Origin of the sequence: Sinomonas sp. R1AF57, assembly GCF_002224485.1 — a bacterium.
GTDB classification, from domain to species: Bacteria; Actinomycetota; Actinomycetes; order Actinomycetales; family Micrococcaceae; genus Sinomonas; species Sinomonas flava.
The window spans coordinates 1,393,590-1,508,932 of sequence record NZ_CP022463.1 but is presented as its reverse complement, the minus strand read 5'-3'; the positions used below and the strand labels follow the sequence as shown (position 1 = coordinate 1,508,932).

The 115,343-nt window shown below is 71.0% G+C and carries 97 protein-coding genes (2 of these 97 cut by a window edge); 30 read left to right on the top strand and 67 right to left on the bottom strand.

All coding sequences use genetic code 11. From position 1 onward, the window contains the following. The 3 genes from CGQ25_RS06865 to CGQ25_RS06855 all read right to left on the bottom strand — a co-directional run. Positions 1–2,821, bottom strand: partial view of an aconitate hydratase gene (locus CGQ25_RS06865; RefSeq protein ID WP_255405636.1) — the 5' portion only. Its footprint begins 17 nt before the window's first position; 2,821 of the gene's 2,838 nt are visible here — the first part of the coding sequence; its start codon is at positions 2,819–2,821; its stop codon lies beyond the left edge, outside the window. 136 nt (positions 2,822–2,957) lie between these two features. Next, a complete protein-coding gene (locus CGQ25_RS06860) occupies positions 2,958–4,337 on the bottom strand; it encodes a class I SAM-dependent RNA methyltransferase (protein ID WP_369802304.1) in 1,380 nt (459 codons plus the stop codon). Then, positions 4,334–6,307: an APC family permease gene (locus CGQ25_RS06855; RefSeq protein ID WP_208712401.1), complete on the bottom strand. Its 1,974-nt coding sequence runs from the start codon at positions 6,305–6,307 to the stop codon at positions 4,334–4,336. The genes CGQ25_RS06860 and CGQ25_RS06855 overlap by 4 nt, the downstream gene beginning before the upstream one ends. A 56-nt stretch (positions 6,308–6,363) precedes the next feature. Between CGQ25_RS06855 and CGQ25_RS06850 the strand changes: the two genes are divergently transcribed. Together CGQ25_RS06850 and CGQ25_RS06845 are read left to right on the top strand one after the other, a co-directional pair. After that, the gene (locus CGQ25_RS06850; protein ID WP_208712400.1) at positions 6,364–7,035 is read left to right on the top strand and encodes a TrkA family potassium uptake protein; all 672 of its coding nucleotides are present in this window, start codon (positions 6,364–6,366) and stop codon (positions 7,033–7,035) included. Further along, entirely contained in the window at positions 7,036–7,761 is a 726-nt protein-coding gene (locus CGQ25_RS06845) for a TrkA family potassium uptake protein (protein WP_208712399.1), read from the top strand. A gap of 6 nt (positions 7,762–7,767) precedes the next feature. On the opposite strand, the gene CGQ25_RS06840 is transcribed toward CGQ25_RS06845, so the two are convergent. From CGQ25_RS06840 to dut, 4 genes are all read right to left on the bottom strand, one after another. Beyond that, positions 7,768–8,484, bottom strand: coding sequence for a DUF3159 domain-containing protein (locus CGQ25_RS06840; RefSeq protein ID WP_369802322.1), 717 nt, complete (start codon positions 8,482–8,484; stop codon positions 7,768–7,770). After that, entirely contained in the window at positions 8,481–8,798 is a 318-nt protein-coding gene (locus CGQ25_RS06835; protein ID WP_255405631.1) for an OB-fold nucleic acid binding domain-containing protein, read from the bottom strand. The genes CGQ25_RS06840 and CGQ25_RS06835 overlap by 4 nt, the downstream gene beginning before the upstream one ends. Further along, a complete protein-coding gene (locus tag CGQ25_RS06830) occupies positions 8,791–9,513 on the bottom strand; it encodes a DUF3710 domain-containing protein (protein ID WP_255405630.1) in 723 nt (240 codons plus the stop codon). Before CGQ25_RS06830 ends, CGQ25_RS06835 begins: the two co-directional genes overlap by 8 nt. A gap of 74 nt (positions 9,514–9,587) precedes the next feature. Continuing rightward, positions 9,588–10,079: a dUTP diphosphatase gene (gene dut / locus CGQ25_RS06825; protein WP_208712950.1), complete on the bottom strand. Its 492-nt coding sequence runs from the start codon at positions 10,077–10,079 to the stop codon at positions 9,588–9,590. A gap of 70 nt (positions 10,080–10,149) precedes the next feature. Here dut and CGQ25_RS06820 point away from each other — a divergent pair, with 70 nt between their 5' ends. Then, complete coding sequence (locus CGQ25_RS06820) at positions 10,150–10,632, top strand: DUF3093 domain-containing protein (RefSeq protein WP_208712397.1); 483 nt, start codon at positions 10,150–10,152, stop codon at positions 10,630–10,632. Positions 10,633–10,763: 131 nt separating this feature from the next. On the opposite strand, the gene CGQ25_RS06815 is transcribed toward CGQ25_RS06820, so the two are convergent. After that, complete coding sequence (locus tag CGQ25_RS06815) at positions 10,764–11,063, bottom strand: DUF4193 domain-containing protein (RefSeq protein ID WP_208712396.1); 300 nt, start codon at positions 11,061–11,063, stop codon at positions 10,764–10,766. A 308-nt stretch (positions 11,064–11,371) separates the two neighbouring features. Between CGQ25_RS06815 and sepH the strand changes: the two genes are divergently transcribed. Beyond that, the gene (gene sepH / locus CGQ25_RS06810; RefSeq protein ID WP_255405629.1) at positions 11,372–12,823 is read left to right on the top strand and encodes a septation protein SepH; all 1,452 of its coding nucleotides are present in this window, start codon (positions 11,372–11,374) and stop codon (positions 12,821–12,823) included. A 50-nt stretch (positions 12,824–12,873) separates the two neighbouring features. Here the strand turns inward: sepH and CGQ25_RS06805 are convergent, their stop codons facing one another. The 4 genes from CGQ25_RS06805 to CGQ25_RS06790 form a co-directional block, all read right to left on the bottom strand. Beyond that, positions 12,874–13,548, bottom strand: a complete 675-nt coding sequence (locus tag CGQ25_RS06805; RefSeq protein ID WP_208712395.1) for a thymidine kinase — start codon at positions 13,546–13,548, stop codon at positions 12,874–12,876. Further along, on the bottom strand, positions 13,541–14,737 hold the full coding sequence (locus CGQ25_RS06800) for an alkaline phosphatase family protein (RefSeq protein ID WP_208712394.1): 1,197 nt from the start codon (positions 14,735–14,737) through the stop codon (positions 13,541–13,543). The genes CGQ25_RS06805 and CGQ25_RS06800 overlap by 8 nt, the downstream gene beginning before the upstream one ends. Next, positions 14,738–15,427: a DUF5998 family protein gene (locus CGQ25_RS06795; protein WP_208712393.1), complete on the bottom strand. Its 690-nt coding sequence runs from the start codon at positions 15,425–15,427 to the stop codon at positions 14,738–14,740. A 78-nt stretch (positions 15,428–15,505) separates the two neighbouring features. Beyond that, the gene (locus CGQ25_RS06790; RefSeq protein ID WP_208712392.1) at positions 15,506–18,250 is read right to left on the bottom strand and encodes a bifunctional GNAT family N-acetyltransferase/acetate--CoA ligase family protein; all 2,745 of its coding nucleotides are present in this window, start codon (positions 18,248–18,250) and stop codon (positions 15,506–15,508) included. Positions 18,251–18,303: 53 nt separating this feature from the next. Between CGQ25_RS06790 and CGQ25_RS06785 the strand changes: the two genes are divergently transcribed. Then, positions 18,304–20,832 carry a DNA topoisomerase (ATP-hydrolyzing) subunit A gene (locus CGQ25_RS06785; protein ID WP_255405628.1) on the top strand — a complete coding sequence of 843 codons (2,529 nt, stop codon included), beginning with the start codon at positions 18,304–18,306 and terminating at the stop codon, positions 20,830–20,832. Positions 20,833–21,023: 191 nt separating this feature from the next. Further along, complete coding sequence (locus tag CGQ25_RS06780; RefSeq protein WP_208712391.1) at positions 21,024–21,542, top strand: DinB family protein; 519 nt, start codon at positions 21,024–21,026, stop codon at positions 21,540–21,542. 97 nt (positions 21,543–21,639) lie between these two features. On the opposite strand, the gene cydD is transcribed toward CGQ25_RS06780, so the two are convergent. The 3 genes from cydD to CGQ25_RS06765 are packed head-to-tail and all read right to left on the bottom strand — an operon-like array spanning position 21,640 to position 27,713. After that, the gene (gene cydD, locus CGQ25_RS06775; RefSeq protein ID WP_208712390.1) at positions 21,640–25,008 is read right to left on the bottom strand and encodes a thiol reductant ABC exporter subunit CydD; all 3,369 of its coding nucleotides are present in this window, start codon (positions 25,006–25,008) and stop codon (positions 21,640–21,642) included. Positions 25,009–25,011: 3 nt separating this feature from the next. Further along, positions 25,012–26,070, bottom strand: a complete 1,059-nt coding sequence (gene cydB, locus CGQ25_RS06770; RefSeq protein WP_208712389.1) for a cytochrome d ubiquinol oxidase subunit II — start codon at positions 26,068–26,070, stop codon at positions 25,012–25,014. A gap of 11 nt (positions 26,071–26,081) precedes the next feature. Next, positions 26,082–27,713: a cytochrome ubiquinol oxidase subunit I gene (locus tag CGQ25_RS06765; protein ID WP_208712388.1), complete on the bottom strand. Its 1,632-nt coding sequence runs from the start codon at positions 27,711–27,713 to the stop codon at positions 26,082–26,084. 232 nt (positions 27,714–27,945) lie between these two features. On the opposite strand from CGQ25_RS06765, the gene CGQ25_RS06760 reads away from it, so the two are divergent. Both CGQ25_RS06760 and CGQ25_RS06755 read left to right on the top strand, forming a co-directional pair. Beyond that, a complete protein-coding gene (locus CGQ25_RS06760; protein ID WP_208712387.1) occupies positions 27,946–28,308 on the top strand; it encodes a BlaI/MecI/CopY family transcriptional regulator in 363 nt (120 codons plus the stop codon). A gap of 19 nt (positions 28,309–28,327) precedes the next feature. Beyond that, the gene (locus tag CGQ25_RS06755; RefSeq protein ID WP_208712386.1) at positions 28,328–29,311 is read left to right on the top strand and encodes a M56 family metallopeptidase; all 984 of its coding nucleotides are present in this window, start codon (positions 28,328–28,330) and stop codon (positions 29,309–29,311) included. An 81-nt stretch (positions 29,312–29,392) separates the two neighbouring features. Here the strand turns inward: CGQ25_RS06755 and CGQ25_RS06750 are convergent, their stop codons facing one another. Continuing rightward, entirely contained in the window at positions 29,393–31,498 is a 2,106-nt protein-coding gene (locus tag CGQ25_RS06750) for a type IIA DNA topoisomerase subunit B (RefSeq protein ID WP_208712385.1), read from the bottom strand. A 262-nt stretch (positions 31,499–31,760) separates the two neighbouring features. Here CGQ25_RS06750 and CGQ25_RS06745 point away from each other — a divergent pair, with 262 nt between their 5' ends. After that, positions 31,761–31,979, top strand: a complete 219-nt coding sequence (locus tag CGQ25_RS06745; RefSeq protein ID WP_208712384.1) for a hypothetical protein — start codon at positions 31,761–31,763, stop codon at positions 31,977–31,979. Positions 31,980–32,058: 79 nt separating this feature from the next. On the opposite strand, the gene CGQ25_RS06740 is transcribed toward CGQ25_RS06745, so the two are convergent. From CGQ25_RS06740 to CGQ25_RS06725, 4 genes are all read right to left on the bottom strand, one after another. After that, the gene (locus CGQ25_RS06740; protein WP_208712383.1) at positions 32,059–33,375 is read right to left on the bottom strand and encodes an RNA polymerase sigma factor; all 1,317 of its coding nucleotides are present in this window, start codon (positions 33,373–33,375) and stop codon (positions 32,059–32,061) included. Between the two features lie 337 nt (positions 33,376–33,712). Beyond that, the gene (locus tag CGQ25_RS06735; protein ID WP_208712382.1) at positions 33,713–35,101 is read right to left on the bottom strand and encodes a DUF4192 family protein; all 1,389 of its coding nucleotides are present in this window, start codon (positions 35,099–35,101) and stop codon (positions 33,713–33,715) included. A 91-nt stretch (positions 35,102–35,192) separates the two neighbouring features. Beyond that, on the bottom strand, positions 35,193–36,506 hold the full coding sequence (locus CGQ25_RS06730) for a nitrate/nitrite transporter (protein WP_208712381.1): 1,314 nt from the start codon (positions 36,504–36,506) through the stop codon (positions 35,193–35,195). Positions 36,507–36,540: 34 nt separating this feature from the next. Next, positions 36,541–37,500 carry a proteasome assembly chaperone family protein gene (locus CGQ25_RS06725; RefSeq protein WP_208712380.1) on the bottom strand — a complete coding sequence of 320 codons (960 nt, stop codon included), beginning with the start codon at positions 37,498–37,500 and terminating at the stop codon, positions 36,541–36,543. A 190-nt stretch (positions 37,501–37,690) separates the two neighbouring features. Between CGQ25_RS06725 and CGQ25_RS06720 the strand changes: the two genes are divergently transcribed. The 5 genes from CGQ25_RS06720 (at position 37,691) to CGQ25_RS06700 (ending at position 43,705) form a co-directional block, all read left to right on the top strand. Then, positions 37,691–39,226 (top strand): leucyl aminopeptidase, encoded by a 1,536-nt coding sequence (locus CGQ25_RS06720; protein WP_255405626.1) that lies wholly within the window; start codon positions 37,691–37,693, stop codon positions 39,224–39,226. Between the two features lie 217 nt (positions 39,227–39,443). Continuing rightward, a complete protein-coding gene (gene lpdA, locus CGQ25_RS06715; protein ID WP_208712378.1) occupies positions 39,444–40,826 on the top strand; it encodes a dihydrolipoyl dehydrogenase in 1,383 nt (460 codons plus the stop codon). A 51-nt stretch (positions 40,827–40,877) separates the two neighbouring features. Continuing rightward, the gene (sucB, locus tag CGQ25_RS06710; protein ID WP_208712377.1) at positions 40,878–42,644 is read left to right on the top strand and encodes a 2-oxoglutarate dehydrogenase, E2 component, dihydrolipoamide succinyltransferase; all 1,767 of its coding nucleotides are present in this window, start codon (positions 40,878–40,880) and stop codon (positions 42,642–42,644) included. 132 nt (positions 42,645–42,776) lie between these two features. Next, a complete protein-coding gene (locus tag CGQ25_RS06705; protein WP_208712376.1) occupies positions 42,777–43,145 on the top strand; it encodes a hypothetical protein in 369 nt (122 codons plus the stop codon). Positions 43,146–43,279: 134 nt separating this feature from the next. After that, positions 43,280–43,705, top strand: a complete 426-nt coding sequence (locus CGQ25_RS06700; protein ID WP_208712375.1) for an OsmC family peroxiredoxin — start codon at positions 43,280–43,282, stop codon at positions 43,703–43,705. A 69-nt stretch (positions 43,706–43,774) separates the two neighbouring features. Here CGQ25_RS06700 and CGQ25_RS06695 read toward each other — a convergent pair whose 3' ends face one another. Both CGQ25_RS06695 and CGQ25_RS06690 read right to left on the bottom strand, forming a co-directional pair. Next, positions 43,775–47,398, bottom strand: coding sequence for a S41 family peptidase (locus tag CGQ25_RS06695; RefSeq protein WP_208712374.1), 3,624 nt, complete (start codon positions 47,396–47,398; stop codon positions 43,775–43,777). Positions 47,399–47,483: 85 nt separating this feature from the next. Further along, complete coding sequence (locus CGQ25_RS06690; protein WP_208712373.1) at positions 47,484–49,148, bottom strand: protein kinase; 1,665 nt, start codon at positions 49,146–49,148, stop codon at positions 47,484–47,486. Between the two features lie 146 nt (positions 49,149–49,294). Between CGQ25_RS06690 and lipB the strand changes: the two genes are divergently transcribed. The 3 genes from lipB (at position 49,295) to CGQ25_RS06675 (ending at position 51,800) form a co-directional block, all read left to right on the top strand. Then, positions 49,295–49,978 carry a lipoyl(octanoyl) transferase LipB gene (gene lipB / locus CGQ25_RS06685; RefSeq protein ID WP_208712372.1) on the top strand — a complete coding sequence of 228 codons (684 nt, stop codon included), beginning with the start codon at positions 49,295–49,297 and terminating at the stop codon, positions 49,976–49,978. After that, positions 49,975–50,985, top strand: a complete 1,011-nt coding sequence (gene lipA, locus CGQ25_RS06680) for a lipoyl synthase (protein ID WP_208712371.1) — start codon at positions 49,975–49,977, stop codon at positions 50,983–50,985. The genes lipB and lipA overlap by 4 nt, the downstream gene beginning before the upstream one ends. An 89-nt stretch (positions 50,986–51,074) precedes the next feature. After that, a complete protein-coding gene (locus tag CGQ25_RS06675) occupies positions 51,075–51,800 on the top strand; it encodes a DUF4191 domain-containing protein (RefSeq protein WP_208712370.1) in 726 nt (241 codons plus the stop codon). Between the two features lie 120 nt (positions 51,801–51,920). Here the strand turns inward: CGQ25_RS06675 and CGQ25_RS06670 are convergent, their stop codons facing one another. Beyond that, on the bottom strand, positions 51,921–52,355 hold the full coding sequence (locus tag CGQ25_RS06670) for an RDD family protein (RefSeq protein WP_208712369.1): 435 nt from the start codon (positions 52,353–52,355) through the stop codon (positions 51,921–51,923). 235 nt (positions 52,356–52,590) lie between these two features. Here CGQ25_RS06670 and glnA (CGQ25_RS06665) point away from each other — a divergent pair, with 235 nt between their 5' ends. Next, on the top strand, positions 52,591–54,015 hold the full coding sequence (gene glnA, locus CGQ25_RS06665) for a type I glutamate--ammonia ligase (protein WP_208712368.1): 1,425 nt from the start codon (positions 52,591–52,593) through the stop codon (positions 54,013–54,015). Positions 54,016–54,130: 115 nt separating this feature from the next. On the opposite strand, the gene CGQ25_RS06660 is transcribed toward glnA (CGQ25_RS06665), so the two are convergent. From CGQ25_RS06660 to glnA (CGQ25_RS06650), 3 genes are read right to left on the bottom strand one after another with little or no spacing between them, the layout of a single operon-like run. Next, the gene (locus tag CGQ25_RS06660) at positions 54,131–54,460 is read right to left on the bottom strand and encodes a cupin (protein WP_255405625.1); all 330 of its coding nucleotides are present in this window, start codon (positions 54,458–54,460) and stop codon (positions 54,131–54,133) included. A gap of 22 nt (positions 54,461–54,482) precedes the next feature. Beyond that, a complete protein-coding gene (locus CGQ25_RS06655; protein ID WP_208712367.1) occupies positions 54,483–57,518 on the bottom strand; it encodes a bifunctional [glutamine synthetase] adenylyltransferase/[glutamine synthetase]-adenylyl-L-tyrosine phosphorylase in 3,036 nt (1,011 codons plus the stop codon). Between the two features lie 9 nt (positions 57,519–57,527). Beyond that, positions 57,528–58,868 (bottom strand): type I glutamate--ammonia ligase, encoded by a 1,341-nt coding sequence (gene glnA, locus CGQ25_RS06650; protein WP_208712366.1) that lies wholly within the window; start codon positions 58,866–58,868, stop codon positions 57,528–57,530. Between the two features lie 73 nt (positions 58,869–58,941). Here glnA (CGQ25_RS06650) and panB point away from each other — a divergent pair, with 73 nt between their 5' ends. Beyond that, on the top strand, positions 58,942–59,826 hold the full coding sequence (gene panB / locus CGQ25_RS06645; protein ID WP_208712365.1) for a 3-methyl-2-oxobutanoate hydroxymethyltransferase: 885 nt from the start codon (positions 58,942–58,944) through the stop codon (positions 59,824–59,826). A gap of 16 nt (positions 59,827–59,842) precedes the next feature. On the opposite strand, the gene CGQ25_RS06640 is transcribed toward panB, so the two are convergent. Then, complete coding sequence (locus tag CGQ25_RS06640; protein ID WP_208712364.1) at positions 59,843–60,031, bottom strand: SPOR domain-containing protein; 189 nt, start codon at positions 60,029–60,031, stop codon at positions 59,843–59,845. Between the two features lie 52 nt (positions 60,032–60,083). Here CGQ25_RS06640 and map point away from each other — a divergent pair, with 52 nt between their 5' ends. Further along, positions 60,084–60,962 (top strand): type I methionyl aminopeptidase, encoded by an 879-nt coding sequence (gene map / locus CGQ25_RS06635; protein ID WP_208712363.1) that lies wholly within the window; start codon positions 60,084–60,086, stop codon positions 60,960–60,962. 48 nt (positions 60,963–61,010) lie between these two features. Next, positions 61,011–61,820 carry a polyphosphate--glucose phosphotransferase gene (gene ppgK / locus CGQ25_RS06630; protein WP_208712362.1) on the top strand — a complete coding sequence of 270 codons (810 nt, stop codon included), beginning with the start codon at positions 61,011–61,013 and terminating at the stop codon, positions 61,818–61,820. Between the two features lie 110 nt (positions 61,821–61,930). Here ppgK and nrdR read toward each other — a convergent pair whose 3' ends face one another. From nrdR to CGQ25_RS06490, 28 genes are all read right to left on the bottom strand, one after another. Further along, entirely contained in the window at positions 61,931–62,395 is a 465-nt protein-coding gene (gene nrdR / locus CGQ25_RS06625) for a transcriptional regulator NrdR (protein ID WP_208712361.1), read from the bottom strand. Positions 62,396–62,505: 110 nt separating this feature from the next. Next, a complete protein-coding gene (gene hisD, locus CGQ25_RS06620) occupies positions 62,506–63,867 on the bottom strand; it encodes a histidinol dehydrogenase (RefSeq protein WP_208712360.1) in 1,362 nt (453 codons plus the stop codon). A gap of 9 nt (positions 63,868–63,876) precedes the next feature. After that, entirely contained in the window at positions 63,877–64,455 is a 579-nt protein-coding gene (locus CGQ25_RS06615; protein ID WP_208712359.1) for a hypothetical protein, read from the bottom strand. Further along, a complete protein-coding gene (dnaE, locus tag CGQ25_RS06610; RefSeq protein WP_255405623.1) occupies positions 64,448–67,999 on the bottom strand; it encodes a DNA polymerase III subunit alpha in 3,552 nt (1,183 codons plus the stop codon). Before dnaE ends, CGQ25_RS06615 begins: the two co-directional genes overlap by 8 nt. Before the next feature lie 69 nt (positions 68,000–68,068). Next, positions 68,069–68,653 (bottom strand): hypothetical protein, encoded by a 585-nt coding sequence (locus tag CGQ25_RS06605; RefSeq protein WP_208712358.1) that lies wholly within the window; start codon positions 68,651–68,653, stop codon positions 68,069–68,071. Positions 68,654–68,731: 78 nt separating this feature from the next. Next, complete coding sequence (locus CGQ25_RS06600) at positions 68,732–69,658, bottom strand: RluA family pseudouridine synthase (RefSeq protein ID WP_208712357.1); 927 nt, start codon at positions 69,656–69,658, stop codon at positions 68,732–68,734. Next, on the bottom strand, positions 69,651–70,214 hold the full coding sequence (gene lspA, locus CGQ25_RS06595; protein WP_208712356.1) for a signal peptidase II: 564 nt from the start codon (positions 70,212–70,214) through the stop codon (positions 69,651–69,653). Before lspA ends, CGQ25_RS06600 begins: the two co-directional genes overlap by 8 nt. Before the next feature lie 71 nt (positions 70,215–70,285). Next, positions 70,286–70,930: a DivIVA domain-containing protein gene (locus CGQ25_RS06590; protein ID WP_208712355.1), complete on the bottom strand. Its 645-nt coding sequence runs from the start codon at positions 70,928–70,930 to the stop codon at positions 70,286–70,288. Positions 70,931–71,068: 138 nt separating this feature from the next. After that, positions 71,069–71,356 (bottom strand): YggT family protein, encoded by a 288-nt coding sequence (locus tag CGQ25_RS06585; protein ID WP_208712354.1) that lies wholly within the window; start codon positions 71,354–71,356, stop codon positions 71,069–71,071. Between the two features lie 8 nt (positions 71,357–71,364). Next, a complete protein-coding gene (locus CGQ25_RS06580) occupies positions 71,365–71,880 on the bottom strand; it encodes a cell division protein SepF (RefSeq protein WP_208712353.1) in 516 nt (171 codons plus the stop codon). An 80-nt stretch (positions 71,881–71,960) separates the two neighbouring features. After that, positions 71,961–72,683, bottom strand: a complete 723-nt coding sequence (locus tag CGQ25_RS06575) for a YggS family pyridoxal phosphate-dependent enzyme (protein ID WP_208712352.1) — start codon at positions 72,681–72,683, stop codon at positions 71,961–71,963. Then, positions 72,676–73,401 carry a polyphenol oxidase family protein gene (locus CGQ25_RS06570; RefSeq protein ID WP_255405622.1) on the bottom strand — a complete coding sequence of 242 codons (726 nt, stop codon included), beginning with the start codon at positions 73,399–73,401 and terminating at the stop codon, positions 72,676–72,678. Before CGQ25_RS06570 ends, CGQ25_RS06575 begins: the two co-directional genes overlap by 8 nt. Next, on the bottom strand, positions 73,398–74,633 hold the full coding sequence (ftsZ, locus tag CGQ25_RS06565; protein ID WP_208712351.1) for a cell division protein FtsZ: 1,236 nt from the start codon (positions 74,631–74,633) through the stop codon (positions 73,398–73,400). The genes CGQ25_RS06570 and ftsZ overlap by 4 nt, the downstream gene beginning before the upstream one ends. A 183-nt stretch (positions 74,634–74,816) precedes the next feature. Next, a complete protein-coding gene (locus CGQ25_RS06560; protein WP_208712350.1) occupies positions 74,817–75,944 on the bottom strand; it encodes a cell division protein FtsQ/DivIB in 1,128 nt (375 codons plus the stop codon). Continuing rightward, positions 75,934–77,346: a UDP-N-acetylmuramate--L-alanine ligase gene (gene murC, locus CGQ25_RS06555; RefSeq protein ID WP_208712349.1), complete on the bottom strand. Its 1,413-nt coding sequence runs from the start codon at positions 77,344–77,346 to the stop codon at positions 75,934–75,936. Before murC ends, CGQ25_RS06560 begins: the two co-directional genes overlap by 11 nt. Continuing rightward, entirely contained in the window at positions 77,343–78,446 is a 1,104-nt protein-coding gene (gene murG / locus CGQ25_RS06550) for an undecaprenyldiphospho-muramoylpentapeptide beta-N-acetylglucosaminyltransferase (RefSeq protein ID WP_208712348.1), read from the bottom strand. The genes murC and murG overlap by 4 nt, the downstream gene beginning before the upstream one ends. Positions 78,447–78,484: 38 nt before the next feature. After that, complete coding sequence (gene ftsW, locus CGQ25_RS06545; protein ID WP_208712347.1) at positions 78,485–79,942, bottom strand: putative lipid II flippase FtsW; 1,458 nt, start codon at positions 79,940–79,942, stop codon at positions 78,485–78,487. 35 nt (positions 79,943–79,977) lie between these two features. After that, on the bottom strand, positions 79,978–81,507 hold the full coding sequence (murD, locus tag CGQ25_RS06540; protein WP_208712346.1) for a UDP-N-acetylmuramoyl-L-alanine--D-glutamate ligase: 1,530 nt from the start codon (positions 81,505–81,507) through the stop codon (positions 79,978–79,980). Next, positions 81,504–82,613 (bottom strand): phospho-N-acetylmuramoyl-pentapeptide-transferase, encoded by a 1,110-nt coding sequence (mraY, locus tag CGQ25_RS06535; RefSeq protein WP_208712345.1) that lies wholly within the window; start codon positions 82,611–82,613, stop codon positions 81,504–81,506. The genes murD and mraY overlap by 4 nt, the downstream gene beginning before the upstream one ends. Position 82,614: 1 nt before the next feature. Next, the gene (gene murF, locus CGQ25_RS06530; RefSeq protein ID WP_208712344.1) at positions 82,615–84,114 is read right to left on the bottom strand and encodes a UDP-N-acetylmuramoyl-tripeptide--D-alanyl-D-alanine ligase; all 1,500 of its coding nucleotides are present in this window, start codon (positions 84,112–84,114) and stop codon (positions 82,615–82,617) included. Further along, positions 84,111–85,793 carry a UDP-N-acetylmuramoyl-L-alanyl-D-glutamate--2,6-diaminopimelate ligase gene (locus tag CGQ25_RS06525; RefSeq protein WP_208712944.1) on the bottom strand — a complete coding sequence of 561 codons (1,683 nt, stop codon included), beginning with the start codon at positions 85,791–85,793 and terminating at the stop codon, positions 84,111–84,113. Before CGQ25_RS06525 ends, murF begins: the two co-directional genes overlap by 4 nt. Positions 85,794–85,891: 98 nt before the next feature. Beyond that, entirely contained in the window at positions 85,892–87,679 is a 1,788-nt protein-coding gene (locus CGQ25_RS06520) for a penicillin-binding protein 2 (RefSeq protein WP_255405748.1), read from the bottom strand. Between the two features lie 146 nt (positions 87,680–87,825). Further along, a complete protein-coding gene (locus CGQ25_RS06515) occupies positions 87,826–88,494 on the bottom strand; it encodes a hypothetical protein (protein ID WP_208712343.1) in 669 nt (222 codons plus the stop codon). A 2-nt stretch (positions 88,495–88,496) separates the two neighbouring features. Then, complete coding sequence (rsmH, locus tag CGQ25_RS06510) at positions 88,497–89,486, bottom strand: 16S rRNA (cytosine(1402)-N(4))-methyltransferase RsmH (RefSeq protein WP_208712342.1); 990 nt, start codon at positions 89,484–89,486, stop codon at positions 88,497–88,499. 160 nt (positions 89,487–89,646) lie between these two features. Beyond that, entirely contained in the window at positions 89,647–90,078 is a 432-nt protein-coding gene (gene mraZ, locus CGQ25_RS06505) for a division/cell wall cluster transcriptional repressor MraZ (protein WP_208712341.1), read from the bottom strand. 474 nt (positions 90,079–90,552) lie between these two features. Further along, on the bottom strand, positions 90,553–90,918 hold the full coding sequence (locus CGQ25_RS06500; RefSeq protein ID WP_208712340.1) for a DUF3040 domain-containing protein: 366 nt from the start codon (positions 90,916–90,918) through the stop codon (positions 90,553–90,555). A 212-nt stretch (positions 90,919–91,130) separates the two neighbouring features. Further along, complete coding sequence (dinB, locus tag CGQ25_RS06495; RefSeq protein WP_208712942.1) at positions 91,131–92,300, bottom strand: DNA polymerase IV; 1,170 nt, start codon at positions 92,298–92,300, stop codon at positions 91,131–91,133. Between the two features lie 111 nt (positions 92,301–92,411). Next, positions 92,412–92,699 (bottom strand): hypothetical protein, encoded by a 288-nt coding sequence (locus tag CGQ25_RS06490; RefSeq protein WP_208712339.1) that lies wholly within the window; start codon positions 92,697–92,699, stop codon positions 92,412–92,414. Between CGQ25_RS06490 and CGQ25_RS06485 the strand changes: the two genes are divergently transcribed. Continuing rightward, positions 92,698–93,021 carry a hypothetical protein gene (locus CGQ25_RS06485; RefSeq protein ID WP_208712338.1) on the top strand — a complete coding sequence of 108 codons (324 nt, stop codon included), beginning with the start codon at positions 92,698–92,700 and terminating at the stop codon, positions 93,019–93,021. The two genes, CGQ25_RS06490 and CGQ25_RS06485, sit on opposite strands and share 2 nt — an antisense overlap. A gap of 6 nt (positions 93,022–93,027) precedes the next feature. Then, positions 93,028–94,134 (top strand): polyprenyl synthetase family protein, encoded by a 1,107-nt coding sequence (locus tag CGQ25_RS06480; RefSeq protein ID WP_208712337.1) that lies wholly within the window; start codon positions 93,028–93,030, stop codon positions 94,132–94,134. Between the two features lie 3 nt (positions 94,135–94,137). Here CGQ25_RS06480 and CGQ25_RS06475 read toward each other — a convergent pair whose 3' ends face one another. Then, the gene (locus CGQ25_RS06475; RefSeq protein ID WP_208712336.1) at positions 94,138–94,491 is read right to left on the bottom strand and encodes an Rv2175c family DNA-binding protein; all 354 of its coding nucleotides are present in this window, start codon (positions 94,489–94,491) and stop codon (positions 94,138–94,140) included. A 229-nt stretch (positions 94,492–94,720) separates the two neighbouring features. Here CGQ25_RS06475 and CGQ25_RS06470 point away from each other — a divergent pair, with 229 nt between their 5' ends. Continuing rightward, a complete protein-coding gene (locus CGQ25_RS06470; protein WP_208712335.1) occupies positions 94,721–95,878 on the top strand; it encodes a lytic transglycosylase domain-containing protein in 1,158 nt (385 codons plus the stop codon). A 55-nt stretch (positions 95,879–95,933) separates the two neighbouring features. Further along, on the top strand, positions 95,934–97,913 hold the full coding sequence (gene pknB, locus CGQ25_RS06465; RefSeq protein WP_208712334.1) for a Stk1 family PASTA domain-containing Ser/Thr kinase: 1,980 nt from the start codon (positions 95,934–95,936) through the stop codon (positions 97,911–97,913). Between the two features lie 24 nt (positions 97,914–97,937). On the opposite strand, the gene CGQ25_RS06460 is transcribed toward pknB, so the two are convergent. Further along, positions 97,938–99,335 carry a class II 3-deoxy-7-phosphoheptulonate synthase gene (locus tag CGQ25_RS06460; protein ID WP_208712941.1) on the bottom strand — a complete coding sequence of 466 codons (1,398 nt, stop codon included), beginning with the start codon at positions 99,333–99,335 and terminating at the stop codon, positions 97,938–97,940. A gap of 62 nt (positions 99,336–99,397) precedes the next feature. Further along, a complete protein-coding gene (locus CGQ25_RS06455; RefSeq protein WP_208712333.1) occupies positions 99,398–100,123 on the bottom strand; it encodes a 1-acyl-sn-glycerol-3-phosphate acyltransferase in 726 nt (241 codons plus the stop codon). 162 nt (positions 100,124–100,285) lie between these two features. Between CGQ25_RS06455 and CGQ25_RS06450 the strand changes: the two genes are divergently transcribed. Both CGQ25_RS06450 and CGQ25_RS06445 read left to right on the top strand, forming a co-directional pair. Continuing rightward, the gene (locus tag CGQ25_RS06450) at positions 100,286–101,047 is read left to right on the top strand and encodes a carboxylesterase (protein ID WP_255405620.1); all 762 of its coding nucleotides are present in this window, start codon (positions 100,286–100,288) and stop codon (positions 101,045–101,047) included. After that, positions 101,044–101,589 (top strand): hypothetical protein, encoded by a 546-nt coding sequence (locus tag CGQ25_RS06445; RefSeq protein WP_208712331.1) that lies wholly within the window; start codon positions 101,044–101,046, stop codon positions 101,587–101,589. The genes CGQ25_RS06450 and CGQ25_RS06445 overlap by 4 nt, the downstream gene beginning before the upstream one ends. A gap of 9 nt (positions 101,590–101,598) precedes the next feature. On the opposite strand, the gene CGQ25_RS06440 is transcribed toward CGQ25_RS06445, so the two are convergent. Next, positions 101,599–102,624 (bottom strand): ROK family glucokinase, encoded by a 1,026-nt coding sequence (locus CGQ25_RS06440; RefSeq protein WP_255405619.1) that lies wholly within the window; start codon positions 102,622–102,624, stop codon positions 101,599–101,601. 147 nt (positions 102,625–102,771) lie between these two features. Between CGQ25_RS06440 and CGQ25_RS06435 the strand changes: the two genes are divergently transcribed. Further along, positions 102,772–104,595: a long-chain fatty acid--CoA ligase gene (locus CGQ25_RS06435; protein ID WP_208712329.1), complete on the top strand. Its 1,824-nt coding sequence runs from the start codon at positions 102,772–102,774 to the stop codon at positions 104,593–104,595. Between the two features lie 26 nt (positions 104,596–104,621). On the opposite strand, the gene CGQ25_RS06430 is transcribed toward CGQ25_RS06435, so the two are convergent. Together CGQ25_RS06430 and CGQ25_RS06425 are read right to left on the bottom strand one after the other, a co-directional pair. Further along, entirely contained in the window at positions 104,622–106,088 is a 1,467-nt protein-coding gene (locus tag CGQ25_RS06430) for a MinD/ParA family protein (RefSeq protein ID WP_208712328.1), read from the bottom strand. Positions 106,089–106,247: 159 nt separating this feature from the next. Continuing rightward, positions 106,248–109,649, bottom strand: a complete 3,402-nt coding sequence (locus tag CGQ25_RS06425) for a pyruvate carboxylase (RefSeq protein WP_208712327.1) — start codon at positions 109,647–109,649, stop codon at positions 106,248–106,250. A gap of 192 nt (positions 109,650–109,841) precedes the next feature. Here CGQ25_RS06425 and CGQ25_RS06420 point away from each other — a divergent pair, with 192 nt between their 5' ends. Beyond that, positions 109,842–110,669 carry a ParA family protein gene (locus CGQ25_RS06420; protein ID WP_208712326.1) on the top strand — a complete coding sequence of 276 codons (828 nt, stop codon included), beginning with the start codon at positions 109,842–109,844 and terminating at the stop codon, positions 110,667–110,669. 105 nt (positions 110,670–110,774) lie between these two features. Here the strand turns inward: CGQ25_RS06420 and CGQ25_RS06415 are convergent, their stop codons facing one another. The 5 genes from CGQ25_RS06415 to gcvH all read right to left on the bottom strand — a co-directional run bounded on the left by CGQ25_RS06415 (position 110,775) and on the right by gcvH (position 113,748). Continuing rightward, positions 110,775–111,368, bottom strand: a complete 594-nt coding sequence (locus tag CGQ25_RS06415) for a MerR family transcriptional regulator (protein ID WP_208712325.1) — start codon at positions 111,366–111,368, stop codon at positions 110,775–110,777. A 234-nt stretch (positions 111,369–111,602) separates the two neighbouring features. Further along, entirely contained in the window at positions 111,603–112,106 is a 504-nt protein-coding gene (locus CGQ25_RS06410) for a bifunctional nuclease family protein (RefSeq protein ID WP_208712324.1), read from the bottom strand. Next, positions 112,106–112,831: a MerR family transcriptional regulator gene (locus CGQ25_RS06405; RefSeq protein ID WP_208712323.1), complete on the bottom strand. Its 726-nt coding sequence runs from the start codon at positions 112,829–112,831 to the stop codon at positions 112,106–112,108. Before CGQ25_RS06405 ends, CGQ25_RS06410 begins: the two co-directional genes overlap by 1 nt. An 11-nt stretch (positions 112,832–112,842) precedes the next feature. After that, the gene (locus CGQ25_RS06400; protein WP_208712322.1) at positions 112,843–113,328 is read right to left on the bottom strand and encodes an FHA domain-containing protein; all 486 of its coding nucleotides are present in this window, start codon (positions 113,326–113,328) and stop codon (positions 112,843–112,845) included. A gap of 33 nt (positions 113,329–113,361) precedes the next feature. Further along, the gene (gcvH, locus tag CGQ25_RS06395; RefSeq protein ID WP_208712321.1) at positions 113,362–113,748 is read right to left on the bottom strand and encodes a glycine cleavage system protein GcvH; all 387 of its coding nucleotides are present in this window, start codon (positions 113,746–113,748) and stop codon (positions 113,362–113,364) included. Between the two features lie 146 nt (positions 113,749–113,894). Between gcvH and CGQ25_RS06390 the strand changes: the two genes are divergently transcribed. Continuing rightward, positions 113,895–114,818: an Fpg/Nei family DNA glycosylase gene (locus CGQ25_RS06390; RefSeq protein ID WP_208712320.1), complete on the top strand. Its 924-nt coding sequence runs from the start codon at positions 113,895–113,897 to the stop codon at positions 114,816–114,818. Here CGQ25_RS06390 and CGQ25_RS06385 read toward each other — a convergent pair. Next, a protein-coding gene (locus CGQ25_RS06385) for an acetyl-CoA hydrolase/transferase family protein (protein WP_208712319.1) crosses the window boundary here: on the bottom strand, positions 114,811–115,343 show its 3' end. 1,000 nt of this gene lie beyond the right edge of the window; the window shows 533 of its 1,533 coding nt (coding positions 1,001–1,533); its start codon lies beyond the right edge, outside the window; the stop codon is at positions 114,811–114,813. The genes CGQ25_RS06390 and CGQ25_RS06385 overlap by 8 nt on opposite strands.

The following is a 115,343-nucleotide window of genomic DNA, read 5'->3' as shown; positions in this document are numbered from 1 at the left end:
GGCGAAGCACGTACTGCAGGATGCCGCCGTTGCGGTAGTAGTCCGCCTCGCCGGGCGTGTCGATGCGCACGACGGCGTCGAAGGACTTCTCGGAGCCGTCCTCTGCCGTCGCGGTCACCTTCACGGTGGCCGGGGTCGTGCCGTCGTTGAGCGCCGTGATGCCCTCTACGGAGAACACCTCGTTGCCCGTGAGGCCGAGCGTCGCAGCGGATTCGCCCGCCGGGAACTGCAGCGGGAGGACGCCCATGCCGATGAGGTTGGAGCGGTGGATGCGCTCGTAGCTCTCGGCGATGACGGCCTTGACGCCGAGGAGCGCGGTGCCCTTCGCCGCCCAGTCGCGCGAGGACCCGGAGCCGTACTCCTTGCCCGCAAGGACCACGAGCGGGGTGCCAGCCTTCTGGTAGTTCATCGCGGCGTCGTAGACGTAGGCCTGCGGGGCGCCGTCCTGCGTGAAGTCCTTCGTGAACCCGCCCTCGACGCCGTCGAGGAGCTGGTTCTTGATGCGGATGTTCGCGAAGGTTCCGCGGATCATGACCTCGTGGTTGCCGCGGCGGGAGCCGTAGGAGTTGAAGTCCTTGCGCTCCACGCCGTTGGCCAGGAGGTACTGGCCCGCGGGGGTGTCCGACTTGAACGAACCGGCCGGGGAGATGTGGTCGGTCGTGACCGAGTCGCCCAGCTTGAGGAGGACGCGCGCACCGGAGATGTCCGAGACGGGGTCCGGCTGCGCCTTCATGCCCTCGAAGTACGGGGGCTTGCGGACGTAGGTGGACTTCTCGTCCCACTCGAAGGTGTCGCCGGTCGGCGTCGGGAGCGACTGCCAGCGCTCGTCGCCGTCGAAGATCGTCGCGTAGGAGTTGGTGAACATGTCCTGGTCGATGGACGCGTCCATGACCTCCTGCACCTCGCGCGGGTTCGGCCAGATGTCCTTGAGGAAGACATCGTTGCCGTCCTGGTCCTGGCCCAGGGCGTCCGTGTCGAAGTCGAAGTCCATCGTGCCCGCGAGGGCGTACGCGATGACGAGCGGCGGCGACGCGAGGTAGTTCATCTTCACGTCCGGGTTGATGCGGCCCTCGAAGTTGCGGTTGCCCGAGAGGACCGCCGTGACCGAGAGGTCGTTGGCCTGGACGGCCTCGGAGATCTCGGACTCGAGCGGGCCCGAGTTGCCGATGCAGGTCGTGCAGCCGTAGCCGACGGTGAAGAAGCCGAGCTTCTCGAGGTACGGGACGAGGCCGGACTTCTCGTAGTAGTCCGTGACGACCTTGGAGCCGGGGGCGACCGAGGTCTTGACCCACGGCTTCGAGGTCAGGCCCTTCTCGACGGCGTTGCGCGCGAGCACGGCGGCGGCGAGCATGACCGACGGGTTCGACGTGTTGGTGCACGAGGTGATCGAGGCGATCGAGACCGCGCCGTGGTCGAGCTCGAACTCGCGGCCGTCGCCCATCGTGACGTGGGTGGGCTGCGAGGGGCGGCCGAAGGCGTTCGACGCCGCGGACTCAAGCGGGTTGGCCAGGCGGGCCGTCTCGTGGACGTGGCTGTCGGCCTCGGTCGTGGTCGGGGCATCGGAGGCCGGGAAGGACTCGTCGATCGTCTCGTCGACGCTGCCGGCCTCGGGACGGCCGTTGCCGACCTGGACGTAGTTGTGCAGGTCCTTGCGGAACTGCTCCTTCGCGTCGCTGAGCTCGATGCGGTCCTGGGGACGCTTCGGGCCGGAGATCGACGGGACCACGGTCCCGAGGTCGAGCTCGAGGTACTCCGAGAAGCGGAGCTCGCGCGACGGGTCGTGCCACAGGCCCTGCTCCTTGGCGTACGCCTCGACGAGGGCGACGTTCTCCTCGGAGCGGCCGGTGAGGCGCAGGTAGTCGAGCGTGACGCCGTCGATCGGGAACATCGCCGCGGTCGAGCCGAACTCGGGGCTCATGTTGCCGATGGTGGCGCGGTTGGCAAGCGGCACCGCCGCGACGCCCTCGCCGTAGAACTCGACGAACTTGCCGACGACGCCGTGCTTGCGCAGCATCTCGGTGATCGTGAGCACGACGTCGGTCGCGGTGGCGCCCGCCGGGATCTCGCCCGAGAGCTTGAAGCCGACCACGCGCGGGATGAGCATCGAGACGGGCTGGCCGAGCATGGCCGCCTCGGCCTCGATGCCGCCGACGCCCCAGCCGAGCACGCCGAGGCCGTTGACCATGGTCGTGTGCGAGTCGGTCCCGACGAGGGTGTCGGGGTAGGCGCGCAGGGCGCCGTTGACTTCACGGGTCATCACGGTGCGGGCCAGGTATTCGATGTTGACCTGGTGCACGATGCCCATGCCCGGGGGGACGACCTTGAAGTCCTCGAACGCGGTCTGGCCCCAGCGCAGGAACTGGTAGCGCTCACCGTTGCGCTGGTACTCGATCTCCATGTTGCGCTCGATCGCGCCGGCGTTGCCGAACACGTCGATCTGGACCGAGTGGTCGATCACGAGCTCCGCGGGGGCCAGCGGGTTCACGCGCGTGGGATCGCCGCCGAGCTCCTTGACGGCCTCTCGCATCGTCGCGAGGTCAACGACGCAGGGCACGCCAGTGAAGTCCTGCATGATGACGCGGGCCGGAGTGAACTGGATCTCGGTGTTGGGCTGGGCGTTGGGGTCCCAGCCGGCAAGCGCGCGGATGTGGTCCGCGGTGATGTTCGCGCCGTCCTCAGTGCGGAGAAGGTTCTCCAGCAGGACCTTGAGGCTGAAGGGGAGGCTTTGGGCGCCTTCCACGGAGTTCAGCCGGAAAATTTCGTACTCGGTTCCGCCGACGTTCAGGACGCCTTTGGCTCCGAAGCTGTCCACAGTGCTCAATGCAGGACTCCTCTCGCAACACTGCCATCTTTGTCCCGGCCCCAGCGAGGTTCTAGTTAGGCATGCCTTACCCCCGGGCGGCGCATGCGAGCCTGGGCCGCGATGGCTCTCGCGGCCCATCCTAGTTCGCTGGCCCTCAGTTCGCCCCGCCCGGAGGCAGCAGGAGTGCGACCGATTCGACGTGATGCGTCATGGGGTAGAGGTCGAACGCCCTCAGGCTCCCCAGTGTCCAGCCGGCGTCCCGGAACCAGCCCAGGTCGCGGGCGAACGAGGCCGGGTCGCACGCGACATAGGCGATCGCCTTCGGCTCGGCCGCGACCAGCTGCCGCACCGCCTCGCGGCCCGCTCCGGCCCTGGGCGGATCGAGGACGACGGCGTCGAACGCGCCCGGTCCCCCGTGGGTGCGCAGCACCCGCTCCACCCGGCCCTGGACGACGGCGACCTCGGGCTGCCGCTTGAAAGTCCGGCGCGCGTCGCGGCTCGTCCCCGGCGACCCTTCGACCGAGAGGACATAGCCGCCGTGGCCCACCGCGGCGGCCAGGGGCGCAGTGAAGAGGCCGGCCCCGGCGTAGAGGTCGGCGACCTGCCCGCCGGGCGCCAGCACGCCGTCGAGCGCGTCGAGGACGGCGGTGACGAGCGTCTCGGGGGCCCGTCGGTGGATCTGCCAGAAGCCCTCTCCAGTGACGGTGTAGTGGTGGCCGAGGACGTGCTCGGTGACGGATCCACGGCCCCGCACGGTGAGCGGCGAGCGCGCGGCCCCGGGTCCGAGGGCGGCGGAGCCGACCGCGCTGGCCGACACCGCAGGGTCGAGCCCGTCCAGGATCTCCGTGAGCCGCGCGGGCGCCACCCCCTCGGCCAGGGTGAACACGACCAGCGGCGCCGACCCCGACGCCGGCGCCGCGACCTCGACGCGTTCGACGCCGCGCAGGTCCAGCTCCCACAGGCGCAAGGCATTGATCTCATCCGTCGCGAGCGGCATCCCGGTGACCGGGATGAGCTCCTCAGACCGGTGCGCGTGCATGGCGAGCCGCCCCTCGGGCGTGACGGCGAAGCTGCAGCGCGTGCGCCAGGCCAGCCCGCCGCCGTCGTCCGCCGCACCCGGTCGGAGGGGCACCGGCTCGACCACGATGTCCCGCTCGAGGTGGGCGAGCCGCTCGAGCTGCTCGCGGATGACGGCGGCCTTCAGACGCCGCTGCTCGTCGAGGGCGATGTGGCCGAACTCGGCCCCGCCCACGGGAAGCCGGCCCTGGGTGTGGGCGCGCAGCGAGTCGGCAAGGTCCCAGACGTGCTCCCTCCGGTGGGGCGACGCCTCGAGGACCTCGACGACGTCCCCCCGCCAGAACTTGGCGCCCTCCTCGGCGTCGGTGAGGGCCACGCGCGCGAGCTCGCCGGGGATACCGTGGCGCACGAACACCACCCTCCCCTCGTGCCGCGCGACGACGTGCCCTCCATGGGCAACGGGTCCCAGCCGCAGCTCGATGACACGCTCCTGCCGTGCTGTCTCGGTCACACTCACAGCTCCTGCAGCCTCCTGGCTTCCTCGCTCGACTTCAGCTGCCATGGAACGGACGCCACCATGACCCCGGGCTCGAAGTGCAGCCGCGCCTTGATCCGCAGCGCCGTCTGGTTGTGCACGAGCTGCTCCCACCACTTCCCCACCACGTACTCCGGGATGTACACGACGATGAGGTCCCGCGGCGACTCGCGGTGGATGTTGCGGATGTAGTCCATGAGCGGGGTGATCGTCTCGCGGTAGGGGCTCGCGAGGACCGTCAGTGGGACGGGGATCCCGAGCTTCTCCCAGTCGGCCACGGTCTGGGCCGTCTCCTCGGCGCTGATGTCCACGGTGACGGCGTCCAGGCGCGAGGGCCGCGACGCGCGGGCGTAGGCGAGGGCACGGAGCACTGGCTTGCGGATGTGCGAGACGAGGAGGACGGCGTGGACGCGGCTGGGGAGCGCACGGGCCGACACGTCGTCGCCGACAGCGAGCTCCCTCGCGACGTTCGCGTAGTGGGCGTGGATGCTCCACATGATGAGGAACAGCACGAACATCGCCAGGAGCGCGATCCAGGCACCGTGCTCGAACTTCGTGATGAGGACGATCACGAGCACCGTGGCCGTCATCGCGAAGCCGATCGTGTTGATCACGCGCGACCGCTGCATCCGCACGCGGACCCCGCGGTCCTTCACCCGCTTGAGCTCGCGCGTCCAGTGCCGGATCATGCCGAGCTGGCTCGCAGTGAAGGAGACGAACACTCCGACGATGTAGAGCTGGATGAGCCGCGTCACATCGGCGTCGAACGCGACGATGAGGATGATCGCGCCGGCCGCGAGCGCCAGCACGCCGTTGCTGAAGGCGAGGCGGTCGCCGCGGGTGCGCAGCTGCCGCGGGAGGTACCCGTCCTGGGCCAGGATCGAGCCGAGCACCGGGAAGCCGTTGAAGGCCGTGTTGGAGGCGAAGACGAGGATCACGCCCGTCGCCGCCACGACGATGTAGAACGCGATGCTGCCGGCCCCGAAGACCGAGTCGGCGATCTGGCCGATCACGGGAGTCTGGATGTAGTCGGCGGCGAGCGGCCTGCCGTTCTGGAGCAGCTCTGTGGCGGGATCCTGCACGACGTGGACGCGGGTCGCGTTGGCCAGGAAGATGATGCCGGCCAGCATGGACGCGGCGACGGCACCGAGCATGAGGAGGGTCGTCGCGGCGTTCCTGCTCTTGGGTGGGCGGAAGTTCGGCACGCCGTTGCTGATCGCCTCGACGCCGGTGAGCGCCGCGGCGCCCGAGGAGAACGCGCGCAGGAGCAGGAACCCCCCGGCCAGGCCCACGAGCCCCTGGTCGAACTCGGGCACCGGCACGATCGTGAAGTCGGCGCTCTGGGAAGGCCGCAGGGTGCCCGTGAGCCACTGGATGATCCCCACGGCCGTCATGCCCAGGATCGAGATCATGAAGAGGTAGGTCGGGACGGCGAACACCGTGCCGGCTTCCCTGATGCCGCGCAGGTTCACGAGCGCGAGGATCAGGACGCCCACGACGGCGATGATCGCCTGGGTGCCGTGCAGGGACGGGATCGCGGTGGTCAGGTAGGTCGCGGCGGAGGACATCGACACCGCGACGGTGAGCACGTAGTCCACGAGGAGGGCGCTCGCAACGGTCAGGCCCGCGAACCGGCCCAGGTTCTCGGTGGCGATCTCGTAGTCGCCGCCCCCGGACGGGTAGGCGTGGACGTTCTGCCGGTAGGACGCGACGACCGTCAGCAGCACGAGCATGACGGCGAGCCCCACCCACGGGGACAGCGCGACGGCGGAGACACCCGCGAGGGCGAGGGTGAGGAAGATCTCGTCCGGCGCATAGGCGACCGAGGAGAGCGCGTCGGAGGCGAAGATGGGCAGCGCGATGCGCTTCGGCAGGAGGGTGTGCGAGAGCCGGTCGTTGCGCAGCGCGCGGCCGACGATCACGCGCTTGACCGAGTTGAGAATCGTCAGCACCCTGACACGTTATGCGCAAAGGGCCGCGGATGTCATGGCGCGGTAGATTTGGCAGCATGGCGCACTACGTGATCATGGGCTGCGGGCGCGTCGGCGTCACGCTCGCCCACACGCTCGAGGACTCCGGGCACTCTGTCGCGATCATCGATCAGGACGACCGGGCCTTCCGCCGGCTGCGCCGGACGTTTGCGGGCCGCAAGGTCACGGGCATCGGCTTCGACCGGGACACGATGAAGCAGGCCGGCATCGAGGAGGCGTACGCCTTCGCCGCCGTCTCGAGCGGGGACAACTCGAACATCCTCGCCACCCGCGTGGCCCGCGAGACGTTCCACGTCCCCCATGTCGTCGCACGCATCTACGACCCGGGCCGGGCCGAGATCTACCAGCGCCTCGGGATCCCCACCGTGGCCGCGGTGCGCTGGAGCGCCGACCAGGTCCTGCGCCGCATCCTCCCGGAGTCGGGGGTCTCCGGAGACTTCCGCGAGCCCTCCGGCCGCCTGGTGCTGACCGAGGTGGACCTCGCGCCCGAATGGCTCGGGCACCCGCTTTCGGCGATCGAGAAGGCGGCCCGCGTCCGGGTCGCCTACCTCACGCGCTTCGGCGAGGGCATGCTGCCCACGCCGACCACCAGCTACCAGGAGGGCGACACCGTCCACGTCATGATGAACATGGCGGACGCCGCAGAGGTGACCCGCGCCCTGTCCATGGCCCCCGTTAAGGAGTCGTAAGTGAAGGTCATCATCGCCGGGGCGGGCAGCGTCGGCAGCTCGATCGCACGGGAGCTCCTCGCGCACCGCCACGAGGTCCTCCTCGTCGACCCGAAGCCCGAGGTGATCGGCCGCAGCGGGCTGAGGGGGGCCAAGTGGCTCATCGGCGACGCCTGCGAGCTGTCGACCCTGAAGGAGGCGCGCGTCGACGAGGCCGACGTCGTGGTCTCGGCGACCGGCGACGACAAGGTCAATCTCGTCGTCTCGCTCCTGGCCAAGACGGAGTTCGGGGTGGGCCGCACAGTGGGCCGCGTGAACAATCCGAAGAACGACTGGATGTTCGACGGCTCGTGGGGCGTGGACGTCGCGGTCAACACGCCGCGGCTCATGACCGCGCTCGTCGAGGAGGCGGTGGAGATCGGCGACGTCGTGCGCCTCCTCACGCTCCAGACCGGCGTCTCGTCCCTCGTCGAGTTCACCGTCCCGGGCGGGTCGGCCATCATCGGAAGCACGGTCGGGCAGATCGACTGGCCGTCGGACTGCACCCTCGTGGCCATCCTGCGCGACCAGGCGCCGATCGCGCCGAGCATCGACGACGTGATCGACCACCGCGACGAGCTCTTCTTCCTCACCACGATCCAGGCAGAGGACGAGCTCCGGGCCCTGCTCGCGCCCGCCGCCGGTGCCCCGGTACCTGCCCGAGAAGCCGAGGAGACGGCCGACGAGGACGACGCCTTCGACGGGTGAGGACGCCTACCGCCCCGGGATCGGCCGCGACACGAGCCAGGCCACCCACACGCCGAGCGCGTACAGGGGGACGCCCATGAGGAGCCGCGTGGTGCCGAGGGCGACGAGACCGGCGTCGCCCATGAAGTAGAGCGGGACCTGGACCACGAGCCGCAGAGCGAGGACGGCCGCCATGATCCACGTGGCGAGGCGGTACTGGCGGGCGCGGACGGGGCTGTCCCGCCATCGGACGCCCTCGTTGCGCAGGAAGCCGAAGACGACCCCCATGAGCGGCCACCTGAGGGCTATCGACAGCACGAGCGCGGCCGCGTAGCCCGCGTTCGTGAAGAACCCAGTGACGTAGAAGTCCTCGGCGCGCCCCGTGAACAGCGCGAGCGCCGCCGAGACGGCGATGCCGACCACGCCCGCGAACGCCTGGGTGGGACGCGTGCGTCCCACGAGCCGCACGACGACGAAGACGGCCGCCACCGCGAGGGCCAGCACGGCCGAGAGCACGAGGTCACGGGCAACCGTGAACGCCACGAGGAACACGAGGCCCGGCAGGATGCTCTCGGCGAGGCCCCGGACGCCCCCCGCGCTGCGGAGCACGTCGATCCGGCCGTCGTCGTGACGATGCAGGCCGGCCTGCGCCGCGTAGGCGGCGGCAAGGTCAGCGGCGCTGGGCGCCTGCGGGCGGGGGTCCGGCGCCTGCGGGCGGTTGTCGTCGGCTGTGCTCACCGTCAGTCCTCCTGGGCCAGGATCTCGTAGCGGGGGTTGTAGACGGTCGGCATGGCGTTCTCGTGGGCGAGCATCCCCGAGAATCGCAGGCGCGTCCCGGCGGCGATGCCGCTGATCCGTCGCCTGCCCAGCCAGACCAGGCGGAGCGCACGGCCGTGGCCCGGGCGATGGCGGTCGTCCTCGAGCATGGCGGTCAGCTGGGGCGTGGCGTCCGCGGGGACGAAGGTGAGCGACCTCACGGTGCCCTCTCCGGCCACGAGCCCCCTGTCCGGCGCGTCGCCGAAGTCCTCGAGCCAGCGCGGCCCGGCGCCGTCAGCCAAGATGCGTGATCTCCGGGCCGCGCTCCGGGGCCTGGGGAGCCGAGGTCCCTGCTGCGCCGCCGTCGTTCGGCGAGGCGTCGGCCGGGATACGCAGCGGCAGGAGCTCGCGGGGCGGGAGCGGGGACTCGCCGCGGTCGACCACGACGTGGCGGAACAGCTCCTCGAGCGGGGCTGCGGCCTCGCGGTTCTCGGCAGCCGGACCGCCGATCACGCCGCGCAGGAACCAGCGGGGGCCGTCGACACCCATGAAGCGGGCGGCGCGGTACGACCGGCTCCCGCCCGACGCGTCCGCGGGCAGCCGCGCGAGCAGCTCGGTGCCGAACGAGCCCTCGGCCTCCTCGACGGTGCCGCCCTGGCTGGCCACCGACTGGGCGATCTGCGCCCTGATCTCCCCCCACAGCCCCTCGGACCGGGGGGCGGCGAAGGCCTGGAGCTGGAGGCTTGAGCCGTTGAGGTCCATGGTCACGGCCACCACCCGCTGGGTCGCCTCCTCGAGTTCGAGGCGCAGCTGGAGCCCGTCGGCCGGACGGACCAGGATCGAGCCGAGGTCGACATAGCCGGAGTCCGTGTCGGCCTCGCTCGCATCGAACGGGCCCTTCTGCGGGCGGCCGTAGCCGCTCTTGTCCGGCTCTGCACGGCGGTCCTTGGGCTGGCCAAGCACCGAGGGGTCCTCGGCCGTCAGCTTGGTGTTCTTGCCACGTCCGAACAGCGCCACTCAATACTCCTTAGTCATGCCGGCCCGTGCGGGGTCAGGGCCGGCCCCCATCGCGTCCCTCGTGGAGGGCGTGCCTAGGTGGCCGCGAACCCGCCGGTCGAGCCGAAGCCCCCTTCGCCGCGCACGGACGCGGACAGGTCGTCGACAGGGACGAACCGCGCGTGCTCGACGCGCTGGATCACCATTTGGGCAATTCTATCGCCGCGCCGCAGCGCAACCGGTGCGGCGAGGTCGGTGTTGAGCAGGGTCACGGCGATCTCGCCCCGGTACCCGGCGTCGACCGTCCCGGGGGCGTTGACGACGGTGAGGCCGTGCTTCGTCGCGAGGCCCGAGCGGGGGTGGATGAGCGCGACGTAGCCGAACGGGAGCGCGATGCTGACCCCCGTCGGGACGAGCGCGCGCTCACCCGGGCCGAGGGTGACGTCCACCCGGGCACGGAGGTCCGCGCCCGCATCCCCGGGGTGGGCGTACGACGGCGGCTCGAGCCCGTCGTCGAGCATCCTCAGCTGGACGTCGAGGGTCGGCTCCCAGACGGGGTCCTGGACGGTCGGCGTGGTTTCGTGCATCTGGCTCACCCGTCCACTCTAGCGGGGCACCGGTTTGGCCGCCGCGGCGCCCGGGTGGAAAGCTGGATCCATGCCTGACGCCACTACCCCCGCCCCGGGCGGCCGCCCGAGCCCTGCCGACACCGTCCTCTACAGGGAGCGGCTGTGGCCGGCGTGGTGGGTCTGGGTCGTGGCCCTTGGCGTGTCCGCTGCGGGAATCCTCGTCTTCGCCCCGATCAGCCTCGCCGCCGGCTTCACGGCGGCCGTGATCCTGCTTGCAGTGCTCGTGGCCGCGCTCATCGCCACGACCCCGGCCATCACCGTGACAGCCGAGGCGTTCACGGCGGGGCGCGCCTCACTCCCGCGGCGGTTCGCCGGGTCAGCGGAGGCGTTCGACGGCGACGCCGCGACCGCCCAGCGCGGGCCGGCGCTCAACGCCCTCGCCTACCTCTGCATCCGCGGGTGGATCTCCCCCGTCGTCAGGGTCGAGCTCACGGACCCGGAGGACCCCACTCCCTATTGGCTCGTCTCGACCCGCCACCCGGACAGGCTCGTGGCCGCCCTCGCGGCCTGACGCGCGCTGCCGGCGGGAGGCGCGGCCTGCAGCGGACGCGGCCTGCATGAGATGCGGTCCGGAGACAGGAGCGGCCCCGGTGCTGAGCACCGGGGCCGCGCTGTCCGGCAGGGAGCGGTCCCTGCGCAGTGTCAGCCTTCGCATTCCTTGCAGTACAGCAGTCCGTTCCGTTCCCTCGCGATCTGGGAGCGGTGGCGGACCAGGAAGCACGAGGCACACGTGAATTCGTCTGCCTGTGCCGGCAGCACGCGCACGAGGAGCTCCTCGCCGGAGAGATCGGCACCAGGGAGCTCGTAGCTGTCCGCGGCCTCCGCCTCGTCCTCGTCCACCGATGCAGACTGCTTGTCGGTGCGGCGGGTCTTCAGCTCCTCGATCGAATCCTCGTTGAGCTCTTCCTCGTTCTTGCGCGGCGCATCGTAGTCGGTCGCCATAGTTCTTCGTTCACGCTCCGGTAGCTAGCAATGTCACGTGGCATTCCACGTAGTTCCGTTCCAACGCACTCGGCCCCCGTTTTGTGCCCAGTGACGGGGAGATTGTTCCCGATGTCGGCCCAAAACGCCACTCCGCCCCGGAACATTCCCGATCGCGGTTCCTCGCGGGCCGACCCCCGCGTGCCGGACAGCGCGCGCCGGAGGCGCCAGAGCGCCGGAAAATCGCGGCACACCGGCTACCTACCCTCGGAATCGCGTGGCAGGATGGCACAGTTCTTCTCAAGGACTGAGCAAGGGTGGAGGCTTCAATGCGGGACCTGGCGCACGGGAATGTGCAGGAGCTGCGGCTCGTCGGCGTCCACGAGGACGGCGCGCACCTCATATTGAGCGGCGCGAACGGGGAGACCTTCCGGCTCTCCCTCGACGAGGCCCTGCGCCGCGCCGTCTCGCGTCCCGCACCCCAGCGTCCCCTGCGCGCGGGCGGCGAGGGCACGGACCTCTCGCCGCGCCAGATCCAGGCGGAGATCCGCGCCGGCGCGACCGCCGAGGAGGTCGCCGAGCGCTCCGGCGTCCCGCTGGCCCGCGTCCAGCGCTACGAGGGGCCCGTGCTGGCGGAGCGGGAGCACATCGTGCGCCGCGCCCAGGCGGTTGAGGTCCCGGGGCACCTGCCCTCCCACGACACCCTGCGCGGCCCAGCCGCCTACGAACCGGCAACGCTCGGGGAAATGGTGGCCTACCGGCTCTCGCTCCACGGGGTGGACGCCGCCCAGGCCGAGTGGGACTCGTGGCGCCGTCCCGACGGCCAGTGGACGGTGGTGGCCCGCTTCGCCCTGCCCGCCGGGGCGCCCGCCTCGATCGGCGAGGAGCCCCCCGCACTGTGGACCTACCATCCCGTCCACCGGACGATCACGAACGCGAACCGCTGGGCACAGCAGCTCAGCGAGCTGGAGCCGCTCGATGGCCCCTCCCCGCGCCGCCGGCTGTCCGCGGTCTCCGACCACCCCTTCGACGTCGAGGCCCCCGAATCGCCGCGGGCCGAGCCGGCTCTGGACCGCGAGGGGGAACTCCTGGACATGCTCCGCGCCCGACGCGGACAGCGGCTCGGCGTGGACGAGGACGCCGATGATGCCCTCGCCCTGCTCCTCACGCACGGCATCCCGGCGGCCCACCCGCGGCCGTCCGAGGTGAGGGACGCCGGCGAGGGTGAGAGCGCCGGGGACAGCGCCGGCCTCGCCCACGCTCAGGCCCCGGAGGACGAGGCAGCGTCCGGTGCCGGCCAGACGCCGCAGCCCGCCACACCCGAGCCGCCGGAGCCCGCCCCGGTCCAGCGGGGCGGCATCACGTCGCTGCTCTCGCGGCTCAACGGCCGCGCGCCGGAGGACGACCAGGGGCACCTCGGCCTCCGGCCCGGGCTGAGCACCGCCACGCGCGAGATCACACTCGTCCCCACCGCGCCGCCCCGGGGCGAGGCCGCCCCGGAGCCTGGCGAGCCCGAGGGCAGTGCGCCCGATGCGGAGGACGGCCCAGGCGGCACCCGCTCGCCCGGGCGCGACGAGCCTGCCCGTCGGACGGACCCCCCGGGCCGCCCCGAATCTCCGAGGCCTTCGGACGCCGGCCGATCGGGCCCCGCCGAGCGTCCCGCGCCAACGGGCAGCGCGGCTGCCCCGCCCCCGGAGCCGCAGCCGCGCAGGTCGTCGCGGCCAAAGCGGTCCTCGGTCCCCAGCTGGGACGAGATCGTCTTCGGGACCAAGGGCGACTGACGCAGACGGCCCCTCAGGCCCAGCCCCCTGAAGTCCGTCCATCGAGGCACCTAGTCGCCGAAGGGCAGGAGCTGCTCCGCCTCCCCCAGGACGTTGGCGTCCGACGCCGTCCGGCCCGCCATGTAGTGCCGCCGGCACAGGGTCTCGTACCCCACAGCGCCCTGGTCACCGGCCTCGGCGGGGGCAGGTCCGCGGCCGGCGATGTCGGCGACGACGACCTGCTCCCCGGTCAGGACCATCCGCCCGTCCACGGTGCGCGCATTGTGCGTCGCCCGCCGCCCGCACCAGCACAGCGTCGGGACCTGGAGCGTCTCGACGCGGTCCGCGAGCTCGACGAGCCTCCGCGACCCCTCGAACAGCCGCGCCCGGAAGTCCGTGCCGATCCCGAACGCGTACACGTCGACATCGAGCTCGTCCACGACCCGTGCGAGCTCCTCGACCTGGGCCGCGGTGTAGAACTGGGCCTCGTCGCAGATGAGGTAGTCGACCTCGGCGGCATGCGTGCGCCGCCGCACCACCTCGTCCCAGAAGCTCGACGCCGCCGCGACCTCGATGGCGGGGGTGCGCAGCCCGAGCCGACTCGAGATGACCGCCTCGCCCGAGCGGTCCCGGCTCGTGAAGAGGAGCCCCCGACGGCCGCCCGCACGGTGGTTGTAGTCCATCTGGAGGGCCAGGGTCGACTTGCCGCTGTCCATCGTGCCCGTGAAGAAGACGAGCTCAGCCACGGCGCCTCCGCTTCGACGTGAGCGGACCGCGCGCGCGGAACGCCACGAGCGGCACCTGGCGCTCGGCCTTCGTCCACGACCCGTGCTGGCCGACCATGTCGAAGGCCTGCGGCCGCACGCGGCGGCCGTCGAAGAGCGCGATGTCGCCGTGCGCGGCCACGATCACGTCACCGATCCTGGGCAGCACCGTCTCGGACACCTCGCCGAAGAGGCCGTGTCCCACCGCCTCGTCGCGGGTGAGCACCCACGCCTGGTTCCCGAAGCGCTCCTGCCACCGCCCCACGACGGCCGCACGGGCGGCGTCGTCCGTCCCGTCCTCCAAGTGGAGGTGCACCATGCGGGGCTCCCCGGCGGTGTGCCGGACCCCTGCCGTGAGCTCGGGCTCGGCGCCGAAGTCGACCCGGCGCGGCGCGGCGATGTCTACCATGCCGTGGTCTCCCACGACGAGCACGAGGGCGCCCGCGGGCAGCTGGGCGTCGAGGCGCCGCACGCACGAGTCCACCTCCTCGAGCGCGACCTCCCATTCGGGAGAGGCGCAGCCGAACTGGTGGCCCGCTTTGTCGAGCTCGTTGAGGTAGAAGTAGGCCAGCATGCGGGGGTGGCGCGCCATGGCCCCGGCGGCCGCCGTCGTGCGCTCGTGGAGGCTGCCGGCGCCGATGAACTCGCCGCCGCGCAGCGCGGCGCGCGTCATGGCCGAGCCCTCGAACTGCGGCAGGCTCACGGTCGCGACGTGGATCTCGGGCTGGAGCCGCTCGAACACAGTGGGGAAGGGCTGCCAGCGGTCCGGGTCGACCTCCGGGTCCCAGCCGTTGAGCTGGTTGACCACGCGGTCGAGGTGCGGGGCGAGGACGTCGTAGCCGACCATGCCGTGCTGGCCCGGCGGGACCCCCGTGCCGAGGCTCGCGAGGGACGCAGCCGTGGTGGAGGGGAAGGCCGCGTCGAGCGCCACGGGGATGGAGCCCTGCCCCGCGGCAAGCTTCTCGCGCAGGAACGGGGTGTGCGCGGCCTTGCGCGTCAGGAGGGCCCGTCCCAGCCCGTCCACCATGACGAGGCAGATCTGGGGCACGCCGGGCAGGCCGAGGACGTTGTCGAAGCCCTCGGCGCCGAGCGCGGCGGCACAGCTGGGCAGGAGGTCGGCGATCGAGCGGGAGCCGTAGGCGGGAGGCGGCGGGAGCGGTGTTCCGGCCATCTACCGGCCACCGTGGCCGCGCAGGCCCCGAGGGGAGAATGGGGAGGCGAGCCGCGGGCGGCCCACGGGAGCGGGCGGCGTGCCGGTGTTGACGGCGCGCAGGAGCCGCGCGAACTCCCTGGCGTCGTCCACCGCGCGCGGCCCGTCCGCCTCGGCGCTGATCCGCAGGACGAGGTCCTCCTGGGCGATCGTGCCGGTGTAGCCGTGGTCGGCCTCGCACTGGGGGTCGCCGCACCCGGCGGGCACGAGGTCCACTCGCTGGCCGCCGCTCCAGGCGATCGCAAGGGTCACCTCGCGCACCGGGTCCCCGGGAGCGTACTCGGCGGGCTGGGCGTAGACGTAGGAGAGCACGACGGTGGCGATCTGCGAGACCGGAACGGACTCGGTGGAGACCTGCGCGGACATGCGGTGTCCCGCGTCGTCGAGGGGGGCCTCGTCGACATGGGTCACGACGAGCATGTCGTCGGTGAGGACCAGCACCGTCACGTGGCGGCGGACCTCGGAGCGCTCGAAGTGCGTCTCGAGGTGGGTCAGGTGGGACAGCGGGACCCTGCCGCCGAGGGCGTCCTCGACGACGTCGCCGACGAGGCGCGGGTAGAACCCCGTCCTCTCGAGGGCAGACGTGAGGGTCTCCCCCGGGGTTCCGCGGAACTGCTGGCCTGCGGGACCACCGGACGCGTTGTGGGTCATGGGCGCCATTCTCCCAGACGCCTCCGGGGCTTCCCAAAACCGCCCGCCGTCTCCGGCTCCGGCGCACGACGGCGCGGGCTACTGCGCGATCATGGCCCGCCGCGCGCTGTCCATGCGCCGCGCGGCGTTCCCGACCCAGACCTCCGCCGAGAGCACCGTGAGCCCCGTCTCGCTCACGACGACGGGCTTGAGCTCGAGCAGCGACACTTCCGGGTGCCGGTCCTTGAGCAGGGACACGCGGCCCACGAGGTCCTCGACCGCCGCGACGTCGAGGGCGGGGAGGCCCTCGTGGCCGAACAGCTTCACGGCGGCGCGGGGCGAACGGACGATCTCGCGGATGTCCCCGCTGGTGAGCGGCGTGATGCGGTGCGCCCAGTCCTCGAGGAGGGACACGGCGTCCCCCGCGAGGCCGAACGAGAGCACCGGCCCCAGCAGCGGGTCCTCGATCGCGCGCACGACGCAGGCCTGGCCCACCGGCGCCATCCGCTGGATCTCGAAGTGGCCGCCGCCGTACGGCGCGAGCGACTGGCCCATCTGGGCGAACGCGGCGCGCAGCGCGTCCGCGTCGGTGACGTCGAGGCGCACCGCCCCGAGGTCGAGCCGGTGCCTGAGGTTCGCGGCGGCGGACTTGATGGCGACCGGCCAGCCGAGGGCGTCGGCGGCCGCGACCGCCTCGTCCGCGCTCGTGACGGGGCGGGCTGCCAGCACGGGGATGCCGTAGCACCCGAGGAGGCGTGCGGCGTCGTCCGCCCCGAGGCGCACGAGCTCCGTCCCCTCGACCCCGGCGAGCCGGGCCTCGATGAGCGCGTCCGCGGCGTCGTCGTCGTGCTCCGCCTCGAAGGGGGCGCCAGGGTCCCGGGCGAGCCACTCGGTGTAGCGGACGACGGCGGCGAGCGCCGCGACGGCCTCCCCCGCACTCGAGTAGCTGGGGACCTGGGGCGCGCCGAGCTGGGCGTCCGCGGCGCCGGTCGGGGCGGGCAGGAGGCCGGCGGTGTCCACGCGCCGGTCCAGCACACCGGGGAAGGCCGCGACGACCGTCGTCCCCGAGCTTTCCGCCGCCTCGGCGAGCGTCGCGGCGACCTGCGGCACGCGGAGTCCCTGGACGGGGAGGATCGCCACGACGACGGCGTGCACGTCCTCGCGGGCGGCGAGTGCCACGAGCCGGCGCTTGAGCGCTGGCAGGGCCAGCGAGAGGCCCTGGGACAGGTCGAGGTCGCCCTCGGAGGCGACGACGCGCAGCCCGTCGGCCTCGGCGCCGTCGGCCACGACCCGCGCAAGGGCGAGCGAGTTGGACAGCACCGCCACGTTCGGGCCCGCCGGGAGGGTGCCCACGGCGATCTGGGCGACGTCGACGAGCTGCTCGACCGTGCTCACACGGATGACGCCGGCCTGGCGCAGCATCGCGTCGAGGGCTCCGGGCGGCGCCTGGGTCGTGCGGACAGAATGCCCCGGCGGCAGGCGCAGGCCCGTCACCTCGCTCTTGGCCACGATGACCGGCTTGCTGCGGGCGAGGCGGCGGGCGATCCGGGAGAACTTGCGCGGATTGCCGAACGACTCGAGGTAGAGGCCCACCGCGCCCGTGGCGACATCGTCCTCCCAGTACTGCATGAGGTCGTTGCCGGAGACGTCGGCGCGGTTGCCCGCGGAGACGATCGAGGAGAAGCCGAGGAACCGCCGGTCCGCTGCCGCGTAGAGGGCGACCCCGATCGAGGCCGACTGGCTGAACAGCCCGAGGCTGCCCTGGCGCGGCAGGTGGGGGGCGAGGGAGGCGTTCAGCCGCACGTCCGGGTCGGTGTTGGCGATCCCGAGGGACTCGGGACCCACCACACGCATTCCCTGCGAGCGGGCGTGCCGGACGATCTCGCGCTGCGTGGCGAGGCCCTCCTCCCCGCGCTCGGCGAAGCCGCCCGAGGCGATCACGGCTCCCTTCACGCCCGCGGCCCCGCACTGCGCGACGACGTCGGGGACTTCCGCGTACGGCACGGCGATGACCGCGACGTCGACCGGGTCCGGCACTTCGGCGATCGTCCCGTACGCCATCATCCCGCCCAGCTCGAGCGCCTCCGGGTTGACCGCGTGCACGCGCCCGGCGAAGCCTCCCTCGACCACGTGCTCGAGGAGCTGGTAGCCCAGGGTCCCCCACGTGCGGCTGGCCCCGATCACCGCAATGGACGACGGCGCGAGGAGGCCGAGCACGCTGCGCGCCTCGGCGCGGTGCTCGCGGGATTCCATGACCGCGCGCGACTTCTCCGTCGGGTCGATCTCGAACTCGACGCTGACGACGCCTTCGTCGAAGTGCCGGTTCAGGGCGTACCCGGCCTCCGCGAACACCGTGAGCATCTTGCGGTTCTCGGGCAGGACCTCGGCGGTGAACCGCCGGATGTGGTTCTCGCGCGCGGCGGCGGCGAGGTGCTCGAGCAGGATCGAGCCGAGGCCGCGGCCCTGGTGGCGGTCGGAGATGTTGAACGCCACCTCGGCTTCGGCCGGGTCCGAGAGCCTGTCGTACCGTCCCACGCCGATGATCTCGTCGCCGACCGTGATGACGAGGGCCACACGGTCGCGGTGGTCGACCTCGGTGAAGCGCTTGAGCTCAGCTGCGGTGAGGCGGGCCTTGTAGCTGAAGAAGCGGAGGTAGATCGACCCCTCGGACTGGTGCACGTGGAAGTCCTGGAGCGCCTCGGCGTCCTCGGGCCTGATGGGGCGGAGATGGGCGGTGCCGCCGTCCCGCAGCACCACGTCGGCCTCCCAGTGGTGCGGATACGCTCCGTTCAGGGGAACGACGCTGTGCAGAGGAAATCCGGTGTCAGAGCCCTGGTCCGCCATAGGCTTAGCCTAGTTCAGGCCCGTCTCAGCAGAAGCGAAGGATCCACCCAGTCTTGGCACGTCGACAATCTCCCCGCTCCACCGGTGCGGACACTCTCCCCGAACCCGACGACTTCGCGGAGAACATCACCGACATCGATGTCGCCGAGGAGATGGAGACCTCCTTCCTGGAGTACGCCTACTCCGTGATCTACTCCCGGGCCCTCCCGGACGCCCGCGACGGCCTCAAGCCCGTCCAGCGGCGCATCCTCTACATGATGAGCGAGATGGGCCTGCGCCCGGACCGCGGGCATGTGAAGAGCGCCCGGGTAGTGGGCGAGGTCATGGGCAAGCTGCACCCGCACGGTGACGCCGCGATCTACGACGCCATGGTGCGGCTCGCGCAGGACTTCGCGCTCCGGCTGCCGCTCATCGACGGCCACGGGAACTTCGGCTCGCTCGACGACGGGCCCGCGGCCGCGCGGTACACCGAGGCACGGATGGCCGCGGCGTCGCTCGCGCTCACGGACAGCCTGGACGAGGACGTCGTCGACTTCGTCCCGAACTACGACAACCAGCTCACCCAGCCGGAGGTCCTTCCGGCCGCGTTCCCGAATCTCCTCGTCAACGGGACGACGGGCATCGCGGTCGGGATGGCGACCAACATGGTGCCGCACAACCTCACCGAGGTCGTCGCCGCGGCCCAGCTCGTGATCGCGAACCCGGAGGCCACCCTCGAGGAGGTCATGGAGCTCGTCCCCGGGCCGGACCTGCCCTCGGGCGGCCGCATCGTGGGGCTGGACGGCATCCGGGACGCCTACCGGACCGGGCGCGGCTCGTTCAAGACGCGCGCCAAGGTCACCGTCGAGCAGGTCTCCGCCCGCCGCACCGGGCTGGTCGTGACGGAGCTGCCCTACATGGTGGGCCCGGAGAAGGTCATCGAGAAGATCAAGGATGCGGTGGGCTCGAAGAAGCTCGCCGGCATCTCGGACGTCACCGACCTCACGGACCGCAAGCACGGGCTGCGGCTCGTCATCGAGGTCAAGAACGGCTTCAACCCCCAGGCCGTGCTCGCGCAGCTGTACCGCTACACGCCCCTCGAGGACTCCTTCGGCATCAACAACGTCACGCTGGTCGACGGCCAGCCGCAGACCCTCGGCCTGCTGGGGCTGCTGCGCGTGTACGTGGACCACCGGCTCTCGGTGGTGCGCCGCCGCACCGCGTTCCGCCTCGGGAAGCGGAAGGACCGCCTGCACCTGGTCGAGGGCCTCCTCGTCGCGATCATGGACATCGACGAGGTCATCCAGATCATCCGCACCTCGGACGAGGCATCGGCGGCGCGCGAGCGGCTCATGTCGATCTACGACCTGACCGAGGTCCAGGCCAACTACATCCTCGAGCTGCGCCTGCGCCAGCTGACGAAGTACTCGCGGATCGAGCTCGAGAAGGAGCAGGACGAGCTCCGCCGGGAGATCGCCGAACTCGAGGCCATCCTGGGCTCCGACACGCTCCTGCGCCAGGTCGTCTCGGACGAGCTCGGCGAAGTGGCCGCCAAGTACGGCACGCCGCGCCGCACGGTCCTCCTCGAGAAGGAGGACGACACCCCCAAGGGCTCCGCCGCCGCCCTGCCGGCCCCGAAGGGGAAGGCCGCCCCGCTCGCCCTCGAGATCGCGGACGAGCCCTGCTGGGCCATCCTGTCCGCCTCCGGCCTCATCGCGCGGACCGCGCACGCCGAGCCGCTCGCCGAGTCGGGGCCACGCGTCCGGCACGACGTGTTCCGCTCCGTGGTGCGCACGACGGCGCGCGGCGAGCTCGGTGCCGTGACGTCCACCGGCCGCATGCTGCGCCTGCAGGCGGTGGACCTCCCGCTCCTCGAGCCCTCATCCGGCCTGCCCAACATGGCCGGAGGCGTCGCGGCCAAGGAGTTCATGACTCTCGCCAAGGACGAGTCCTTGGTGGCCCTCGTGCCGCTCGACACCGTCATCGCCCTCGGCACCGCCCAGGGCGTCGTCAAGCGGGTGACCCCGGAGTACCCGCTCAACCGCGAGGACTGGGACGGGATCGCGCTCAAGGATGGGGACAGGGTCATCGGCGCGGCTCCGGCGGCGGACGAGGACACGCTGGTCTTCGTCACCGCCCAGGGGCAGCTGCTGCGGTACCTCGCCTCGTCGGTGCGGCCACAGGGCCGGGCCGCAGGCGGCATGGCGGGCGTCAAGCTCGCAGCCGGGGACTCGGCGGTCTTCTTCGGCGTCGTCGCTGCTCCCGACGCCGGCGACGGCTCGGGCGAGGGCGGCGGCGGGAGCGCCGTCGTCGTCACAATCGCCGGAAGCGGCTCCGCGCTGCCCGGGACGTCTCCGGGAACGGCGAAGGTCACTCCGTTCGACGAATACCCGGCCAAGGGTCGCGCCACCGGCGGGGTCCGGTCGCACCGATTCCTCAAGGGCGAGGACCGGCTCGTGCTGGCGTGGGTGGGCCGCGGTCCGGCCAAGGCCTCGTCGTCGGCCGGCGTGGCCCGCTCCCTGCCGAGCGAGCACGGCCGCCGCGACGGCTCCGGCGTGCCGCTCACGCAGTCCGTGGACGAGGTCGGCCCGAGCTTCGCCTGACCCGTCTCGGGTACGCGAAATTCGCCCCACCACCGTCTCGGGTACGCGAGTTTTGCCTCAGCAGCATCTCAGGTACGCACGACGGCGCGGGGCCGGCGTGCGTGGGCGCGTCGCCGACGTCGTGCGTACCAGAGACGACGGCAGGTGGCCCTGAGGGGCCAGTGCCCGTGGGCCGGGGCTAGACTGCGGCCATGGCGATCACCCCTGACACGAAGGACTGGACCTGGGTGCTCGAGCGGCCCTGCCCGGAGTGCGGCTTCGACCCGGACGAGCTGACGCCCCAGGACGTCGCAGGACGCGTCGACGCGGCGCTTCCGCGCTGGGACGCGGCGCTGCAGCGCGCGGACGTGCGCGACCGGCCGAACGAGTCGACGTGGTCGCCCCTCGAGTACGGCTGCCATGTACGAGACGTGTTCGGGCTCTTCCGGACCAGGCTGGGGCTCATGCTCGCCGAGGACGGCGCGCGGTTCGCGGACTGGGACCAGGACGCGACAGCGCTCGAGAAGGACTACGGGGCCTCTGACCCGGACTCCGTGCGGGCCGAGCTCGCCGAGGAGGGTGCGCTGGCCCGCGACGCGTTCGGCGCTGTACCCCAAGACGCCTTCGCGCGCCGGGGGCTGCGCAGCAACGGAAGCGAGTTCACGGTGGTGACGCTCGCCCGGTACTTCCTGCACGACGTCGAGCACCACCTCCACGACGTCGCCGGCTGACCGCCACCCCTGCCGACGTCACCCCCTCTGACGCCGACGTCACCCCGTCTGACCGCGACATCACCCCTGGCTCCGCCCGACCCGCAGGACGTGACCCTCAGGACGTGACTCCCAGAGGGACGGCACCCAGCTGCACGAGACGGTCGCCGGGCATGAGCTCGGTCGCGTGATGGCTGACCATGATCACGGTCCGGTCGGACAGCGCCTCGTGGAGCGCGCCGACCAGCTCGAGCCCTGACTCGGGGTCGAGGTGGGCGGTGGGCTCGTCGAGGAGCACAACCCGCGCCCCGGCCAGGAGCGTCCGCGCCACCGCGAGCCGCTGACGCTGGCCGCCCGAGAGGAACGAGCCCCGGCTGCCGATGCGCGCGTCGAGCCCCCCGGGAAGGGACCTCACGTGCTCGAGCAGCCCGACCCGCTCCAGAGCGTCCTCGATCTCCGCGTCCGACGGCGCGTGGTCGCGGTCCCGCGCGACGGCAAGGTTCCCCCGCACCGTCGAGTCGAACAGGTGGGACTCCTGCGGGCACCAGGCAGCCGCGCCCTCGATCCGGACCGTCCCTGCGCGCGGAGCCAGGAACCCGGTGAGGACCGCGAGCATCGTGGACTTGCCGCTGCCCGAAGGCCCTGCCACGACCACCCAGTCCCCCGCGTGCGCCTCGAGGTCGACTCCCGTGAGGATGTCCGGTCCTCCGGGCCAGCCGAGCGTGGCGCCGTCGAGCCGCACACTGCCGGAGCCTTGGTCGGGTGCGCTGGTCTGCGTTCGCCCCGGAGTCCGCTCGGGCCCCTGCTCTGACCGGTCCTGCCCTGACCCGGCCTGCCCTGACCCCTGCTCCGCCGCGATGCCCGCGAGCGCGGACCGGAGGGCGGGGAACTGCTGCACCGCCGTGCTCGCGGCGGCGAGGGGCTCCACGAGGGCAAGCTGCAGCAGGAGGACGGCCGCCGCCGTCGTGCCCGGCGCGCCGGCGGCCTGAGCAGTTGCAAGGGTGAGGGCGGCCGCGACCCCCAGTGCGGCGATGACAATGGCCTGCGCCAGCCCCTCAGCCGCGGCGCCGCGGCGCTCGAGCCGGGTGAGGCCGGCGTCCTGCGCGCGCAGCCGCGCCAGCACCGTGGCCGAGCGCGCGTTGCCCTGCAGGTCCCCCGCGGCGGCGAGCGCCTGGCCGATCCTGGCGAGGAACCGCGCACGGCCCGTCTGGACGCGCGTGGCTGCGCGACGGTCCACGACCAGCGCGACGGCGGGCGCGACGAGGAGCGCCACGGCGAGCCCTGCGGCGAGGACGGGCAGGTGGCCCGGGAGCAGTGCGCCGACGGCGACGAGCGCTCCGAGGGCGACCAGCGCCGCGGTGGCGATCGGGTGGAGGACGCGCGGGAGCTGGTCCCTCACCGCCTCGACGTCCCCGACGAGGGCCTCGAGCGCCGCACCGGGGACGAGGAGCCGCCGCGCCGCGAGGCCACGGGAGGCCAGGAGGCCCCAGAGCCGGTCGCGCAGGAGTGACAGCGTCGAGAGGACGGCCGAGTGCAGCGCGAGCCGCTCGCAGTACCGCAGCACGGCGCGGCCGATCCCGAAGAACCGCACCCCCACGATCGCCGTCAGGAGGTACAGGATCGGAGGCTGCTCGCTCGCCCGCACGATGAGCCACCCGGAGAGCGCGGACAGCGCGACGCCGGCGGCCGCCGTCCCGAGGCCCGCGAGCGCGGCGAGGACGTACCGGCCGGGATCGGGACGCACGAGGCCCGCGAGGACCCGCACCCAGGCTGCGCGCGGGGCGTTGGCACGCACCGGTGAGCGCCGCGCCGGGGCGGCGGTGTCCGGGATGTCCGTCCGGAACCGCTCGGAGGCGGCGTCACCGGATGGTGCGAGCTCCACGACGTGGTCGGCGAGCGCGGCTGTGCCCGGCTCGTGGGAGACGAGGACGACTGTGGCGCGGCCCTTCAGGGTCGCCAGAGCCGACTCGACGAGCGCGGCGGACCGCTCGTCGAGGTGCGCGGTCGGCTCGTCGAGCAGGACCGCGTCGGCGCCGTCGGCGACCCGCGCGAGTCCCCGCGCCACCGCCACCCGGCGCTGCTGGCCGGGACTGAGCTCGGCGGGGTCGGCGTCTGCGAGGCCGGCCAGGCCCAGTTCGGCGAGGAGACGACCGGGCAGTGCCGGGTCCCGGCGGGCGGCCTCGCCCGCGTAGAGCCCGAGCTCGGCCGCCACGCTCGGCTCGGTGAACTGGGGGTGCTGCGGGACCCACGCGATTCCCTCGGCGCCAGGCCCGCGGACGCTGCCGGCGACGGCCGCGCCCGCGCCGTCGCGGACGAGGCCCGCCATCACGCCGAGCACTGTCGTCTTGCCGCTGCCGCTCGGGCCGGCGAGCAGGGTCACCGCGCCGGCGGGCGCGGTGAAGGAGACACGGCCGACGGCGTCGCGCGCGGCGCCGTCGTACCTCACCCCGAGTGCCTCGACGGTGATCTCCGCCGGGGAGCCACCCGCGGCATCGCGATCGCCGGTGACCACGCGGGCGCCGCGGGCAGCGGCGATGCGCTCGCGGGTGCGGCGCAGCGCCTCGGCCCCGTCCTCGCTCGCGTGGTGGGCGGCGCCGAGGTCGCGCAGGGGCTGGAAGCATTCGGGCGCGAGGATGAGCGCGACGAGCCCTGCCTCGAGCGGCATGGAGCCGTCCACGAGGCGGACGCCGATGAACACCGCGACCACCGCAACGGAGATCGTTGCGATGAGCTCGAGCGCCATGGCGGACAGGAACGCAACCCTGAGCGTGGCCATGGTGCGCCCCTTGTAGGCAGACGACAGCCCGGCGAGCGCCTGACGCTGCTGCGCCGCCCGGCCGAGCCCGACCAGGACCGGCAGGCCCTGGGCCAGCTCCACGAGGTGCGAGCCGAGGCGCAGGAGCGACTGCTGGGCGTCGGCGACCCTCTCCAGGGTGTGGCGTCCGATGAGGACCATGAACAGGGGCACGAGCGGGAGGGTCAGGGCGACGATGAGCGCGCTCACCCAGTCCGCGCCCAGGATCCGGGCGCCGAGGAGCAGCGGGACGGCCGCGCTCTGGACGACCGCAGGCAGGTACTGGGTGTACATCGAGTCGAGGGCGTCGAGCCCGCGGCCTGCGAGCACGGCGGTCGCGGCGGCCGACGACGCGACGCGCGCCTCGTCGTCGTGCTCGCCGCCACCGCCGTTGCCGGCGAGCCCGGCCTCGATGAGCTCACCGCGGAGCTCCTCCTTGACCCCGACAGCGGCCCAGCGGCCCACCGCTGCAGCTCCCCACTGTGCTGCCGCACGGACCAGGATGCCCGCGGCGGCCAGCCCCGTGGCGCCGGTGAGTCCGGCCCCGCCGGCGCTCCCTGCCGCGATCGCGGCGAGGCCTGCCGCGATCCCCTGGGCCATGAGCACCAGGCCTGCGGCCTTGGCCACCGCGAGGAGGCCGAGGAGGACGAGGGCCCTCCGTGTCGCGGGGCCGAGGGGGATGTCGGGCTTCATGGGCTACTTCCCGGCCGGCTGGCCGGTCACGAGGCGGGACACTGTCGCCGGGATGACCGAATGTGCGGTGGGGATGCTTCCCACGCTCAGGCGCCGGCGGAACACCCAGTATGTCCAGGTCTGGTACGCGAGGACGAGCGGGAGCCCGATGAGCGCGACGACCGTCATGAGTCCGAGCGTGTAGTCGGACGACGACGCGCTGGTCACCGTGAGGCTGTAGGCCGAGTCGAGCGTGGAGGGCAGCACGACGGGGTACACCGCGGAGAAGAGGGCCGCTGCGCCAGTGGCGAGGAACGCTGAGAGAGCGATGAAGGCACGACCCTCCGACCCGGCCCGGCCGAGCGCCCAGGCGACGAGCGCCGCTGCCGCCGCGACGGCCGTGAGGGCCCAGCTCCACCACTCACCGGTGCGGAGCTGGACAGCGAGGACCCACGCCACGAGAGGCAGGATGGCGAGCGGCAGCCAGCGGACGAAGGCTGCATGGGCCCTGGCCCGGATCCCGCCGTCGGTCTTGAGGGCGAGGAACGCGAGGCCGTGGACGAGGGCGAAGCCGACGACGGCGGCCCCACCGAGGAGCGCGTACCCGTTGAGCCAGGCGAAGGGGCCTCCGACCCGGTCGCCGTTGGCGTTGAGCGGCAGGCCCGTGGTGGTGAGGGCGAGCATCGCACCGACGCAGAACGCGGCGACGCCGGAACCGAGGGCGAGCGCCCAGTCCCAGGCGCTGCGCCAGCGGTCGGAGTGGACCTTGCCCCGGTACTCGATGGCGACGGCGCGGAAGATGAGCGCGACGAGGGCGAGGGTCAGGGGGAGGTAGAGCGCCGAGAACAGGGAGGCGTACCAGAGGGGGAACGCGGCGAACGTCGCCCCGCCGGCGGTGAGGAGCCACACCTCGTTGCCGTCCCACACGGGGCCGATCGTGTTCAGCAGGACGCGGCGCTCGGCCTCGCCGCGGGCGAAGAGCTTCATGTGCATGCCGACGCCGAGGTCGAAGCCCTCGAGGAAGAGGTAGCCGACCCAGAGGACGGCGACGGCGCAGAACCAGACAGTGGGAAGGGTTTCCATGGTGTGCGCTCCTAGTAGGCGAAGGCCAGGACGTCATCGGCGGCCTTGCCGCCTGGGTGGGACTCGTCGTCGTGCTTCCCGTGATCCGCTCCGTGGGCGAGCTCAGGCATCGCGGAGGCGACGCCGCCGCGCGTGTAGGTCCACAGGAGGCGGACCTCGACCACCATGAGCGCCGCATAGATGAGCGTCAGGACGATGAGGGAGGTCAGGATCTCCCCGGCGCTCACCCCGGGCGAGACGGCCGCGGCCGTGAACATGAAGACCTGGTCCACGCTTCCGGCCATGGCCGGGTTCGGGGCGACGACGAAGGGCTGACGGCCCATCTCGGTGAAGATCCAGCCTGCTGCGTTGGCACCGAACGGGGCGAGGATCCCGACGACGGCGAGCCGCATGAGCCAGCGCGACTGCGGGACCGTCCCCTTCCGGGTCAGCCAGAGGGCGACGGCGGCGGCCGCCGCGGCGAGCCCGCCGAAGCCGATCATCGCCCGGAAGCCCCAGTAGGTGACCTCCATGACGGGGACGTACTGGACGTCGCGGCCGGCGCGGTCGCCATACAGGGGGTTGTCGGGCAGGTTCGTGCCGTAGGCCTGCTCGTACTCGGGGATGAGCGTGTTGACGCCCTTCACCTCGGTGGTGAAGTCGCCCTTGGCCAGGAAGGACAGGAGCCCGGGGACCTCCATGACGGCCACGACGTCGTCGCAGTTGCGCGAGCCGACGTTGCCGACCGACAGGATCGAGAAGCCCGTGCCGTCGTGGCACGCGGCCTCGGCAGCGGCCATCTTCATGGGCTGCTGCTCGAACATGAGCTTGCCCTGGAGGTCGCCCGTGATGGCTGTGCCGGCGAAGGAGATCATTGCCACGACGGCGCCGATCCGCAGGGACTTCAGCCACACGGCGTGGTCGGTGCGGTCACGGCCGGGCACGCCGGGTGCCTCGCCAACGACAACGCGCTCCTTGCCGCGGGCTTTGCCCTCCTTGGCTGTGCCGTCCACGACGGCGACCGTGTCGATTCCGTCGTGCCGCCGCTGCCACAGGTGGTACCAGGCGATGCCGAGCAGGAAGGCCCCGGCCACGCCGAGCGCTCCCATGACGGTGTGCGGGAACGCGACGAGCGCCGTGTTGTTGGTGAAGACGGCCCATGCGTCGGTCATGACGGGGCGGCCGTCGACCACGGTGACGCCGACCGGGTGCTGCATCCAGCTGTTGGCCACGATGATGAAGTAGGCGGAGACGACCGAGCCGATCACGGCACACCACAGCGCCGTGAGGTGCAGGCCCGGGCGCAGCTGCTTCCAGCCGAAGATCCACAGGCCCAGGAAGGTGGACTCGACGAAGAACGCGAGCAGGGCCTCCATGGCCAGGGGGGCGCCGAAGACATCGCCGACGAACCGGCTGTACTCGCTCCAGGCCATGCCGAACTGGAACTCCTGGACGATGCCGGTGGCCACGCCCATGATGAAGTTGATGAGGAAGAGCTTCCCCCAGAACTTGGTCATCCTGAGGAACTCGACCTTGCCCGTGCGGTGCCAGACGGTCTGCAGGATGGCGACCACGAGGCCGAGCCCGATGGTGAGGGGAACCATCATGAAGTGGTAGACCGTGGTGATCCCGAACTGCCAGCGTGCTATCTCGAGTGCGTCCACGCATGCTCCCGGTTGCTTGTGCGGGATCTTCTACATCCTGTAGAAGATCTGACTTCTACACAGTGTAGAACATTTGCGGACGCCCCGGCGGCCTCGTGAACGCCCTGAGCGAACAGCGCGGCACGGCGCGACAGAATTGTTCTACCTCACGTAGAATGAACGTGGGCATACGAACCCCCCGCATCGCGCCAGCCGGGCGCAGTGCCGGTGCATGCAAAGGACTCTCGACACGATGGCAAGCCTGGGTGAACTCGAGCGCTCGGTCATGGACCTCCTGTGGTCCGCACCGGAAGCCGCCACCGCCAATGATCTGCGCGACCGTCTGGCACAGAACGGGCAGGAGGCCAAGGACCTGGCCGTCACCACCGTCCTGACCGTGCTGTCCCGTCTGGAGAAGAAGGGGCTCGTTGAGCGCGAGCGCGGGACCCGTCCCCACCGCTACCACGCCGTCTCGACCCGCGAGGACCACACCGCGCGCCTGATGCACGAGGCCCTCGGCACCGCGCCGGACCGCGAGGCCGTCCTGGCCCGGTTCATCGGCTCCGTCACCGAGGCCGAGGCCGCGACGCTGCGCAGGCTCCTGGCGCGCGGCTGAGCCGCAGCGGGGCACGCGCGTGCTCGTGACCGCCTACCTGCTGGCGCTGCTGGCACTGCTGCTCGCGTGGCCGGTGCCGGTGGCGCTCTCCCGCGCGCGCTGGACCTCCCGCTCCCCCTTCGCCGCCATGGTCCTCTGGCAGGCCATCGCGCTCGCCGGTGGGCTGTCGATGATCGGTGCCATGCTCGTCTACGGACTCGAGCCCCTCGGAGGCACCCTCGTCGGGGCCCTGCGCCGCGCGGCCACCATCGTCCTGGGCAATGAGTCTGCCGACGAACTGCACTTCTGGCACCTCTTCGCCCTCAGCGCGGCCGCCCTCCTGACGGTCCATCTCCTCTTCACCCTGCTGCTCACCTACGCGCGCATCGTGAGCCAGCGCCGCCGCCACCGCGATCTGCTCTCGCTGCTGAGCTCCCCCTCCGGTGCCCTCGAGCGAACGTGGGTGATCAACCATCCCGCACCGGTCGCCTACTGCTTGCCCGGCGGCTCGAGGTCTGTGACCGTCCTCTCGGACAGCCTCATGGAGGCGCTCGCGCCCGAGGAGCTCGCCGCCGTCGTGCGCCATGAGAAGGCGCACCTCACCCAGCGGCATCACCTGCTCCTGTGGGCGTTCGAGGCCTGGCGCTCGGCGCTCCCCTGGCTGCCCACGAGCCGGCTCGCACGGCAGGCCGTCAACTCCCTCGTCGAGATGCTGGCCGACGACGTGGCGCGTCGCTCGACGCCGGACGACGTCCTCGTGCGCGCGATCGCACTCGTCGCCGTCGGCGGGGAGAGCGCCCCGGACGTCGTGGCGGGCGAGTCCGGCGGCTCGCGGGGCACCGCGCCTGCAGGGCTGGTCCCCGACCGGGGAGATCCGGACGACGCCGGCATCGCAGCCCGCCTCAGCCGCCTCCTCACGCCCAGGCCTCCGCTGGGGAGGGGAGCCACCGCCGTCGTCCTCGCCGCGGCCCTGATGCTCCTCGCCGTCCCCACCGCGCTCCTCATCGCGCCAGGGCTGTTCTAGCGAGGGCTGTTCTCGCTGCGGAGGCTGTCCTGGCCAAGGCTGTGCTGGCCGCGGGGGCTCCCGGTCTGGCGCGGACCAGCGCTAGGCGTCGATCTGCTCGCGGTCCAGCTGGGCGCTTCCCGCCACGATGAAGTCCTTGCGCGGGGCGACGTCCGAGCCCATGAGCAGCTCGAAGATCTCCTCGGCCCGCTGCGCGCTCTCGATGGTGACGCGGCGCAGGCTGCGGTGGCGCGGGTCCATCGTCGTCTCCGCGAGCTGGTCGGCGTCCATCTCGCCGAGGCCCTTGTAGCGCTGGATCGGCTCCTTGTACTTGCGCCCGTCGGCTTCGAGACTGCTCAGGAGCCGGTGCAGCTCGCTGTCGGAGTAGGTGTACACCATCTCGTTGGCCTTGGCGCCCGGGTTCACCACCTCGACCCGGTGCAGCGGCGGCACGGCCGCGAAGACGCGGCCCTGCTCGATCATGGGGCGCATGTAGCGGAAGAACAGCGTCAGCAGGAGCGTACGGATGTGCGCGCCGTCGACGTCGGCATCGGTCATGAGGATGACCCTGCCGTAGCGGGCCACCGCCGGGTCGAAGCTGCGCCCGGACCCCGCCCCGATCACCTGGATGAGTGCAGCGCACTCGGCGTTCGAGAGCATGTCCCCCACGGAGGCCTTCTGGACGTTGAGGATCTTGCCGCGGATGGGCAGGAGCGCCTGGAACTCGCTCGAGCGCGCGTGCCGCGCCGTGCCGAGCGCGGAGTCGCCCTCGACGATGAACAGCTCCGAGCGCTGGGTGTCATCCGTACGGCAGTCGATGAGCTTCGCCGGCAGCGTCGAGGACTCGAGCGCGGTCTTGCGCCGCTGGGTCTCCTTGTGGACCCGCGCCGTGATGCGTGACTTCATCTCGTTGACGACCTTCTCCAGCAGCACCGAGCTCTGGTTCTTGTCGCCGCGTGCCGTGGAGCCGAGCTTCGCACCGAGCTCCTTCTCGACCACCCGCGAGACGATCTGCCGGACGGCGGGCGTGCCGAGGATCTCCTTGGTCTGCCCCTCGAACTGCGGCTCGGCGAGACGCACGGTCAGGACCGCGGTCATGCCCGCGAGCACGTCGTCCTTCTCGATCTTGTCGTTGCCCGCCTTGAGCTTGCGGGCGTTGGACTCGATGGCTTTGCGGAAGACCTTCAGCAGCGCCGCCTCGAAGCCGGACTGGTGGGTGCCGCCCTTGGGAGTGGCGATGATGTTCACGAACGTTCGCATCGTGGTGTCGTACCCGACGCCCCAGCGCAGGGCGACGTCGACCTCGCAGGAGCGCTCCACCTCGGCGATGTGCGAGTGGCCGCGCTCGTCGAGCACCGGGACCGTCTCGGTGAACGTGCCCGCGCCGTGGAGGCGCCAGACGTCCGTCACGGGCGCGTCGATGGCCAGGAAGTCGACGAACTCCGAAATGCCGCCGTCGTGGTGGAACACCTCCTCGTGCGGCCCGTCGGCGCCCGGGGTGCCCGGCAGTCGCCGCTCGTCGCGGACCGTGATGCGGAGCCCCGGGACGAGGAAGGAGGTCTGGCGGGCGCGCCCCACGAGGTCGTCGTAGGAGAACTTCGCGTCCGGGGTGAAGATCTGCGAGTCGGCCCAGTAGCGGATCCGGGTGCCCGTCACCCCGCGCTTGGCCTTGCCCACGACGTCGAGCACGGAGTCCTCGACGAACGGCTCGAAGGACGCGGTGGGGCTCGGGCGGCCCGCGTCCTTGAAGCGGCCGGGCTCCCCGCGCCTGAACGACATCTGGTAGGTCTTGCCGCCGCGGTCCACCTGGACGTCGAGGCGCGCGGAAAGAGCGTTCACCACCGAGGCGCCGACACCGTGCAGGCCTCCCGAGGCGGTGTACGACCCGCCGCCGAACTTGCCTCCGGCGTGCAGCTTCGTGAACACGACCTCGACGCCGGTGAGCCCAGTCTTGGGTTCGACGTCCACGGGAATCCCGCGGCCGTCGTCGTGGACCTCCACCGACCCGTCTGCGTGGAGGATGACCGCGATCTCGTGGCCGAAGCCGGCGAGAGCCTCGTCGACGGAGTTGTCGATGATCTCCCAGAGGCAGTGCATGAGGCCGCGCGAATCCGTCGAGCCGATGTACATGCCCGGGCGCTTCCGGACGGCCTCGAGACCCTCGAGGACGGACAGGTGCCGGGCGGTGTATTCAGAACTCGGTGCCACGCGCGGGGAACTCCTTCGGGACGCTGCATTGGTTCCTGCGACGAGGGCAGGGTACAGGCCAAGGGTAGTCACTGATGGGGCGCCGAGCCCCACCGGCGCTCCGGCGGTGGCCGGAATGAGGCTCAGCCCGCCGCATTGCGTTGTGGAACTGCAATACGCCCCGAGCGAAAGTTGCCTATTCCTGACTCCATTATTCGAGTCCTCGGTGTTAGATGGAGTGAACCGCGCAAGCCCCACCGGTTACTTGAGAAGGAGGCCTCAGATGACTGCAGCACTCGCGGAGCGCACCCTGACCGCTACGGATCGCTGTGATCGCTGCGGCGCCCAGGCCTACGTTCTCGTGGTCTTGGAAGCGTCCGGCGGCAAGCTCCAGTTCTGCGCGCACCACGCGCGCGCCCTCGAGGAGACGCTTCGTCCCCTCGCCTCGGTCTGGCACGACGAGTCGGACCGGCTGACCGAGAAGGCCGCCGTCGCAGACTGAGCGCGCGGCAGGCTCCGCTCCAGCATGACGGAGGGCCCGGACACCCATGGTGTCCGGGCCCTCCGTCATGAACCGGCTCTCAGTCCAGGTAGTCGCGCAGGACCTGGGAGCGGGACGGGTGGCGGAGCTTCGACATCGTCTTCGACTCAATCTGGCGGATCCGCTCGCGCGTGACACCGTAGACCTTGCCGATCTCGTCGAGGGTCTTGGGCTGCCCATCGGTGAGACCGAAGCGCATGGCCACGACGCCGGCCTCCCGCTCCGACAGCGTGTCCAGCACCGAGTGGAGCTGCTCCTGGAGGAGCGTGAAGCTCACGGCGTCCGCCGGAACCACCGCCTCGGAGTCCTCGATGAGGTCGCCGAACTCGGAGTCCCCGTCCTCGCCCAGAGGCGTGTGGAGGGAGATCGGCTCGCGGCCGTACTTCTGGACCTCGACGACCTTCTCGGGGGTCATGTCGAGCTCCTTGGCAAGCTCCTCCGGGGTGGGCTCGCGGCCCAGGTCCTGGAGCATCTGCCGCTGGACGCGGGCAAGCTTGTTGATGACCTCGACCATATGGACCGGGATGCGGATGGTGCGGGCCTGGTCCGCCATCGCGCGCGTGATGGCCTGGCGGATCCACCACGTCGCGTACGTGGAGAACTTGAAGCCCTTCGTGTAGTCGAACTTCTCGACCGCGCGGATGAGCCCCAGGTTGCCTTCCTGGATGAGGTCGAGGAAGAGCATGCCGCGGCCTGTGTAGCGCTTGGCGAGCGAGACGACGAGGCGGAGGTTGGCCTCGAGCAGATGGTTCTTGGCCCGCTCGCCGTCGTGCACGATCCGTTCGAGGTCGTGCCTGTACTGGGCGTCGTAGGTGTCGCCTTCTTCGTCGAGCTTGTGCTTGGCGAAGAGGCCTGCCTCGATGCGCAGGGCGAGGTCGACCTCCTGCTCGGCGTTGAGGAGGGCGACCTTGCCGATCTGCTTGAGGTAGTCCTTGACAGGGTCGGCGGTCGCGCCGGCGCTCGTGACCTGCTGGACAGGGGCGTCGTCCTCGTCGGCGTCGGAGATCACCATCGCCGAGCCGGTGGCCTTCGTCTGCTTGCCGTCAGCCTCGATGACCTCGTCCTCGGCGGCGATCTCGCCTTCGTCGGGGGTGACCGAGTCAAGGTCTTCCTCGGTGGCCTCGTCCTCGGTGGTGGTGGCTTCGGTGGCCTCGTCGCCGGCCTTCTTCGCAGCTGCCTTGCCCTTCGGTGCGGCCTTGGTCGCAGCCTTCGCCGAGGACTTGCGAGCCGCCGGCTTCGCCTTGGACGCTGCCTGAGTCGTCGACCGCTTGGCCGCGCTCGAGGCGGGAGCGCTCTGGGTCGAGGTGTCCTCGGCCGTCGCCGTCTCAGCGGTCCTATTCTCCGTGGGGGGCGTCACGATTACCTTCCTGCCGCAGTGCCGGTGCCGCACTGGAGCGCAACACCACTATGACCCTGTCAAGTCCGAGGAGCGTCTCGCGCAGCCATCACCGGACAGAAGGGTCTGAATGTACAACCCCTCGGCGGCCGCATTCGTTCCCGTCGGAGACCATTGAATTTCTCCCCGGGCCGTGTGCTGCGCATTCCGGTGCTCGGACCCAACCGGGTCTGGGCATCCATTCTCGCACGAACGAGCGCATCGCGCCGCAAACGCGCCCAGAATGGCAGAAAATGCGGAGCACGGGCTCGGACGACCGGGGTGTGCCTCCTCCTCGCCCCGCCCGGAGGCACCGAGCTCACGCGGCATCGGCGGTGCCGGTGGGCCGCTGCCAGGCGGTGTCCCGGCTCCGCGCCCAGGCCGGAAGTTCGCCGTGCTCGACCACCCTGCGCAGCAGCAGCGCCAGCCGGTAGTCGGGATCGGCGCTCAGGGCGCGCTCGAGAAGCTTGTGGCAGCGGCTCCCCCGGCCTCGGATCCACTGGATCCACGCGAGGATGGTCAGCGCGGGCGCACGCACTTCCGGCGCCTCCGTCTCCGCGAGCGCCTGCACGACGCGGTCGAGGACCGCGATGCGGCCCCAGTCCGGGGCGGAAGCCGTTGCCCCGAGCAGTACCCGGCCGAACAGGGGCGACGACGCCCCCGGGGTGAACGGCGCCGGACTGCCGGACGACCGGTCCACGGGAACGGCGATCGCCTCCACTCCGCCGCCCGGCGCGACCGGCAGCCCGTTGGTTCGCATCGCTCCCTCGCCGTCCCACCAGCTGTCAAGGGCCGCCGCGACCTCGGCAGCGGGCAGCCCTCCGGGGAGCGCCGGCGGCAACCCTCCGGGGCGGCCGGCGCGCAGCGGGGCCGTCGCCGCACTGCCCAGCCAGGCGGTCGACGCGCCTGCTGCCGCCGAGACCATGACGGCGTCCCGGAGCGCGGGCCGGATGAGTGTCACCCCCAGGAGGCGGAGCCGGTCAGGACTGGGCACTGCCGACTCCGACAGCGCGTCGTCCCAGGCGGCGAGCGCCGCGGTGAAGGCATACGGCTCCCACCACCTGTCCGGGTTCTCGCGGTACGCCTCGAGTGCCGCGGCGGTGGCGGCGGCCGGCGGCGCCGTGGGACGGGGGGCCAGCAGCCCGGGGGCCTTTCCATAGGAGCTTCCCCGGAACACCATCTCGGCGCTGATCCTGCCCATGCGAAGCTGCCCAGTAGGGGCGCCCGGCCACGGGCAGCACGTGGGCGCAGCGCAGGTGGCAGTGCGCCAGTGCTCCTCCCCCACGATCCACACGTCGAGGACCGGAAGTCCGGCATCGGCCAGGGAGGACCGCACCGCGTCCAGGACAGCGGAGTGGGGAGGATACGCAGGATCGTGCCAAGGCTCGCTGGTGTAGAGGGCGAGGACTGCACCTGCGGCCCGGGGGTCCTGGCCTAAGTACCGGGCCACAGTGCCTGCGAAGCGCTCGAGCACGGCGGGCCGGAGGGATGCAGGCAGGTCGATACGGAGCGAGGCGCCGAGCTGCCCGTCGCACAGGGCCACCGCCACGAGGCTTTCCCGGGGCCAGTCACCGAGCGCATGCGGGATGTAGGCGAGGATGTCCTCCGCGGACCTGATGGTGATGGGGCCGTCCGACGGCCGGGAATCGGATGCCGTGGCTGGCTCCTCGGCCGACGGTTGGGAGGGAATTCGCTGTTTGTCGTCCATGGCGTCAGTCTCGCCGCGAGATCCCGCACGCGGCGGCCCCTATCCCACCCATGTGGACAACTCGACGTGGACAGCGCCTGTGGAGGAGCAGTCAGCGCCGCCGGCCCGACCGGAATCGGGCCCAGACCTCGCGCAGCGGCGGCACGTGGACGTTCTGGGCCGCGAGGTTGCGGCGCACCTTCCGCCGCACGCTGAGGAGCGCGAGGGTTCCTCCGGCCATCACGAGGAGCTGCACCGCGAGCGCCACACGGAATGCGTCGAGGCTGTAGAGGCCGCCCGGTGAGAGGCCGAGGGCGTGCTGGACGTCCAGGAGGTAGCCGATGAGGAACATCGTCAGGAGCGCAGCAACGAAGCCCCCCGAGTTCACGATTCCTGTCGCCGTCCCGAGCCGGTGCGACGGGTTGAACGTCCGGGCAAAGTCGAACCCGATCATCGAGCACGGCCCGCCGAGCGCCAGGACCGCGACGAGGATCGCCATGAGCCAGACAGGCGCGCCGCCGGGGAGGAGCAGGACCGCAGCCCACGCGACCGCCGTGAGCCCGGTGATAGCCAGGACGAGCGTGGATCTGCGCAGCGGGTGCCGTGCGACGAACCGGCCCATCGGCGGCCCGGCAATCAGGGCGACCGCGACGAAGAAGGACATCAGGCCGGCGGCCGTGGAGGCGTCGTACCCCTGGCCCGCGACCATGAAGGGGAAGCCCCATGCGAGGGCGAAGACGTTCCCGCTGAACTGGACCGTGAAGTGGCTCCAGAGCCCGAGCCGCGTCCCGGGCTGCCGCCAGGCCGCCGCGAGGACCTCCCGTGTCCCCTCGGTCGGTCCCTCTCTGGGCGCCGAGACGCCGGGAGGGGCGTTCCTGAGGAGGGCGAGCACCACCACGATGACGAGCACCGACAGGGCTGCGAGGCTGAGGAACGCCTGCGTCCAGCCGGTGGCGTGCATGAGCGCGAGGAAGGGGATGACGCTCACGAGCTGGCCCACCTGCCCGATCATGCCCGTGAGCTGGCTCAGGAGCGGGGCCTTCCGGCCCTCGAACCACACGGGGACGAGCCGGAGCACCGACACGAACGTCATCGCGTCCCCCATGCCCACCAGCATGCGGCCGATGATGCCTGTCACCACGCTTTCGGCGACCGCGATCTGGAGCTGGCCGAGCGCCATGAACGTCGCTCCCACGCTGACCATGATGCGGGTGCCGAACCGGTCCACGAGCAGCCCGACCGGAATCTGCAGCGACGCATACACAACCAGTTGGACGACGGTGAAGGCCGAGAGCAGGGTGCCGCCCGCGGAGAATCGCTCCGTGGCCTCGAGGCCGACGACACCGAAGGACGTGCGCTGGACCACCGCGACGAGGTAGGCGAAGACTCCGATTCCCCACACCGTCCACGCCCGCCAGCTGTTCACCCCCCGATCCTAGTGGCCTCCGTCGGGCGTCAGCTCACAGCGGCCCGTCGTGGCGGCCGGCCTCGCCGCCCTCGTGCGTCGCGAGGTAGGCCTCCACGGCCGCGCCGAGATCCTCGGCAGTGGGCAGGCTCTCGGCCGGCCCGGCGAGGAGCGAGCGGCGTGGGTGATCGGCCGAGCGGTCGTCGAAGCGCTCCTCGAGGCCCTCGATGAGCTCCCGGACGTCTTCAGACGCTTCGACTTGCTCGGCAATCTGGCGCCCGACCTCCCGGGCAGCCTCACGCAGCCGGTCGCTGGGCAGCATCAGGTGGGACGCCGCGCCAAGGTGCTCGAGCCCGGTGACGGCAGCTGCCGGGTACTCCGACTCGGCAAGGTAGTGCGGGACGTGGACAACGAACCCTGTGACGTCGTGGCCTGCGGCGATGAGCCTGAGCTCGATGAGGTGGCCGATCGCTGCGGGGAACTCAACCGTCGGCTTCCAGCGCGATATGCCCTCGACGAGCTCCGGCCGGTTGCCATGGACAGTCACACCGAGAGGCCGTGTGTGCGGCACAGGCATTGGAATCGCGTGGACCCACAGGGTGAGCGGCACCTCAAGGCGCTCCACGAGCCCCACGACGGCGCGGGCGAACCGCTCCCACTGGAGGTCCGGCTCCGGGCCGGCCAGGAGGAGGTACGGGCGGCCGAGACCGTCCTCAAGGCGGTACAGGGCGAGCCTCGGGGGCTCGTAGTCCTCGAGGTGGTCCTCGACGAAGCGGATCCGGGGACGCCGCGACCGGTAGTCCAGCAGCTGGTCGACGTCGAACGCGGCGAGAGCGCCCTGCGACTGGACGCTGACCAGTTCATCGGTGATCTGGTGCACGGCCTGGCCGGCATCGGCAAAGCCGGTGAAGCCCATGATGAGGGGCAGGCCGCGGAGGTCGTCCTGGTCCAGCTCGGCCGCGGCGGTGTACAGGCCGGCCGGATCCTGGAGCGGCCCGGACACGGGGTCTAGCACGTCGGATGTCCTCTCTGTCGGCGCCCTGCCCCGACCGGGTCCCGGGCGGGCGGCGGGGCTGCAGTGTCCAACGCGCGGGCGCACCCCATCATTCCACCGGGACTACCATCGGAGAGACCTGAAGCAAGCGCAGCACACTGTCCAGCCCGGGCGTTCGGCGCCGGCACACGCCCAGAATCGAGGCCACCAAGTGTTCACCAACAGAGAAGTCGCCCTCAGCGCCACGTCGAAGGACCTCCGCAGGACCCCGAGCCAGGTCCTCGTCGTCGGCGTCGCCCAGGACGGTGACGGGCCTCGGCTCCTCGACAGTCCGCTCGGCGGACGCAGCGCCGAAGCCGTCGGCTCGACGCTCGCTGCCCTTGGTGTGACGGGCGCTGCGGACCAGCTCCACCGCCTCCCCGGCCTGCCCGAGCTCGGCACCGACGTCCTCGCCCTCGTGGGCGTGGGCAAGCTCGACGGCGGCGCCCCACCGAGCGCCGAGCAGCTGCGCCGCGCCGCCGGCTCTGCCATCCGCCAGCTCGCCGGGAGCGAGACCGTCGTCCTTGCCCTCCCGGCCCCCGACGAAGCATCCGTGGCAGCCGTCGCCGAGGGTGCCGCGCTCGGCGCCTATGCCTACACCGAGCACAAGTCAGCGGCCGACGAGGCGAAGGGCAACGTGCGCCGCGCCGTCGTCTACTCACCCGCCGCCGGCACGCCGGCCGCCGACGCCGCGCTGGCGCGGGCCGCCGTCCTGGGTTGGGCGGTGAACACCACCCGGACGCTGGTCAACATGCCTCCGAGCCAGCTCTACCCGGAGACGTTCGCCGACGCCGCGAAGGATCTCGCCAAGGGACTGCCCGTCAAGGTCACGGTGTATGACGAGAAGCGGCTCGCGAAGGAGGGCTTCGGGGGCATCCTGGCGGTCGGGCAGGGATCGCTTCGGCCGCCTCGCCTGGTCAAGGTCGAATACTCGCCCTCCAAGGCCGGGCCCGGCGGCGGCGTCCACCTCGTGGGCAAAGGCATCACCTTCGACACGGGCGGAATCTCGATCAAGCCCGCCGCCCAGATGGACCAGATGAAGAGCGACATGGCCGGTGCAGCCACGGTCCTGACCTCCCTGCTCGCCGCGGCCAGGCTCAATCTCCCCGTCAAGGTCACCGCCTGGCTGTGCATCGCGGAGAACATGCCCTCGGGGAGCGCGCAGCGCCCGGCGGACGTGATCACCATCCGGGGCGGCAAGACGGTGGAGGTGCTCAACACCGACGCGGAGGGACGGCTCGTGATGGCGGACGGCATCGCCGCCGCGAGCGAGGAGAACCCGGCCGCGATCATCGACGTGGCGACGCTCACCGGTGCCGCGCTGATCGCGCTGGGGACCCGCACCGCTGGCCTGATGGGCGACGACGCTGTGACCCAGCCGCTGCGCGCCGCCGCCGGCGCCTCGGGCGAGCCGGCATGGCCCATGCCCCTGCCGGAGGAACTGCGCGCCGGCCTGGACTCGGCCACGGCCGACCTCTCCAACGTCGGCGAGCGGCCCGGCGGCATGCTGACCGCCGCGATCTTCCTCCGGGAGTTCGTCGGCAAGCGCCCCGACGGCTCCGCGATCCCCTGGGCGCACCTCGACATCGCGGGCCCGGCCTTCAACACCGGGTCGGCCTACGGGCACACCCCGAAGCAGGGCACCGGGGCGATCGTCCGCACTCTCGTCTCCTACCTCGAGGATACGTCGGGCGCCACCCAGTCCTGAGTCCAATTTCACGATATGAGAACTAAAGTCCGCTCAACGAAAGTGCTAGAGTTCCCGTGACTCTTGACACAAGGCCGGGACATTCGTTCCGCAGAGGTGGAGCATAGTCAGCCGGGGATATAGGGTTTCCCTGATACCCGGGCCTGTGCGGATCGCGCAGGCAACCAGTCAAACCGACGGCGGAACACGCCGTCCCCAACGGCGAGGGAGCGTCCACGTGGCCGACCAGGCAACTGCGCAGGAATTCGACATCTTGGTTCTCGGCGGCGGAAGCGGCGGGTACGCGACCGCTCTGCGCGCCGTCCAGTTCGGCCTGAGCGTCGGACTCGTGGAGAAGGGCAAGCTCGGGGGCACCTGCCTCCACAACGGCTGCATCCCCACCAAGGCGCTCCTGCACTCGGCCGAACTCGCCGACCACGCCCGGGACTCCGCGAAGTACGGCGTGAACGTCTCGCTCGAGAGCATCGACATGACGGCGGTCAACGCCTACAAGAACGGCGTCGTTGCCGGGAAGTTCAAGGGCCTCACCGGGCTCATCAAGACCAAGGGCATCACGGTCATCGAGGGCGAGGGCCGGCTGACGGGTCCGGACACCGTCACGGTCAACGGCACGGCATACAAGGGCAGGAACATCGTCCTCGCCACCGGCTCCTACTCCCGGAGCCTCCCCGGCCTCGAGATCGGCGGCCGGGTCATCACCTCGGACCAGGCGCTCGAGATGGACTACATCCCCAAGAGCGTGATCGTCCTCGGCGGCGGCGTGATCGGCGTGGAGTTCGCCTCGGTCTGGAAGTCCTTCGGCGTCGACGTCACCATCGTCGAGGGCCTGCCCTCGCTGGTCCCGAACGAGGATGCTGCGATCGTCAAGCAGCTCGAGCGCGCCTTCAAGAAGCGCGGCATCAAGTTCAACACAGGCACGTTCTTCCAGGGCGTCGAGCAGGACGAGAACGGCGTCAAGGTCACCCTCGTCGACGGCAAGACGTTCGAGGCCGAACTCCTCCTCGTCGCCGTCGGACGCGGCCCCGTCACGGCGAACCTCGGCTACGAGGAGCAGGGCATCACGATCGACCGCGGGTTCGTCATCACCAACGAGCGCCTCCACACGGGCGTCGGCAACATCTACGCCGTGGGCGACATCGTCCCCGGTGTCCAGCTCGCGCACCGCGGCTACCAGCAGGGCATCTTCGTCGCCGAGGAGATCGCCGGCCTCAACCCGGTCGTGGTCGAGGACGTCAACATCCCGAAGGTCACGTACTGCGACCCGGAGATCGCCACCGTCGGCTACACCGAGAAGGCCGCCAAGGAGAAGTTCGGCGAGGACCAGGTCCAGACCCAGGAGTACAACCTGGCCGGCAACGGCAAGAGCTCCATCCTCGGCACCTCGGGCATCATCAAGATCGTCCGCCAGAAGGAAGGCCCGGTCGTCGGCGTCCACATGATCGGCGCCCGCATGGGCGAGCAGGTCGGCGAGGCACAGCTGATCGTCAACTGGGAGGCGTACCCGGAGGACGTGGCGCAGTTCATCCACGCGCACCCGACCCAGAACGAGGCCCTCGGCGAAGCCCACCTCGCACTGGCCGGCAAGCCGCTGCACGGCTGACACGCCGCCGCCACGATTCGCAGAGCAGAGAACTAAGGAGCACGGGGATCCATGTCTGAATCCGTCAACCTTCCAGCCCTCGGTGAGAGCGTCACCGAAGGCACCGTCACCCGCTGGCTGAAGCAGGTCGGCGACCGGGTCGAGATCGACGAGCCGCTCGTCGAGGTGTCCACCGACAAGGTCGACACCGAGATCCCGTCCCCCGTCGCGGGCGTCCTCGAGCAGATCCTCGTGGCCGAGGACGAGACCGCCGAGGTCGGAGCCCCTCTGGCCGTCATCGGTGACGGCAGTGGGTCCGGCGACTCCTCCGCCGCACCCGCGGCCGAGGCTGCGCCGGCAGCGCCCGAGCCGGCCGCGCAGCCGCAGGACGAGCCCGCCGCTGCGGCCGCCGAGCAGGCGCCCGCGCCCGAGCCTGCGGAGCCTTCCGTGGCCCAGGCTGCACCCGACGGGCACGAGGTCACGCTTCCGGCGCTCGGCGAGAGCGTCACCGAAGGCACCGTGACCCGCTGGCTCAAGGCCGTGGGCGACGCCGTCGAGGTCGACGAGCCGCTCCTGGAGGTCTCGACGGACAAGGTGGACACCGAGGTTCCCTCGCCGGTCGCCGGCACGCTCCTCGAGATCCGCGTCGGCGAGGACGAGACCGCCGAGGTCGGGGCTGTCCTCGCCGTGGTCGGGTCCGGGTCCGCCCCCGCCCCCGCACCGGCGGCAGAGCCCGAGCCCGCCGCGCAGCCGGAGCCGGCCGCTGAGCCCGCACCCGCCGCGCAGGCCGCACCGGCTCCCGCTGCTGAGCCCGCACAGGCCGCACCCGCTGCTCCCGCTGCTGAGCCCGCACAGGCCGCACCCGCTGCTCCCGCAGCAGCCCCGGCCGGCGGTGAGTCCGGCTATGTGACCCCGCTCGTCCGCAAGCTCGCAAACCAGCACGGGATCGACGTCACGACCCTCACCGGCACCGGCGTCGGCGGGCGAATCCGCAAGCAGGATGTGCTCGACGCGGCCGAGGCGAAGAAGGCCGCGAGCCAGCAGGCCCCCGCCGCGGCGCCGGCGGCAGCCCCCTCCGCCCCGGCACAGGCTCAGCCGGCTCCGGCCGTCTCGAGCCTGCGCGGCACGACGGAGAAGGCCCCGCGGATCCGCCAGGTCATCGCGCGGCGGATGCGCGAGTCGCTGGACATCTCGACGCAGCTCACGCAGGTGCACGAGGTCGACATGACGAAGATCGCCAAGCTCCGCGACCGCGCCAAGGCGCAGTTCCAGGCGCAGAACGGCGTCAAGCTCACCTTCCTGCCGTTCATTGCCAAGGCGGTGGCCGAAGCGCTCAAGCAGCACCCGAAGCTCAACGCGGAGTACGACGAGGAAGCCCAGCAGATCACGTACCACAATGCGGAGCACCTCGCGATCGCTGTGGACACCGACAAAGGCCTCCTTGTCCCGGTGATCAACAACGCCGGCGACCTCAACCTCGCGGGCCTCGCCGGCCGGATCGCCGATGTCGCCTCGCGCACGCGCAGCAACAAGATCGGCCCGGACGAGCTCTCGGGCGGCACGTTCAGCATCACCAACATCGGCTCGGTCGGCGCCCTCTTCGACACGCCGATCATCAACCAGCCGCAGGTGGCGATCCTGGGCACCGGCGCGATCGTGAAGCGTCCGTGGGTCACCCAGAACGCCGACGGCGACGACGTCATCGCGATCCGCTCGATGATGTACCTCTCGCTCACCTACGACCACCGCCTCGTGGACGGTGCGGACGCCGGGCGCTTCCTCCAGACGCTCCGTGCCCGCCTCGAGGCCGGTGCGTTCGAGGCCGACCTCGGCCTCTGACCGGACCGCCTGAGCAGGACGGCGCCCCGCCACGACCGTGGTGGGGCGCCGTCCTGCATCGTTATCCAGTTGGGACTCCGCCGCCGGCCGCTCAGGTCCTGTCGGCCCGCCACGCGCCGATAGACTCGGGGCATGTCTGTCGTCTACAACATCGTCGTCTTCCTCCACATCGTCGGTGCGGCAATGATCCTCGGCCCCTGGATCGCCAACATGAAGCAGCCGACCGTCGGCCCCCGACAGTTCGACGGTGCGATGACCCAGCTCGTCACGGGCATCATCCTCATGGGCCTCATCCCCGTGCTCGGGCAGACCGACGAGGACTTCGCGAACCCGAACTACCCCAAGCTCATCACCAAGTTCGTGGTCGCCGTCGTGATCGGGGCCCTCGCGTTCGTGGGCAACCGCCAGCGGAAGTCCGGGGCCGCCGTGGCGCCCGGCCTCGCGCACTCGGTGGGAGGCCTCGCGCTCCTCAACGTCGCGATCGCCACGCTCTGGAAGTAGTCCGCTCCCGTCCCGCAGGCCCGCCCGCCGGCGTCATGCCCGGCCAGCGGGCCTGTCCTGTGCCTAGGATGGTCGTGGACGGCGCCGTCCTGCACGGCGTCGGAGCGCATTGACCACGAACTCAAGGAGGACGCATGGCCACCATCCGCACCGCCCACACCGTCTGGCAGGGGAACCTCTTCGAGGGCGCCGGCCAGACCACATTCGACACGTCGGGTCTCGGCACGTACGACGTCACTTGGAAGGCCCGCAGCGAGGAGGCCAACGGCAAGACCAGCCCCGAGGAGCTCATTGCGGCCGCCCACTCGGCCTGCTTCTCGATGGCGTTCAGCAACGAGCTCGACAGCGCCGGCTACAAGGCTGAGCGCATCGAGACGAAGTCCGAGGTCGGCTTCGAGCCCGGCAAGGGCGTCACAGGCAGCAACCTGACCCTGACCGCCAGGATCCCCGGCATCTCCGAGGACGAGTTCCAGCAGATCGCCGAGAAGGCGAAGGCCGGCTGCCCGGTGAGCCAGGCCCTCTCCATCCCGATCACGCTCTCGGCGACGCTCGAGTCCTGATCCCGCGAGCCAGAGTGCGAGAAGGCCCCCTCCCGCAACGGGAGGGGGCCTTCTCGTGCTGGCGGCGCCTCAGCCCTCGTACGCCGGAACCGCCTCGGCGTCGGCCAGGTCCTGAGGACGCGGGGGCAGCGGCGCGGGCCGCACGGACCGGTAGCCCCGGCGCGCGGGCGGGCGCTGGGTGGGGATCTCCACAAGCATCTCCTTGAGCACTCCGATGCCGTGCTCAAGCTGCGGGTCGATGCCCGCCGCATACGCATGCGGAGGGTACGGGACCTCGATGTCCGGGTCCACGCCGTAGTTCTCGACGTCCCACCCGATCCCGCCTTCGAACCAGGTCGCGTAGCGTGGCTGCGCCACCGACGTGCCGTCGGCGAGCTTGAAGCGGTTGTCGATCCCGACGACGCCGCCCCATGTCCGGGTGCCGACGACGGGGCCAATCCCCCGCAGCTTGCTCACCTGCGTGATGATGTCGCCGTCGGACCCGGCGAACTCGTCGGCCAGGATCACGACGGGGCCGCGCGGCGCATGGCGCGGGTAGGTGCGCGGCTGCTCGCCGCGTGGCATGCTCCAGCCCGTGACCCGACGCCCGATCAGCTCGGCCACGAGCTGCGACGTGTGGCCGCCGCGGTTCCTCCGCACGTCGACCACGAGGGCGTCGAGCGCGGTCTCGGTGTCGAGGTCCCGGTGCAGCTGTGCCCAGCCCCGCGCGCCCATGTCGGGGACATGGAGGTAGCCGAACCGGCCGTCGGAGGCCTCCCGCACGAGCCTCCGGTTCGCCTGGACCCAGTCCTGGTAGCGCAGCCGCTCCTCGTCGCGGATGGGCACGACGGCGATCCGCCGGCTCATGCCGGCCGCGTCGCCGTGGGCGGGACCGTTGAGCATGGTCAGCTCGACGGTCTTCCCGGCCGCGCCCGCGAGCGCCAGCGCCGGACCGAACTCGGCTGAGAGCGGCACGCCGTCGATCTCGAGGAGGCGGTCGCCCGCGCGGACGCCCGCGCCCGGCGATGCGAGAGGGGACGCGGCAAGCGGGTCCGAGGACTCGTTCGCGAGGACCCGCCGCACCACCCAGCCCCCGTCGAAGTCGAACTCGCCGCCGAGACGCCCCTGGCCGCCGGCTCCTGCTTCGGTCACGAGCGCGGGCGTCACGAACGCGTGCGACGTGCCCAGCTCGCCGTGCATCTCCCACAGGAGGTCCACGAGGTCGTCGTGGGAGCCGAGGCGCTCCACGAGCGGGCGGTACCGGTCGTGGACCTCCTCCCAGTCGGCGCCGGCCATGTCCGCGGTCCAGAAGAAGTCGCGCTGGAGCCGCCAGGCCTCCTCGAACGCCTGCCCCCACACGGACACCGGGTCGAGGCGGACGCGGATGCGGTCCAGTTCCACCGTGATGTGGTCCCCGTGGCCGTCCTCGGCGGGACGGTCGCTCGGGACGCAGTGGACTGCACGGTCCCGGATGTAGACGACCCGGCTGCCGTCCCCGCTGATCCGGTAGCTGTCCAGAGCTCCGACGAGGGTCGTCTCTGCTCCCGTGACCAGGTCGAGTCGCTGCAGCGTGGGCGGGGTGTCCTTATCGCCCGGCTTGGCCTTGCCGTCGCCCGTCGCCCCGACGAGGTCCTGGGAGAGCCACAGGAGCGCGTCCTTCGCTGCCGTCAGGCGCGAGTAGTTGCCCTGCCGCACCGGAAGGGCCACGATGCGGTGCGCGATCCCCTCGAGGTCGACCGTCACCGACGGCGCGCTCCTCGCGCTCCCGGAGGTGGAGGACGACGGCGCGCGGCTGGCCCCGGCGTCGTCCGCGCCGTCCGCCGAGGCGGGGCCCGACGCGGCGAAGTCGGCCACGCGGGGCCCGAAGGGGCTCGCAGCCGTGGCCTCGAGCGGGAGGATGTACGGCTTGATGGGGCTCGGGAAGGACAGGTCGAACGAGTGGCCGTCGTAGACGGGGTCGAAGCTGCGGCCGGAGAGGAACGCGAGGTACTTCCCGTCCGGAGTGAACGCCGGGGAGGCGTCCCAGAAGCGGCCGTCGGTCACGTCGGCCACACGGCCGGTGCCCACTTCGGCGAGGCGGATCCTCGAGCGCGAGCCGAACGCCGTCACGGGCTCACTCCAGGCGAGCCAGCGGGAGTCGGGGCTCCAGGCGAGCTGCCCGATGCTGCCCTCGTTCACCGTGCTCAGGGTCGTCGCCGTGCCGGCCTCCACATCGACCAGATGGACCTCGCCGAAGGCCGTGCCCGCCGCGACGAATCGGGCGTCGGGACTGGGGAGGAGCTCCGCGACCCGGCTCGCGCTCGGCAGGGCGACGCGGCGCAGGCGCGGCAGCGTGTCCGCCTCGGCCTCGACGTCGACAGGCACGGTGCGGCGGCCGGGGACCACGTACGAGCGCGGCGGGCGGGTCCGCGACACTGCCGATGCCGGCAGGGGCTCCGGCCGGCTGTCTTCGGAGAGCCCATAGGTCTGGCCCTGTACGCCGGAGCCGGGCCGCTCGTCCGCGGGAGCCCCGCTGAACGCCGAGACCGGGCGGGGAAGACCGTCGTCGGAGGCGGTCGCAGCGGCCCCAGTACCTTCCTCGGTACGGGCCGCTGCGCGGCCCGCTGCCGCGAGAGCAGCCTCCTCGGCGCCGGAGAGCCGCTTGATGAAGAGGCCCTCCTCCCCCTCGTGGTCGGCGATGAACACCACCGAGTCCGCCCCGAGTGGCCGGGCCAGCCGCGCCCGAACGCCGGGCGTGGCCTCGACGACACGCGAGGGGCCGTCCCGATGGGTCAGCCAGTGCACCGTCCCGTGCGACTCGACGACGCTCGCCCGCCCGTCCGGCGTTGGGACGACGTCGCCGAGGTGACGCGCGACGGCGAGCGGCACGGAGCGCCGAGAAGTCGAGGCGGACGCGAGTGCGATGTCGAGGCGGCGGGGCTCGGCGTCGAGCGAGTCCAGGAGCCAGAGCTCACCCGCCGACTCGAAGGCGATGCGGACGCCGTCGGTGCTCGCGTGCCGGACGTAGAAGCGGTCCGAGTCGGTGTGGCGGCGCAGGTCGTGTCCGGAGCGGTCCACCGAGTAGAGGTTGCCCACGCCCTCATGGTCGGAGAGGAACGCGATCCGGCCTCCCACCCAGAGGGGGTCACAGAGGTTGCCGTCGAGCTCGGGGACGAGCCGCCGGAACTCCCCGCCACCGTCGGGGTCGATCCAGAGTTTGCCGGCGGCGCCTCCCCGGTAGCGCTTCCAGGAGGCCGGGTCGCGCGTCAGGACGCTGCTGACGACGACCGGCCTCTCGTCGCCGATGCTGGGTCCGAATGCCACCGAGTCGACCGGCCCGTACGGGAGCTCCTCGAGCCATCCGCCCTCGACCGGCATGGTGTAGGCGTGGGTGTGGCGCGCGTCGGGCTGGTTGTGGGCGCTTGTGACGATGACCCGCCCAGACGGGTCGAAGCCGCGCACCCTGGTCGTGGAGTGCCCGAACCAGCTCAGCTGCCGGAACCCGCCGCCGTCCACGTCCGCGGACACGACCTCGGGCGCGCTCCCCTGCACGACGGTCCAGACGACCTTGGTGCCGTCGGGCGTGAAGCGGGGGTTCCGTGCCGGCAGCCGCAGGGCGGACAGCCGCCACGCGCGGCCCCCGGCGACGGGAGCGAGCCAGACGTCATCCTCGGCGACAAAGGCCACGAGGTCCCCGTGCACATGGGGATAGCGGAAGTAGCTGGAGCCAGTCATCCTCCGATCATAGGCAGGAGGCCCCGGCACCACAGGGCGTGCTGCCAGCGCGGCACGGCACTGTGACGCACGCCGCAGCGGCGCTTCAGGCAGGCAGGATGCGGGCCACCTTCCAGCGTCCCTTCTCGCGCCCGAGCACGATCCGCAGCTCCTGGTCCACGCCGGCCGCGCGCTCGCCCACGGTGGCACCCGCGCTGTCCCGCACGGTGTAGCCGCTCGTGACGACCCGGACACGCACGACGGCGTCCCGGTCACCGTCGGCGGCCCGGGCGCCCCCCGCGGGTCCCGCCGCATCAGCGGGCACCGGAGCGGCTGCATCCCGCGCCGCGGACAGGACGCGGGCGCTGAACCCCTCGAGCCGCTGCCCCGCCGAGTCGAGCCGGTCCAGCAGCGCGGCGTCTGCAGCCGCCGTCTCGGAGGCGGGCACGTTGACCGCAGCCAGGAGCTCCCGGTCCTTCGCCGCGATCGCGTGCCCGCGGATCTCCGACAGCGCCTGAACGGCCTGGACGGGGTCCACCGACTCCGCGCCGCGGCGCAGCTGGTCCGGGAGTCCCGCCCATGCGGCAGCGGCCTCTGCGGGCCCCTGCCGCGCCCCCTCGGGCACGGACGCGGTGGAAGCGCTGCGGGGGGCGGGGGCAGACGGCCACCAGATCGCCCCGAGCACTGCGGTGGCGGCCAGAACCGCAGCCCCTCCCCAGAGCAGCCGTGCTCTGGCGCGCACTTTCGCGGACCGAACCCCGGCGGCCAGGAGTGGGCGGCTGCGGCGGCGCGGCCCGCGCCGTCGGCGCCCGGGTTCGGGACCGAGCCGGGTGAGCAGGTCCGGAATGACGTCCTCGTCGACCGCCGGAGCGAGGTCGACCCGCTCGGCGCGGGCACTGCGGAAGACCGCCCGGGCGAGCTCCGCGGCCGAGATGCGCTCCCGCGGATCGTCGCGCAGCGCAGCCTCGATGGCGGCCGCGAGCTCCGCAGGCACGTCCTCGACGACGAGTGCGAGCGGTGGGCGCTGGACTGTGGGCTGCGGCGGCTCCCCCGTGAGGGCGAACCACGCGACGGCGCCGAGGGAGAACACGTCTCCCGCGGCGGCGCGCGCGGCGGGCCTGAACGCGGCTGCGGCGGCGCGGGGGCCGCCGTCGTCCGCCGTGAGGGCCGGCACGCCGCCGGGCATCGACGCCGGGTCGCGGAACCCCGGGGTGCCGCCCACTCGCAGCGAGATGTCCCCGACCATGCGGGCCAGCCCGAAGTCGCCCAGCAGCGGCTTGCCCTGTGCCGTGAACAGGATGTTGCCGGGCGAGACGTCTCCGTGCGTGCTCCCCTCGGCGTGCAGCGCCGCGAGGGCCTGGGCGATCGGCGTCACCACGGTCACGCACTCCCCGACCCCGAGCCGGCCGCGCACGCGGACCAAATTCCCGAGCGAGCCGCCGGGGGCGTAGTCCATCAGCAGGGCCACGGCGCCGGCGGCGGCGCCGGCCGCCGCGACAGCTCTCACGGGGAGGAGGTGCTCGTGCTCCCGCGACCTCGACAGCCGCAGCTCGCGCCGCGCGAGCGCGAGGGCATCTGCGCCGTCCCCCGCATCCGGCCCGGGCGTGAGGACCTTGGCGGCAAGCATCCGGCCACCGTCCACCTCGCGGACGAGCCATACGCTGCCCGCCCCACCACGGCCGAGAAGGCGCACCACCTCGTAGCCGGGAAGGGCGGGTGCTGCCGTCTCGGGCGAAGGGCCGGACGGGTGGATCTCGGGCAGAGGTTCCATGGGTCATGTCTACCGCAGGGCGGCCGATGCTGCAGAAGTTATCCACAGGTCCGAGCTGACGCGGCAGCATGTGGCGTCCCCCACGTCAATGCGACGTTGGCCACACTCCGAGGGCCCGCGGGGAGGCCGGGGTTAAGCTGGTCGGCATGACTCTTGCGTTCACCCACCTCGGGTTCGCGCCGGACTTCGTCGACTACGAAGCCGGCCTCGCGGCGCAGCGACAGCTCCACGACGACGTGGTCGCCGGCTCCGCGCCCAGCACCGTACTCCTCCTCGAGCACTCCGCCGTCTACACAGCCGGGAAGCGCACCGAGGACCACGAGCGCCCCCTCGATGGCACGCCGGTTGTCCCCGTGGACCGCGGCGGCAAGCTCACCTGGCACGGCCCGGGCCAGCTGGTGGGGTACCCCATCGTCAGGCTGGCCGAGCCCCGTGGGATCCGCGCCTATGTCGAACTGCTCGAGGATGTCATGATCACGGTCATCTCCGAGTACGGGATCAAGGCCGAGCACGTCGATGGACGGTCCGGCGTGTGGGTCCGTGCGGACGAGCGCGGCGGTGACCGCAAAATCGCTGCGATCGGCATCAGCGTCCACGACGGCGTCACCGGCCACGGCTTCGCGATCAACTGCAGCAACAGCCTCGAACCGTACGCCCAGATCATCGCGTGCGGCATCACCGACGCCGGAACCACCACCATCTCCGCGGAGTGCGGGAGGGAGATCGGCCCCCGCGACATCGTCGGCCGCATCACCGAGGAGCTCGCCCGCCGCGAGGACGAGTTCGTGGCCCAGACCGAAGCCGACCTCTCCGAAGGAGCACTGACGTGACCCTCGCCCCCGAAGGCCGCCGCATGCTGCGCATCGAGCAGCGCAACTCCGCGGTCCCCGTCGAGCGCAAGCCGGACTGGATCAAGGCCAAGGTCCAGATGGGCCCGGAGTTCGTCCAGCTCAAGAACCAGGTCAAGAAGGAAGGCCTCCACACTGTGTGCGAGGAGGCCGGCTGCCCCAACATCTTCGAATGCTGGGAGGACAAGGAGGCCACCTTCCTCATCGGCGGGTCCGAGTGCACACGCCGCTGCGACTTCTGCCAGATCGACACGGGCAAGCCCTCCCCCCTCGACCGCTTCGAGCCGACCAAGGTGGCACGATCCGTTCAGTCGATGGGCCTGCGCTACGCCACCGTGACCGGCGTCGCCCGCGATGACCTCGAGGACGAGGGCGTGTGGCTCTATGCGGAGACGATCCGCAAGATCCACGAGCTCAACCCGGGCACCGGCGTCGAGATCCTCATCCCGGACTTCTCAGGCAAGCCCGAGCACATCACGGCGATCTGCGAGGCCAGGCCCGAGGTGTTCGCGCACAACGTCGAGACCGTCCCGCGCCTGTTCAAGAGCATCCGCCCAGCCTTCCGGTACGAGCGCTCCCTTGATGTGCTCACCCAGGGCCGGAACCAGGGCATGGTCACGAAGTCGAACCTCATCCTCGGCATGGGAGAGAGCCGCGAGGAGATCTCCCAGGCGCTGCGCGACCTGCACGAGGCCGGGTGCGACCTCATCACCATCACCCAGTACCTGCGGCCCTCGGAGCGGCACCACCCCGTGGAGCGCTGGGTCAAGCCCGAGGAGTTCGTCGAACTCTCCCAGGAGGCCGAGGAGATCGGCTTCCTCGGCGTCATGAGCGGACCGCTCGTGCGCTCCTCGTACCGCGCCGGACGGCTCTGGGCCACCGCCATGCGCAAGAAGGGCTGGGAGATCCCGCCGCAGCTGGCACACATCGAGTCCTCCGGCTCGACCCGCCAGGAGGCTGCGACCCTCCTCGCCTCACGGCACGGCTGAACCGCGGCCTGCCCGAAGCGCCCGCCCTCCTGGGGGCCGGGCGCTTCGGCGTTCTACGGGGCCGGGGCGTGACTTAGAATTGAGGGACTATGGCCAAGCGCACCGACACCTCCAGCACGCCCTCGGACAAGTCTCCGAAGAAGGCGAAGAAGCCCAACGGGTTCCAGCAGTTCCTCCAGGTCTTCCAGATGACGCGGAGGGCCGACCCGAACGCCGTCTGGCTCATGGTCCTCGTCTTCCTCGGCGTGACCGCGGTCAGCCTCCTCATCGGCTTCCTGCTGGACAACTGGATCACCGGCCTCATCATCGGCATCCTTCTCGGCCTCCTCGGTGCCGTGTACATCCTGAGCCGGCGCGCCGAGCGGGCGGCCTTCGCCCAGATCGAGGGCCAGCCGGGCGCGGCTGGGGCCGCGCTGAGCGCCCTGCGCCGCGGCTGGATCGTCGAGGAGCAGCCTGTGGCCGTCAACCCGCGTACCCAGGACGTCGTGTTCCGCGCGATCGGACGGCCCGGCGTCGTGCTCGTGACCGAGGGCCCGAGCACCCGCGTGCGCTCCCTCGTGGACGGCGAGCGCAAGCGCCTGTCGCGCATCCTGCCCAACGTCCCGATCCACGTCATCGAGACGGGTCGCGAGGAGGGCCAGACCGAGCTGCGGAACGTCGCGAAGGCGATGAACAAGCTCAAGGGCGAGCTCACGAAGACCGAGGTCGCCGCCGTGAACAAGCGCATCGGCTCGCTCGGGCCGCGCCTTCCGATTCCCAAGGGCATTGACCCGACGCGCGTGCGCCCGGACCGTCGCGCGATGCGTGGACGCTGATGCGGTCCGCCAGCCTTTCCTGACACGCAGCCTCTCCTGACACGAGGGCGGCGAAGAACAGCAAGAGGCCCCCGGGAAGCACCTCCCCGGGGGCCTCTTGGCGTCCCAACGGGACTCGGCTCAGAGACGCGCGACGACGGTGCGCGCCGCCTTGTCGTGCAGGCCCCGCTGGTCGACGTCGAAGATCACGGCGGGGATGAGGAGGCACAGGAGGACCGTCCGGATGGCCGCGGCAAGGATGCCGACCGGACGCCCGTCGACACCCTCGACGCGGAGGCCGGCGAGGCGGTGGCCCAGGCCGAAGCCGGCAAGTCCCACCAGGAGGGTCTGCTCCACGGCGAAGACGGCCAGGATCGCGAGCTGGTTGCCGCCGAAGAACGCTGCGGCGATGGCATAGCAGGCCGCCCAGTCGATGCACAGGGCCAGCACCCGCCTGCCGGGCCGGCCCACCGAGCCTGGTCCTGTGCGTGGGCGTCCCAGCCTCCGCCCCGGGTAGTCGCCTTCGGCGGTGGGCGGCCCGCTGAGCCAGGAACCAAGGTCTTTCCGGTCGATCACCGCTCCATTCTAGGCGGGCGCGCTCGTTGCGGGCTCTTGGCCCCAGCCGTCCCCGGCGGCTAGCGTTTACACGGAACCGCCGCATGTAACCTCGCCGAAACAAAGCGGACACGGACGGGAAATCCTCCGTTCGTAGTCTGATACCCGTTGCAGCGAGGCGTACGGCGCCCCGCACTGCCCGTGCGCGCCACGTTCCCGCCCGGCCCGACTGCCACCCCATGTGTTAGGAGCACCGATGTTCAAGTCTGCGGACGAAGTCCTCAAGTACATCCAGGACGAAGACGTCAAGTTCGTCGACATCCGCTTCACCGACCTGCCCGGCGTCCAGCAGCACTTCAACATCCCTGCCAAGACGGTCGACGCCGACTTCTTCGAGAACGGGCAGCTCTTCGACGGCTCCTCGATCCGCGGCTTCCAGGGCATCGCAGAGTCCGACATGCAGCTCATCCCGGATGTCACGACGGCGTTCGTGGACCCGTTCCGCGTCGAGAAGACCCTCGCCCTGAACTTCTCCATCGTGAACCCGCGCACCGGCGAGCCCTACCACCGCGACCCCCGCGGCGTGGCCGAGCGCGCCGAGGCCTACCTTGCCTCCACCGGCATCGCGGACACCGCGTTCTTCGCCCCCGAGGCCGAGTTCTTCGTCTTCGACAACGTCCAGTTCGAGTCCTCCCCGCAGGGCTCCTTCTACAAGGTCGACTCCATCGAGGCCCCGTGGAACTCCGGCCGCGAGGAGGAGGGCGGCAACCTCGGCAACAAGACCCCGTTCAAGGGCGGCTACTTCCCGGTGGCGCCGGTCGACCACCAGGCTGACCTCCGCGACGCCATGTGCCTCGCCCTCGACGCCGCGGGCCTCGAGGTCGAGCGCTCGCACCACGAGGTCGGCGCCGCCGGCCAGGCCGAGATCAACTACAGGTTCTCGACCCTCGTGCGCGCTGCGGACGACCTGCAGAAGTTCAAGTACATCATCAAGAACACCGCGCTCGAGTGGGGCAAGACGGTGACCTTCATGCCGAAGCCGATCTTCGGCGACAACGGCTCGGGCATGCACTGCCACCAGTCGCTCTGGAACGGCGGCGAGCCCCTCTTCTACGACGAGAAGGGCTACGCGAACCTCTCCGACCTCGCCCGCTGGTACATCGGCGGCCTCCTCAAGCACGCATCGGCCGTCCTCGCGTTCACGAACCCGACCGTGAACTCGTACAAGCGCCTGGTGAAGGGCTTCGAGGCCCCCGTGAACATGGTCTACTCGCAGGGCAACCGCTCCGCCGGCATCCGCATCCCGATCACGGGCTCCAACCCGAAGGCCAAGCGCATCGAGTTCCGCGCGCCGGACCCCTCGTCCAACCCGTACCTCGCGTTCGCCGCCCAGCTCATGGCCGGCATCGACGGCATCCGCAACCGCATCGAGCCGCCCGCCCCGATCGACAAGGACCTCTACGAGCTCCCCGTCGAGGAGGCCCGCGACATCCCCAAGGCGCCCGGCTCGCTCGAGGAGGCCCTCGAGGCCCTCGAGGCGGACAACGAGTTCCTCCAGGCCGGTGGCGTCTTCACGCAGGACCTCATCGACACCTGGGTCGCGTACAAGCGCGAGAAGGAGATCATGCCGCTCTCGCTGCGCCCGAACCCCTACGAGTTCGAGCTCTACTTCGGCTGCTGAGCCTCCCCGAGAGCCCGCACGCACGACGACGCCCCCCGCCTCCCGCAGCCAGCCTGCGGAGGGTGGGGGGCGTCGTCGTGCGTGACGTGGGCCCGGTGGCGCGGGAGCGGCGAAACTAGTCCGCGAGCGTGGTGAGGATGCCGGTCGAGTCGCCATCGGCGGTGACATCGTGCCGGGGGCCCGGGAGCACGGCGAGCTGGCCTGCGTCGAGCCTGAGGTCGGGCCCGTCGGAGCGCACCACGAAGGTGCCCGAGAGCACGTGGAGCGTCGCCGCGGGCGGCTTGAGGTGGTCCCCGAGGACCTCCCCGTCGAGGATGGCCAGGAGCGTGTGCCGCAGGTGGCCGTCGTGGAGGAGCGCCCGCGCGCTCCTGCCGTGCGGGCTGGTGCGCGCCTTCTCGAGCTCCTCGGCGGCCGCCTGGGACACGTCGATCGTTCCGTGCATCATGCTCGGGTTCCTTTCCTGCATTTCACTGGGTGCCGTAGAAGATGCGCTCGAAGACCTGGCGCGCCCGGCGGGTGAGGTTCAGGTAGTGCTGCTCCAGTGCGGAGGCGTTCCCCGGGGCATAGCCGCACCAGCGGGCGACCGCCTCGAGATCGCGCCGGGAGGTGGGCAGCACGTCCGAGGCCCGGCCGGACCATGCGACGTTGGCGCTGCGGACGCGGCTCGCGAGGATCCATGCCTCGGCGAGGAGCTCGGCATCGGCCTTCGGCAGGAGGCCGAGGTCCGCCGCCGCAGAGAGCGCAGGGAGCGTCTCGGTGGTGCGGAGCTGGGGGTGCTGCGCCGCATGCTCGAGCTGGAGCAGCTGGACGAGCCACTCGACGTCGCTCAGGCCGCCGCGTCCGAGCTTGACGTGCCGCGACGGGTCCGCGCCCCGCGGGAGCCGCTCTGACTCCACCCTGGCCTTGATGCGCCGGATCTCCCGGATCTCAGCCGGCGGCAGCTCCTCCGGGTACCGCACGGTGTCCACGAGCGCCATGAACTCCTTCGCGAGGCCGTCGTCCCCAGCCAGGGGCCGTGCGCGCAGGAGCGCCTGGGCCTCCCAGGTCAGGGCCCACCGGCGGTAGTACTCGGCGAACGAGTCGAGGGACCGCACGAGCGGGCCGTTCTTCCCCTCCGGGCGCAGGTCGGCATCGAGCGTGAGGACCCGCTCCGCGAGGACCGGCGGCTTGAGCGGCTGGGTGAGGAGTGCCGAGAGGCTGCCGACGATCTCGAGGGCCTGCTTCTGGGCAGCCGCCGGATCAGCGTCCGGCAGCGGCCGGTGCACGTAGATCACATCGGCGTCCGAGCCGTAGCCGATCTCCCGGCCCCCCTGGCGCCCCATCGCGACGACCAGCACCTGGGTCACGAGCGTCGCCTTCGCGGCGGCCGCCGCCTCTGCCACGCGCAGCGCCCCGAGCACGGCCGCCTGGTCCGCGTCGGCCAGCGCCCGGCCCACCCCTTGGGTGTCGATGATGCGCGCGCGGTCGGCGAGGGCCACGCGGAGGATCTCGCGGCGCCGGATGAGGCGCACCAGGCGCATGGCGGCGGCCGGATCGGCGTGCCGCGACAGCTTGGACTGGATCTCGTTCCACTGCGCCTCGAGCGCCAGGGGCCGCAGGTCGGCGTCGTTCCCGAGCCAGGCCACCGATTCGGGCGAGACTTCGAGGAGGTCCGCGATGAGCCGAGAGTCCGACAGGACGTGGCACAGCCGCTCGGCCGCCGCCGCAGAGTCGCGCAGGAGGCCGAGATACCAGGGCGAGGTCCCCAGCGCCTCGCTCACCCGGCGGAAGGCGAGGAGGCCGCCGTCGGGATCCACGCCCTCGGCGAGCCAGCCGAGCAGGACGGGGAGGAGCTGCCGCTGGAGCGCGGCCCGGCGGCTCACGCCAGCTGTCAGGGCCTCGATGTGCCGCATGGACCCCTGGGGGTCGCGGTACCCGAGCGCGGCCAGGCGTGCCTGCGCCGCCTCCGGCGTGAGACGCGCCTCGTCGGGGCTCAGGTTGGCCACGGTGTTCAGGAGCGGCCGGTAGAAGATGCGCTCGTGGAGTTCGCGGACGCGCCGCTTGGTCCGGTGCCAGGTCTCCAGGAGCTGTTCCGGCGAGGACTTGCCGATCTCGAGGATCCCCTGGGCTGCACGGGCCAGCGCGCGCAGGGCATCGTCCTTGACCGGCATGAGGTGCGTCCGGCGGAGCCTCGAGAGCTGGAGGCGGTGCTCGAGGAGGCGGAGGTACCGGTACGAGGAGTCGAACTCGTCCGCATCCCGGCGTCCGATGTAGCCGCCCTCGGCGAGGGCGGCGATCGCCGAGGTGGTGTCCCGCACCCGCAGGTTCTCGTCCGACCTCCCGTGCACGAGCTGGAGGAGCTGGACGGTGAACTCGACGTCGCGCAGCCCCCCGGCGCCGAGCTTGATCTGCCTGTCGGCCTCGGCGGCGGGGATGTTCTCGGTGACCCGCCGGCGCATCGCCTGGACGGACTCCACGAACCCCTCGCGTCCCGCCGAGGACCAGACGAGCGGCGCGATGGCCTGCTCGTAGCGCTCCCCGAGCGCGCGGTCCCCCGCGATCCAACGGGCCTTGAGGAGCGCCTGGAACTCCCAGCTCTGGGCCCAGCGTGCGTAGTAGGCCAGATGCGAGTCGAGGGTCCGCACGAGGGGGCCGTCGCGGCCCTCGGGGCGCAGGTTCGCATCGACCTGCCACAGCGCTGGTTCGCGGCCTGTCGAGTACACCGCCCGGGCCAGGCCGGTCGCCAGGTGCGTCCCGATCAGGACGGCGCGGGCATCGTCGAGCTCGCCGGCCCGCGCGCCGTCCGCCTCGATGACGTACACGACGTCCACGTCCGAGATGTAGTTGAGCTCCCGCGCCCCGCACTTGCCCATGCCGATCACCGCAAGCCCGACGGCGGCGACGTCCTCGCGGCCGAACGTCGCCTCCGCCTCCGCCCGGGACACGGCGAGCGCGGCCTCGAGCGCTGCTCCGGCGAGGTCGGACAGTTCGGCGGCCGCCGTGGGGAGGAAGTCGGTGGGCGAGGCGGCGAGAAGGTCCCTGAGCGCGAGTTCGCAGAGCCTTCTCCGGTAGGCCACCCGGAGGGCCTCGTAGGCCTCGGCGCCGGTCACGGCTGCCACCGGCCGCGGCGACTGCGGATCGGCACCCACCGAACGCAGCAGCGTCTCGCGGAGCTCGCGGGGGTCGGCCCCCTGCGGTTCCGCGGACGGCTGGACCGTGACGACATCGAGGTGCTCGGGCCGCCTGTACAGGAACTCCCCCAGCGCCTCCGAGGCCCCCAGAAGCCGGAACAGGGGCTCGCTCCGCGCGGGTCCCGCCTCGACGAGCTCCCGCAGCCCGGGCTCCTTCTCGAGCAGCCGGACGAGGGCGAGCAGCGCGACGTCCGGGTCGGGGGCCACCGCGAGACCCTCGAGGAGGACCTCGATGCCGATGCCCTCGAGCTCCCTGGCGCCGAGGAACCGCTCGGCCCGGTCCGGGTCGGAGGAGCCGAGGGCGATGAGGCGCCGCGTCAGGCTGGGAGCCACGGGAGGTGCCTAGAGGATCCCGAGGTTGCGGTAGAGCTCGTAGGGCGTCACCTCGAGGCGGTACTCGTTCCACTCCTGGCGCTTGTTGCGCAGGAAGTACTCGAACACCTGCTCGCCCAGGATCTCGGCCATGAGCTCTGAGTCCTCCATCGCGTTGATCGCGTCGTGGAGGCTCGCGGGCAGTGGCGAATGCCCCATGACCCGACGCTCGGCCGTGGTGAGCGAGGAGATGTCGTCCTCGGCCGCCGGCGGGAGCTCGTACCCCTCCTCGATGCCCTTGAGCCCGGCGCCGAGCAGGACCGCGTAAGAGAGGTACGGGTTCGTCGCCGAGTCGATCCCGCGGTACTCGATGCGTCCGCTCTGCGCCTTGCCCGGCTTGTACAGGGGCACGCGCACGAGCGCCGAACGGTTGTTGTGGCCCCAGCTGAGGTAGCTGGGCGCCTCTCCACCGCCCCACAGGCGCTTGTAGGAGTTGACGAACTGGTTCGTCACCGCGGTGAACTCGCTCGCGTGCCGCAGGAGGCCGGCGATGAACTGGCGCGCCGTCTTGGACAGCTGGAACTCGGCCCCGGGCTCATGGAAGGCGTTGGAGTCGCCCTCGAAGAGCGAGAAATGAGTGTGCATGCCGGAGCCGGGGTGGGACGTGAAGGGCTTGGGCATGAAGGTCGCGTAGGCACCCTGCTGGAGTGCCACCTCCTTGACGACCGTGCGGAAGGTCATGATGTTGTCCGCCGTCTGGAGCGCATCGGCGTAGCGCAGGTCGATCTCGTTCTGGCCCGGCCCGCCCTCGTGGTGGGAGAACTCGACGGAGATGCCCACGGATTCGAGCATGTTGACCACCGTGCGGCGGAAGTCCTGGGCGACCCCGCCGGGAACGTGGTCGAAGTACCCGCCCTGGTCCACAGGCACGGGGGCGCCGTCCGGTCCGAGCCGATCCGACTCCAGGAGGTAGAACTCGATCTCGGGGTGGGTGTAGCAGGTGAAGCCCATCTCCGCCGCCTTGGCGAGGGTGCGCTTGAGGACGTTGCGCGGGTCGGCGGGCGAGGGCTCGCCGTCGGGCGTGAGGATGTCGCAAAACATGCGCGACGTCGGCTCGGTCTCGCCGCGCCACGGGAGGATCTGGAAGGTCGACGGGTCAGGCTGGAGGAGCATGTCCGATTCGGAGACGCGGGCCAGGCCCTCGATCGAGGACCCGTCGAAGCCCAGCCCCTCGTCGAACGCACCCTCGACCTCGGCCGGGGCGAGCGCGACGGACTTGAGGGAGCCGACCACGTCTGTGAACCACAGGCGGACGAATCGGACGTCGCGTTCCTCGATGGTGCGGAGCACGAATTCCTGCTGACGGTTCATGGGTTCTTCAGTTCCTAACGACGTTGGGCCGCACTCCCCCCACTCTACTGAAGCATCGACTAGTCTCGTCGGTATGGCCCCCACGACTTCTGAGCCGGCGCGCCCGGACGAGCCGGCTGCTCCCTATGGGACCGGCCCGGCCTCGCCCAGGCCGGCCGGCCGCGTGCGCATCCACCACCTCGCTCAGGCCAAGGAACGCGGAGAGAAGTTCGCCATGCTCACTGCCTACGAGCAGTACACGGCGCAGATCTTCGACGAGGCGGGCATCGAAGTGCTGCTCGTGGGGGACTCCGCCGCGAACAACGTCTACGGGCACGCCACCTCCCTGCCCGTCACGGTCGACGAGATGATCTCGCTCGTCCGCGCGGTCGCGACCTCTGCGAAGCGGGCCCTCGTCGTCGCGGACCTCCCCTTCGGCAGCTACGAGGTCTCCTCGGAGCAGGCCGTGGCGACCGGCGTGCGCTTTCTCAAGGAGGGCCTCGCCCACGCGGTGAAGATGGAGGGCGGCGCGTACTACGCCGACACGGTCCGGGCCATGGTCCAGGCGGGCGTGCCGGTCATGGCGCACATCGGATTCACGCCGCAGAGCGAGCATGCCCTCGGCGGATACCGTGTCCAGGGCCGCGGCGAGGATGCGGAGCGGCTCATCGAGGACGCGAGGGCCCTGGAGTCCGCGGGGGCGTTCTGTGTGCTCATGGAGATGGTGCCGGCCGCCACTGCCGCCGCGGTCGACGCCGCGCTCACCGTGCCGACCATCGGCATCGGTGCGGGCAACGCCACGACAGGGCAGGTCCTCGTGTGGCAGGACATGGCCGGCCTGAGGGGCGGCGAGGGAGTCAGGGTGGCGAAGTTCGTCAAGAAGTACGCGGACCTGCGCACCATCCTCCTGGACGCGGCGCGGGCCTACCGCGAGGACGTCCGGTCGGGCCAGTTCCCTGGACCCGAGCACAGCTTCTAATCAGCCGGGCGCCTGATCAGTCGTTGTCGCTCCACCCGTCCCCGTTGGCGTCGGACGGGTCCCACGCGCGGTTGCGCTCCTTCACCTTCTCGAGGGCCTTCTCGGCCTCCGCGCGGGTCTTGTAGGGGCCGATGAGCTGCGTCCAGTCGCTCTGGGCATCTTCCTCGACCTGGTGGGTGACGACGTTGTACCAGTACTCGACCATCTGAGTCCCTTCCTGACGGCCCGGCCGTCACTCGGCCTAGTACACTCACCCTATGCCTTCTTCCCCCGCCACGGCACCCGTGGGCACGCTCGTCCGCGGGGCGGTCACGCCTGTCCGCCCGGTCCCGGAGTCCATCCCGCGACCCGAGTACGCATGGAAGAAGGCCCCCGCCAAGTTCGAGGGTTCCGACGTCCTCTCCCCCGAGAAGATCGAGCGTGTCCGCGCCGCAGGGAAGATCGCCGCGCAGGCGATCGCCGAGGTGGGCCGGCACATCCGGCCCGGCGTCACGACCGATGAACTCGACAGGGTCGGCCACGAATTCCTCGTCGCGCACGGCGCCTACCCGTCCACGCTCGGCTACCGCGGCTTCCCGAAATCGCTGTGCACGTCGCTGAACGAGGTCATCTGCCACGGCATCCCGGACTCCACGGTCCTCGCCGACGGCGACATCATCAACATCGACATCACTGCTTACAAGGACGGTGTCCACGGCGACACCAACTACACCTTCCTCGTGGGGAACGTGGACGACGAGTCGAGGCTGCTCGTGGAGCGGACGCAGGAGTCCCTCCGCCGGGCCATCAAGGCCGTCGCCCCCGGACGCGAGATCAATGTGATCGGCCGTGCCATCTCCTCCTACGCCAAGCGCTTCGGCTACGGCGTGGTGCGGGACTTCACCGGGCACGGCGTGGGCGAGGCCTTCCACACAGGCCTGATCATCCCGCACTACGACGCCGCACCCGCCTACAGCAGGGTGATGGAGCCGGGGATGGTCTTCACGATCGAGCCGATGCTGACCCTCGGCGGGATCGAATGGGACATGTGGGAGGACGACTGGACCGTCGTCACCCGGGACCGGAAGCGCACCGCCCAGTTCGAGCACACCCTCGTCGTCACCGAGAGCGGCGCCGAGATCCTCACTCTCCCCTAGGCCTCACACGGCCCTGGCATCCCCCCTGACCCGCGAGAGGCACCACGCATGGCCAAGAGCGAGAAGAAGAAGGACTCCAAGGAGTCGACCCGCATGATCGGCATCGACATCGGCGGCACCGGCATCAAGGGCGGCATCGTCGACCTCAAGAAGGGCAAGCTGGTCGGCGACCGCTACCGGATCGACACCCCGAAGCCGTCCACGCCCGAGGCCGTGGCCGACGTCGTCGCCCTGATCGTGGACGAGCTGAGCGCCCGTGACGGCGCGCCCGCCAAGGACACGCCCGTGGGCGTCACCTTCCCGGCGATCATCCAGCACGGCATCGCCCGTTCCGCCGCGAACGTGGACAAGTCGTGGATCGACTACGAGGTGGACAGGCACTTCACCGAACGGCTCGGCCGCCCGGTCGAGGTGATCAACGACGCCGATGCCGCCGGCCTCGCCGAGGTCCGCTACGGCGCCGGCAAGGGCGTGGGCGGGACGGTCCTCGTCATCACGCTCGGCACCGGGATCGGCTCGGCGTTCGTCTTCGACGGCCGGCTCGTGCCTAACGCCGAACTCGGCCACCTCGAGATCGACAGCTTCGACGCCGAGACGAAGGCTTCCGCGGTGGCGCGGGAGCGCGACGGGCTCAGCTGGGAGGAGTACTCAGTGCTCCTCCAGCGCTACTTCTCCCACGTCGAGTTCCTCTTCTCCCCCGAGCTGTTCATCGTGGGCGGCGGCATCTCGAAGCGCGCGGACGAGTACCTCCCGCGGCTCAAGCTGCGCACGCCGATCGTTCCCGCGAAGCTCAAGAACGAGGCCGGGATCGTGGGCGCCGCGCTCCAGGTCGCGATCGACCACGGTTTCGCGAAGTAGCCCTCAGACCAGACAACCCACGCACGACGCCGAGGGGCCCGGACGCGCTGTCCGGGCCCCTCCGCGTCGTGCTCGGGTAGTGGGGGCGGGGCGACGGGGGCGCAGCGGTGTCAGGCCCCCGCGGCCTTGGCCTGCTCCGCGCGGAGCACGCTGATCGCCGACTCGAAGTCCTCGAGGGACTCGAAGTCCTGGTAGACGCTCGCGAAGCGGAGGTACGCAACCTGGTCCAGCCGCTTGAGGGGCCCGAGGATGGCGAGCCCGATCTCGTTGGCCTGGATCTCCGCAGAGCCGGCGGCGCGGATTGCCTCCTCGACCTCCTGGGCAAGGAGCGCGAGGTCGTCGTCGGTCACCGGACGGCCCTGACACGCCTTGCGCACTCCGTTGATGACCTTGGAGCGGCTGAAGGGCTCCCCCGCGCCTGAGCGCTTGATGACGGTCAGGCTCGTCGTCTCGAGGGTCGTGAACCGGCGGCCGCACTCGGGACACTGGCGTCGGCGCCGAATGGCAGCCCCGTCGTCCTGGATGCGGCTGTCGACGACGCGTGAGTCGGGATTACGGCAGAACGGGCAGTACACCCGTCAAGTGTACTGAGAACGTGTCGGGAACCACAAGCCTGTAACACTACATGTAGTAGTTGCTGACACTACTTGTAGTGCGCACTCGGTCCGTGCGCAGGTCCTCCTCCTCAGCGACCGGCGAAGCGGACGTCCACGGCGTCGCCGTGCGCAGGGAGGTCCTCAGCATCGGAGAGGCTCCGGATGTGCCCGGCGACTCCTCGGAGGGCGGCCTGGCTGTAATCGACGACCTGGATGGCGCGCAGGAACGTCGCGACGTTCAGGCCGGACGAGAAGGCCGCGGTCCCGCTGGTGGGGAGGACGTGGTTCGACCCGGCGCAGTAGTCGCCCAGGCTCACCGGACTGTAGTTGCCCACGAAGATCGCGCCCGCGTTGCGGATCCGGGCGGCGACTGCCGGGGCGTCCGCCGTCATGATCTCGAGGTGCTCAGCGGCGTAGGCGTCGCACACCGCGATGCCGGCGCCGAGGCTGTCGACCAGCACGGCCCCGGACTGCTCCCCGGCCAGCGCCGTGAGCACCCGGTCGCGGTGCTTGGTCCGGGAGGTCTGCGCGGCGAGCTCGCCGCGGACACGCTCCACGAGCTCGGCAGAGTCGGTCACCAGGACGGACCCAGCACGCGGGTCGTGCTCGGCCTGGCTGATGAGGTCGGCGGCGACGAGCGAGGGGTCCGCGGTCGCGTCGGCGAGGATCGCGATCTCGGTGGGCCCCGCCTCGGCGTCGATGCCGACAACGCCCTTCACGAGCCGTTTCGCCGTCGCGACAAAGATGTTGCCCGGACCGGTCACGACGTCGACCGGCTCGATCGGCGCCAGATCTCCCTGCTCGTCAGATCCGGCGGGGACACCGTAGGCGAAGGCGATGACGGTCTGGGCGCCGCCGATCGCATAGACCTCCTCGATGCCGAGCAGCGCGGCCGCGGCGAGGATCGTCGGATGCGGGAGGCCGCCGTTGTCCTTCTGGGGCGGCGACGCGAGCGCGATCGACGGAACCCCGGCTGCCTGGGCCGGGACGACGTTCATGACCACGCTCGACGGGTACACGGCGAGGCCGCCCGGCACGTAGAGGCCCACGCGGCCCACGGGGACCCACCGCTGCGTCACCGATGCGCCCTCAGCGGGCCGCACAGTCACATCCTGGGGGCGCTGCGCCTCCGCGAAGGCCCGGGCGCGGGCAATGGACTCCGTGAGCGCCTCGCGCACTCCGGCGTCGAGCCCCTCGAGGGCCGCCGTGAGCGCCTCCGCCGGTACCCGCGGGTGGCGCTGCTCGACGCCGTCGAATCGCTGGGCGAGCTCTCGGAGCGCGCCGAAGCCGCGGCCGCGGACGTCGGCGATGATGCCCCGCACCACGTCCTCGACTCCCGACCCGTCGCCGGCGGCGAGACGCGGCACGGCGGCGCGCAGCTCGGCGAGGCCGAGGCTGCGGCCGCGCAGGTCGATGGTGCGGAACGTCGGGGTCGGGGCGTCGGAAGTCACCCGTCCAGTCTACGCGGCGGCACCTTGGCCGCTCGCGCCGCTGCTCCCGTCGTCGTCCTCCGGGCTCTCTGCCGGATGGCTGCCGGGTCGGTGGGGTGGAACCCACCACAGGGTCGTGAGTGCGAGGACGCTCAGCGCCGCGATCGCGGGCCAGACGGCGATCGCACTGAGGGACTGCAGCCCGAAGGCCGACTCGGCCAGCCGGGGATCCACACCGCGCGCACCGCCGATCCGTCCCAGCAGGAGGCCTGTTCCCCACATGAGGGCGCTTCCAACGACGCTGCCGGCCAGTGCGGCGAGGCCCCGCGCCGGCAGGCCCGGACGCCGGCGGCTGAGCGAGAGGAGGACGGCGAGCACGACGCCGGCGAGGGCGCCGAGGGCGGCGAACACGAGGTCGCGCTCGTCCCAGGTGCGGTAGTTGCTCCCCTCTCCGTAGAGCCGCCCGCCGGGCGCGGCGAGCCACCACACGGTCCCGAGCACGGGCCCCGCCGCGGCGGGAAGGAGCGACCAGCGGGCGAGCGACGCCGTCGTCGGTTCACCCGCCCCGCCAGCAGCCGCGTCGTTCCCGGTCACCACGGCCTCAGGCATCGAGGCACGCGGGTCCGAGGAGAACCTTGAGGTCGCCGAACAGGGCGGGGTTGGGGTTGACCCGGAGATGGTGCGGGAGGCTCATGACGGCGACCTTGTCCCGTTCCCGGATGTGGAGCCGAACCTCGGAATTGCCGTGGTGCCCGCGCAGGATCTCGCCGAGCTGCCCGATCCGCTCCTCACTCGCGCGGTGCTCGAGGATCCGGATGTCGACCGGACCGCCCTCGGCGCTGGAGAGGTCCGGGATGCTCAGCTCCATGGCGCTGAGGGTCACCGTGCCGTCGTCCCGGCGCTGGAGACGACCCTTGATGACCACGATGAGGTCCTCGGCGAGGACCGCAGCAATCGGGCCGTAGACCTGGCCGAAGAACATGACCTCGATCGAGGCACCCAGGTCCTCGACCTCGGCCCGGGCGTAGGGGTTGCCGCTCGACTTGGAGATGCGGCGGCTCAGCGAGGTGATCATCCCGGCGATGGTGACGATGGTGCCGTCGGACGGGCCGTCGTCGGCGATGAGGGTCGAGATGTCCACCTCGGCGCTCGCGCCGAGCACGCCCTCGAGCCCTTGGAGCGGGTGGTCGGACACGTACAGGCCCAGCATCTCCCGTTCGAAGCCGAGCTTGTCCTTCTTCTCCCACTCGGGAAGGTCTGGCACCTCGACCGCCAGGCCGGCTTGGGGAGCGTCGTCCCCGAAGGCGCTGAAGAGGTCGAACTGGTTGTTCGCCTCGTTGCGCTTGAGGGTGATGACGGCGTCGATCGCCTCCTCGTGGACGAGGGCGAGCGCCCGCCGGGTGGCACCGAGGGAGTCGAAGGCGCCGGCCTTGACGAGCGATTCGATCGTGCGCTTGTTGCACACGACGGCGGGGACCTTCTGGAGGAAGTCCGCGAAGGAGGTGTAGGCGCCCTTCTCCTGACGCGTCTCGACCATCGCCTTGACCACGTTCGCCCCGACGTTGCGGATCGCACCCATGCCGAAGCGGATGTCGTCGCCTACCGGGGTGAAGGTCAGCTCGGACTCGTTCACGTCCGGCGGCAGGACGGTGATCCCCATGCGGCGGCATTCGTTGAGGTAGATCGCCGACTTGTCCTTGTCGTCGCCGACCGAGGTCAGCAGGGCGGCCATGTACTCGGCGGGGTAGTGCGCCTTGAGGTAGGCGGTCCAGTAGGACACGACTCCGTAGGCCGCGGAGTGGGCCTTGTTGAAGGCGTAGTCGGAGAAGGGCAGGAGGATGTCCCAGAGGGTCTTGACGGCCTCCATGGAATAGCCGTTGTCCTGCATGCCCTGGGAGAAGCCCGCGAACTGCTTGTCGAGCTCCTCCTTCTTCTTCTTGCCCATGGCGCGGCGGAGGATGTCCGCCTGTCCGAGCGAGTAGCCGGCGAGCTTCTGCGCGACCGCCATGACCTGCTCCTGGTACACGATCAGGCCGAACGTGCCGCCGAGGATGTCCTTGAGGGGCTCTTCGAGCTCGGGGTGGATCGGGATGACCTCCTGGATCCCGTTCTTGCGCAGCGCATAGTCGGTATGGGCGTTCGCACCCATGGGGCCGGGCCGGTAGAGCGCCAGGACGGCCGAGATGTCCTCGAAGTTGTCCGGCTTCATGAGCTTGAGCAGCGAGCGCATCGGGCCGCCGTCGAGCTGGAAGACCCCGAGCGTGTCGCCGCGCGCGAGGAGCTCGTACGAGGCCGCGTCGTCGAGCTCGAGCCGCTCGAGGTCGAGGTCGACGCCCCGGTTCCGCTTGATGTTCTCGATCGCGTCCGAGATGATCGTGAGGTTCCTCAGGCCGAGGAAGTCCATCTTGATCAGGCCGAGGCCCTCACAGGTCGGGTAGTCGAACTGCGTGATGACCTGGCCGTCCTGGATGCGGCGCATGATCGGGACGACGTCGATGATCGGCTCCGAGGACATGATCACCCCGGCCGCGTGCACGCCCCACTGGCGCTTCAGGCCCTCGAGCCCGATCGCGGTGTCGAAGACCTTGCGAGCCTCGGGGTCCGTCTCGAGCAGCTGCCGGAAGTCGCCGGCCTCCCCGTAGCGCTTTGCCTTGGTGTTGTAGATGTCCGCGAGCGGGATGTCCTTGGCCATGACGGCCGGCGGGAGGGCCTTGGTCAGGGTCTCGCCCATGGAGAACGGGTAGCCCAGCACGCGGGCGGAGTCCTTCAGCGCCTGCTTGGTCTTGATCGTGCCGTACGTGACGATCATCGACACGCGGTCGTCGCCGTACTTGCGCGTGACGTAGTCGATGACCTCCGAGCGGCGGCGGTCGTCGAAGTCGACGTCGAAGTCGGGCATGGACACGCGGTCCGGGTTGAGGAAGCGCTCGAAGATCAGGCCGTGGCGCAGGGGGTCGAGGTCGGTGATGCGCATTGCGTACGCGACCATCGAGCCTGCGCCGGAACCGCGGCCTGGCCCCACGCGGATGCCGTTGTCCTTGGCCCAGTTGATGAAGTCGGCAACCACGAGGAAGTAGCCGGAGAAGCCCATCGAGCTGATGATGCCGAGCTCGTAGTCAGCCTGCTTGCGCACGTCGTCGGGGACGCCGTTCGGGTAGCGGTAGCGGAGCCCGCCCTCGACCTCCTTGACCAGCCAGGAGTCCTCGTCCTCGCCCGGCGGGCAGGGGAAGCGGGGCATGAAGTTGTCCTTCGTGAAGGACACGTCGCAGCGTTCGGCGATCAGCAGGGTGTTGTCGCAGGCCTCCGGGACGTCGCGGAACAGCTCGCGCATCTCCTGGGGCGACTTCAGGTAGTAGCCGGTGCCCGAGAAGGCGAACCGCGAGCCGCCGTTGTCGTAGCTCGGCTCGAGCAGCGTGGAGCCGGACTGGATCGCGAGGAGGGCCTCGTGCGCCTTGGCATCGTGCTCGTGGGTGTAGTGGAGGTCGTTCGTGGCGACGAGCGGGAGGTTGAGCTGCTTGGCGAGGCGCAGGAGGTCCTCACGGATCCGCGTCTCGATGCTCAGGCCGTGGTCCATGAGCTCGCAGAAGTAGTTCTCCGCCCCGAAGATGTCGCGGAACTCCGCAGCGGCCTCAAGCGCCTCGCGGTACTGGCCGAGGCGCAGCCGGGTCTGGACCTCGCCGGAGGGGCAGCCCGTCGTCGCGATGAGGCCCTCGGAATACGTGCTCAGCAGTTCGCGGTCCAGCCGGGGCCACTTGCCGAACACCGAGTCGAGCGAGGCGAGGGAGGAGGCACGGAACAGGTTCCTCATGCCCGTGTTGTTGTAGCTCAGGAGCGTCATGTGGGTGTACGCGCCGCCGCCCGACACGTCGTCGGACCGCTGCGACTCGTCGCCCCAGCGCACGCGCCCCTTGTCGGTGCGGTGGGTCCCCGGGGCGACATACGCCTCGACGCCGATGATCGGCTTGACGCCGGCGTTGGTCGCCTTCTGCCAGAAGTCGTGGGCGCCGAACAGGTAGCCGTGGTCGGTGATCGCCAGGGCGGGCATCTCGAGCCGGTTCGTCTCCGCGAACAGCTCGCCGAGCTTCGCGGCGCCGTCGAGCATCGAGTACTCGGTATGGGTGTGGAGATGGACGAACGAACCGCTGGATGTCACCGAACCAGTGTAGGCGCCGCCCCGCCGGGGTTCGCTGAGGCACGACGGCGGGGACGCGCCGTCGTGCGCTCAGCGCACCGTGCGCCGGGCGAAGCTTGCCGCGGCGACCTGCTCCCCCAGGTAGAACACCGCGGGCACCATGTCCCCGGTCTTCACGAGCGCGCCGGCGCTCACGAGGCCGACCAGCCCGACGACGGCGGCCTCGGTCCCGTGGCCCGGCAGGGTGGCGAGGGCGCCGGCCAGAGAGGCCAATGCGGCCACATGGAGCCACGCGTACGTCGCGAACGGCCAGGCCGGCATGCGGCGGTAGGCGAATCGCTCGATGTCCGCGGTGCGCACAGCGAGCTCCCACACGAAGAACGGCGCTCCCGCCGTCAGCGCGCCCGCGGCGACTGCGGCCAGTGTCTTCGCGCGGCCCTGCGGCAGGGACTGCGCCAGACGCGCGAAGGCTGCGGGGACGGCCGCGGTACCCGCGGCAGCGAGGTGCTCCCCCACTGTCCAGGAGCGGCGGCCGGCGCTGAGGAGCGCGAGCCGCCGTTCCGCGTCCGGCTCGGTGTACACCCTGGGAACGGGACTGATGCCGATCCCCCACACCACGCCGCCGGCAATCGCCACGACCGCCGCCTTCCGACGGCTCTGCTCCCTCGCGTCCATGGCTCCTCCGCCCCGGAATGGCCGGTCCTGCCCAGAGAGTAGGGCGCGAGGTGGGCCGGGTCAACGGGCCGCGAAGCGCTAGACGCGGCCTCCGCGCAGCGTCTCGAGCGCGTACTGGAGGTCCACGGGATAGGGGCTCACTGCCTCGACGCGCTCGCCGGTGCGCGGGTGCGCGAACGCGAGCCGATACGCGTGCAGCCACTGGCGCGTGAGGCCCAGGTCGGCGGCGAGGCGCGGGTCCGCGCCGTACGTCAGGTCACCCGCGCATGGATGGTGCAGGGCGGCGAAGTGCACACGGATCTGGTGAGTCCGGCCTGTCTCGAGGTGGATCTCCACGAGGCTGGCCCGCCCGAACGCCTCGATGACCTCGTAGTGGGTGACAGACGGGCGCCCGTCCTCGACCACCGCGAAGCGCCAGTCGTAGCCCGGGTGCCGGCCGATGGGAGCATCGATGGTGCCCTCGAGCGGGTCAGGCATGCCCTGCACGACCGCGTGGTAGACCTTCTCGACGGTGCGGTCCTTGAATGCCTGCTTCAGCACGGTGTAGGCATGCTCGGTCTTGGCCACGACCATCGCGCCGGAGGTCCCGACGTCGAGCCGGTGGACGATCCCCGCGCGTTCGGGGGCCCCCGAGGTCGAGATGCGGAAGCCGGCACCGGCGAGGCCGCCGACGACGGTGGGGCCCACCCAGCCGGGTGAAGGGTGCGCGGCGACGCCCACGGGCTTGTCGACGACCACGAAGTCCTCGTCGTCGATGAGGATGTCGAGTCCGTCCACCTTCTCCACCACCACTTCCAGGGGATCACGTACCGCTGGCCGCTCGATCTCGAGCGCGTCGCCCGCGGCGAGCTTGGTCGACTTCGCGACCGCCTTGCCCCGCAGCGCCACATGGCCGCCCGCCAACAGGGCTGCCGCCGCGGAGCGCGAGAGCCCGAGCAGCTCTCCGAGCACGGCGTCGGCACGTGCACCGGACAGTCCCTCCGGGACGACGACGCGCTCAGGCACGCCCGTCACCCGGGGCCTCGTCCGTGACGGCCTTCTTGGCCGCACGCGTGCCGTCCGGGGAGATGCCCCGCAGCGTCAGGAGGCAGATGAGGGAGACCCCGACGACCACGGCGGAGTCCGCGAGGTTGAAGATCGCGAAGTTCGGCAGGGAGATGAAGTCCACCACGTGCCCCATGCCGAAGGACGGCTCACGGAAGAGCCGATCAGTGAGGTTGCCCAGAGCGCCGCCCAGCACGAGTCCGAGGCCCACCGCCCACCCGGCCGACCGGACCTTCCGCGAGTAGGCGACGATGGCCACAGACACCACGGTCATGATGATGGTGAACACCCACGTGACGCCCTCGCCGATGGAGAACGCCGCACCCGAATTGCGGATGTAGTACCACTGCAGCAGCGGCGGCAGCACCGGAATCCGCTCGCCCTCGACCATCGTGCCCGTCACCCACAGCTTCGTCAGCTGGTCGAGGACGTAGGCGGCCGCCGCGAGGAGGACGAGAAGCCCGATGCGACGGCGGGCCGGCGTGACCGGCCCGGGGGTGGGAGAGGTGGGTTCCATGCTTCTTTCCGGTGGCAGGACGACGCCGGCGGCTGCTCCAGGCAGCCACCGGCGTCGCGTGCTGAGGCGGCTCAGACCTCTGCGTTGTCGGTGATCTCCGAGGCGGCCACGGAACCGCGGGCCTCGAGGTCGCGGAGCTGGCCCTCGATGTAGGCCTTGAGGCGCGAGCGGTAGTCGCGCTCGAACCCGCGCAGCTGCTCGACCTTGCGCTCGAGCACAGAGCGCTGCTGCTCGAGGGCGCCAAGGGTCTTGCGGGACTTCTCCTGCGCGTCGTTGACGAGGCTGCTGGCCTCGATCTGCGCCTCGGCGATGATCTTGTCGCGCTGGTCGAGACCGTCCTGCACGTGCTTGTCGTGCATCTGCTGGGCCATGGCGAGCAGGCCTGCGGCGGACTCGGCCACCGACGAGCGGCCAGCACCGGACGGTGCAGCCGGAGCGGCGGGGCCAGGAGCGGGAGCGACCTCCTTGACCGGCTCGGGCTTGGCCTCCTCGCGGACCGGAGCGGCCTGGACCGGCTTCTCCGCGGCCTGCGGGCCTCCCTGCTTCCCCGTGAGCTCGGCGACCTTCTTGCGGAGCTCGTCGTTCTCCTGGTTCAGGCGGCGCAGCTCGATGACAATCTCGTCCAGGAAGTCGTCGACTTCATCCTGATCGTAGCCCTCGCGGAACTTGGTCGGCTGAAAGCGCTTGTTGACAACGTCTTCTGGCGTCAGAGCCATCTGCTCACCTCATTGGTCTAGTCAGTCAGGCAGCTACCGCCACCGTGTCTACCGTATCGAATTTGTTACCCGCCGCTCCACCTGACGCCCGTCTACGGGGTTGACAGCGTGGCCCGGCCGGTGCTGTTGGCCTCGAACCTACGCGAGATTCCTGACGATCGCCATAGCGATGACGACCGCGATCACGAGGATGATGAAGGCCAGGTCGAGGCTCATCGCACCCATGCGGAGCGGCTTGAACCAGCGGCGCGACAGCCTCATCGGCGGATCCGTCACCGAATAGACCGCGCTTGCCGCGACAAGCGACGCGCCGCGCGGCCTCCACGTGCGCGCGAAGGACTGCACCCAGTCGAACACGAGCCTGCTGACGAGTGCGATGAAGAACACCTCGAGGAGCAGGTACAGGAGTGCGAACAGGATGCCCATCGAGGCCCTCAGCTCTGGTTGAAGAAGGTGGTCTGGCCGTCGGCGACCTTCTTGTCCTCGCCCAGCACCTCGACGTTGGACGGCGACAGGAGGAACACCTTGTTGGTCACCCGCTCGATGCTTCCGTGGAGACCGAAGACGAGGCCTGCGGAGAAGTCGACGAGGCGCTTCGCGTCCGCCTCGCCCATGTCCGTGACGTTCATGATCACGGGGATACCCTCCCGGAAGCTCTCGCCGATGACCTTGGCATCATTGTACGAGCGCGGGTGGACCGTGGTGATCTGCCGCAGGGCGCCGTCCTCGCGCACCGACGCTGCCCGCTTGATGGGAGTCACGGGCGCCCGGTACTCCTCGACCTCGGCCGGGGACGGCTCGCGGGTGGCCAGGGCCTGACGGCGTTCTTCGCGCTCGGTGTGCACAGGCTGTTCCTCTTCCGTCCGTGCGTGGGTGGCCTCGGTCTCGAACTGCTCCTCGCCGTCCGCCAGACCGAGGTAGATCATCGTCTTGCGCAGAGCGCCAGCCATCTCGACTCCTGTCCTCGGGCCGGGCTGGGTGCACCGCAGCGCCGGGTCGCTCGGCCCAGAAGGTCCCGGCGCTACTGAAGCTATCGCACGCGCGGTCGCGTGCCGAGGACATCGGTGCCAATCCGCAGGTGTGTCGCACCCGCGGCCACAGCCTGCTCGAGGTCCTGGGTCATGCCCGCAGAGACCATGTCCGCGCCGGGATGGCGCCGCTGCATCTGCTCCGCGATCGACGCCAGCCTGGCGAACGCCTCAGCTGGGTCCTCCCCGAGCGGCGCGACCGCCATGACTCCCGCCAGACGAAGCCCCTCGGTCCCCGCCAGAAGGTCGGAGAGCCCGGAGACTTCCCCAGGAAGGGCGCCGCCGCGTCCCGGCGCAGCCTGGGGGTCGAGGTTGACCTGGACGAGGCAGTCGAGCACGCGGCTCCGGCCAGAGGCGGCCACGGCCTTCCCGAGGGCTGACACCAGCGATGCCCGATCCACAGAGTGCACCGCATCCGCGTAGCGGACCACGCTCTTGGCCTTGTTCGTCTGCAGCTGGCCGATGAAGTGCCAGGCGAGCGGCAGTTCCTTGAGCTCGGCAGCCTTCGCAGCGGCTTCCTGGTCCCGGTTCTCGCCGACGTCACGGACCCCGAGCTCGGCAAGCAGGCGGACGTCGGATGCGGGATGGAACTTCGTCACGACGATGAGCGCCGGCTCGGAGTCTCTTCCCGCGGCCTCGGTCGCACGGCGGATGCGTTCGCGGACGCGCTCCAGACTGCCCGCAAGCTGACGGCGCCTCGCCTCGGTCCCGGGCTCCTCAGTCATGGGTCCACACGAGGCCAGCAAAACGACCCACGCCTGGAGCCCGGCGGTGGGAGAACAGCTCGTCGTGCTCGTAGGTGCAGGCCCACGCCTCGGTGTGCACCGGCACCTCGGCCGCACGGAGCTGGCGCACGACGCCGGTGGGCAGGTCGAGCGCCGCGGTCCCCCAGCGCGTCTCCGCCGCGGTCCCGGGCACCACGGCGTCCACGTCGGAGCGCATCGCCTCGGGCACTTCGTAGCATGCGCCGCAGATGCTCGGGCCGATCCAGGCCTCGAGGTCCCGTGCGCCAGCGTCCCTCAGGCGGCTGACAGCGGAAGGGACCACGCCGGCGACAAGGCCGGGGCGCCCTGCGTGCACGGCGGCCAGCGCCGGGGTCCCGTCGTCGAACGACCCGGCGACCACGATCGGGACGCAGTCCGCCACCATCACCGCCAGCGGCTCGCCGCGCGACAGGAGCGCGTCCGCCGTGGGGGCGGGCTCTTCCCCGGCCCACACGGCTTCGGCCCCGTGCACCTGGCTCATGTACTGGAAGGACCCGACCCCGGCCTCCTGCGCGAGCGCCGCCCGGTGGCGGGCCACGGCGCCGTCGTCCGAGCCCACATGGAAGGCGAGGTTCCCCGCCTCCACGCGGGTGAACGCGGCGGTGACGCCGGGACGGATGTCCCGGCGCCACCAGAAGAGCCCCAGTGCAGACGGAGACTCGGCCGTGCTGCTGTTCACTTGAGGAAGTCGGGCACGTCGAGGTCGTCGTTCCGTGCCCCGGACAGGTCCGGCTCAACCACGGCGGGGAGCTCGACGTCGAAGCCCGTGTCGGCGGGGATGCCGGTGCGGCCCTGGCTCCACTGGCTCAGGCCGGCATGCGCGGGGGCAGGCTGGGACGAGCGCGGGGCAGACACGGGGGCGGCAGGCACGGCCGACGGGCCAGCCGGCTGCTGGGGCGCTGCGGCGGGCTGGGACGCCTGCGCCTGCGCTGACTTGACGTCCTCGAGCGACGGCGAGGTCGCCCTGACATCGTCGAAGCCCGCCGCGATCACCGTGACGCGGGCCTCGTCTCCGAGCGCGTCGTCGATCACCGCACCGAAGATGATGTTGGCCTCGGGGTGGGCGACCTCCTGGACGAGGCGCGCGGCCTCGTTGATCTCGAAGAGGCCGAGGTCGCTGCCGCCCTGGATGGACAGCAGGACGCCGTGGGCGCCGTCGATCGAGGCCTCGAGGAGCGGGGAGGCGATGGCGAGCTCGGCGGCCTTGACGGCGCGGTCCTCTCCGCGCGCCGAGCCGATGCCCATGAGCGCGGAGCCCGCGCCCTGCATGACGGACTTGACGTCCGCGAAGTCGAGGTTGATGAGGCCGGGGGTCGTGATGAGGTCCGTAATGCCCTGGACACCGGAGAGCAGGACCTGGTCCGCGGAGCGGAAGGCGTCGAGCACGGAGACGTTGCGGTCGCTGATCGAGAGCAGCCTGTCGTTCGGGATGACGATGAGGGTGTCGACCTCGTCGCGCAGCGCCTCGATGCCGTTCTCCGCCGAGGTCGCGCGGCGGCGGCCCTCGAACGTGAACGGGCGGGTCACGACGCCGATGGTGAGCGCGCCGAGCGAACGGGCGATCCGGGCGACGACGGGCGCACCGCCGGTGCCGGTGCCGCCGCCCTCGCCAGCGGTGACGAAGACCATGTCGGCCCCGCGCAGGACCTCTTCGATCTCGTCCGCGTGGTCCTCTGCCGCCTGGCGCCCGACCTCGGGGTTTGCACCCGCGCCGAGGCCACGCGTGAGCTCACGCCCGACGTCGAGCTTGACGTCCGCGTCGCTCATGAGCAGCGCCTGGGCGTCCGTGTTGATGGCGATGAATTCGACCCCTCGCAGACCGACTTCGATCATGCGGTTGACTGCGTTCACGCCACCGCCGCCGATGCCGACGACCTTGATGACGGCCAAGTAGTTCTGCGGTGCTGCCACGTTGAGTGTCCCTTGTTCGAAGCCTGCTGTATGCGAGAAGCCGGGAGCCTAACCTTAACCCTCCACTTGAAGGTTAATGTTATGTCAAGTAGCTTCTGCCCTCGACGGTATGGGTCGCGTTCAGACCGCGCAACGACCGTGATGGTGTGTCGCGGCAATCCGCCGGTCTGTGAGGCCCGCGCGTCAACGCGTCACCGGGTGGCGGGGCGCGCTCACATCGAAGACCCGAGCAGGGGCCTGGCCCTTCTGCGGGTTCTCGGCGGCCTTCATGAGGGCCGCGAGGACCCTCGCCTTGAGCTCCCGCTCCTGGGCATTCCCCCACACGACGCTGCGGCCGTCCGTGAGCCGCAGCTCGACCGAGTCTACCGACTGCGCGGTCGCGGTCGCCAACTGGCCGAGGACGTCCGCGGGCAGTGCGGCCAGGACGGCGGTGACGGCCTTGAACACCTCCTGGCCGAGAGGCATCGCAGCGCCGTCGATCACGGGCACGGGATACTGGGCAGTCTCCGATGCCTCCCCCAGGACCACGCCGTCGCCGTCGACGACGAGCAGCTTGCCCTCGCTCTTCACCAGCGCCACCGGCACGCGCTCGGTGACCGTGACGACGAGCGTGTCCGGCGGCACGGCCCGCGCCGAGACGGCCTTGACCTGCACGAGCGGGGAGACGAGCGAGCGCACCTGGTCGTCGCCGACCTGCGCCAGCGGCCGCCCCATGACCGGCGCCAGGGCCGCTTCCACCTGCTGGACCGAGAGCAGATGCGTGCCCTGGACGACCACCGAACGCACCGCGATGAGCGGCGTGAACAGCACGAGCGCCATGAGACCGGCCACGAGCACCACCGCGACGGCCGCCGCGATCAGCGCCCGCCGCCGTCGGCGCCGGCGCGGCGGCTCCGGGAACGCGAGGACGTCCGCAGTGGATCCCGCCACTCCCGGCGCATCGTCGCGTGCTGGCTCGCGCGGTGCGACCCGAGACGGAGACGCGCCGGTTGGCTTCCGGGCAGGCGTGCCACTCCCCCGCCCGGGGAACCGCGGGCGTCCGCGCGACGGCGGCGTCTCCCGGTCCTTCCGCACGCTCGGGGAATCCGCTCCCGCGGACGGCGCCTGAGGGCCCTGCGGCGTCCCGGGCGCATCGGCGCCTGTCTGCGGCTGGGAGTTGTCGCTCCCCCGCGCCGCCGCACCGAGGACGGTCACCTTGGCGCCGCGGCCCAGCCGCACACGGGCCTCCTCGGCGTCGCCCTGCTGCCCCTCGGCCGGAGCCGAGGGGCGCGCGACCCGCGGAACGCGCGGGATCCGGCCGCTACCGGGCACGGCTGTCCTTCTCCCGCAGCGCCGCGAGCAGGACCTCGCCCTGGGCCGTCACGTCGCCGGCGCCGACGGTGAGGATGATGTCCCCTGCCGCGGCCAGGCCCGCGAGCTCCGCGGCGGCCCGGCCGGCATCGGACGCGTACGAGCCCTCGGGAAGCTTCGAGGTCACGAGCTCGCTCGTGACCCCCGGGATGGGGTCCTCGCGCGCCGGGTAGATGTCGAGCACGCGCACGGTGTCCGCGGCCGAGAGCGCCTCGGCGAACTGTGCCGCGAACTCTCGGGTCCGGGAGAACAGGTGGGGCTGGAAGAGGACGTGCACCCCGTGTCCTCCGGCGACGGCGCGGGCTGCCGCGAGCGCGGCGCGCACCTCTGTGGGGTGGTGGGCGTAGTCGTCGAAGACGCGCACCCCGCCCTCCTCGCCCTTGAACTCGAAGCGCCGCGCTGCTCCGCTGAAGCCGGCCAGGGAGTCGGCGGCCTTTCCGGCATCCGCGCCCAGGATCACCGCCGCCGCGAAGGCACCGGCCGCGTTCAGGGCGTTGTGGAGTCCCGGGACGGTCAGGGGAAGCGCATGGGTGGCTCCGGCGAAGTCGACCACGGAGCCGGCCGGGTCGAAGCGGACCCGGACATCGGAGTCGGGTGCCGTACCGTACAGCAGGACCCGCGGGGCGTCCGGGGCAGACCGGAGACGCTCGGCGAGGGCGCGGGCGCCGGCGTCGTCCGCGCACGCCAGGAGCGCACCGTCCGCGGGCAGGAGCGCCGCGAAGGCATCGAAGGCCCCGTGGACGGCCTCGGCCGTCCCGTAGTGGTCGAGGTGGTCGGCCTCTACGTTGGTCACGATCTCGATCAGCGGCCGGTAGTTCAGGAAGGACTCGTCCGACTCGTCGGCCTCGGCGACGAAGATGTCCGTCTCCCCGGACGCGGCGTTCACGCCGAGCGCGGGGATGTTGGCCCCGATCGCGAAGCTCGGGTCGAGGCCCGCCCCACGGAGCATCCAGGTGGTCATGGAAGTCGTCGTCGTCTTCCCGTGCGTGCCCGCGACGGCGACGACACGGCTGCCCTCCATCGCGGCGGCGAGCGCCTCGGAGCGGTGCAGGATCCGAAGGCCGCGGGCCCGGGCTGCGAGGAGTTCGGGGTTGTCCGGACGGATCGCCGAGCCGGCGACGACCGTCTCGGCGTCGCCCACGTTCTCGGCGCCGTACCCCACGGCCACCCGTGCGCCGAGGCCGGCAAGGTCCGCCATGACCGGCAGGTCCTTCGCGTCCGACCCGCTCACCGCAACGCCCCGGGCGATCATGACACGGGCGACGGCCGACATCCCGACACCGCCGATGCCGACGAAGTGGACCCTGCCCAGCGCGTCGAGGCCGGTGGCCCCCGCGCCCTGTTCCGTGTTCGTGCCGCTCATCCGCGCGCCGCCTCCATCACCATCTGTGCCATCGTCCTGTCAGCGTCCCTTACCCCGAGCGCCTGGGCCCGCCGGGCCATCTCGTCGAGCCTGCCCGGGTCGCCCAGGAGCGGCAGGACCTCACGGGCGAGCCACTCCGGCGTCAGCTCCGCGTCGCGGACCAGGAGCGCGGCTCCTGCCTCGACCAGGCCTCGGGCGTTGAGCGCCTGCTCGCCGTTGCCGATCGGCAGCGGGACGAAGACCGCCGGCAGGCCGACCGCCGCGACCTCGCACACGGTTCCCGCTCCCGAACGGCACAGGATCAGGTCGGCGGCGGCGTACGCGCTCTCCATGCCGTCGACGTACTCGACCTGGTGGTAGCCGGGTGCCTCCAGAAGCTTGCCGTCGCCGCCGGTGACGGCCTTTCCGCGCCCGGTGATGTGCAGGGTCTGGACTCCGGCAGCGGCGAGCGCCCCAAGCGAGGCCCCGAGGGTCGCGTTGATGCTCGCCGCGCCCGAGGACCCGCCTGTCACGACGAGGGTGGGCCTGTCCGGGTCGAGGCCGAGGGCCTTCCGAGCGGCCGGGCGCGCAGCCGCGCGGTCGAGCGCGGAGACCTCGCGGCGCATCGGCATCCCGACGAGCCGCGCGTGGCGCAGCTTCGTTGCCTCGAACGCCTTGCCGACCCACCGGGTGAAGAGGGCACCGACGCGGTTCGCGAGGCCCGGGCGCGTGTTCGCCTCGTGGATGACGATGGGCACGCGCCTGCGCCGCGCAGCGAGGTACATCGGCGTGCAGACGTACCCGCCGACGCCGACGAGGACATCCGCCTGCGCGCGCTCGAGGACAGACTCGGCCTGGCGCACGGCACGGGCGAGGCGCCCAGGGAGCCGGACGAGGTCGAGCGTGGGCCTGCGGGGCAGGGGCACGCGGTCGATCGTCGCGAGTTCGAGCCCGGCGGCCGGCACGAGCCGGGTCTCCATGCCCGTCGCCGTGCCGACGGCGAGGAGCCTCGCGTCGGGAGCGGCTTCCGCCACTGCGCGCGCGATCGCGAGGAGGGGACTGATGTGCCCGGCGGTCCCGCCGCCGGCGAGCACCACGGACAGACCAGTGCGTGCGGACATCTGGGCGGGGGTCCCTGACGGATCCTCGGGGGGCATGACTACCTGGTGGCCTTCCGCTTCTCGTACTGCGCTGGCTTCTTGTCTTGCCCTGGCTTCTTGTCTTGCCCTGGCTTCTCGTACTGCGCCGGCTTCTCCTGCTGCCGGAGCCTGCCGGGAGAGCCTGCGGACGCCCGTCCCCGTGCGCCCGTGGCGACCGGAGCGGACCGGGCCGAGGACGCCCTCGGAGCGTCTGCGCGGTGGTCACGGGCCAGGGCGCCCTTCGCCTTGGACCTCGTCCGGCTGTGGGTCCGAGCGGCCTTCGCAAGACGCATGTCCTCGCGGGCCAGGGACAACACTACGCCGATCGCACACAGGCAGCTGACGAGCGCCGAGCCGCCGGAGGAGATGAACGGCAGGGGCACGCCGATCACGGGCGCGATGCCGGTCACCATCGCCATGTTGATCGCCGCCTGGCCGAGGATCCAAGCCATGATCGTGCCGCCGAGCACCCGTGGGAACAGCTCCTCCTGCCGCGAGACCACGCGGAACACCGACACCGCCAGGACTGCGAAGAGGGCGAGGACGAGGATGGTGCCGACCAGTCCCAGCTCCTCGCCCAGCACGGCGAAGATGAAGTCGTTGTGGGCCTCTGGGATCCAGCTGTACTTCTGCCTGCTCTGGCCGAGCCCGACTCCGAACCATCCGCCCGAGGCAAGGCCCTGGAGGCCGTTCTGCACCTGGTAGCCGAAGTCCCCGCCGTCGGCCGTGCAGAAGTCAGGGTTCTGCCCGACCCAGTTGTAGATACGGCACATGCGGTTGGGACTGGTGATCGCGAAGCCTGCAGCCCCGACAGCGAGGAGCAGCCCGGAGGCCGCGAAGAGCTTGGTCGGCACCCCGGCGTAGAACAGCGCAGCCATCACGACGAACAGGATGACGAGGGTCGTGCCGAGGTCATGGCCCCAGATGACGAGCAGCGCCACCGCCAGTCCCACGGGCACCACCGGGACGAGCGCGTGGACCCAGTTGTCCAGGAGCGCGGCCTTCTTGTTCAGGATGGTGGCCATCCAGAGCGCGAGCAGGAGCTTCGCGAACTCGGAGGGCTGAAGGCTGAACCCGGCGATGTCTATCCAGTTCCGGTTTCCGAGCACACGGCGTCCGATGACCTGGACGAGGACCAGGAGCACGACGGTGGCGCCGATGCCGGGCCACGCCAGCCGCTTGAGCCAGCGGACGTTGATCCGGGAGAGCACCATCATCCCCGCAAGGCCAGCGAGGCCGAAGAGGCTCTGCTTGAGGGCCGCGGTGTAGGGGCTCTCCCCCGCGGCGATGCTCTCCACGCTCGAGGCGGAGAGCACCATCATGACGCCTATCGCGGTGAGCGCGAGCGTGGCCGCGAGGATGAGGTAGTAGCTCGCGCCGGAGCTGGATCCCGTAGGTTTGACCAGGCGGAGCCATAGCCGCGCTGCGCCCTGCAGCGGGGCGGGTGCGCCCCGGTCCCGCTGCGCTGTGCCCGCCATGCCGTGCTCCGTCCTTCTACGTTCCTGCCTCAGGCTCAGCCGTGCTTGGAGAGGTGCTCCCGCACGGCCGCCATGAATGCTGAGCCCCGGTGCGCATAGGAGTCGAACTGGTCCATCGACGCCGCCGCCGGAGCCATCAGCACCGTATCGCCGTCGGCCGCACGCTCTGCAGCGAGGGCCACCGCCTGGGCCATGACCTCGTCGCCTGCGATGGCACCGCCGTTCTCTCCAGTCTCGCGTGCCGGGACGGGCAGGACGGGGACGCTGGGCGCGTGTCGTGCGAGAGCCTCGGCGAGTTCAGAGCTGTCCGCGCCAATGAGGACCACCGCCTTGAGGCGCCGCGCGTGTTCGGCGACGAGCTGGTCGTAGGCGACTCCCTTCGAGAGGCCGCCGGCGATCCACACGACGCTGCCGAAGGATGCGAGCGAGGCCGACGCCGCATGCGGGTTGGTGGCCTTGGAGTCGTTGACCCACGTCACCCCGGCCGCCTCGGCGACCTTCTGGATGCGGTGGTCGCCGGGCATGTAGGACTGGAGGCCTCGCTTGATCGCGGCCGGCTCGACGCCGTAGGCCCGCACGAGCGCCGCGGCGGCAAGCGCGTTGGCGACCATGTGCCGGGGGGCCACCGGCCCGATGTCGGTGATGGCGCCGAGTTCGGCAGCGTGGTCGCGGCGCTCTTCGATGAACGCGCGGTCCACGAGGAGCCCGTCGACGACGCCCAGCATGCTCACCGCCGGGGTCTGCGTGGTGAACCCGACGGCGCGGCAGCCCTCCACGACGTCGGCGTCCTCGACCATGCGCTCGGTCTCGATCTGCTCGGCGTTGTAGATGCAGGCCTTCTGCGTGTTCGCGTAGACGCGGGCCTTGTCCGCCAGGTAGCTCTCATAGGACCCGTGCCAGTCGACGTGGTCCTCGGCGACGTTGAGCACGACCGATGCGACCGGCGAGAGGGAGTTGGCCCAGTGCAGCTGGAAGCTCGAGAGCTCCACCGCGAACGCGTCGTACTCGACGGGCTCGCGGATCGCATCGAGGATCGGCTTGCCGACGTTGCCCACGGCCACGGCCTTGAGGCCTGCGGCGAGAAGCATCGACTCGGCCATGCCCACCGTCGTCGTCTTGCCATTGGTCCCGGTGATCGTGAGCCAGTCTGCCGTCTTCCTGCCGCGCCGCGTCCGCACCCGCCACGCGAGCTCGACGTCGCCCCAGACCGCGATGTCGCGGCGTGCGGCCTCGGCGAGCATCGCCTGGTCGGGACGCCACCCGGGCGATGTCACGACGAGCTCGGGCCACGCGCCGTCGACCTTCGGGAGCCGTTCGACGGCATCGGGGCCGAGGAGGACGTCCTCCGCGCCGACGATCCGCAGCGTCTCCGCCTGCGCGTGGGCGCGTTCGCTCGTCGCGGCGTCGACGACCACGACGGAGGCTCCCAGCTCGATGAGCGTGTCCGCCGCGGCAAAGCCCGAGACGCCGATGCCGGCCACGACGACCCGCAGGCCCGACCAGTCGGCGTCCCACGAGGTCAGGGACGCGAGCCGTTCGGCCGATTCAGAGGAAGTCCGTGTCACAGTCCTGCCACCCACTCTGCATAGAAGACGGCCAGGCCTCCGGCAACGCAGAGCCCGGCGAGGATCCAGAAGCGGACCACGACCGTCACTTCGGCCCAGCCCTTGAGTTCGAAGTGATGCTGCAGGGGCGCCATCTTGAAGAGGCGCTTCCCGTGCGTGGCCTTGAAGTACCCGACCTGCAGGATCACCGAGAGGGTGATGAGCACGAAGAGGCCGCCGATGATGCCGAGCAGCACCTGGGTGCGGGTCAGGATCGCGAACCCGGCGACCGCAGCGCCGATGGCGAGCGAGCCGGTATCCCCCATGAAGATCTTGGCCGGCGAGGTGTTCCACCACAGGAAGCCGACCAGCGCTGAGCTCATGACGGCCGCGAGGAGCGCGAGGTCCAGGGGATCACGCGTCTCATAGCAGACGCTTCCCGCGACGCGCGGGGAGTCGCATGCCTGGTTGCTCTGCCAGATCCCGATGAGCGTGTAGGCGCCGAAGACCATGATCGCGGCCCCGGCGGCGAGGCCGTCGAGCCCGTCCGTCAGGTTCACCCCGTTGCTCGCGGCCGTGACAATGAGGTTGGACCAGATCACGAACAGGATTGCGCCGAGGATCGTCCCGCCGAACGCGAGGTCCAGCCAGGGGATGTCCCGGAGGAACGAGATGTGCGTCGATGCCGGCGTGAGGCCCCTGCTGTCGGGGAACTGGAGCACGAGGAGAGCGAAGACGACTCCCACGAGTCCCTGGCCTATCAGCTTGGCGCGGGCAGACAGCCCCAGGCTCCTCTGCTTCGAGATCTTGATGAAGTCGTCGAGGAAGCCCACGAGGCCCATGCCGACCATGAGGAACAGCAGGAGTGCGGCGGAGATGCTCGGTCCCGTGCTGCCCGGGTTCATGAGCCAGCTGAGGAGGTGCGTGAGGTAGTAGGCGACCACGGACGCCAGCACGAACACGGCGCCGCCCATGGTGGGGGTGCCGCGCTTGGTGTGGTGGGTTGTGGGGCCATCGTCCCGGATGAACTGCCCGTAGCCCTTCCGCACGAGGAGCCGGATGAACAGGGGCGTTCCGACAAGGCCGAAGACGAGGGCCAGACCGGAGCCGATCAGCAGTGAGATCACGTCAGCTCCGATCCTGGGTGTCGTGGGCCCGGCCATGCCCGGCCAATGCTATCCGATCGCCGAGGTGCCGCAGGCCGACACCGTTGGACGACTTGAAGAGGACGAGGTCACCGGGTTCGAGCTCGCGCTCGAGGAGCTCGAAGGCGGCGTCTGCGTCCTCGACGAACGTGCACTCATTGCCCCACGAGCCCTCGTTCACGGCCGAGACGTACAGCGGGCGCGCCTCGCGGCCGACCACCACGAGACGGTCGATGTTGAGCCGCACGACGAGGGTCCCGACTGCGGTGTGCGCGGGGATGGACTCGTCGCCGAGCTCGAGCATGGCGCCCAGGACCGCCCACGTCCGGCGCCCCCGGCCCAGGTCCGCGAGCGTCTGGAGCGCGGCGCGCATGGACTCGGGGTTCGCGTTGTAGGCGTCGTTGATGACCGTGACGCCGTCCCCGCGCTCGGTGCGCTCCATGCGCCAGCGGCTTCCCGGGCCCTGAGCGGACAGGGAGGCCGCGATCGTCGCCACAGGGACGCCCGCGGCATGCGCCGCGGACGCGGCCGCAAGCAGGTTGGACGTGTGGTGCGCGCCGATGAGCCTGCTGGCCACGTGCACGGGCTCCTGCGCACCCACCGCGAGGTCGAACACGGGAGAGCCCCCGGCATCGACCGTCACGCCGTGCGCGGCGACGACCGTCCCGCGGGCCGACCACTCTGCGGCGTTCTCGGGGTGCTGGGTGAAGAGGACCAGGCGGGCGGCGGTCCGGGACACCATCGCACGGACCCGCGCGTCGTCGATGTTGATCACGGCCGTGCCTTCGGGAGCGAGCGCCTCGACAAGCTCGCCCTTGGCCAATGCGATGTTCTCGACGCCGCCGAACTCCCCGGCGTGGGCCGTGCCCACGAACAGGACGACGCCGATGTCCGGCTTGACCATCTGCGCCAGGTACTCGATGTGGCCGATGCCGGTCGCGCCCATCTCGATGACGAGGTAGCGGGTCCGCTCGTCCGCTCGGAAGACCGTGAGCGGCACGCCGACCTCGCCGTTGTACGACCCCTGGGGGGACACCGTCGAAGACGGCGTGGCCGAGCCCTCGGAGGTGGAACGGAAGATGCCGGCGACAAGGTCCTTCGTGGTCGTCTTGCCCGCCGAACCCGTGATGCCCACGACGGTGAGCTGCTCGCCGCGAGCGGCCCTGGCGGCCCTGATGCGCCTGACCGCCTCTCGGGCCAGTGCTCCCATGGCGAGCACGGCGTCGGGAACCACCACGCACGGGAAGGAAGCGCCCGAGGAGTCGGACACCTCCCGCTCGCACAGGGCGAGCACGGCGCCCGCTGCGAAGGCCGCCCCGACGAAGGCGTGGCCGTCTGCGGTCTCGCCGGGCTTGGCCACGTAGAGCGCGCCCGGCGTGGCCTCGCGCGAATCAGTGACGACGGAAAGGGGGACAGTGCTTGGGTCGCCTACAAGGCGACCGCCGGTGATCTCGGCGATCTGCGCCGCAGTGAAGTCAATCATTCCTTACCGGACTCTATAGGCTCGGCACCCACCGCGGTGAATCCGTGCTCGACCATGGCGGCCCGCAGTTCGGTGCGGTCGTCGAGGGCGTGGTCCACCCCGCTGACCTCTTGGACGGTCTCGTGGCCGCGCCCTGCGACGAGGATGACGTCCTCGCGCGCCGCGAGCGAGACGGCGTGCCGGATCGCCTCCGCGCGGGGCGCCACTTCATCGATCCGGCGGCCGAGGCCCCGGGCGCTGTCCTCGGCCCGCGCGCCCTCGAGGACGTCCGCGCGGATCGCCGCCGCGTCCTCGTCGTGGGGGTCGTCATCCGTGACGACGACGACGTCGGCGCCGCGCACTGCGACGGCGCCCATGATGGGGCGCTTGCCCACGTCGCGCTGCCCGGTCGCGCCGAAGACGACGATGAGGCGGCCGGGGGCGGGCGGCCGCACGGCCTCGAGCGCCCGTTCGAGGGCGTCCGGGTTGTGGGCGAAGTCCACGACGGCGGCGGGCTCGGTTCCCACGAGCTGCATGCGGCCGGGGACGTCGACCGAGAACGGGTCCGCGGCGTCAAGCGCAGACTGGACGTCCGCCAGGGCTGCTCCCGCGGAGACCACCAGCAGGGTCGCAAGCGCGGCATTGGCCACATTGAAACCCCCCGGAAGGCCCGTGTGGGCCCGCAGAATCTCGCCGTCCCGGTGGCGCAGCTCGAAGGCTGTCCCGAGTCCCCGGCGCTGGACCGCGGCGACGGTCCAGTCGGCGCCGGTGCCCGGGATGTCTGGCGAGACGCTCAGCGTGGTGACCGGGATCGGTGCTTCAGCGGCAAGGCGGCGTCCCCACGCGTCGTCGACCGTCACCACTGCCCGGGCGGCGCGTTCGGGCGTGAACAGGGCCGCCTTGGCCAGGAAGTACTCCTCCATGGTGCCGTGGAGGTCAAGATGGTCCTGCGTGAGGTTGGAGAATCCGACGGCGCTGTACCGCACGCCGTCCACCCGGCCGAACTCGATGGCGTGGGACGAGACTTCCATCGAGGCCGCAGTGACCCCGCGTTCCCGCATCAGGGCGAGGAGTGCGTGCACGTCGGTCGACTCGGGGGTCGTGAGGCGGCTGGGGATTGGCGTTCCGCCGGCCGAGATCTCGATCGTCCCGATGAGCCCGGTGCGGTGGCCCAAGGCGCTCAGGAGGGCGTTGGCGAAGTAGGTCGTGGTCGTCTTGCCGTTGGTCCCGGTCACGCCGATCAGGAGCATGGGATCGCCGGCGTCCTGGCTGCGGTACACCCGTGCGGAGACCGGCCCGACGGCCGCGCGGGGCCGGTCGAGGACCAGGATCGGGACGCGCTCGAGGGCGTCGTCGAGGGCGAGCTGCCGTGCGCCCTCGTCGTCGGTCAGGACAGCGACGGCGCCGGCGTCGACCGCCTGGTGGGCGAAGTCGGCGCCGTGGCGGGTCGCGCCGGGCAGCGCGAAGTAGAGGTCGCCCGGGAGCACAGCCCGCGAGTCGAGGCTCGCACCCGTGATTTCCACCTCAGGGTCGATCGTCTCCTCGGGGAGTCCAACCAGCCGGGCGATCTGAGCGAGGGGAATCGGCGCCACTCTGGCCGGCCGGAACGCTGCCGCCTGGTCCCGCGGGGACTGGGCTCGCTGCTGGGAGTGGCCCCCCGGCTGGGAGTCGCGCGGAATGGGCTTCCTGCCCGTGGGCATGGGCTGCTCGCTCACGTTCACCTTCACTGCTCGGGAGTCTCCAACTGTAGTCGCTCGGACGCGTCCGCCGTCGGCCGCCGCCGCACGGACCGGGCCGCTCACTGCGCGTACTGGGGAAGCCGCGCAGGGGTGCCAGTGGACGGCGGGACGTTGTACAGCCGGAGGGCCTGGCCCATCACGGAGCGGAAGACGTCCGCGTTGCCGATGCCGAAGATGTCGCCCTTGGGCCTCTGGATCACGACGGCGACGACGAACCTTGGGTCCTCCATCGGTGCCATGCCCACCAGAGACGACGTGACGCCGCTGTAGCCGGGCACCCCATCCTCGCGGGGAGCTTCCGAGGTCCCCGTCTTCGCTCCCACCCGGTAGCCGTCGATCGCGGCGGGCTTGACCTCGCCCTCAGTCACGTCGCTCTCGAGCATGTCCTTGACCTGCTGCGCGGTGTCCCTGCTGACCACTTGGGTCGGTGCCGCCGCCTGCGGCGACTCGGTGCGCCCGTCCTTGTCCACATACGCGTCGATGAGGCGTGGCTGGAGCATGGAACCGTTGTTCGCGATGGCCTGGTAGGCCCGTACGGTCTGCAGCGTGGACTGGGTGACGCCCTGCCCGAACAGGACGGTGTACTGCTGCCGCGTGTCCCATTCCTCCGGGGTGTGCAGGATGCCCTGCGCTTCGCCGGGGAGCCCGATGTCCACCGGCTGGCCGATCCCGAACCGGCTGAACCAGTCGTAGCGCTGCTGCGGTGAGAGCTCCTTGCCGGCCATCACCGTTCCGGTGTTCATCGAATACCCGAGGATGCCGGCGAGCGTCCGCTGCTCGGTCCCGTGTGTGAAGGCGTCGGCGAAGGTCTCGCCGTCGATCGTGTAGGTGGGCGGGATCGTATACCGGCTCAGCGGGTTCGCCTTGCCCTCCTCGATGAGGGCGGCGAGCGTGAGGGTCTTCTGCACCGAGCCCGGCTCGTACGCCGCCGACACGGCCCGGGCGCCCCGGTCCTTGGCAGCTGTCTTGCCGGGATCGTTGGGGTCGACCGAGTTCGAGTCGGCCATGGCGAGGATGTTGCCCGTCTTGGCATCCATGACGATCGCGATGCCCCACTCCGCGCTGTACTTGTTCGTCTGGGTCTGGATGGCCTGCTGGGCGAAGTACTGGAGGTCGGAGTTCAGCGTGAGCCGGACCGTCTTGCCGTCCTCCGCCTCGGTCAGCTTGTCGGTCGCCACCGGAATGCGGAGCCCGTCCGCGCCGATCTCATAGACGCGCGAGCCGTCCTTGCCGGTCAGCTCCCCGTCCTGGGTCTGCTCGATTCCGGCGAGGGCGCTGCCATCGGAGCCGAGGAAGCCGACGACGTTGCCGCCCACCGCTCCGTTCGGGTAGACGCGCTGGGTCACGCCCTCGGAGAGGATCCCGGGGAAGCCGACGGCCATCACCCGGTCCTCGGTGTCCGGCGTGACGTTCCGCGCGACGTAGTTGAACGGCTTGTCGCCGGTGATCGCGGCCGAGACGTCTGCCAACGGCTTCCCGAGCGCGTCGGCGAGTTCCTGCAGCGCCTGGTCTCGGGAGACCTTCACGATCTGCCAGCCGCCGTCGGGGTTGTCGACGCGGCGCTCGATCTCCGTGAAGTCAGGCGCCGACGCAAGCCTCTGGTCGACCGTGATGTTGTAGCGGATGACGCTGGTGGCCAGGACGGTGCCGCGGGAGTCGACGATCTGCCCGCGCTGGGCCGGCAGCACGGTGGTCTGGAGGCGCTTGCTCAGGGCGGCCTCCGCCAGGCCGCCGACATCGAAGCCCTGGACCAGCACCAGCCTGCCCCCGAGCACCACGAGGAAGGCGAGCATGACCGCCAGGCCGAGCCGCAGGCGCCGGGCTCCCTTGGCCGCTCGCTTCGCGATCCCGACGCCTTCCCGGGGCGACGCACCGCTCGACGCGGTCCGGCCCGTCGGCCTGCTGCTCGATGCCACGCTCTGTCCTCGGCTTCCGTTCTCTCGTGCCGGCCGGGCTCGCCTAGCCGGCCGGCAGGGCTTCCGGCTGCCCGGGCCTAGCGCGTGGGTTCGCGCTGGGCCGGCGCCGGGATGCTGCCACCGTTGAGGGCCTTGGCCGCAGCGGCCGCCTTCTCCGCCGCGGCCTTGTCTGCCGCAGTCTTGTCTGCGGCGGGTGCAGCCGTCCCCGCGGCCGCCGCGTTCGCGGCTGCCCGGGCCTCGAGCGGGTCCTTGCTGTCCGGCGCCGGGGTGACCGCAATCTGCCCGGGGACGGCCGGTGCCGCAATCGCGGCGATCTGGCTGCCACCCTTCTGCGCAGCCTTGGCCTCCCCCGTGACCGCGAGCGTCTTCAGGTCAATCTGCCCCTTCGACGTCGACGCGACCATACCCAACTGTGCCGCACGCGCAGCCAGATTCTGGGGAGCCTCGTAGTTCTGGACACGCTGTGTCAGGTCCTGGTTCTGCTTCTGCAGGGTCAGCTGCTCATTCCGGAGCTGGACGAGCTGGTACTGCCCAGTCGAGACCGAGATGTTCAGGATGAGGACAGTCACGAGTGCCGCGGCGAGAACGCCCAGGCAGAAGATCGCGAACGGCGCCCTGCGGCGCGCGGGAAGGGTGCGCACGACCGCAAGCGGCGCCCTCCGCGACGGCGCCTGAGGCTTGGTGGATGCGGGGAACGCAAGCGCTGAGGTGCCCGCAACCGCCGTCTTCCGCTGTGCTGCGCTCATCGTCAGCTCCTCTCCCTGATGCGCTGCGCTGCCCGCAGGCGGGCCGACGCAGCCCGCGGGTTCTCTGCAATCTCCTCGGCGGTGGGCACTTCGGTTCCCTTCGTCAGGATCTTCAGCTCTGGCTTGTGCTCATCGAGCTCGACAGGGAAGCCTGGAGGCGCCGACGAGCGGCTGCGCGCCTGCAGGGCTGCCTTGACGATCTTGTCTTCGAGCGAGTGGTAGCTCATCACGACGATCCGGCCGCCGAGCCGCAGGGAATCGACGGCGGCGGGGACAGCGCGTTCGAGCACGTCGAGTTCCTCGTTGACCTCGATGCGGAGGGCCTGGAAGGTCCGCTTGGCGGGATGGCCGCCTGAGCGGGCGGCAGCCGCGGGCACGACGGCGCGGATCGCCTCGACGAGCTCGCCCGTGGTCTCGATGGGCCTCCCGGCCCGCACCGCGACGATGTTCCGGGCGATCCGGCCCGCGAACTTCTCCTCGCCCCACGCCCGGATGATGCGCGTCAGGTCTTCCACGCTGTAGGTGTTCACGACGTCCGCCGCGGTGTGGCCGCGGCTCGTGTCCATCCTCATGTCCAGCGGAGCGTCGTAGGAGTAGGCGAAGCCACGCTCGCGCTCGTCGAGCTGGAGGGAGGACACCCCGAGGTCCATGAGGATGCCGTCCGCCCCGGGAAGGCCCACGCTGTCGAGCACCTCGGGGATCTCGTCGTAGACCGCGTGGACGAGCCGGGCGCGCGCGCCGAAGGGAGCCAGCCGGGCCCCGGCGAGGGCGAGCGCCTGCTCGTCGCGGTCGACGCCGACGAGCGTCACGTCCGGGAAGCGCGCCAAGATGGCCTCGCTGTGCCCGCCCATGCCCAACGTCGCGTCGACGACAACGGGTGAGCGGCCGGCGTCGTGCGCGGCCTCGATGCCCCCCGCCAGCAGGTTCACGCAGCGATCGAGGAGCACTGGAACGTGGCGCTCGGACGTGGGCCTGTCCTCGTGCTGCGGCACCTGTCGCTCCTTCCGTTGTGGTTCGTGCGTGCAGTGCTGGCCGGTGGCCGTGCTCCGGCGGAGCCCAGATCCCCCTCCGCGCCGGTATTGCCGCCTGGCTCCGGGGAAGGAGAGCCAGGAAGGCTTCCGGGCGGCTGGAGATCTCAGCCCGCCGGGGGATTCAGAGGATCCCGGGTATCGCGTCGTCGTCGGTCTCCGAGAAGGCGGATTCCTTCTCGGCCAGGTAGTCCTCCCAGGCCCGGGCGTCCCAGATCTCCGCCCGGGTCCCCACGCCGATCACGGCGAGGTCCCGGTCCAGACCCGCGTACTTCCGCAGGTTCGGGGGGATCGTGACGCGCCCCTGCTTGTCAGGCACCTCGTCGGAGGCCCCAGACAGGAAGACCCTCAAGTAGTCACGCGCCTGGCGGGAGGAGATAGGGGCTTCCCGCATCTGCTCGTGGACTCTCTCGAACTCCTTCTGGCTGAAGACGTAGATGCAGCGCTCCTGGCCTCTGGTCAGAACCAGCCCTTCGGCCAGTTCGTCCCGGTACTTGGCCGGGAGGATCAGGCGCCCCTTCTCGTCCAGACGCGGCGAATACGTACCGAGCAACACCGGCACCACCACCCGTCCGTTCGAGGCTGAACGTCCCTATCCGCCACTTCCCTCCAACATCCCCCACTTTACTCCACTCCCCTCCCCCGTCAACGAGGAGCGACACGGGATGTCGCACCAAGCGTGCAAACGACTCGCGCAGAAAAGCCCAGAATCTCGGGGATTCCGGGCGGGCACGGATGGAGACGGGTGTCTGGCAGCAGGTGGAGGGCGGTGGGGGGCCACAGAGCAGGCAGCCGCCCTCAGCATTGGTTTCGGGCACCAGGCAGACGCGCTCCGAGCAGGTGCCGGCGCCTGAGGGGAGCAAAGTGGAGGGATCGCGGAGTGAGCGCGCAGAAGCGCCCCGGACCGATCAGGTCCGGGGCGCTCGTTCGCCGCGCGCGTCAGGCCGTAAGGAACAGGCCAAGCAGTCAGGAGTCAGGTCGAACTGCCTGTAGGCATGCACCATCGGCCGCATGCAGGGAGTCGCTCGGGTCAGGCCTCGTCCCGGCGACGCTCGTCCCATTGGGCCTCAAGCCGCTGCAGGAACCCGCCGCTCCGAGTCCTCTTGGACGCGCCCGGGCCGCTGCGCCGCCTTCCGGGCCGACGCAGGGTGCCGTAGTAGACACTGGCTCCCATGAGCAGGAATCCGAGAACCCCTACGAAGATGTTCTGCAGATTCACCCCGAGGAGCAGCACCAGGATGCCGACGATGACCCCGAGGACCCCGAGCACGATGTGCTTCGTCGAGAAGGTCCGGAGGGCATCGGCGCCCATGGAGTCCGCAAACTTCGGGTCCTCCTCATGGAGCTGCTTCTCAAGCTGCTCCAGCATCTTCTGTTCGTGCTCCGACAGAGGCATGGCGACTCCTTCACGCATACAGCCGATGACGGCCCCATCAACTGCATCAACGCACTGACCCGGTGTTGGGTTCCCTGCCGGACGAGCCGATGCGGACCCGACCGCCCACCGGGAACCTCCAGCCGACTCACTGCAACCAATATTCGAGGTCCTTTAAGGATAGAACGTCCCAGTAGGTTCCAACAGAGACTTGATACCCACCACGGGCCGAGCTAGTCACCCTCGCGTGGGCGGGATTCGGGCGGATCGGGAGCCGCCAGGAGGCGCGCCGGCCGCAGGGCGCCGGATCCGAACTTCTCGCTGACCCGATCCAGCGCCTGCTCGGCGGTGCGCCAGTTGTCCTCCGACCGGTCGAGGCTCAGCTGCCGAGGGGACCCCGCCGAGGCAGCGAGCCGCTCCCCCCGGATGCCGATGAGGCGGACGGCCAACGGCCGTGGGCCCAGACCCGCGAGCAGCGTCCGGGCTGCAGAGTAGAGCTGCTGTGCGCTGTCAGTCGGCACGCCCAGGGTGTGGGAGCGGCTGAGTGTCGAGAAGTCGGAGTAGCGCAGCTTGAGCGCCACCGTCCCCGCCGCAAGACCACCGGCGCGCAGTCGTCCTGCGACGCGGTGGGCGAGCCGCAGGAGCTCCCGGTGGAGGTCGCCGTCGTCCCACACGTCGACTGCGAACGTCTCCTCGGCGCCCAGGCTCTTCTCGAGCCGGACCGGCGTGACGGGCCGGGCATCGATGCCCCAGCTGAGCTGCCTCGCGTGGAGGCCCGAGGCGCCGAGCACGCGTTTGAGGGTCGACTCGGGGGTGTGCGCCAGATCCTCGACGGTGTGGATCCCGAACCGCGCGAGGACCTCGCGCGTCTTTCCGCCGATTCCCCACAACGCTCCGACGGGCAGGGAGTGGAGGAACTCGATGGTCCTCTCCGGCCTGATGACGAGGAGGCCGTCCGGCTTCGACCGTGCCGAAGCGATCTTCGCCACAAACTTCGTGGCGGCGACCCCGACCGAGGCCGTGATGCCGAGTTCGGCACGGATCCGCTCCTTCACCATCGCCGCAATGCGCTCGGGCGGCCCCAGTCGGCGCACAGCACCGGAGACGTCGAGGAAGGCCTCGTCGACGCTCAGCGGCTCCACGAGGTCGGTGAAGTCCCGGAAGATGCCCATGAGCTGCGCGGAGACCGCGTAGTAGAGGCGGTGGCGCGGCTCCACCACGATCGCGTCCGGACACTGCCGCAGCGCTGCGGACATCGGCATAGCGCTGCGGATGCCGAACGCGCGTGCCTCGTAGCTCGCGGACAGGACGACCGAGCGCTCCGCGGGAAAGCCGACGATCACGCGGCGGCCGCGCAGCTCGGGGCGCTCGCGCTGCTCAACCGCGACGAAGAAGGCATCCATGTCCACGTGGAGGATTCCGCGCTGCCGCTGGGACTCGAGCGGCTCGCCCCGGGGGGCTTCTCCCAGCGTCTCCACGGACCCATCGTAGGCCGGGCAGAGCGTGGCCGCCGACTAGACTGGGCGGGACCTGACAGCTGAAGAGAGGGACACGGTGATCACAACCGGCAGGAAGATCGGACTCGTCTGGGCAGGCGTCTGCACGTCGGCAGCACTCGCGCTCGCGGGCTGCTCGACGGGGGCGCAGGCAGGGAGCAGCTCCTCGAGCACCTCCGCGACGGCGAGCCCCTCGGCCTCGGCTGCGTCGCCGTCGTCGTCCGCCTCGCCTTCAGCGAGCACGACGCCGAGCGCGACCGTTAGCGCGATTGCGCCAGGCTTCCCGTCCCAGCTCATCCCGCTCATGCCCGGCGCGACCCCCCTGGCGACGAGCTTCGACGGCTCGACGGACCCCGCGGTCGCGTCCCTCGTGGCCGGCAGCAGCAAGTCCTCGGCCAACGAGATGCTCGAGTACTACACGCAGGAGCTCACGCGGCAGGGGTTCACCGCCGTGCCGGCGGCCAGCGCCTCGGCGGGGACCGCGTCGGCCCTTGCCGCCGCTGGGACACTGGTGCGGGACTTCGTCCGTTCGGGCGGCAAGGAGACGGCGACCATCACTGTCGTGACGGCGAACGGCCAGGCCGTCGCCACGGTGGGCATCTCTGTGAACCAGTCGGCGTTCAAGTAGGCCCAGATGCAGAAGCCCAGCACCGCTCCCACCGTCCACGAGGCCGAGCAGGCGCGCTACCGCGAAGCACTGAATGCCGAGCTCGGCGCCTTCCTCGAGGAGCAGCGGCAGAGCATGGCCGGCGTGTCCGGCGATGTCGCGCCGCTCATGGACGCCATCTCGGGTCTCGTGGCCGGCGGGAAGCGGCTGCGGGCCATGCTCTCCTACTGGGGGTGGCGGGGCGCCGGGGGCGCAGAGCTCGCCGCGGAACCTGTCCGGGCGGGGGCGGCGCTCGAGCTGTTCCAGGCCGCGGCCCTGATCCATGACGACATCATCGACCGTTCGGACACCCGGCGCGGCGCCCCGAGCGTGCACCGCCGCTTCTCGAACCTGCACGGGGATTCGGGATGGGCGCTTGACCCCGAGCGCTTCGGCCAGGCCGCCGCGATCCTCACGGGCGACCTGTGCCTGTCCTTCAGCGAAGAGGCCTTCACCGCGGTGGGCCGGGCGGCGGCGTCGGGCTCGTCCGCCCGGCGCCTCTTCAACGCGATGAGGGCGGAGGTGATGGCCGGCCAGTACCTCGACGTGCTCGAGGAGGTCGCCGGGCCGGTCCGGCCGCGTGAGGATGCCGTGCAGCGGGCACGGACGGTGATCCGCTACAAGTCTGCGAAGTACTCCACGGAGCATCCCCTCGGGATCGGCGGCGCGCTCGCCGGGGCGGACGAGGCCCTGCTGCGAGGGTACTCGGAATTCTCCCTGCCGCTCGGGGAGGCGTTCCAGCTGCGCGACGACGTCCTGGGCGTCTTCGGGGACCCGCTCACCACAGGAAAGCCCGCCGGGGACGACCTCCGGGAGGGAAAGCGGACCGTGCTGGTCGCCCTCGCCCTCGATGCAGCGGGCGAGGCCGCCCGCACGGAGCTCGAGCACGGCCTCGGCAACGCGTCCCTCACCCTCGCCGAGGTCGACCGGCTCCGCGACGTGGTCGCGGCCACCGGAGCACTGGAGTCCACGGAGCGGCTCATCGACGAACTGGCCGAGCGCGCCTTCTCGGCGCTGGACAGGCTCCCTTTGGACGGTGTGGTCCGCGGCGCGCTCGAAGCGCTCGGGCGCGCCGCGGTCCGCAGGGCTTCCTGACGCCTACCAGGCCAGGATCTGGGCCCGGCGCCGGATCTCGGTCTTGCGGCCTTCGCGCAGGGCGTCGATCGGGCGGCCGCGGAGGGACTCGTCCGGCGTGTAGAGCCACGCGACGAGTTCCTCGTCACTGAAACCCGCGTCCGCCAGGACGGCGATCGTGCCCTTGAGGCTGTCCACTACATGGTCTCCCTCCAGGAAGAGGGCGGGGACCGATCGGATCTTCCGCTCGCCGACGCGAAGCGCCACGAGGGCGCGCTCGTCCAGGAGCCCGTGCACCTTGGTGACCGTGCAGCCCAGCCGCTCGGCGACGTCCGGCAGGGGCAGCCATTCCGACACCAGGTTCTCAATATCACTCACGCCCTTAGCGTGCCATGACGCGGCGCTGCGCACCTAGTCGCGCCACCGCCGAAAAGGACGGCGACCCCACCCCGGGAAGCCTTATCTTGTGCCGCTTGGTAATTCGTGAGAGATTCGCAATCGTCACTCCCGTAACATCAGTCAGAGAATTCACAAACATAACGTCTTTATCAGGTGTACCTCCTTGCACAGGAGTGACACACCATCCGCCGCTCCAGGAGGACGACCGATGAGCACGTCAGGCACGACCAGCACGACCGCTGCCAAGCCCACCTTCCCCCTCGTCGCCGCGACCACCGCGGTGCTCCCCGCCGTGGCACTCTCGTCCTTGGCGCTCGCGGCTCCCGCCTCGGCCGCCCCGGCCGTGCACGTCCCCGGGTCGCTCTCCGCTGCGATGGAACGCGCAGGCCAGCAGGCCGCCGTCGTCCCCGCGTCCGAGATCGCGGCCCTCGTGCCATCGCGGCTCGCCCCAGCCCAGGCGCCCGCCCAGACAACCCCGCCGGCCGACTACACGATCCGCAGCGGCGACACGGTGACGTCGATCGCGGGACGGTACGGGCTGAAGGTGGCGGATGTGCTTGCGCTCAACAAGCTCACCCCCTCCACGGTCATCTACCCCGGGCAGAAGCTCCGGCTCACGGGCACAGCATCGGCGGAGCCAGCGGCGCAGCGCCAGCCGGCATCGGCTCCCTCCACGGCCGCTGGCACGACCTACACGATCAAGCCAGGCGACACGCTCTACGGGATCAGCGCCCGGCTCAACGTGCCCATCGGCGACCTCCTCGCCGCCAACCGGCTGAGCCTCACGAGCGTGATCTACCCGGGCAAGCCGCTCCAGATCCCGGGGACCGCCCAGCCCGCGGCTGCGGTCGCGCCGGCATCGTCGGCGGCCCCGCAGCCACTCGTCGGCGACACGTTCCTCGGCTACAAGTACCCGGACCCCGTCGTCGCCTCGGCGAATGAGAACAAGCGGCTGCTCAACGCTGCACCCGTGCCGGGGCGGGAGGAGATGAAGCAGATCATCGCTGGCACCGCGCGCTCCATGGGCGTGGACCCGGCCCTCGCGCTGGCGTTCGCGTACCAGGAGTCCGGCTTCAGCCAGCGGGCTGTCTCCCCTGCCAACGCGATCGGCGCCATGCAGATCGTGCCGTCTTCGGGGACCTGGGCGTCGGACCTCGTCGGGCGCAGGCTCAACCTGCTCGACCCGCGCGACAACGCCACGGCCGGCATTGCGATCATCCGGGCCCTGCTGCGCACCAGCAAGGACGAGGACACTGCCATCGCGGGCTACTACCAGGGCCAGTACTCCGTGAGCAAGCACGGCATGTACGACGACACGAAGGCGTACGTCGCAGCGATCAAGTCCCACCGCGACACGTTCCGCTGAGGCGGCCATCGAGCCCAGTCGGCGCCGGACGCCGGGCACGGCATAGGATCGAGGAGTGAACGGAAAGCTGAGCGACGCGCTCGTCGGCTCGCTCGTTGGCGGCCGGTACCGCGTGGAGTCGCGCCTTGCGATCGGCGGCATGGCGACGGTGTACGTGGCCAGCGACACGAACCTCGAGCGCGAGGTGGCCCTCAAGGTCCTCCATCCCCACCTGAGCCAGGACCCCAGCTTCGCGGAGCGCCTCGAGCACGAGGCCAAGGCCGCGGCGCGGCTGTCCCACCCCCACGTCGTGTCGGTGCTGGACCGCGGGCACGACGGGGACGTCTTCTTCCTCGTCATGGAGTACGTCCCGGGCAGGAACCTGCGCCAGCTCCTCAACGAGTCCGGCCCGCTCGCCCCGAAGCAGGCCCTCGCGCTCATCTATGCCGTCGTCGAGGGCCTCGCAGCCGCCCATGCGGCCGGGCTGGTGCACCGCGACATCAAGCCTGAGAACGTGCTCCTGGGCGACTCCGGCCAGATCAAGGTCGCGGACTTCGGCCTGGCGCGGGCTGCGACGGCGTCGACCAGCACCGGCCTGACTCTGGGAACCGTGGCCTACATCGCCCCGGAGCTGGTACAGCGCACTGGGGGCGACGCCCGCAGCGACCTCTACTCCGTGGGGATCATGCTCTACGAGCTCCTCACGGGACGCCAGCCGTTCCGCGGCGACCTTCCGGACCAGATCGCCTACCAGCACCTCACGGCGGACGTGCCACCCCCCTCCGAGCTCGTTCCCGGGCTGTCCCCGGAGCTCGACGAACTGGTGCAGTGGGCCGCGGCGAGGGATCCCGAGGACCGGCCCGTCGATGCAGAGGCTCTCCTCGGTGAGATCCGGCACATCCGCACCCACCTGAGCGATGCGCAGCTCGACCTCCGCGCGGGCTCCACGGAGCACCTCCCACAGACCGGCTCCGCGCGGACCGACGTCCTTCCGGCGGCCCGGACCGAGGTCATCGGCGCCGTGTCAGCCAACCACACCACCGTGATGCCGCATGCGACGGTTCCCGCCCCTGGGACTCCCCGCCAGGCACGGAAGCGAGAACGCGACGCCGCTCGGGAGGCCGCTACCGCGGCCGCGACGCCCACGAAGACGCTCGCTCCCGGAGGGCGACGGCGAGGAGTCGTCTGGGCGCTCATCGTCATCGTCCTGGCCCTCGTCGCCGCCCTCGCGGGCTGGTTCTTCGGCGTGGGGCCGGGAGCCGCCGCCACCGTGCCGAACGTCAAGGAGCTCACGGTGGCCCAGGCGACGCCCCTGTTCGAGCGTGCCGGACTCGCCTTCTCGACCCAGGACGTGTTCGACGACGCCGTGGCGGCCGGCCTCATCGTCGGAAGCACGCCCCCCGGGGGAACCGAGATCCGCAGGTTCCAGGGCGTGAGCCTCCTGGTGTCGAAGGGACCGCAGCTGTTCCCGCTCGAGGACCTGCGCGGCCGCTCCCTCGACGAGGCCAAGGCGGGCATCGCGCGCGCCCAGATGGCTCTCGGCGCGGTGACCGAGGCCTACAGCGAGACCGCGGCTGCGGGGACCGTCACCGCCCAGGACCCGGGTCCGGGCACCCCGCTGAGGCGGGGCGCCGCCGTCGCCCTCACGGTCTCCAAGGGCCCGCAGCCCATCCCGGTCCCGCAAGTGGTCGGCAAGAGCCAGTCTGAGGCACTTGCGGCGCTGCGCGCGGCCGGCCTGGACCCGGTGGTGAGTGCGGACGAGGTCAACGACCGCAGCATACCGAAGGGCGCCGTTGCCGCCCAGTCCCCCGGCGCCGGAACGGCGCTGACGAAGGGCGGCAAGGTGACGCTGACCATCTCCAAGGGCCCCAAGCTGGTCAGGGTCCCCAACTACGTGGGAAAGCAGGCCGACCAGGCCGCTGACGCGTTGAGGAAGCTGGGCTTCGACGTGCGCATCGAGAAGGTGCTCGGTGGCTTCTTCGGCACGGTCCGCGCCCAGGACCCCGTGGACGCGGACGTGCCGGAGGGCAGCACGGTGACGCTCACCGTCGTCTGAGCGGCCTGGCCGGGAACACCTCCCTCAGGCCCTCTTGGAGAGGGCGCTCGCCACGAGGAAGGCCATCTCGAGCGACTGCATGTGGTTCAGTCGCGGGTCGCACACCGACTCGTAGCGGTCGGCGAACGCGTCCTCGTCGATCGGATCGGAGCCGCCCAGGCACTCGGCCACGTCGTCGCCCGTCATCTCCATGTGCAGGCCGCCAGGGATCGTGCCCAGGGACTCGTGCACCTCGAAGAAGCCGCGGACCTCGTCCACCACGTCGTCGAAGCGGCGCGTCTTGTAGCCGTTCTGGCTCGTGACCGTGTTGCCGTGCATCGGGTCGGTGACCCAGAGGACCCGCGCGCCCGAGGCGGTGACCTTCTCGATCACGGGCGGAAGCTTCTCGCGGATGTTCTTCGCACCCATGCGCGTGATGAACGTCAGCCGGCCGGGCTCGCGCTCGGGGTCGAGGCGGTCGATGAGGCGCAGTGCGTCGTCGCCGGTGGTCGACGGGCCGAGCTTGACCCCGATCGGGTTGCGGACCCGCGAGAGGAAGTCCACGTGCGCGTGGTCGAGCTCGCGCGTGCGCTCGCCGATCCAGAGGAAGTGGGCGGAGGTGTCGTAGGGCAGGCCCGTGCGCGAGTCGATGCGCGTGAGCGGCCGCTCGTAGTCCAGCAGGAGCGCCTCGTGGCTCGCGAAGAACTCGACCCGCTTGAGTGCCTCGAAGTCCGCGCCGCAGGAGTCCATGAACTTGATCGCCCGGTCGATCTCGCGGGCGAGCGACTCGTAGCGGGCGTGGGCGGGGTTCTCGGTGAAGCCCTTGTTCCACATGTGCACGAGGCGCAGGTCTGCGAAGCCGCCCTGTGTGAAGGCCCGGATGAGGTTCAGGGTCGAGGCCGAGGTGTGGTAGGCGCGGAGCATGCGGTTCGCGTCGTGGGCCCGGGACTCCGGAGTGAAGTCGTAGCCGTTGACGATGTCGCCCCGGTAGGCGGGCAGGGTCACGCCGTCGCGCGTCTCATCGTTGGACGAGCGGGGCTTGGCGAACTGCCCGGCCATGCGCCCCATCTTGATGACCGGAAGCTGTGCGCCGTACGTCAGGACCACGGCCATCTGGAGGATTGTGCGCACGCGGGCGCTGATCTTGTCGGCAGTCGCCGCCCCGAACGTCTCGGCGCAGTCGCCGCCCTGGAGCAGGAACGCGCGCCCCTCGGCGGCGGCCGCGAGCCGCTCCCGCAGGACGTCGACCTCGCCGGCGAACACGAGCGGCGGGAGGATCGACAGTTCGGCGACCGCGCGGTCGAACGCCCCGGGGTCCGCCCACGTGGGCTGCTGGGAGATCGGCAGGGAACGCCAGTTGTCGAGGCCCGGGTAGTCGGCTGCGCCGCTCTGCGCTGTGCTGGTGAAGCGGGCCGCGGGCGATACGGAGAGATCAGTCACGATCCAAGGTTAGTCCCACCGCGGATAGCGGCACTGTCCTGGACCCTATGCGTCGCGCCCGGCGCCTATACGTCGTGTCCTCCCCTGGTGCGGTGCTTCGCATGCGACGCCTGCTCGGCCAGCTGGGCCTTCACGACGGCGGCGTAGACGTCCGCGTACTCCTGCGCCGAGAGCTGCTGGATGTGGCGCATGATCCGGTCGGTGACCTCGCGCTGCACCCCGCGGTCCTCGGCCCTGTCGTAGAACTCCGAGAAGTCGAGCGGGCGGCCGATCACGATCCCGACCCGGCGGATCGACGGGAAGCGCTGCCCGATCGGCTGGACCTTCTCGGTGCCGATCATGGCCACCGGGACGACGGGGACACGGGCCGTCAGCGCGAGCCGCGCCACGCCCACCTTTCCCCGGTAGAGCCTTCCGTCCGGGCTCCGGGTGCCTTCGGGGTAGATGCCGAGGAGCCCCCCCGAGCGCAGGACGCCGCCCCCGGCGTCGAGCGAGGCGGTGGAGGCCTCCCCGCCCGAGCGGTTCATCGGCAGCTGGTTCGTCGCCCGGAAGAACAGCGCCGTGAGCCGCCCCTTGAGTCCGGTGCCGGTGAAGTACTCCTGCTTGGCGAGGAACACCACGGGGCGATGGACCATGACCGGCAGGAAGATCGAGTCGGAGAACGAGAGGTGGTTGGAGGCCAGGATGGCGGCCCCGTCGCCGGGAACGTTCGCGAGTCCCTTGATCCAGGGACGGAAGAGCAGCTTGACGATCGGACCGATGAAGATCCGCTTCAGGATCCAGTAGACCAAGGATGGGCCTTCCGCCGTGGGCCGGTGCTGCTCTCACTGTAGTGTCACGGGAGCGCGTGCACCCGCACACTCGGAGTGTCACGATGGACCCATGGTCTCTTCTGACGTGCGCAGGCTCGCCCCACGGGAGACTCCGGCCGTGATCGGGGCATAATGCATGGCATGGACAGCCCCTCGGGCCCCATCGGGGTCGCGCTCAGCCACGGGTTCGGCGGCAGCCTCGCCGGCGTCGCGCCGTGGGCCGACGCCCTGCAGGAAGCGGGCTTCCGCGTCTCCGCGCCGCTCCTGCCCGGCCATGGGACGTCGTGGCAGGATCTTGCCACCCGGTCCTGGGGCGAGTGGTACGAGGCCTACGAAGCGGCGTACCACGAACTCGCCCAGGACTGCTCGACCGTGATCGCCGCCGGGCTGTCCATGGGCGGCGCCCTCGCGCTCCGCCTCGCCGCGCGCCAGAAGGTCGGGGGCGCCGTCGTGGTCAACCCCGCGCTCGTGGTCGACGACCCCCGGTCGTACGTCTCGGTGCTGCTCCAGCACGCGCTGCGCTCGGTGCCGGGAATCGCCAACGACATCAAGCTCGCCGGGGCCGACGAGGGCGCCTACGCCCGCCTTCCCGTGCGGGCCGCGCACCAGATGAAGCTGATGTTCAGGGACACCGTGGCCTCGCTTCCGAGCGCCAGCGCTCCCCTGCTCGTCTTCCGTTCCACGGTCGACCGCGTCGTGACGAGCGAACGCAGCGTCGCCGCGATCGCCCGCCTGTACGGCGGCGACGACATCCGCATTGTCCGGCTCCGGGACAGCTACCACGTGGCGACGCTCGACAATGACGCCCCCACGGTCTTCCGGCGCTCGGTCGACTTCATCCGCGAGGTCGCCGGGCTTGCCGCGCCGACGGGACACGCCGACGCGGCGGGGAGCGGCGCGTGAACGGCCGCCCGGATCCCGACAGAGCCGACCACGCCGCCGACGACGACGCGTGGCGCGACCTCGTGGCGCGCCTTCGCGGAGGGGAAACTGGCATCGAGGCCGACGGTCCCGCACCCCCGGAGCCCTCTGCTGCCGAGCGGGCCGCGGCGGCCGAGGCAGGGCTCGAGGCCGGCCGAGCCGGCAACGCCGCGGACCCGGCGCAGTTCAGCGACTTCGATCCGCTCGGGCTCTCGCGGCCTTCCGCGGTGCACCGGCTCGGCCGAGGTCCGGTCGGCGAGGAACCGGACGAGCACGTCGTGGGCGACTTCGTGCCGGAGGAACCGAAGCCCGTCCTCGCCGGGGCCGATCCCGCCGTCGTGCTCGCCTGGTGCGGTGCGCTCGGCGGCCCGCTCGCGCTCCTCGTGTTCGCGCTCGTGTGGCGCGCCGTGCCCGGGTTCGTGATCGCGCTGCTCATCGCGGCGTTCGTGGCCGGAGTCGGCGTGCTCATCATGCGGCTGCCGCGGCACAAGGAGGACGACGGCGACGACGGGGCGCGCGTCTGAGGCGCGTCCTCAGCGCACCCCGCCGTGGGAGCGGAGGTTCACCCGTGAGAGGTCCGCGGCGCCGATGAGTCCCGCCTCCGGGCCGAGGGCGGCCCGCTCGATCCGAGCAGGGGGCCTGAACCCGCGGCCGGTGAGGTTGCGGGCGAACGCCCGCCGGGCCGGTGCGAGAAGCAGTTCACCCGCGTCGCACAGGCCTCCGCCGATCACGAAGGTGCCCGGGTCGAGGGCGGCGGCGAGGTTCGCGAGTCCGAGCCCGAGCCACTCCCCCACGTCCTCGAGCAGCTCCCGGCACGCGGCGTCGCCCTCGCGCGCGAGCTGGGTGACCACCGCCCCCGTGATGGCATCGGGGATGCCTCCGACGGCGCGCAGGAGCTCCTGCGCGACCGGGGAGTTCGCGCGTGCGAGCTCACGCGCCTCGCGGCCCAGGGCGTTCCCGGAGGCGTACTGCTCCCAGCACCCGCGGTTGCCGCACTCGCAGCGGTGGCCTCCGGGAACGATGATCTGGTGGCCGTACTCGCCGGCGACCCCGTAGCGGCCGCGTTCGAGGCGCCCGGCGAGCACCATGGCGCCGCCGATCCCGGTCCCGAGTGTGATGCACACGAGGTGGCTCTCGTGCCGGCCGGCCCCAAAGCGCCATTCCGCCCAGGCGGCGGCGTCGGCATCGTTGGCAAGGTGGACCCGGCGGCGCAGGAGCTTCTCAAGGTTGTCCCGCAGCGGCTCGTTGCGCCACGCGAGGTGAGGGCTGAAGAGGACGGTCCCCCCGCCGAGGTCCATCCACCCGGCCGCACCGATTCCGACCGACGAGATGCGATGGTCCGCGCTCAGCTCGTCCACGAGCTCGGCGATCACCCGTTCGACTTCCCGGGGCTGTGAACCGGGGGTTGCCCGACGCGCACGGCTCAGCACGTGTCCCTCGGCGTCGACCACCCCGGCGGCGACCTTGGTCCCTCCGATGTCGATCCCGATGGCGAGGCCCCGCCGCCTCAGCCGAGGGTCGTGCGGTCGAAAGGTCGGGGCGAAGCGGGGTCTGGGCACGAGCGCCATTGTAGTGGCGCGAAGGGTCGTCCCCGACTAAAGTTACTGGCCAGTAGCAAAACACCGTGATCCACGGCACAACCCGTCTGAGGGCCTTGGATATGGTTAAGCCATCTCCCACGCACCGGGAGACACAAAGGAGAAATCGTGCGCGAGAAGACCGTAGCTCCCCTCATTCCCCAGCCCGTTGCCGCCAACATCACCGACTTCGTGGTCGAGCAGGCCGAGAAGCCCGCCAACCCGCCGCTCTTCGCGAGGCGGGATGCGCAGGGGGTGTGGCAGGACATCACGGCCCGCGAGTTCCGCGAGGACGTGTCCCGGATCGCCAAGGGCCTCATCGCCGAGGGAATCGGGCCCGGAGACCGGGTCGGCATCCTGGCGCGCACCTGCTACGAGTGGTCGCTCGTCGACTTCGCCATCTGGTTCGCGGGCGCCGTGTCGGTCCCGATCTATGAGACGTCCTCGCCCACCCAGATTGCATGGAACCTCGGCGATTCAGCGGCAGTCGCCGCCTTCGGGGAAACCGCGCACCATGAGGACGCCATCCGGCAGGCCGTCGAGTCCGAGGGGCTGGACGCGGTCCGCCATGTGTGGCAGCTGACGCCGGCAAGCCTCGACGCGCTCAGGGCCGCGGGGGCCAAGGTCTCGGACGACGAGCTCGAGGCGCGCCGCAGCGCGGCGACGCTGGACAGCCTGGCGACGATCATCTACACCTCGGGCACCCTCGGCAAACCGAAGGGCTGCGAGCTCACCCACGGCAACTTCGTCGCGCTGTCCGAGAACTCGGCCGCGGCGCTCTCCGAGGTGGTCCAGCAGCCCGGCGCCAGGACGATCATGTTCCTGCCCCTGGCCCACGTCTTCGCCCGGTTCATCTCCGTGCTCAGCGTCGCGGCCGGGTGCAAGGTGGCCCACACGCCGGACATCAAGAACCTCTTGGCCGACCTCCAGAGCTTCGAGCCGACGTTCATCCTCGCGGTCCCGCGCGTCTTCGAACGGGTCTACAACTCAGCGCTGACCAAGGCCGAGGACGGCGGGAAGGGCAAGATCTTCCACCGGGCGGCCGACACCGCGATCGCCTGGTCCAAGGCCCACGCCGACAACGGCAGGCCCTCGCTCGGCCTGAGGCTGCAGCACGCGGCCTTCGACCTGCTGGTCTACCGGAAGCTTCGCGCCGCCATGGGCGGCCACATCAGATACGCCGTCTCCGGGGGCGGCCCGCTCGGCGAGCGCCTCGGCCACTTCTTCCACGGCATCGGGCTCACGGTCCTCGAGGGCTACGGCCTCACCGAGACCACCGCCCCGATCACGGTCAACACCCCCGGACTCATCAAGATCGGCACCGTGGGCGCCCCGCTCCCCGGCAACGCTGTGCGGATCGCGGACGACGGGGAGATCCTCGCCAAGGGCGTCTGCGTCATGCGGGGGTACCACAATCTCCCCCAGCTCCATGCGCAGACCTTCACCGACGGCTGGTTCCGCACGGGGGACATCGGCGAGCTCGACGGCGACGGCTACCTCCGCATCACAGGCCGCAAGAAGGACATCATCGTGACCGCAGGCGGCAAGAACGTCGCGCCGGCGCACCTCGAGGACCAGATCCGCGCGGACGCCGTCGTCTCACAGGTCGTGGTGGTGGGCGACAACCGGCCGTTCATCGGCGCACTCGTGACGCTCGATGCCGATGCCCTCCCCGGCTGGCTCGAGCGCAACGGGCAGCCTGCCGCCCTCTCGATCGTCGAGGCGTCGACCCATCCCGCCGTCCTCGCACACGTGCAGTCCGTGATCGACCGGGCGAACGCGAGCGTGTCGAAGGCCGAGGCAATCAAGTCGTTCCGCGTCGTGCCGACGGACTTCACCGAGGACTCCGGGCACCTCACGCCGTCGCTCAAGGTCAAGCGCGCCCAGGTCATGGAGGACTTCGGCCAGTACGTCGAGGAGATCTACTCCGCGCCCAAGCCCACCACCGTCTGAGCTGCCCCGCCGCCGCGCAGCCCCGGCTACGCGGCGGCGAGGCGTTCGACGACGAGCGCCGCGAGCTCCACGGCGGCCTCGCGGGTGGCCGGCCGGAGCTTGGCGAAGTCGACCTGCGACCCTTCGGCGAGGTGCCGGTCGTGCGGGATCCGCACCACATCCCTGACCCGCGTGCGGAAGTGGTCCTCGATCTCGTCGACGTTGACGCGCGTCCCGTCCCCCGCGGACATGTTCACGACGACGATCGCCTTCTGCACGAGATCGTCCCGCCCATGTGCCTCGAGCCACGAGAGCGTCTCCGAGGCGAGCCTCGCCTCGTCGACGCTGCCCCCGGAGACCAGCACGACGGCGTCGGCCTTCTCGAGCGTCCCCTGCATCACCGAATGCACCATGCCCGTGCCTGAATCCGTCAGGACGATCGAGTAGTAGCGGCCCAGGATGTCCGTCACCGCCCGGTAGTCGGCGTCGTTGAAGGCATGCGCGACCATCGGGTCTGAATCGGAGGCGAGGACGTCGAGCCGTGAGCCCTCACGGGCGGTGTAGGTCGAGAGCTGCGTGAACGAGTTCACCTCGAAGCGGTCCTTCACGAGCTGGCGCGCCGTGTGGGTGGCGCGGCCGGGGTTGCGGTCCGAGAGGGTGCCCCGATCCGGGTTCGCGTCCATCGCGATCACCCGATCCTCGCGGAGGTCCGCGAGGGCCATCCCGAGGAGCGTCGTGACGGTTGTCTTCCCCACGCCGCCCTTCCGAGACAGGATCGGCACGTACCGGGTCTCGTCGCCGAGCCGGACAGCGATCCGGCGTTCGAGGGCGCGCTGGAGCCGGACGGCGTCCGAGTCGCCCACGTTCACGGAGCCGAGCGTCGCGTAGTACAGCCACCGCCGCCACCCCGACGCCGGAGGGGCAGCGCTCCTGGCCACGAGCCGGTCGGATGTGAGCGACGCGGCCAGCTCCGGCCCTTCCGCGCGGGCCCGCCGCTCGCTCACCTGTGCAGGCTGTTCGGGTTCGGCGGCCTCGTCCTGGCTGCCGGTGGGCACGAAGCCCGGGGCGGGGTCCTCAGGGGCGGCGGGAGCGGGGCCCGCGGTGACGAGCGGGTGTTCCGCGAGCCAGGCCGCGGTCGCAGTCGCCCGTTCCTGCTCGTCGCGCTGGCCCGGCGGCTGCGTGGGCACGGGCGGGACTGCGACCGCGGCCGATGCCGTCGTCAGGGCGGTGAGCGGCGTGAGCGACTCCGCGCTCGTCCTGTCCTGGGCGTCCGCCACCGTCACGACGTCCACCGTGGCGGGCTCTCCCCCGGGGCCCGCGTGCGCCGCGCTCTCCTCTGAGCCGTCCTCGGCAGCCGGACCCTCGCCCCCGCGCGTTGACTCATCGTCCGGAGTGGGCTGGGCGTCGGCGGCGGGGCGGGCGTCACCGGTGGGCGCGCCTGTGCTGGGCTGGGCGTCGTCCTCAGCGGGCGTCTCGGCGTGCTCGGCCGTCTGGGGCTTGCTCGGCTCGGTCATGGGCTCCCGTTCGACTCGTGGCTGGGCAGGCGGCATCGCCGCCCGCGCTCGGAACGCGCCCCAGTCTAGCCTCAGGGCAGGAACAGGCAGCGGACCGGGCCCCCCGGGGCCCGGTCCGCTGTTCCATCCAGCGCCGCCCAGCGCCGCCCTTGTCCTGTACTACTCGGCGCCGACGACGAGGAGGAGGTCCCCGCCCTGCACCTGCTCGACGCCGCCGACGACGACGCGAGCTACCTTGCCGGCGACCGGCGTCGTGATCGAGGCCTCCATCTTCATGGCCTCGATCGTCGCGACGGAATCGCCGGCCTGGACGATGTCGCCTTCCTTCGCCGTCACCGTCACTGCGCCGGCGAACGGCGCGGCCACGTGGCCCGGGTTGGTCGAGTCCGCCTTCTCGGCCTGCTTGACGTTGCTCTGGACGGAGCGGTCGCGCACCGCGACGGGCCGCGACTGGCCGTTGAGCGTGGCGATGACCGTGCGCATGCCCTTCTCGTCCGGCTCGGAGATGGCCTCGAGCTGGGCGATGAGGCGCACCCCCTTCTCGAGCTCGATCACGTGCTCGCGGCCGCGCTGCAGCCCGTAGAGGTAGTCGCGCGTGTCGAGGACGGCGAGGTTGCCGTACGCTTCCCGGCTCGACAGGTACTCCTTGGTCGGCCCGGGGAACAGCAGCCGGTTGAGCGTTGCCCGACGCGACGCCGAGTCGCCTGCGAGGGCCGCGGAGTCCTGCTCGCTGAGGGTCTCCTCGCGCACCTTCACTGTGCGGCCCTGGAGCGCCTTCGTGCGGAACGGCTCGGGCCAGCCCCCCGGCGGGTCGCCGAGCTCGCCGCCGAGGAACCCGATGACGGAATCCGGGATGTCGTACTTCTGCGGGTTCTCGCGGAAGTCCTCCGGGTCCGCGCCGAGGCCCACGAGGTGGAGGGCGAGGTCGCCCACGACCTTGGAGGACGGCGTGACCTTCACCAGGCGGCCCAGGATCTTGTCCGCAGCCGAGTACATGTCCTCGATGGCCTCGAAGCGCTCGGCCAGGCCGAGGGCCATGGCCTGCTGGCGGAGATTCGAGAGCTGGCCGCCGGGGATCTCGTGCTGGTAGACACGGCCCGTCGGGCCCGGGAGCCCGGACTCGAACGGCGCGTACACGCGGCGCACGGCCTCCCAGTACGGCTCGAGAGCGTCGACATTGGCGAGCGAGATGCCCGTGTCGCGCGGGGTGTGCGCGAGGGCCGCCACCAGCGCCGAGGCCGAAGGCTGGCTCGTCGTGCCCGCGAGCGGCGCCGAGGCGACGTCGACGGCGTCGACCCCGGCCTCGACCGCCGCGAGCAGCGTGGCGAGCTGGCCGCCGGCCGTGTCGTGCGTGTGCAGGTGGACCGGCAGGTCGAACCGCTCGCGCAGGGCGCTCACGAGCTTCGCGGCCGCGGCAGGGCGCAGGAGCCCTGCCATGTCCTTGATCGCGATGATGTGCGCGCCGGCGTCGACGATCTTCTGGGCGAGGTCGAGGTAGTACTCGAGCGTGTAGAGGTCCTCGGCCGGGTCGAGCAGGTCGCCCGTGTAGCACAGGACGACCTCGGCCACCGCGGTTCCGGTGTCGCGGACGGCCTTGATCGCGGGGGCCATCTGGTTCACGTCGTTGAGTGCATCGAAGATCCTGAAGATGTCGATGCCGCTCGCGGCGGCCTCCTTGACGAAGGCGACCGTGACCTCCTCGGGGTACGGGGTGTACCCGACTGTGTTGCGGCCGCGCAGGAGCATCTGGATGCAGATGTTCGGGATCGCGGCGCGCAGCGAGGCGAGGCGCTGCCAGGGGTCCTCGCCGAGGAAACGGAGCGCGACGTCGTAGGTCGCCCCGCCCCAGGCCTCGACCGAGAGGAGCTGCGGGGTGAGCACCGAGACGGCCGGGCCTGCGGCCACGAGGTCACGGGTGCGGACGCGGGTGGCCAGGAGCGACTGGTGGGCGTCACGGAACGTCGTGTCGGTGACGGCGACGGCGTTCTGCTCGCGCAGAGCCTTGGCGAAGCCCTCGGGGCCGAGCTCGAGGAGCCGCTGCCGGGAGCCGGCCGGCGCGTCCGCCAGGTTCACCTTGGGGAGCTTGTCCCGCGGATCGGTGAGGACGCGCGCCTCGCCATTGGGCTTGTTGACGGTGACGTCGGCCAGCCAGGTGAGCAGCTTGGTGCCACGGTCCGCGGACGAACGCGCCTTCAGCAGCTCGGGGCGCTCGTCGATGAACGAGGTCGCGACGTTGCCGGCCACGAAGTCGTCGTCGTCGAGGACAGCCTGGAGGAACGGGATGTTCGTGGAGACACCGCGGATGCGGAACTCTGCCAGGGCCCGGCGGGCGCGCTTGACGGCGGTGGCGTAGTCACGGCCGCGGCAGGTGAGCTTGACGAGCATCGAGTCGAAGTGCGGGCTGATCTCGGCGCCCTGGTAGATCGTGCCGCCGTCGAGGCGCACGCCGGCCCCGCCCGCGGAGCGGTAGCCGGTGATCTTGCCGACGTCGGGGCGGAAGCCGTTGGCCGGGTCCTCGGTGGTGATGCGGCACTGGAGGGCGGCGCCCTTGAGGTGGATCTTGTCCTGGGTCAGCCCGAGGTCCTCGAGGGTCTCCCCAGACGCGATGCGGAGCTGCGCCTGGACGAGGTCGACGTCGGTGACTTCCTCGGTGACGGTGTGCTCGACCTGGATGCGCGGGTTCATCTCGATGAACACATGCTGGCCCGCCCGCTCGCCCACGGTGTCGACAAGGAACTCGACCGTGCCCGCGTTGACGTAGCCGAGGGCCTTGGCGAACTTGATGGCGTCCGCGTAGAGCGCCTGGCGGATCGACTCGTCCAGCTGGGGCGCGGGGGCGATCTCGATGACCTTCTGGTGCCGGCGCTGGAGCGAGCAGTCGCGCTCGAACAGGTGCACCACGTTGCCCTCGGCGTCGGCCAGGACCTGCACCTCGATGTGCCGCGGGCGCAGGACGGCCTGCTCCAGGAACACCGTCGGGTCACCGAACGCGGCGTCGGCCTCACGCATCGCCGCGTTGAGCGATTCGGGCAGTGCCTCCCGCGTGTCGACGCGGCGCATGCCTCGGCCGCCGCCGCCAGCGACGGCCTTGACGAAGATCGGGAAGCCGATCTCGTCGGCCTCCTTCAGCAGTTCCTCGGCGTCCGAGCTCGGCTTGGAGGACCGCAGCACCGGGATGCCGGCCTTGCGGGCCGCCTCCAGGGCATGGACCTTGTGGCCGGCCAGCTCGAGGACCTCGGCCGGCGGGCCGACGAACGTGATGCCGGCGCCCTCGGCGGCGCGGGCGAGCTCGGGGTTCTCCGAGAGGAAGCCGTAGCCGGGGTAGATGGCGTCCGCGCCTGCCTCCTTGGCCACGCGGACGATCTCGTTGACATCGAGGTACGCACGGACTGGATGGCCTTCCTCACCGATGAGGTAGGCCTCGTCCGCCTTCTGGCGGTGGATGGAGTTGCGGTCCTCGTGGGGGAATACCGCAACTGTCTTGGCACCGAGCTCGTAGCCGGCACGGAACGCGCGGATGGCGATTTCACCGCGGTTCGCTACCAGAATTTTGGAGAACATGGGACTCCTGTTGTCGCAACGCAGGACTGGTCTAGGTGGTGCCTAGTGTCTATGCGGTCAAAGTATCAGGACAACGTTCTGTGCCCTGAATCACGCTACGTCATATCTCATGGTGTGGGACGGCCCGAAAGCCCGGAGCGGTCCCACTAAGATGATGGGGAGTCGGCGAGCGAAAAGGTAGTGGATCCTCCAGTGCAAGTAGTCAGCATCAGCAGCCTCAAGGGCGGAGTCGGGAAGACCTCGGTGACGACAGGGCTCGCCTCGGCGGCCCTCGCAGCCGGCATCCCCACCCTCGTGGTGGATCTGGACCCGCATGCTGACGCCTCCACCGCGCTGGGAGTCGCGGCCGACGGCAAGCTCGAGATCGGCAGGATGCTGAAGTCGCCGCGGAGGGCCTTCCTCGAGGACAACGTGGTCCCCAGCGCCTGGGTCCGGCGCGCGGCCGCGCTGGCTGGCCGCCAGAACCGCGTGCTCGACGTCGCGTACGGGGGCTCGCTCAGCTCCGTCTACGACCGTCCCGACCTCGGGCGCAGAGACCTGCGCCGGCTCGACATGGTCCTGAACGGGGTCGAGGGCTACGGACTGGTCCTCGTCGACTGCCCGCCGTCGCTCAACGGCCTGACCCGCATGGCGTGGTCGGCGAGCAACCGCGTGCTCCTCGTCGCCGAGCCCGGCCTGTTCTCGGTCGCCGGGACGGAGCGCACCCTGCGCGCCATCCAGGTCTTCAAGCAGGAGTACGCGCCGCGGCTCTCACCGGCCGGGATCGTCGCCAACCGCGTGCGCCCATCCTCCACTGAGCACGGCTACCGGCTCGAGGAGATGAGGCAGATGTTCGGGCCGCTGCTCCTGAGCCCGCACGTCCCCGAGCTCGCCAACTGGCAGCAGATCCAGGGGGCCGCCCACGCCGTCCACCACTGGCCGGGGGAAGCGGCCCGCGGCACGGCGGCCATCTACGACGAGCTGCTCACCTCGATCCTCTCCCCCAGCCGGGAGCTCCGCCCGCGGGCGGCGATGCGCTAGTCTCCACCGAACGCGCAGGGGCCTGTTGCCCCCGAACGCGTACGACGCCGAAGGGTCGCCTCCCGCGGGAGGCGACCCTTCGGCGTCGTGCGTCGGAGCGTTGGTTCAGCCGGTCTTGCGCGCCGCGCGGCGCTTGCTCAGTTCATCACCGGGAAACGTCTGATCGGCAGCGTGCTCACTCGGAAGTTCCGCAAGGCTCCCCTCGACCTCGCGCCACACGCGGCCCACGGCAATGCCGAAGACGCCCTGGCCGCCCTGGACCAGATCGATGACCTCGTCGGCGGAGGTGCACTCGTAGACCGAGGCGCCATCGCTCATGAGCGTGATCTGCGCGAGGTCCTCGACGCCCCGCTCCCGCAGGTGGCCCACGGCGGAGCGGATCTGCTGGAGCGACACTCCCGTGTCGAGGAGGCGCTTGACCACCTTGAGGACGAGGATGTCGCGGAAGCCGTACAGCCGCTGGGAGCCGCTCCCCGCGGCCCCACGCACGGTCGGCTCGACGAGACCCGTGCGGGCCCAGTAGTCCAGCTGCCGGTAGGTGATGCCGGCTGCCTTGCATGCGGTCGGGCCGCGGTAGCCCGCCTCTTCGTCAAGCTCGGGCAGGTCATCGTCGAAGAGGAGACCCTGCGTGCCAACCGGCACGTCCGCGCCCGGGGCGTGTATCTGCCCGAGCTCTCCGTGCTCTCCCTTGGGACTCACAAAACCCTCCTTCACGGCTCCCCTGGGGAATCGCCACACCGAGGGGATCGTCATAAAGCGCACTACTGTAATTACAGTCGGAGTGCAGTCTCCAGTGTCGCCTCTGGCCGCCCGGGATGCAATGGGAACCTGTCTCTACCGACGTTAGAACTGCGCCGGGGCGAAAGCAAAGACATCTGGCTCACGGGCCGAGGCGTGTCGGGGTCTCCGCCCCGGGAAGGGAGCGGAGAAGGGTCATTCGTCGAAGTCCTCCGGCTCGACATCGGCCAGGAACTCGCGGAAGCGGCGCAGCTCGCTCTCCTCCTCAACGGTCGGCGCAGCCTCTTCGGTTCCCTCCTCGCTGCCCTCGGCGAGCTGGACCCCCGCCTCCTCGAGGACCGCGTCGGCGCACCAGATCCTGCAGTTCACCCGGAGCGCGACGGCGAGGGCGTCGGAGGCGCGGGACTCGATGGTCGTCCCGTCGTCGAACCCGAGCTGGGCGTAGAAGACGCTGTCCTCGACCGCGACGATCGTCGCACTGACCACCTGCCGGCCGAGCCCGTGGACCACGTTGACGAGGAGGTCATGGGTCAGCGGGCGCGGGGGGACGACGTGCTGCTGCGCGAGGGCGATGGCGCTGGCCTCCGCCGTGCCGATCCAGATGGGCAGGTGGCGTTCCCCGTGGGCTTCCTTCAGGAGCACGAGGGGCTGGTTGGAGGGGAGCTCGATGCGCACTCCCACGACTTCGACTTCGATCATCAGCCATCCATCCTCGTGATGAGACCGTGCACGAGGGCGCGGTGCAGGGTGAGGAACACTTCGCTGAGCTCGCGGGCCTCCTCGGCCGCCCTCGCCCGCGCATCGGTGTCCCGGCGCGAGGCCATCGGAGCCACGACACGCTCGATGAGTCCCACCTCGCGCTCAGCCGAGGCCTGGAACGGCCGCAGGTGGCGCGGCTCGAGACCGTGGTCCTCGAGCGCGACGCACGCGCGGGCCACCTGAAGCGCGTGCTCGTCGAAGCGGCCGTCGGCCGACTCCACGAGGCCATAGCTGACCATCGCCTCGACGAGGGCGACGCTGGCCCCTGACTCTGCCCGCAGCTGTGCCTCGGACAGGGAGCGCGGACGCGTCGTGCTCAGGTGCGCGGAGAGCTCCTCCGAGACCGCACGCGGCGCCACGCTCACCCCCGGGGGCAGTCCCTCCGGCCGTTCGCCTCGGTCGATCGCATCGAGGTAGTCCTTGATGACCTTCAGCGGGAGGTACTGGTCCCGCTGGAGCGCCAGCACGAAGCGCAGCCGTTCGACGTCGCCCTGGCTGTACTGCCGGTACCCGGCGGGCGTGCGGTGCGGGGCGATGAGTCCCTTGTCCTCGAGGAAGCGGATCTTGGACGCCGTCATCGACGGGAACTCCTCTGCCAGAGTGGCCAGGACCTCGCCGATGTTGAGGGCGCCCGAGCCCCTCCGCTCGGTCTGCGCAGCTGCCATGATCCGCCCCCTTAGGCGGTTGGCCGCACCGGGTTCTGTGCGGGGCTGAGATAGAACGTGAGCCGGAACTTGCCGATCTGCACTTCCGACCCGTTTCGCAGCGTCACCTGGTCGACACGGTCATGGTTGACGTAGGTCCCGTTGAGGCTCCCGGCGTCCACGACCTCGAACCCGCGCCCGACCCTCCGGAACTCCGCATGGCGGCGGGACACCGTGACGTCGTCGAGGAAGATGTCCGCGTCCGGGTGGCGCCCCACCGTCGTGACATCGGAGTCGAGGAGGAACCGGGCGCCGGAGTTGGGGCCGCTGTGGGCAACGAGGAGAGCGGAGCCGAAGGGCAGTGCAGCAACAGCACCTGCCTCCTCGGAGCTCAGCGCAGGCGCCATCGTCGGCTCCCCCGAGATGGGTGGAAGCTGGATCGACGTCGTCTCGTTCGCCGCTTCCTGTCGCTGCGTTGCCTCGTCGGCGCCGATGTCTCGACGCTCGTCGCTCACCATCGGTTCCTCCTCGCTCGTCCCGGATTCAGAAAACTACCCTACCTGCTGTTCGTACTGGGCGGCACTGAGCAGCTTGTCCGTCTCGGAGTCGTCCGAAAGCTGCACCTCGATGAGCCAGCCCTCGCCGTAGGGATCCGAGTTCACGAGGGCGGGATCGCCGTCGAGCGCCTCGTTGCGGGCCACGACCTTGCCGGAGACGGGGGCGTAGATGTCGCTCACGCTCTTGGTCGACTCGACCTCGCCCACGACGGCGTTGGCGCTCACCTCGGTGCCCACTTCGGGCATCTGGACGTAGACCACGTCCCCGAGGGCGTCCTGGGCGAAGTCGGTGATGCCGATGCGCACCACCCCGTCGCCGGGTTCCATCGAGATCCACTCGTGCTCGGCGGTGTACGACAGCTCAGAGGGGACGTTGCTCATGAGGAGCCCTTTCGTCGGCGTCGGGCCCCGCTGCCGGAGCCTCTGGGTGCGGTGTCGCTGAAAGTATAGGCACAGTGTTCCCCTGCCCCGTGGCGTTTTCCTGCCACCATGGAGGGGTCCCCCACCGCCGGGCACCAGGAGGCACCGTGCCGGAACTCCCCGAAGTCACAGCACTGGCAGCAGCGCTCGACGAGCGCCTCGCCGGGTCGGTGATCGAACACGTCTCCATCGGCTCGGTCAACGCCCTCAAGACGGCCGACCCGCCGTACGCCTTCCTCCTCGGCCGGCGTGTCGAGGGCGTGGCGCGGCGGGGCAAGCTCCTCGTCGTGCTCACCTCGCCAGGCCCGGGCACCGCGGGCGGCGGGGAGGACGACGCCGGCCCGGTCGCCGTCGTCGTGCATCTTTCCCTCAGCGGGTGGGTGCGCGTGCTGGACCACCTTCCCGAGCCGACGATGCCGCGAGGCAAGGGGTACATCGCGGCGCGCTTCGGGTTCGTCCGGGACACCGGTGCCGGGCGCGAGGAGACCGGAATCGAGCTGACCGAGGCGGGCACGTGGAAGCGGCTCGCCGTGTACATCGTCCGACGGCTCGAGGATGTGCCGGCGATCGCGGAGCTCGGCCCGGAGCCGCTCGAGGACACCTTCACCTTCGAGGCCTTCCGGAAGATCCTGGCCTCGCACAAGCAGCAGATCAAGGGCCTCCTGCGCAGCCAGAAGGCCATTGCGGGGATCGGCAACGCCTACAGCGACGAGATCCTGCACGCGGCCAGGCTCTCGCCGTTCGCGATCGCCTCCACGCTGGACGATGCCACCGCGGAACGCCTCTACGAGGCGCTCCGCCGGGTCCTCTCCGACGCGGTCGCCGAGGCGATGGGGCACGCCCCCGAGGAGCTCAAGGACGAGAAGCGGCGGACCATGCGGGTGCACCGCCGCGCCGGAGAGCCCTGTCCCGTGTGCGGTGACACCATCCTCGAGGTCTCCTTCTCGGACTCCGCGCTCCAGTACTGTCCGACCTGCCAGACGGGCGGCAAGCCGCTGGCGGACCGGCGGACCTCCAAGTTCCTCAAATAGCAGGGTCGGGCGCCGCGGGGCGCATGTCCCCCGTGGAGACGAACCGCTCGTGCCACGAGAGCGCCTCCCCCAGCAGGTGTGGCGTGTGCTTGCCGTAGCTGTCCCGGAGCGCGCGCTCGAAGTAGTCCTCGAGGGCGGGGCGGTACTCCGGGTGGGCACACCGGGCGATCACGGCTCGTGCACGCTGCTTGGGGGCGAGGCCGCGCAGGTCGGCGAGGCCCTGTTCGGTGATGAGGATCATCGTGTCGTGCTCGGTGTGGTCCACGTGGCTGGCCATCGGCACGATCGCCGAGATCTTCCCGCCCTTCGCCGTCGACGGGGACATGAACACGCTCAGGAAGCCGTTGCGCGCGAAGTCGCCCGAGCCGCCGATCCCATTCATCACGGCGCTCCCCGCGACGTGGGTCGAGTTGACGTTGCCGTAGATGTCCGCCTCGATCATGCCGTTCAGCGCGATGCACCCCAGCCGCCGAACCACCTCCGGATGGTTCGAGATCTCCTGCGTGCGCAGGAGGATGCGCTCGC

Bases quoted from the DNA above. Each gene is read 5' to 3' on its own strand.
- CGQ25_RS06425 (WP_208712327.1), bottom strand. From the start codon at position 109,649: ATGTTCTCCAAAATTCTGGTAGCGAACCGCGGTGAAATCGCCATCCGC.
- CGQ25_RS06675 (WP_208712370.1), top strand. From the start codon at position 51,075: ATGGCCAAGCGCACCGACACCTCCAGCACGCCCTCGGACAAGTCTCCG.
- lipB (WP_208712372.1), top strand. From the start codon at position 49,295: ATGACTCTTGCGTTCACCCACCTCGGGTTCGCGCCGGACTTCGTCGAC.
- CGQ25_RS06450 (WP_255405620.1), top strand. From the start codon at position 100,286: ATGGACAGCCCCTCGGGCCCCATCGGGGTCGCGCTCAGCCACGGGTTC.
- cydB (WP_208712389.1), bottom strand. From the start codon at position 26,070: ATGGAAACCCTTCCCACTGTCTGGTTCTGCGCCGTCGCCGTCCTCTGG.
- CGQ25_RS06850 (WP_208712400.1), top strand. From the start codon at position 6,364: ATGGCGCACTACGTGATCATGGGCTGCGGGCGCGTCGGCGTCACGCTC.
- CGQ25_RS06580 (WP_208712353.1), bottom strand. From the start codon at position 71,880: ATGGCTGGCGCTCTGCGCAAGACGATGATCTACCTCGGTCTGGCGGAC.
- CGQ25_RS06410 (WP_208712324.1), bottom strand. From the start codon at position 112,106: ATGATCGAAGTCGAAGTCGTGGGAGTGCGCATCGAGCTCCCCTCCAAC.
- CGQ25_RS06815 (WP_208712396.1), bottom strand. From the start codon at position 11,063: ATGGCGACCGACTACGATGCGCCGCGCAAGAACGAGGAAGAGCTCAAC.
- CGQ25_RS06760 (WP_208712387.1), top strand. From the start codon at position 27,946: ATGGCAAGCCTGGGTGAACTCGAGCGCTCGGTCATGGACCTCCTGTGG.
- cydD (WP_208712390.1), bottom strand. From the start codon at position 25,008: ATGAAGCCCGACATCCCCCTCGGCCCCGCGACACGGAGGGCCCTCGTC.
- CGQ25_RS06705 (WP_208712376.1), top strand. From the start codon at position 42,777: ATGTCTGTCGTCTACAACATCGTCGTCTTCCTCCACATCGTCGGTGCG.
- map (WP_208712363.1), top strand. From the start codon at position 60,084: ATGCCTTCTTCCCCCGCCACGGCACCCGTGGGCACGCTCGTCCGCGGG.
- CGQ25_RS06695 (WP_208712374.1), bottom strand. From the start codon at position 47,398: ATGACTGGCTCCAGCTACTTCCGCTATCCCCATGTGCACGGGGACCTC.
- lspA (WP_208712356.1), bottom strand. From the start codon at position 70,214: ATGGAACCCACCTCTCCCACCCCCGGGCCGGTCACGCCGGCCCGCCGT.
- ftsW (WP_208712347.1), bottom strand. From the start codon at position 79,942: ATGGCGGGCACAGCGCAGCGGGACCGGGGCGCACCCGCCCCGCTGCAG.
- CGQ25_RS06405 (WP_208712323.1), bottom strand. From the start codon at position 112,831: ATGGCAGCTGCGCAGACCGAGCGGAGGGGCTCGGGCGCCCTCAACATC.
- CGQ25_RS06790 (WP_208712392.1), bottom strand. From the start codon at position 18,250: ATGGCGGACCAGGGCTCTGACACCGGATTTCCTCTGCACAGCGTCGTT.
- CGQ25_RS06820 (WP_208712397.1), top strand. From the start codon at position 10,150: ATGCCTGACGCCACTACCCCCGCCCCGGGCGGCCGCCCGAGCCCTGCC.
- glnA (WP_208712368.1), top strand. From the start codon at position 52,591: ATGTTCAAGTCTGCGGACGAAGTCCTCAAGTACATCCAGGACGAAGAC.
- dut (WP_208712950.1), bottom strand. From the start codon at position 10,079: ATGCACGAAACCACGCCGACCGTCCAGGACCCCGTCTGGGAGCCGACC.
- CGQ25_RS06430 (WP_208712328.1), bottom strand. From the start codon at position 106,088: ATGACCGAGCCGAGCAAGCCCCAGACGGCCGAGCACGCCGAGACGCCC.
- CGQ25_RS06470 (WP_208712335.1), top strand. From the start codon at position 94,721: ATGAGCACGTCAGGCACGACCAGCACGACCGCTGCCAAGCCCACCTTC.
- CGQ25_RS06590 (WP_208712355.1), bottom strand. From the start codon at position 70,930: ATGGCTCTGACGCCAGAAGACGTTGTCAACAAGCGCTTTCAGCCGACC.
- CGQ25_RS06400 (WP_208712322.1), bottom strand. From the start codon at position 113,328: ATGGTGAGCGACGAGCGTCGAGACATCGGCGCCGACGAGGCAACGCAG.
- CGQ25_RS06480 (WP_208712337.1), top strand. From the start codon at position 93,028: ATGCAGAAGCCCAGCACCGCTCCCACCGTCCACGAGGCCGAGCAGGCG.
- sepH (WP_255405629.1), top strand. From the start codon at position 11,372: ATGCGGGACCTGGCGCACGGGAATGTGCAGGAGCTGCGGCTCGTCGGC.
- CGQ25_RS06485 (WP_208712338.1), top strand. From the start codon at position 92,698: ATGCCCGGCGCGACCCCCCTGGCGACGAGCTTCGACGGCTCGACGGAC.
- CGQ25_RS06800 (WP_208712394.1), bottom strand. From the start codon at position 14,737: ATGGCCGGAACACCGCTCCCGCCGCCTCCCGCCTACGGCTCCCGCTCG.
- panB (WP_208712365.1), top strand. From the start codon at position 58,942: ATGGCCCCCACGACTTCTGAGCCGGCGCGCCCGGACGAGCCGGCTGCT.
- dinB (WP_208712942.1), bottom strand. From the start codon at position 92,300: ATGGATGCCTTCTTCGTCGCGGTTGAGCAGCGCGAGCGCCCCGAGCTG.
- murG (WP_208712348.1), bottom strand. From the start codon at position 78,446: ATGTCCGCACGCACTGGTCTGTCCGTGGTGCTCGCCGGCGGCGGGACC.
- CGQ25_RS06525 (WP_208712944.1), bottom strand. From the start codon at position 85,793: ATGCCCACGGGCAGGAAGCCCATTCCGCGCGACTCCCAGCCGGGGGGC.
- CGQ25_RS06575 (WP_208712352.1), bottom strand. From the start codon at position 72,683: ATGACTGAGGAGCCCGGGACCGAGGCGAGGCGCCGTCAGCTTGCGGGC.
- murF (WP_208712344.1), bottom strand. From the start codon at position 84,114: ATGATTGACTTCACTGCGGCGCAGATCGCCGAGATCACCGGCGGTCGC.
- murC (WP_208712349.1), bottom strand. From the start codon at position 77,346: ATGAGCGGCACGAACACGGAACAGGGCGCGGGGGCCACCGGCCTCGAC.
- CGQ25_RS06615 (WP_208712359.1), bottom strand. From the start codon at position 64,455: ATGCCTGAGGCCGTGGTGACCGGGAACGACGCGGCTGCTGGCGGGGCG.
- CGQ25_RS06515 (WP_208712343.1), bottom strand. From the start codon at position 88,494: ATGAGCGCAGCACAGCGGAAGACGGCGGTTGCGGGCACCTCAGCGCTT.
- CGQ25_RS06780 (WP_208712391.1), top strand. From the start codon at position 21,024: ATGGCGATCACCCCTGACACGAAGGACTGGACCTGGGTGCTCGAGCGG.
- glnA (WP_208712366.1), bottom strand. From the start codon at position 58,868: ATGAACCGTCAGCAGGAATTCGTGCTCCGCACCATCGAGGAACGCGAC.
- CGQ25_RS06500 (WP_208712340.1), bottom strand. From the start codon at position 90,918: ATGCCTCTGTCGGAGCACGAACAGAAGATGCTGGAGCAGCTTGAGAAG.
- sucB (WP_208712377.1), top strand. From the start codon at position 40,878: ATGTCTGAATCCGTCAACCTTCCAGCCCTCGGTGAGAGCGTCACCGAA.
- CGQ25_RS06700 (WP_208712375.1), top strand. From the start codon at position 43,280: ATGGCCACCATCCGCACCGCCCACACCGTCTGGCAGGGGAACCTCTTC.
- gcvH (WP_208712321.1), bottom strand. From the start codon at position 113,748: ATGAGCAACGTCCCCTCTGAGCTGTCGTACACCGCCGAGCACGAGTGG.
- CGQ25_RS06745 (WP_208712384.1), top strand. From the start codon at position 31,761: ATGACTGCAGCACTCGCGGAGCGCACCCTGACCGCTACGGATCGCTGT.
- ppgK (WP_208712362.1), top strand. From the start codon at position 61,011: ATGGCCAAGAGCGAGAAGAAGAAGGACTCCAAGGAGTCGACCCGCATG.
- CGQ25_RS06795 (WP_208712393.1), bottom strand. From the start codon at position 15,427: ATGACCCACAACGCGTCCGGTGGTCCCGCAGGCCAGCAGTTCCGCGGA.
- CGQ25_RS06660 (WP_255405625.1), bottom strand. From the start codon at position 54,460: ATGATGCACGGAACGATCGACGTGTCCCAGGCGGCCGCCGAGGAGCTC.
- CGQ25_RS06690 (WP_208712373.1), bottom strand. From the start codon at position 49,148: ATGGAACCTCTGCCCGAGATCCACCCGTCCGGCCCTTCGCCCGAGACG.
- CGQ25_RS06640 (WP_208712364.1), bottom strand. From the start codon at position 60,031: ATGGTCGAGTACTGGTACAACGTCGTCACCCACCAGGTCGAGGAAGAT.
- CGQ25_RS06585 (WP_208712354.1), bottom strand. From the start codon at position 71,356: ATGGGCATCCTGTTCGCACTCCTGTACCTGCTCCTCGAGGTGTTCTTC.
- CGQ25_RS06605 (WP_208712358.1), bottom strand. From the start codon at position 68,653: ATGGACGCGAGGGAGCAGAGCCGTCGGAAGGCGGCGGTCGTGGCGATT.
- CGQ25_RS06735 (WP_208712382.1), bottom strand. From the start codon at position 35,101: ATGGACGACAAACAGCGAATTCCCTCCCAACCGTCGGCCGAGGAGCCA.
- CGQ25_RS06490 (WP_208712339.1), bottom strand. From the start codon at position 92,699: ATGAGCGGGATGAGCTGGGACGGGAAGCCTGGCGCAATCGCGCTAACG.